General features: G+C 70.7%; 97 protein-coding genes (2 of these 97 only partly in view). 37 read left to right on the forward strand and 60 right to left on the reverse strand.

Annotation, left to right across the window (positions count from 1 at the left end; all coding sequences use genetic code 11):
- The 12 genes from ACIQ7M_RS11310 to ACIQ7M_RS11365 all read right to left on the reverse strand — a co-directional run.
- Positions 1-1224, reverse strand: the 5' portion of a protein-coding gene (locus tag ACIQ7M_RS11310; protein ID WP_403642440.1) for a polysaccharide lyase family 1 protein. It extends 105 nt beyond the left edge of the window; the window shows 1224 of its 1329 coding nt (coding positions 1-1224); its start codon is at positions 1222-1224; its stop codon lies off the left edge, out of view.
- 32 nt (positions 1225-1256) lie between these two features.
- Complete coding sequence (locus ACIQ7M_RS11315) at positions 1257-2051, reverse strand: rhamnogalacturonan acetylesterase (RefSeq protein ID WP_403642443.1); 795 nt, start codon at positions 2049-2051, stop codon at positions 1257-1259.
- A gap of 284 nt (positions 2052-2335) precedes the next feature.
- A complete protein-coding gene (locus tag ACIQ7M_RS11320; RefSeq protein ID WP_403642446.1) occupies positions 2336-3661 on the reverse strand; it encodes an ABC transporter substrate-binding protein in 1326 nt (441 codons plus the stop codon).
- A 323-nt stretch (positions 3662-3984) separates the two neighbouring features.
- Positions 3985-5550 (reverse strand): family 43 glycosylhydrolase, encoded by a 1566-nt coding sequence (locus tag ACIQ7M_RS11325; protein ID WP_403642449.1) that lies wholly within the window; start codon positions 5548-5550, stop codon positions 3985-3987.
- Positions 5550-6392: a PmoA family protein gene (locus ACIQ7M_RS11330; RefSeq protein WP_403642452.1), complete on the reverse strand. Its 843-nt coding sequence runs from the start codon at positions 6390-6392 to the stop codon at positions 5550-5552. Before ACIQ7M_RS11330 ends, ACIQ7M_RS11325 begins: the two co-directional genes overlap by 1 nt.
- Complete coding sequence (locus tag ACIQ7M_RS11335; protein ID WP_403642455.1) at positions 6389-7570, reverse strand: Gfo/Idh/MocA family protein; 1182 nt, start codon at positions 7568-7570, stop codon at positions 6389-6391. The genes ACIQ7M_RS11330 and ACIQ7M_RS11335 overlap by 4 nt, the downstream gene beginning before the upstream one ends.
- On the reverse strand, positions 7567-8472 hold the full coding sequence (locus ACIQ7M_RS11340) for a carbohydrate ABC transporter permease (RefSeq protein ID WP_355772824.1): 906 nt from the start codon (positions 8470-8472) through the stop codon (positions 7567-7569). The genes ACIQ7M_RS11335 and ACIQ7M_RS11340 overlap by 4 nt, the downstream gene beginning before the upstream one ends.
- Positions 8469-9404, reverse strand: coding sequence for a sugar ABC transporter permease (locus tag ACIQ7M_RS11345; protein ID WP_355772821.1), 936 nt, complete (start codon positions 9402-9404; stop codon positions 8469-8471). The genes ACIQ7M_RS11340 and ACIQ7M_RS11345 overlap by 4 nt, the downstream gene beginning before the upstream one ends.
- Before the next feature lie 102 nt (positions 9405-9506).
- On the reverse strand, positions 9507-11237 hold the full coding sequence (gene araD, locus ACIQ7M_RS11350) for an L-arabinonate dehydratase (protein WP_403642460.1): 1731 nt from the start codon (positions 11235-11237) through the stop codon (positions 9507-9509).
- Positions 11225-12133, reverse strand: a complete 909-nt coding sequence (locus tag ACIQ7M_RS11355) for a dihydrodipicolinate synthase family protein (RefSeq protein ID WP_355772815.1) — start codon at positions 12131-12133, stop codon at positions 11225-11227. The genes araD and ACIQ7M_RS11355 overlap by 13 nt, the downstream gene beginning before the upstream one ends.
- Positions 12130-12786, reverse strand: a complete 657-nt coding sequence (locus ACIQ7M_RS11360; protein WP_403642464.1) for a GntR family transcriptional regulator — start codon at positions 12784-12786, stop codon at positions 12130-12132. The genes ACIQ7M_RS11355 and ACIQ7M_RS11360 overlap by 4 nt, the downstream gene beginning before the upstream one ends.
- A gap of 414 nt (positions 12787-13200) precedes the next feature.
- Entirely contained in the window at positions 13201-13788 is a 588-nt protein-coding gene (locus tag ACIQ7M_RS11365) for a TIGR03086 family metal-binding protein (protein WP_386985561.1), read from the reverse strand.
- A 458-nt stretch (positions 13789-14246) separates the two neighbouring features.
- Here ACIQ7M_RS11365 and ACIQ7M_RS11370 point away from each other — a divergent pair, with 458 nt between their 5' ends.
- Complete coding sequence (locus tag ACIQ7M_RS11370; protein ID WP_403642467.1) at positions 14247-15434, forward strand: serine hydrolase domain-containing protein; 1188 nt, start codon at positions 14247-14249, stop codon at positions 15432-15434.
- Positions 15435-15682: 248 nt separating this feature from the next.
- Positions 15683-16357, forward strand: coding sequence for a DUF4097 family beta strand repeat-containing protein (locus ACIQ7M_RS11375; protein ID WP_403642470.1), 675 nt, complete (start codon positions 15683-15685; stop codon positions 16355-16357).
- Between the two features lie 95 nt (positions 16358-16452).
- Here the strand turns inward: ACIQ7M_RS11375 and ACIQ7M_RS11380 are convergent, their stop codons facing one another.
- Together ACIQ7M_RS11380 and ACIQ7M_RS11385 are read right to left on the reverse strand one after the other, a co-directional pair.
- Entirely contained in the window at positions 16453-17631 is a 1179-nt protein-coding gene (locus ACIQ7M_RS11380; protein ID WP_403642473.1) for a hypothetical protein, read from the reverse strand.
- Positions 17628-18569, reverse strand: coding sequence for a 5-dehydro-4-deoxyglucarate dehydratase (locus ACIQ7M_RS11385; RefSeq protein ID WP_403642476.1), 942 nt, complete (start codon positions 18567-18569; stop codon positions 17628-17630). The genes ACIQ7M_RS11380 and ACIQ7M_RS11385 overlap by 4 nt, the downstream gene beginning before the upstream one ends.
- 308 nt (positions 18570-18877) lie before the next feature.
- On the opposite strand from ACIQ7M_RS11385, the gene ACIQ7M_RS11390 reads away from it, so the two are divergent.
- The 7 genes from ACIQ7M_RS11390 (at position 18878) to ACIQ7M_RS11420 (ending at position 26465) form a co-directional block, all read left to right on the forward strand.
- On the forward strand, positions 18878-19687 hold the full coding sequence (locus ACIQ7M_RS11390; protein ID WP_386985570.1) for an NAD-dependent epimerase/dehydratase family protein: 810 nt from the start codon (positions 18878-18880) through the stop codon (positions 19685-19687).
- 364 nt (positions 19688-20051) lie between these two features.
- A complete protein-coding gene (locus tag ACIQ7M_RS11395) occupies positions 20052-20822 on the forward strand; it encodes a DeoR/GlpR family DNA-binding transcription regulator (protein ID WP_403642480.1) in 771 nt (256 codons plus the stop codon).
- A 156-nt stretch (positions 20823-20978) separates the two neighbouring features.
- Complete coding sequence (locus ACIQ7M_RS11400; RefSeq protein WP_403642483.1) at positions 20979-22349, forward strand: ABC transporter substrate-binding protein; 1371 nt, start codon at positions 20979-20981, stop codon at positions 22347-22349.
- On the forward strand, positions 22346-23281 hold the full coding sequence (locus ACIQ7M_RS11405; RefSeq protein WP_403642486.1) for a carbohydrate ABC transporter permease: 936 nt from the start codon (positions 22346-22348) through the stop codon (positions 23279-23281). The genes ACIQ7M_RS11400 and ACIQ7M_RS11405 overlap by 4 nt, the downstream gene beginning before the upstream one ends.
- Entirely contained in the window at positions 23281-24132 is an 852-nt protein-coding gene (locus ACIQ7M_RS11410) for a carbohydrate ABC transporter permease (RefSeq protein ID WP_403642489.1), read from the forward strand. Before ACIQ7M_RS11405 ends, ACIQ7M_RS11410 begins: the two co-directional genes overlap by 1 nt.
- Positions 24129-25118, forward strand: a complete 990-nt coding sequence (locus ACIQ7M_RS11415; protein ID WP_403642492.1) for a zinc-dependent alcohol dehydrogenase family protein — start codon at positions 24129-24131, stop codon at positions 25116-25118. The genes ACIQ7M_RS11410 and ACIQ7M_RS11415 overlap by 4 nt, the downstream gene beginning before the upstream one ends.
- Before the next feature lie 150 nt (positions 25119-25268).
- Complete coding sequence (locus tag ACIQ7M_RS11420) at positions 25269-26465, forward strand: TerD family protein (RefSeq protein ID WP_403643499.1); 1197 nt, start codon at positions 25269-25271, stop codon at positions 26463-26465.
- Positions 26466-26760: 295 nt separating this feature from the next.
- Here the strand turns inward: ACIQ7M_RS11420 and ACIQ7M_RS11425 are convergent, their stop codons facing one another.
- Complete coding sequence (locus ACIQ7M_RS11425; protein ID WP_403642495.1) at positions 26761-27327, reverse strand: TetR/AcrR family transcriptional regulator; 567 nt, start codon at positions 27325-27327, stop codon at positions 26761-26763.
- A gap of 135 nt (positions 27328-27462) precedes the next feature.
- On the opposite strand from ACIQ7M_RS11425, the gene ACIQ7M_RS11430 reads away from it, so the two are divergent.
- Positions 27463-28923 carry an MFS transporter gene (locus ACIQ7M_RS11430; protein ID WP_403642498.1) on the forward strand — a complete coding sequence of 487 codons (1461 nt, stop codon included), beginning with the start codon at positions 27463-27465 and terminating at the stop codon, positions 28921-28923.
- A 127-nt stretch (positions 28924-29050) separates the two neighbouring features.
- Here ACIQ7M_RS11430 and ACIQ7M_RS11435 read toward each other — a convergent pair whose 3' ends face one another.
- The 3 genes from ACIQ7M_RS11435 to ACIQ7M_RS11445 all read right to left on the reverse strand — a co-directional run bounded on the left by ACIQ7M_RS11435 (position 29051) and on the right by ACIQ7M_RS11445 (position 34470).
- Positions 29051-30640 (reverse strand): TROVE domain-containing protein, encoded by a 1590-nt coding sequence (locus ACIQ7M_RS11435; RefSeq protein WP_403642501.1) that lies wholly within the window; start codon positions 30638-30640, stop codon positions 29051-29053.
- A 516-nt stretch (positions 30641-31156) separates the two neighbouring features.
- Complete coding sequence (locus ACIQ7M_RS11440; RefSeq protein WP_355764101.1) at positions 31157-32608, reverse strand: alkaline phosphatase PhoX; 1452 nt, start codon at positions 32606-32608, stop codon at positions 31157-31159.
- 437 nt (positions 32609-33045) lie between these two features.
- On the reverse strand, positions 33046-34470 hold the full coding sequence (locus ACIQ7M_RS11445; RefSeq protein ID WP_355764104.1) for a hypothetical protein: 1425 nt from the start codon (positions 34468-34470) through the stop codon (positions 33046-33048).
- 376 nt (positions 34471-34846) lie between these two features.
- Here ACIQ7M_RS11445 and ACIQ7M_RS11450 point away from each other — a divergent pair, with 376 nt between their 5' ends.
- On the forward strand, positions 34847-36673 hold the full coding sequence (locus tag ACIQ7M_RS11450; protein WP_403642505.1) for an endonuclease/exonuclease/phosphatase family protein: 1827 nt from the start codon (positions 34847-34849) through the stop codon (positions 36671-36673).
- A gap of 216 nt (positions 36674-36889) precedes the next feature.
- On the opposite strand, the gene ACIQ7M_RS11455 is transcribed toward ACIQ7M_RS11450, so the two are convergent.
- Both ACIQ7M_RS11455 and ACIQ7M_RS11460 read right to left on the reverse strand, forming a co-directional pair.
- On the reverse strand, positions 36890-37621 hold the full coding sequence (locus tag ACIQ7M_RS11455) for an SRPBCC domain-containing protein (RefSeq protein WP_389847642.1): 732 nt from the start codon (positions 37619-37621) through the stop codon (positions 36890-36892).
- Between the two features lie 16 nt (positions 37622-37637).
- Positions 37638-38357, reverse strand: coding sequence for an ArsR/SmtB family transcription factor (locus ACIQ7M_RS11460; RefSeq protein ID WP_403642509.1), 720 nt, complete (start codon positions 38355-38357; stop codon positions 37638-37640).
- A gap of 166 nt (positions 38358-38523) precedes the next feature.
- Here ACIQ7M_RS11460 and ACIQ7M_RS11465 point away from each other — a divergent pair, with 166 nt between their 5' ends.
- On the forward strand, positions 38524-39642 hold the full coding sequence (locus tag ACIQ7M_RS11465) for a YihY/virulence factor BrkB family protein (protein WP_403642512.1): 1119 nt from the start codon (positions 38524-38526) through the stop codon (positions 39640-39642).
- A 103-nt stretch (positions 39643-39745) separates the two neighbouring features.
- Here ACIQ7M_RS11465 and ACIQ7M_RS11470 read toward each other — a convergent pair whose 3' ends face one another.
- Both ACIQ7M_RS11470 and ACIQ7M_RS11475 read right to left on the reverse strand, forming a co-directional pair.
- Entirely contained in the window at positions 39746-40492 is a 747-nt protein-coding gene (locus ACIQ7M_RS11470; RefSeq protein ID WP_403642515.1) for a hypothetical protein, read from the reverse strand.
- Positions 40489-40632: a hypothetical protein gene (locus ACIQ7M_RS11475; RefSeq protein WP_386983857.1), complete on the reverse strand. Its 144-nt coding sequence runs from the start codon at positions 40630-40632 to the stop codon at positions 40489-40491. Before ACIQ7M_RS11475 ends, ACIQ7M_RS11470 begins: the two co-directional genes overlap by 4 nt.
- Before the next feature lie 171 nt (positions 40633-40803).
- Between ACIQ7M_RS11475 and dapA the strand changes: the two genes are divergently transcribed.
- Positions 40804-41787 carry a 4-hydroxy-tetrahydrodipicolinate synthase gene (gene dapA, locus ACIQ7M_RS11480; RefSeq protein ID WP_403642519.1) on the forward strand — a complete coding sequence of 328 codons (984 nt, stop codon included), beginning with the start codon at positions 40804-40806 and terminating at the stop codon, positions 41785-41787.
- A 115-nt stretch (positions 41788-41902) separates the two neighbouring features.
- On the opposite strand, the gene ACIQ7M_RS11485 is transcribed toward dapA, so the two are convergent.
- Together ACIQ7M_RS11485 and ACIQ7M_RS11490 are read right to left on the reverse strand one after the other, a co-directional pair.
- A complete protein-coding gene (locus tag ACIQ7M_RS11485) occupies positions 41903-43141 on the reverse strand; it encodes a WD40 repeat domain-containing protein (protein WP_403642522.1) in 1239 nt (412 codons plus the stop codon).
- Positions 43138-43707: a SigE family RNA polymerase sigma factor gene (locus tag ACIQ7M_RS11490; protein WP_403642525.1), complete on the reverse strand. Its 570-nt coding sequence runs from the start codon at positions 43705-43707 to the stop codon at positions 43138-43140. Before ACIQ7M_RS11490 ends, ACIQ7M_RS11485 begins: the two co-directional genes overlap by 4 nt.
- Positions 43708-43844: 137 nt before the next feature.
- Between ACIQ7M_RS11490 and ACIQ7M_RS11495 the strand changes: the two genes are divergently transcribed.
- Positions 43845-44357, forward strand: a complete 513-nt coding sequence (locus tag ACIQ7M_RS11495) for an HAD domain-containing protein (protein WP_403642528.1) — start codon at positions 43845-43847, stop codon at positions 44355-44357.
- Positions 44358-44439: 82 nt separating this feature from the next.
- Here the strand turns inward: ACIQ7M_RS11495 and dapD are convergent, their stop codons facing one another.
- From dapD to ACIQ7M_RS11510, 3 genes are all read right to left on the reverse strand, one after another.
- Positions 44440-45441 carry a 2,3,4,5-tetrahydropyridine-2,6-dicarboxylate N-succinyltransferase gene (dapD, locus tag ACIQ7M_RS11500; RefSeq protein WP_403642531.1) on the reverse strand — a complete coding sequence of 334 codons (1002 nt, stop codon included), beginning with the start codon at positions 45439-45441 and terminating at the stop codon, positions 44440-44442.
- Positions 45442-45514: 73 nt separating this feature from the next.
- The gene (locus ACIQ7M_RS11505; RefSeq protein ID WP_403642534.1) at positions 45515-46084 is read right to left on the reverse strand and encodes a TetR/AcrR family transcriptional regulator; all 570 of its coding nucleotides are present in this window, start codon (positions 46082-46084) and stop codon (positions 45515-45517) included.
- A 34-nt stretch (positions 46085-46118) separates the two neighbouring features.
- Positions 46119-46439 (reverse strand): multidrug efflux SMR transporter, encoded by a 321-nt coding sequence (locus ACIQ7M_RS11510; protein ID WP_355764156.1) that lies wholly within the window; start codon positions 46437-46439, stop codon positions 46119-46121.
- 182 nt (positions 46440-46621) lie between these two features.
- On the opposite strand from ACIQ7M_RS11510, the gene ACIQ7M_RS11515 reads away from it, so the two are divergent.
- Positions 46622-47746 carry a hypothetical protein gene (locus ACIQ7M_RS11515; protein ID WP_403642537.1) on the forward strand — a complete coding sequence of 375 codons (1125 nt, stop codon included), beginning with the start codon at positions 46622-46624 and terminating at the stop codon, positions 47744-47746.
- Here the strand turns inward: ACIQ7M_RS11515 and ACIQ7M_RS11520 are convergent.
- On the reverse strand, positions 47735-48100 hold the full coding sequence (locus ACIQ7M_RS11520) for a VOC family protein (RefSeq protein WP_355764162.1): 366 nt from the start codon (positions 48098-48100) through the stop codon (positions 47735-47737). The genes ACIQ7M_RS11515 and ACIQ7M_RS11520 overlap by 12 nt on opposite strands.
- 367 nt (positions 48101-48467) lie before the next feature.
- Here ACIQ7M_RS11520 and ACIQ7M_RS11525 point away from each other — a divergent pair, with 367 nt between their 5' ends.
- On the forward strand, positions 48468-49424 hold the full coding sequence (locus ACIQ7M_RS11525; RefSeq protein WP_403642541.1) for an AbfB domain-containing protein: 957 nt from the start codon (positions 48468-48470) through the stop codon (positions 49422-49424).
- A gap of 122 nt (positions 49425-49546) precedes the next feature.
- Here the strand turns inward: ACIQ7M_RS11525 and ACIQ7M_RS11530 are convergent, their stop codons facing one another.
- The 8 genes from ACIQ7M_RS11530 to ACIQ7M_RS11565 all read right to left on the reverse strand — a co-directional run bounded on the left by ACIQ7M_RS11530 (position 49547) and on the right by ACIQ7M_RS11565 (position 56206).
- The gene (locus ACIQ7M_RS11530; protein WP_339135400.1) at positions 49547-49867 is read right to left on the reverse strand and encodes a metal-sulfur cluster assembly factor; all 321 of its coding nucleotides are present in this window, start codon (positions 49865-49867) and stop codon (positions 49547-49549) included.
- A 92-nt stretch (positions 49868-49959) separates the two neighbouring features.
- On the reverse strand, positions 49960-50424 hold the full coding sequence (gene sufU / locus ACIQ7M_RS11535) for a Fe-S cluster assembly sulfur transfer protein SufU (protein ID WP_151470345.1): 465 nt from the start codon (positions 50422-50424) through the stop codon (positions 49960-49962).
- Positions 50425-50440: 16 nt separating this feature from the next.
- The gene (locus ACIQ7M_RS11540) at positions 50441-51697 is read right to left on the reverse strand and encodes a cysteine desulfurase (protein WP_355764168.1); all 1257 of its coding nucleotides are present in this window, start codon (positions 51695-51697) and stop codon (positions 50441-50443) included.
- Entirely contained in the window at positions 51694-52467 is a 774-nt protein-coding gene (sufC, locus tag ACIQ7M_RS11545; RefSeq protein ID WP_355764171.1) for a Fe-S cluster assembly ATPase SufC, read from the reverse strand. The genes ACIQ7M_RS11540 and sufC overlap by 4 nt, the downstream gene beginning before the upstream one ends.
- A 7-nt stretch (positions 52468-52474) precedes the next feature.
- The gene (locus ACIQ7M_RS11550; protein WP_261703358.1) at positions 52475-52798 is read right to left on the reverse strand and encodes a bifunctional 3-phenylpropionate/cinnamic acid dioxygenase ferredoxin subunit; all 324 of its coding nucleotides are present in this window, start codon (positions 52796-52798) and stop codon (positions 52475-52477) included.
- The gene (gene sufD / locus ACIQ7M_RS11555) at positions 52798-53979 is read right to left on the reverse strand and encodes a Fe-S cluster assembly protein SufD (RefSeq protein WP_355764174.1); all 1182 of its coding nucleotides are present in this window, start codon (positions 53977-53979) and stop codon (positions 52798-52800) included. The genes ACIQ7M_RS11550 and sufD overlap by 1 nt, the downstream gene beginning before the upstream one ends.
- Positions 53980-54041: 62 nt before the next feature.
- Positions 54042-55466 carry a Fe-S cluster assembly protein SufB gene (gene sufB / locus ACIQ7M_RS11560; protein WP_355764177.1) on the reverse strand — a complete coding sequence of 475 codons (1425 nt, stop codon included), beginning with the start codon at positions 55464-55466 and terminating at the stop codon, positions 54042-54044.
- Entirely contained in the window at positions 55463-56206 is a 744-nt protein-coding gene (locus ACIQ7M_RS11565) for a helix-turn-helix transcriptional regulator (RefSeq protein ID WP_403642548.1), read from the reverse strand. Before ACIQ7M_RS11565 ends, sufB begins: the two co-directional genes overlap by 4 nt.
- A 161-nt stretch (positions 56207-56367) precedes the next feature.
- On the opposite strand from ACIQ7M_RS11565, the gene ACIQ7M_RS11570 reads away from it, so the two are divergent.
- From ACIQ7M_RS11570 to ACIQ7M_RS11585, 4 genes are all read left to right on the forward strand, one after another.
- Entirely contained in the window at positions 56368-57210 is an 843-nt protein-coding gene (locus ACIQ7M_RS11570) for an AAC(3) family N-acetyltransferase (protein ID WP_355764183.1), read from the forward strand.
- 11 nt (positions 57211-57221) lie between these two features.
- Positions 57222-58145 carry an ABC transporter ATP-binding protein gene (locus tag ACIQ7M_RS11575; protein WP_403642552.1) on the forward strand — a complete coding sequence of 308 codons (924 nt, stop codon included), beginning with the start codon at positions 57222-57224 and terminating at the stop codon, positions 58143-58145.
- Positions 58142-58957: an ABC transporter permease gene (locus ACIQ7M_RS11580; RefSeq protein WP_403642555.1), complete on the forward strand. Its 816-nt coding sequence runs from the start codon at positions 58142-58144 to the stop codon at positions 58955-58957. Before ACIQ7M_RS11575 ends, ACIQ7M_RS11580 begins: the two co-directional genes overlap by 4 nt.
- 76 nt (positions 58958-59033) lie before the next feature.
- Positions 59034-60041 carry a heme A synthase gene (locus ACIQ7M_RS11585; RefSeq protein WP_403642558.1) on the forward strand — a complete coding sequence of 336 codons (1008 nt, stop codon included), beginning with the start codon at positions 59034-59036 and terminating at the stop codon, positions 60039-60041.
- Positions 60042-60093: 52 nt separating this feature from the next.
- On the opposite strand, the gene ACIQ7M_RS11590 is transcribed toward ACIQ7M_RS11585, so the two are convergent.
- The 3 genes from ACIQ7M_RS11590 to ACIQ7M_RS11600 all read right to left on the reverse strand — a co-directional run bounded on the left by ACIQ7M_RS11590 (position 60094) and on the right by ACIQ7M_RS11600 (position 62732).
- Positions 60094-61200 (reverse strand): amidohydrolase family protein, encoded by a 1107-nt coding sequence (locus ACIQ7M_RS11590; protein ID WP_355764195.1) that lies wholly within the window; start codon positions 61198-61200, stop codon positions 60094-60096.
- A 127-nt stretch (positions 61201-61327) separates the two neighbouring features.
- Positions 61328-61684 (reverse strand): hypothetical protein, encoded by a 357-nt coding sequence (locus ACIQ7M_RS11595; RefSeq protein ID WP_355764198.1) that lies wholly within the window; start codon positions 61682-61684, stop codon positions 61328-61330.
- 94 nt (positions 61685-61778) lie between these two features.
- On the reverse strand, positions 61779-62732 hold the full coding sequence (locus ACIQ7M_RS11600) for a heme o synthase (protein WP_403643503.1): 954 nt from the start codon (positions 62730-62732) through the stop codon (positions 61779-61781).
- Between the two features lie 353 nt (positions 62733-63085).
- Between ACIQ7M_RS11600 and tkt the strand changes: the two genes are divergently transcribed.
- Genes tkt through pgl form a run of 5 tightly spaced genes read left to right on the forward strand, consistent with a single transcriptional unit; the run spans position 63086 to position 69682 of the window.
- On the forward strand, positions 63086-65173 hold the full coding sequence (tkt, locus tag ACIQ7M_RS11605; protein WP_403642562.1) for a transketolase: 2088 nt from the start codon (positions 63086-63088) through the stop codon (positions 65171-65173).
- Positions 65174-65207: 34 nt separating this feature from the next.
- Positions 65208-66326, forward strand: coding sequence for a transaldolase (tal, locus tag ACIQ7M_RS11610; RefSeq protein WP_403642564.1), 1119 nt, complete (start codon positions 65208-65210; stop codon positions 66324-66326).
- Between the two features lie 4 nt (positions 66327-66330).
- On the forward strand, positions 66331-67854 hold the full coding sequence (gene zwf, locus ACIQ7M_RS11615) for a glucose-6-phosphate dehydrogenase (protein ID WP_403642567.1): 1524 nt from the start codon (positions 66331-66333) through the stop codon (positions 67852-67854).
- Positions 67851-68903, forward strand: a complete 1053-nt coding sequence (opcA, locus tag ACIQ7M_RS11620; RefSeq protein ID WP_355775627.1) for a glucose-6-phosphate dehydrogenase assembly protein OpcA — start codon at positions 67851-67853, stop codon at positions 68901-68903. Before zwf ends, opcA begins: the two co-directional genes overlap by 4 nt.
- Positions 68900-69682 (forward strand): 6-phosphogluconolactonase, encoded by a 783-nt coding sequence (gene pgl / locus ACIQ7M_RS11625; RefSeq protein WP_355775629.1) that lies wholly within the window; start codon positions 68900-68902, stop codon positions 69680-69682. Before opcA ends, pgl begins: the two co-directional genes overlap by 4 nt.
- Before the next feature lie 88 nt (positions 69683-69770).
- Here the strand turns inward: pgl and ACIQ7M_RS11630 are convergent, their stop codons facing one another.
- From ACIQ7M_RS11630 to uvrC, 12 genes are all read right to left on the reverse strand, one after another.
- Complete coding sequence (locus ACIQ7M_RS11630) at positions 69771-70547, reverse strand: hypothetical protein (protein WP_403642572.1); 777 nt, start codon at positions 70545-70547, stop codon at positions 69771-69773.
- A 159-nt stretch (positions 70548-70706) separates the two neighbouring features.
- Positions 70707-72359 (reverse strand): glucose-6-phosphate isomerase, encoded by a 1653-nt coding sequence (pgi, locus tag ACIQ7M_RS11635; RefSeq protein WP_403642575.1) that lies wholly within the window; start codon positions 72357-72359, stop codon positions 70707-70709.
- 611 nt (positions 72360-72970) lie between these two features.
- Positions 72971-73258: an RNA polymerase-binding protein RbpA gene (locus tag ACIQ7M_RS11640; protein ID WP_004002138.1), complete on the reverse strand. Its 288-nt coding sequence runs from the start codon at positions 73256-73258 to the stop codon at positions 72971-72973.
- A 283-nt stretch (positions 73259-73541) separates the two neighbouring features.
- Positions 73542-73778 (reverse strand): preprotein translocase subunit SecG, encoded by a 237-nt coding sequence (gene secG / locus ACIQ7M_RS11645; protein ID WP_355774192.1) that lies wholly within the window; start codon positions 73776-73778, stop codon positions 73542-73544.
- 98 nt (positions 73779-73876) lie between these two features.
- Positions 73877-74653 carry a triose-phosphate isomerase gene (tpiA, locus tag ACIQ7M_RS11650; RefSeq protein WP_355774190.1) on the reverse strand — a complete coding sequence of 259 codons (777 nt, stop codon included), beginning with the start codon at positions 74651-74653 and terminating at the stop codon, positions 73877-73879.
- Positions 74654-74658: 5 nt separating this feature from the next.
- Complete coding sequence (locus ACIQ7M_RS11655) at positions 74659-75870, reverse strand: phosphoglycerate kinase (protein ID WP_355774187.1); 1212 nt, start codon at positions 75868-75870, stop codon at positions 74659-74661.
- 142 nt (positions 75871-76012) lie between these two features.
- Positions 76013-77023, reverse strand: a complete 1011-nt coding sequence (gene gap / locus ACIQ7M_RS11660; RefSeq protein WP_355774184.1) for a type I glyceraldehyde-3-phosphate dehydrogenase — start codon at positions 77021-77023, stop codon at positions 76013-76015.
- Between the two features lie 192 nt (positions 77024-77215).
- The gene (locus ACIQ7M_RS11665) at positions 77216-80173 is read right to left on the reverse strand and encodes a M14 family zinc carboxypeptidase (protein ID WP_403642580.1); all 2958 of its coding nucleotides are present in this window, start codon (positions 80171-80173) and stop codon (positions 77216-77218) included.
- Positions 80174-80401: 228 nt separating this feature from the next.
- Positions 80402-81391, reverse strand: a complete 990-nt coding sequence (whiA, locus tag ACIQ7M_RS11670) for a DNA-binding protein WhiA (RefSeq protein WP_328453718.1) — start codon at positions 81389-81391, stop codon at positions 80402-80404.
- On the reverse strand, positions 81382-82452 hold the full coding sequence (yvcK, locus tag ACIQ7M_RS11675; protein WP_403642585.1) for a uridine diphosphate-N-acetylglucosamine-binding protein YvcK: 1071 nt from the start codon (positions 82450-82452) through the stop codon (positions 81382-81384). The genes whiA and yvcK overlap by 10 nt, the downstream gene beginning before the upstream one ends.
- Positions 82449-83468, reverse strand: a complete 1020-nt coding sequence (gene rapZ / locus ACIQ7M_RS11680) for an RNase adapter RapZ (protein WP_403642588.1) — start codon at positions 83466-83468, stop codon at positions 82449-82451. The genes yvcK and rapZ overlap by 4 nt, the downstream gene beginning before the upstream one ends.
- The gene (gene uvrC, locus ACIQ7M_RS11685; RefSeq protein WP_403642591.1) at positions 83465-85564 is read right to left on the reverse strand and encodes an excinuclease ABC subunit UvrC; all 2100 of its coding nucleotides are present in this window, start codon (positions 85562-85564) and stop codon (positions 83465-83467) included. The genes rapZ and uvrC overlap by 4 nt, the downstream gene beginning before the upstream one ends.
- Before the next feature lie 439 nt (positions 85565-86003).
- On the opposite strand from uvrC, the gene ACIQ7M_RS11690 reads away from it, so the two are divergent.
- On the forward strand, positions 86004-86951 hold the full coding sequence (locus tag ACIQ7M_RS11690) for a hypothetical protein (RefSeq protein WP_355774481.1): 948 nt from the start codon (positions 86004-86006) through the stop codon (positions 86949-86951).
- A 135-nt stretch (positions 86952-87086) separates the two neighbouring features.
- On the opposite strand, the gene ACIQ7M_RS11695 is transcribed toward ACIQ7M_RS11690, so the two are convergent.
- Positions 87087-87512: a Rieske (2Fe-2S) protein gene (locus ACIQ7M_RS11695; protein ID WP_403642596.1), complete on the reverse strand. Its 426-nt coding sequence runs from the start codon at positions 87510-87512 to the stop codon at positions 87087-87089.
- Between the two features lie 343 nt (positions 87513-87855).
- On the opposite strand from ACIQ7M_RS11695, the gene ACIQ7M_RS11700 reads away from it, so the two are divergent.
- Complete coding sequence (locus tag ACIQ7M_RS11700; RefSeq protein ID WP_403642599.1) at positions 87856-88929, forward strand: LacI family DNA-binding transcriptional regulator; 1074 nt, start codon at positions 87856-87858, stop codon at positions 88927-88929.
- On the forward strand, positions 88926-89837 hold the full coding sequence (locus ACIQ7M_RS11705; RefSeq protein ID WP_403642602.1) for a carbohydrate kinase: 912 nt from the start codon (positions 88926-88928) through the stop codon (positions 89835-89837). Before ACIQ7M_RS11700 ends, ACIQ7M_RS11705 begins: the two co-directional genes overlap by 4 nt.
- A 97-nt stretch (positions 89838-89934) precedes the next feature.
- Here the strand turns inward: ACIQ7M_RS11705 and uvrA are convergent, their stop codons facing one another.
- Positions 89935-92982, reverse strand: a complete 3048-nt coding sequence (uvrA, locus tag ACIQ7M_RS11710) for an excinuclease ABC subunit UvrA (protein ID WP_403642605.1) — start codon at positions 92980-92982, stop codon at positions 89935-89937.
- A 223-nt stretch (positions 92983-93205) separates the two neighbouring features.
- Here uvrA and ACIQ7M_RS11715 point away from each other — a divergent pair, with 223 nt between their 5' ends.
- The 3 genes from ACIQ7M_RS11715 to ACIQ7M_RS11725 all read left to right on the forward strand — a co-directional run bounded on the left by ACIQ7M_RS11715 (position 93206) and on the right by ACIQ7M_RS11725 (position 95750).
- A complete protein-coding gene (locus tag ACIQ7M_RS11715) occupies positions 93206-93895 on the forward strand; it encodes a maleylpyruvate isomerase family mycothiol-dependent enzyme (protein WP_403642608.1) in 690 nt (229 codons plus the stop codon).
- A gap of 9 nt (positions 93896-93904) precedes the next feature.
- Positions 93905-94555, forward strand: a complete 651-nt coding sequence (locus ACIQ7M_RS11720) for an MBL fold metallo-hydrolase (RefSeq protein WP_403642611.1) — start codon at positions 93905-93907, stop codon at positions 94553-94555.
- Between the two features lie 238 nt (positions 94556-94793).
- Positions 94794-95750: a 2-hydroxyacid dehydrogenase gene (locus ACIQ7M_RS11725; protein ID WP_403642614.1), complete on the forward strand. Its 957-nt coding sequence runs from the start codon at positions 94794-94796 to the stop codon at positions 95748-95750.
- Positions 95751-96040: 290 nt separating this feature from the next.
- On the opposite strand, the gene ACIQ7M_RS11730 is transcribed toward ACIQ7M_RS11725, so the two are convergent.
- Positions 96041-97825 (reverse strand): cation:proton antiporter, encoded by a 1785-nt coding sequence (locus ACIQ7M_RS11730; protein WP_403642617.1) that lies wholly within the window; start codon positions 97823-97825, stop codon positions 96041-96043.
- Between the two features lie 41 nt (positions 97826-97866).
- The gene (locus tag ACIQ7M_RS11735; protein WP_403642620.1) at positions 97867-98814 is read right to left on the reverse strand and encodes a DUF389 domain-containing protein; all 948 of its coding nucleotides are present in this window, start codon (positions 98812-98814) and stop codon (positions 97867-97869) included.
- A gap of 207 nt (positions 98815-99021) precedes the next feature.
- Between ACIQ7M_RS11735 and ACIQ7M_RS11740 the strand changes: the two genes are divergently transcribed.
- From ACIQ7M_RS11740 to ACIQ7M_RS11755, 4 genes are all read left to right on the forward strand, one after another.
- Positions 99022-100842 carry a glycoside hydrolase family 15 protein gene (locus ACIQ7M_RS11740; protein ID WP_403642622.1) on the forward strand — a complete coding sequence of 607 codons (1821 nt, stop codon included), beginning with the start codon at positions 99022-99024 and terminating at the stop codon, positions 100840-100842.
- 3 nt (positions 100843-100845) lie between these two features.
- A complete protein-coding gene (locus ACIQ7M_RS11745) occupies positions 100846-101790 on the forward strand; it encodes a cyclase family protein (RefSeq protein ID WP_403642625.1) in 945 nt (314 codons plus the stop codon).
- Positions 101791-101799: 9 nt separating this feature from the next.
- Positions 101800-102357 carry a gluconokinase gene (locus ACIQ7M_RS11750; protein WP_403642628.1) on the forward strand — a complete coding sequence of 186 codons (558 nt, stop codon included), beginning with the start codon at positions 101800-101802 and terminating at the stop codon, positions 102355-102357.
- A gap of 154 nt (positions 102358-102511) precedes the next feature.
- The gene (locus ACIQ7M_RS11755; RefSeq protein ID WP_403642632.1) at positions 102512-104092 is read left to right on the forward strand and encodes a GMC oxidoreductase; all 1581 of its coding nucleotides are present in this window, start codon (positions 102512-102514) and stop codon (positions 104090-104092) included.
- 58 nt (positions 104093-104150) lie between these two features.
- Here the strand turns inward: ACIQ7M_RS11755 and ACIQ7M_RS11760 are convergent, their stop codons facing one another.
- The 4 genes from ACIQ7M_RS11760 to ACIQ7M_RS11775 form a co-directional block, all read right to left on the reverse strand.
- On the reverse strand, positions 104151-105194 hold the full coding sequence (locus ACIQ7M_RS11760; protein ID WP_403642635.1) for a cytochrome d ubiquinol oxidase subunit II: 1044 nt from the start codon (positions 105192-105194) through the stop codon (positions 104151-104153).
- On the reverse strand, positions 105191-106693 hold the full coding sequence (locus ACIQ7M_RS11765) for a cytochrome ubiquinol oxidase subunit I (RefSeq protein WP_403642638.1): 1503 nt from the start codon (positions 106691-106693) through the stop codon (positions 105191-105193). Before ACIQ7M_RS11765 ends, ACIQ7M_RS11760 begins: the two co-directional genes overlap by 4 nt.
- Before the next feature lie 78 nt (positions 106694-106771).
- On the reverse strand, positions 106772-108100 hold the full coding sequence (locus ACIQ7M_RS11770) for an NAD(P)/FAD-dependent oxidoreductase (RefSeq protein WP_403642641.1): 1329 nt from the start codon (positions 108098-108100) through the stop codon (positions 106772-106774).
- Positions 108101-108118: 18 nt separating this feature from the next.
- On the reverse strand, positions 108119-108958 hold the full coding sequence (locus ACIQ7M_RS11775) for an SDR family oxidoreductase (RefSeq protein ID WP_403642643.1): 840 nt from the start codon (positions 108956-108958) through the stop codon (positions 108119-108121).
- A 645-nt stretch (positions 108959-109603) separates the two neighbouring features.
- Here ACIQ7M_RS11775 and ACIQ7M_RS11780 point away from each other — a divergent pair.
- Complete coding sequence (locus ACIQ7M_RS11780) at positions 109604-110947, forward strand: chloride channel protein (RefSeq protein ID WP_403642646.1); 1344 nt, start codon at positions 109604-109606, stop codon at positions 110945-110947.
- Positions 110948-111374: 427 nt separating this feature from the next.
- The gene (locus tag ACIQ7M_RS11785) at positions 111375-113771 is read left to right on the forward strand and encodes a SpoIIE family protein phosphatase (protein ID WP_403642649.1); all 2397 of its coding nucleotides are present in this window, start codon (positions 111375-111377) and stop codon (positions 113769-113771) included.
- A gap of 118 nt (positions 113772-113889) precedes the next feature.
- Here the strand turns inward: ACIQ7M_RS11785 and ACIQ7M_RS11790 are convergent, their stop codons facing one another.
- On the reverse strand, positions 113890-113959 hold the 3' end of the coding sequence (locus tag ACIQ7M_RS11790; protein WP_403642652.1) for an AMP-binding protein. 1694 nt of this gene lie beyond the right edge of the window; 70 of the gene's 1764 nt are visible here — the last part of the coding sequence; its start codon lies beyond the right edge, outside the window; the stop codon is at positions 113890-113892.

Below are 113959 nucleotides of genomic sequence, written 5' to 3' on the forward strand. Positions count from 1 at the left end.
GAGCGTCTCCGCCGGGATCTCCGCGTTGTGCACGGCGATCAGGTCGGTGCGTACGCCGTTGACGTAGTTGTCGGCCGCGGTCAGCGGTGCCTCCTTCCACTTCTTGAGGATCAGCCCGGCGCCGACCGAGTCCGGCAGCGTGAACGCGTTGTGCTCGGCGACGAGTTGGGACTCCATGCCGATGCCGTAGCTGTAGCCGTAGGTGGAATCGGCCACGAAGTGGTTGTTGTAGGAGTCCACTTGCCCGAAGCGCACGCGCGGGGCGCGCTCGACGAGGCCGGTGAACAGGTTGTGGTGGAGGGTGACCTTCAGATGGCCCCGGTCCACGGCGGCGGTCGCCGCGCTGTCGCTGTTGCCGATCAGGATGGTCTTGTCGTGGTCGGCGAAGACGTTCCAGGAGGCGGTCACGTAGTCGGCGCCCTTGACGATGTCGAGTTCGCCGTCGTGCTGTTCGTAGATCCGGCCGTAGTAGGTCGGCAGCGAACTGTCCGGGTGGTCGCCGTCGGTGAACGTGTCGTGGTCGAGCCAGACGTGCGTGGCGCCGTAGACGACGGCGCTGTCGTACTCGGAGTTCCAGTTGCCGGTGTCGCCGTCGGTGGGGTCCCACTGCGGGAAGCAGTCGAGGGGGCTCTCGAAGGTGAGGTTGCGGACGATGACGTTGTCGACGTCCTTGATCTGGAGGCTCGCGCCCGTGAAGCCCGCGTCCGCTCCGAGGCCGATGATGGTGGTGTTGGCGGGGACGTACGCCTTGATGGCGGTGTCCTGGTTCGCGGCGGAGGCGGCCCGCAGGTCCTCCTGCTCGCCACTGACCACCTGGTCGTAGCCCCACACCGCCGGGTCGTAGTCGGCGAGGTACCGGTCGAAGTCGTAGCCGGGGGCGGCGAAGGAGTCGCAGCCGGAGGCGTTGGCGTCGATCGTGCCCCTGACCTTGATGATCTTCGGTGCGCTGCCGCCCGCGGCGAGCGCGGCCTTGAACTCCGCCCAGGTCGTGACCGTGCTGACCCGAGCGGGGGCGGCGGCCGAGCCACCGGTGGTGCCGGTCCCGTCGGACGCCCAGCCGTCGCCCGCGGCGAGCGTCTGCCGGCCGAGGTCGCGCGGGCGGGCCTCGGCGGTGGTGCCGGTGACGGCGAGCACCAGAGCGGTGCAGCCGATCAGCGCGGCGGCTCTCCGCACGGTGACCGCGCGCCAGCCTGTGCCATGATCATGCCATTCTTGTGTACGCATGGTGCGACTCCCTTTCCTTCGGGTTCGGCGATTCAGGCGGTGGGCCAGGTGATCCAGGACTCGGGTATCGCGGCGCCGAGACGGCGTACGTCCCGGGGCGTGAGCACGCGGCGGTGCAGCAGCGCGCCCGCGACGAGACGGGCCACGGCGATGGCGCCGGGCGGGTTGAAGTGCGTGTTGTCCTGCTCGGTCGCGGTCCAGTTGAAGTACCGCTTCGTCTCCTCGACGCCGAGCCTCTGCCACAGCGCGATGGACAGGGCCTGGATGTCGAGGAGCGCCACACGCTCGGCCGTGGCGAGCGCGCGCGTCGACGCCGGGTAGTCGCCGTGCGTCGGCACCGCGTCGCCGTCCGCGTCGAACTTCCTGCGCTCCACCGGGGTCGCGAGCACGGGTTGGGCGCCCCGGGACCGCGCCCCGTCGAGGTACTGCCGCAGGCAGTCCTGGAACGTCGTCCACGGCTCGGTGTAGCGCGTCGGGTCGGCGGTCTTCTCGTCGTTGTGCCCGAACTGGACGAGCAGGAGGTCGCCGGGCCGGATGACGTCGAGGATCGCGGCGAGTCGCCCTTCGTCGATGAAGCTCTTCGAACTGCGGCCGTTCACCGCGTGGTTGGCGACCGTGACGTCCTCGCGGAGGAAGAACGGGAGAGCCATGCCCCATCCGGTCTCGGGCGCGGCGTCGGCGTACTTCTGGGCGGCGGTGGAGTCGCCGGCGATGTGGAGGGTGCGCGGCCCGCGGTGCGGGGCGGCGAGCGCCGGGCCCGCCGCGGCGACGGCGAGCGGTAAGGCGGCCACGGCCGCCGAGGTGACCTGTCTGCGCGTGAGGGACACGGGCGTGTGCCTTTCGACAGAGGTTTCCGTGGGGGTTCGATCGGTGTTGGGCTGAAGTCCGGCCGGGGATCCGGCCGAGGTCCGGCCAGGGGTTCGGCGGGTCCGGCTGAAGTCCGGCCGGGGGCGACCGAAGTCCGACCGAGGATTCGGCCGAGGTCCGGCCGGGGGTCCGGCGGGTCCGGCCAGGGGTCCGGCCGGGAATTCGGCGGTACGACCGGGCGACGGGACCCCGGGGTGGCCGTGGCGCGACGGGCGCCACGGCCGGGTCCCGCGGGCGCGTCGGACTAGTGGTGGGCCTTCCAGTCGGCCTGCGCCGTGTTGAGCTGGTCGGCCAGCGTGTCCAGGAAGTCCTTCACGCTCATCTTGCCGAGCAGCACCTTCTGGAAGCCGGGCTCGTTGTCGGCCTTGGAGATGGTGTTCCAGTCGGGCAGGTAGTAAGGAAGCTGCACGATCTTGGTGCCGGCGCCGTTCAGCGCCTCGGCGGCCAGTTTGGTCGGCTCGGCCTGCTGGATCCAGGCGTCCTCGGCGGCGTCGGTGTTCGCCGGCACTTGGCCCGCCGACTCGTTGAACTTGGAGTTCTCCTCCGCCGAGACGGCGAACTCGATGAACTTCCAAGCGGCCGCCTTGTTCTTGCCCGACTTGAACAGGCTCAGCCCGTCGACCGGGTTGGAGATCTGCACCCGTGTGCCGTCGTCCAGGGTGGGATTCGGGATGCCGCGGAACTTGCCGGCGCCCAGCGCCTTCACGTGGTCCTGGTAGGAGCCGAGGTTGTGGCTCAGCATGCCGATGGTGCCGCTGTCCCACTGCGCGACCATCTTGGTGAAGTCGTTGTTGACGTCGGCGGACGGGGTGGCCTTCTTGTAGAGGGCGACGTACTTCTCCAGGGCCGCCACGTTCTTCGGGTCGTTGACGGTGGTCTTGTCGCCGTTCCAGAACGAGGTGATGCCGCTCTGGCCGTACGCCGCGTCCAGCGCCGGGGCGATGGAGCCCTCGCCGCCGCGGATGGTGAAGCCGAACTTGTTCTTGCCCTTGTCCGTGAGCTTCGCGGCGGCGTCGTAGAACGCCGACCAGGAGGTCGGCGCGTCCAGGCCCGCCGACTTGAACAGGTCGGTGCGGTACCAGAGCGTGCCGTTGTTGGCGGAGGTCGGCACCTGGTAGAGCGTGTCGCCGCCGCTCGCGGACCGGCTGACGCCGAGCAGGTTCTGGCTCAGCTTTCCGTTCAGCGCGCTCTTCTCGATCCGGCTGTCCAGGGGCTCCAGGGCTCCCTGGACGGCGACCTCGGCGAGCATGGCGGTGCCCACGCCTCCGACGTCGGGCAGGCCGCCGCCCTGGATGGCGGTGTCGTACTTGGACTGCGCGCTCGCCGCCGGGATGCCGACGTAGTTGACCTTGATGTCCGGGTACTTCTTCTCGAAGTCGGCGATGATCTGCTTCCAGATGTCGGTGCGGACACCGCCGTTGTTGTCCCAGAAGGTGATCTCGCCCTTGCCGGAGCCCTCGGTGCCCTTGTCGCCCGCGCTGCCGCTGCCGTCGTCACCACAGGCGGTGACGGTCAGCGCGAGCACGGATCCGAGGGCGACGGCCACGGCTGCACGCCGGGCACCCGGCACGCGGGTCCTTCTCGGACCGGTCGCCAGTGGGCCGTTCCCGAGTGGGCTGTTCCCTACTGGGCTGTTCCCGAGTGTGCTGTTCCCGAGTGGGCTGATCTTCATCGGTCGGCTCTCTTCTTCCGGATCCAACGGGGTGGTGGGGTCGGTGAGGTGTCCTCGGAGATCGGCACCCGGCTGCTCGCGGAAGGGACGCGCCCTTCCCTCCACATCCGGCAAGCGCTTGCTGCGAAGGTGCGACATTGCGGCTCCCAACAGGCGGACGAACGGCTGACGAACACTGATGAACGCTGACGAACGGTGACGGCGCTGACGAACGGTGACCCTCAGGGGGCCGCGGTGACTCGGTATCGCGTGAAGGTGGCGGCCCCCGCGTGCCCCGCGCCGGACGGCGCGAGCGCGAACAGGCCCAGCAGGGCGCCGGTCCAGCGCCGGCCGGTCGCGGCGAAGACCTGTCCCGAGGGCTGCCGGCCGCCGCCGACGTCGTAGGAGAAGCGGCAGCGGGCTCCCGCGCCGATCTCGATCCACAGCCGGACCCGGCCCTCGGGCGCCGGGCGGGCCGGAGCGGCGTCGCGCTCGCCCTCGCACCGCCCCGAGCGCACGGCGGGTGCCCCGACGGCCGCGGTCTCGGCGAACCGGTGCACGAGCCGCACCGATCCCCCCGGCTCGCGCTGAAGCCCGATCCAGCCGAACGCGTCCCCGAGCACCACGAGCCCGGCCCGCGCCCCGGGCTCCTCGCTGTCGAGGCACAGGTCGACCTGGACCGTGGCCGCAGTGCCGGGCATCCGCTGGGTGAGGACGTGCGGCAGCCGGCGCAGGTCGTGGGCGTCCGCCGTACGGACACAGGTCAGCCGCAGTCCGTCGCCGGAATGCTGGGTGGCCCAGCCGTCCTGGGGGTTGGCGGTCCACTGCCACTGGCGCCCGAAACGGCCGCCGGGGAATTCGTCGTCGGTGGCGGGCGCGGACGGCGGCTGGGCGGGCAGGTCCGGCTTGCGGTGGACGCGCACAGGGGCACCCCCGTCGCCGAGCACCGGCCAGCCGTCCGCGCCCCAGCGCATCGGCTGGAGGTGGACCACCCGCCCGTAGGCCCCGCGCTGCTGGAAGTGCACGAACCAGTCCTCGCCCGCCGCCGTGCGCACCCAGCCGCCCTGGTGCGGGCCGTTGACGCGGGTGTTCCCCTGTTCCAGCACCACCCGCTCCTCGTACGGCCCGAAGAAGCCGCGCGACCGGAAGGCGCCCTGCCAGCCGGTCTCGACTCCCCCGGCGGGCGCGAAGATCCAGAACCAGCCTTCGTGGCGGTAGGCCTTGGGCCCTTCGAGGGTGAACCAGCCGGGGATCAGGTCGGCGTCGACGATCACCTTCCCCTCGTCGAGCAGAGCGGTGCCGTCGGGACACATCCGGTGTCCGGTGAGCCGGTTCTTCACTCCCGAACGGGACTTGGCCCAGGCGTGCACGAGATAGGCCTCGCCGGTCTCCTCGTCCCACAGCGGGCAGGGATCGATGAGTCCCCGGCCCTCCTTCACCAGGCGCGGCCGGGTCCAAGGGCCTCTGATCCGCGGGGCGTTGACCTGGAAAATACCGTGGTCGGGGTCGCCCCAGAAGATCCAGAAGCGGTCGTCGTGATGGCGCAACGCGGGAGCCCACACCCCGCGATCGGGCTTCGGAGTCCTGAACTCGGCAGCCGGCTCCAGGCGTTGGAGAGCGTGCCCGACGAGGGTCCAGTTCACCAGGTCGCGCGAGTGCAGCAGCGGCAGGCCGGGGGCGCGGCCGAAGCTGGAGGCGGTGAGGTAGAAGTCGTCGCCGACGCGGAGCGGATCGGGGTCGGACCAGTCGGCGTCGAGGACGGGGTTGCGGTAGGTGCCGTCACCGAGGTCGGCGGAGGGCAGGGCCATCAGGGGCTCACCGCCTTGCGGACCAGCGCGGCGGCCCCGGTCCGGTCGAGGGCGCCGTCGGCGACGACGGTGACGACCCGGCGTACGAGCGTGTCCCCCGCCTCGACGGTGAGCCGCCGGTCGGAGGCGAGCGAGGAACCGACGCCCGGGTACTCGGCGGCGCGGACGAACCACGGGTCGCGGCGGGTCTCGGCGGTCGCCCCGGCGAGGACGAGCGTCCAGCCGGCTCCCGCGAGGGCGAGCCAGTCCGCGGGGCGCGCGTGCGCCGCTTCCTCGCCCTCGGTGTCGGCGGTGAACACGCGCGGGGCGTCCGGTTCCTTGGGGGCCCGCCAGAAGAAGCCTCCGTAGGCCGCGCCCGGCCGTCCGTTGGTGGCGGGGCTGCCGATGGAGAGGACGCGCCCGGCGATGTTCGTGAGCGAGAAGGTGAAGTCCAGCGCCCAGGCGCTGTCGGTGAGGGCGACGGCCGCGACCGTACGGCGTTCCCGCAGCAGTTCGGTGCCCGCGGCCGTCCAGCGCAGCTCCTCCACGAAGCCGTCCGGGTCGCGCAGTTGGAAGCCCGCGTGCCGTTGGACGCCGTGGTTGTCCAGCTCGGTCGGCCCCTGGTCGCGGACATAGGTGCGTCCGCCCCAGAAGTTGTGCCCCTCGACGTCGGGTACGGCCACACCGACGCCGAGGTGGTGGGTGTGATCGGCCGGACCGGTCTCGGTCACGGCCGTACCGGCCAGGGTGGTGACGGGATGCAGGTACGGGCGCGGCGAGAGCCGGGCCGGCAGCGCGGGCCGGGTGACGTAGCGGGCGACGGGGCGGCCGCCGATCCGCAAGGCCATCGAGTCGTCGTTCATCCGGAGCTCACCTCTTTCGGGCGCGCCCAGGAGGCGCCGAGTTCGGAGTAGAGGGCGAGGGTGTCGGCGGCGGCCGCGACGAGTCCGTCGATGCCGGGCACGACCCGGCGTCGTTCGCCGGGAACCGTCCGCCAGGCGTCCGGGGGCAGTGCGACCGGGTCGGGGGCCCTCCGGACCGCCTCGACGACCTTCATGAAGGCGCCCGTCGACTCGGGCGTGACCAGCAGGTCGGCGCCGCCGGTCAGATGCCCGGCCAGGTTCTCCAGCAGGTCGGTGCGGCCGTACCGGATCTCCTCGGGGCCGTGTCCGGACCGCTGCACGAGCACCCGGTCCTGCTTGTACCAGAAGGTGATCCGGCCGCCCGTGCCGTGCACCAGGACGTACGGTTCGCCGGGGCGTTCGGCGCAGAGTGTGGCGGCGACGGTGATCCGGCCCCCGGTGGTGGTCACCCGTACGCACGAGGTGTCGTCGGACTCGATGTCGTTGGCGCGCAGCAGTTCGGTCCGGACGGCGGTGACGTCCTCGGCGCGGGTCGAGCCGTCCAGCGCGAGGGCCGTGGCGACGGCGTGGGCCAGCGGGTTCGTCAGGACCCCGTCGACGACGTCGGCGCCGTGGAGCCGGCGCCTGCCGGCCCAGGGCGCGCGACGGAAGTAGGCCTCGTCGCGGACCCAGGCGCCGGCCCCGCCGATTCCGGTGATCCGGCCGAGCGCGCCCTCGGTGATCATCTTCCTGATCGCCGGCACCGCGTGCGAGCCGAGCGACTGGAAGCCGATCTGGCAGACGGCTCCGGCCGCCGCGACGCCGTCGGCCATCCGCCGGAACTCGACGTAGGAGGGCGCGGGCGGCTTCTCCAGGAGCAGGTGGACGCCCCGGCGCGCGGCGGTCAGCGCGAGGTCGGTGTGGGTGGGTATGGGGGTGCAGATCACCGCGACGGCGGCGCCGGTGGAGTCGAGGAGCGCCCCGAGGTCGGCGGACTGCTCGACGCGTTGTCCGCCCAGTTCCGCCTCGGTGAGCGGGTTCAGCTCGCAGACCCCGGCGAGGCGCACCAGGCCCTTGTCCTGGAGCCGGCGGATGTTGTCCAGGTGCCAGCGGCCGTGCCCCCGCGCCCCGGCGAGGACGACGGGCAGCGGCGTGCCGGCCAGGTACCGGTCGCGGCCCTGACGGGAGGTGGTGGTCATCCCTTCACCGCCCCGGCGCTGAATCCGGTGATCAGCCATTTCTGGATGAAGGCGAAGACGACGACCACGGGGACGGCGGCGATGATGCCGCCCGCGGCGAGCGCGCCCAGGTCGACGCTGTCGGAACTCATCAGGGTGTTGAGGCCGACCGGGATGGTCTGCTTGCTCTGGTCGCTGAGGAACATCAGGGCGAACAGGAAGTGGTTCCAGGCGTGGACGAAGGCGAAGGAGCCGACGGCGATCAGTCCGGGCCGCAGCAGCGGGAGGACGACGATCCGGAAGGCGTCGAAGCGGTTGCAGCCGTCCACCCAGGCGGCCTCCTCCAGGGTGTAGGGCACGTTCCGGATGAAGCCGCTGATGAGGATCATCGACAGCGGGAGCTGGAAGACGGTCTCGGCGATGACGACGCTGACCAGCGAGTTGATCATCCGGAGCTCGGCGAAGATCTGGAAGAGCGGGACCAGGAGCAGGGCGCCCGGCACGAACTGGGAGCAGAGCAGCGCGAGCATGAAGCCGCGTTTGATCCTGAAGTCGAAGCGGGCGAGCGCGTAGCCGCCGGCCAGCGCGACGAGCGTGGTCATCACCAGGGTGGCGACGGCGATGATCACGCTGTTCTGGAAGTAGGTCCCGAAGCTGCGCTCGGTCCACACCTTGTCGAAGTGGTCCAGCGTCATGGGCCAGGGCACGAGGGAGGTGGATCCGGCGGGGCGCAGCGCGAAGAGCAGGATCCAGTAGAAGGGGACCAGGGTGAAGAGGAGGTAGCCGCCCAGGGGGACGTAGATCTGCCAGCGCGGGGCCTCGTCCCAGGCGCGCCGTCTCCTCGCCGCGGACGGGCGGGGTTCTTCGACGGGCGGGGCGGCGGGTGCGGCCGGGGCGATGGTCCCGGCTTCCTTGGTGATCACTTGTCGCCGCCTCCGAACTTGCTCAGCCGCAGATAGACGATCGAGCAGAACAGCAGAATCACGAACGCGACCGTGGTGAGGGCGGACGCGTAGCCGAAGTTGTGGGCGTCGACGCTGGTGTTGGCGATGTAGAGCGGCAGGGTCGTCGTCTCGCCCGCGGGCCCGCCGCCGGTGAGGGTGTAGAGCAGGTCGACGTTGTTGAACTCCCACACGGCGCGCAGCAGCGTGGAGAGGATGATCGCGTCCTTCAGGTGCGGCAGCGTGATGTGCAGGAACTGGCGGAGGCGGCTCGCCCCGTCGACCTCCGCGGCCTCGTACAGGTCCTTCGAGACGGACTGGAGGTCGGCGAGGATCAGGATCGCGAAGAAGGGGACCCCGCGCCACAGGTCCGCGACCACGGCCGCCGGGAAGACGGTGGAGGTGTCCGAGAGCCAGCTCGTCCCGTACGAGCCGATGCCCGCGTCGGCGAGGTAACGGGTGATGCCCGTCTGGGAGTTGTAGAGCAGCACCCAGATCGCCGAGGTCAGCACGCCGGAGACGGCCCAGGGCGAGAAGACCAGCGCGCGCCCGGCCGCCCGGCCGACGAAGGTCTGGTTGACGATCAGTGCGAGCGCCAGGCCGAACAGGAGCTGGAGGCCGACCTCGACGACGACCCATTGCGCGCTGAACGTCAGCGTGTCCCAGAACTGGGGGTCGTCGGTGAAGGCGTGCGTGAAGTTGTCGAGGCCCGCGAAGCCGTTGCGCCACGGCTTGGTCGGGTTGTAGTTCTGCAGGCTGTAGTAGAAGACGCTGATGACGGGGTAGGCGATGAAGCCCAGCATCAGCAGCGCCGCCGGGGCGATCAGCAGATAGGGCAGCCTGCGCGGGGTCGCGGAGGCACGGCGCCGCCGGGGTGGCGCGGGCGGTTTCGCCACGGCTGCGGCTTGGGCCATGACTGTTCTCCGTTCGCAGTGGGGCAGGTACAGCGAGTGCAGGAAGCGCTTGCTACGTGCTCATGGGTCGGGCGGTGCCTTCCGTGTGCGGTCGTCGGGGCCTCAGCCGGCGTAGGGGTCCGGCACCTTGCCCGGACGGGCCAGGAACGCGAAGTCGCAGCCGGTGTCGGCCTGGGTGATCTGGTCGTTGTAGAGCGCGCCGTAGCCGCGTTCGTAGCGGACGGGCGGCGGAGTCCACGCGGCCCGCCTGCGCTCCAGCTCCGCGTCGTCCACGTGGAGCCGGAGCGAGCGTGCCGCGACGTCGAGGGTGATCGGGTCCCCGCTGCGTACGAGGGCGAGCGGGCCGCCGACGTGGGACTCGGGCGCCACGTGCAGTACGCAGGTGCCGTAACTCGTGCCGCTCATCCGGGCGTCGGAGATCCGCACCATGTCCCGGACACCCTGCTTCAGCAGATGGCCGGGGATGGGCAGCATCCCGTACTCGGGCATGCCCGGGCCGCCCTTGGGGCCGGAGCCCCGCAGCACGAGGACGCTGTCCGCGGTGATGCCGAGCGAGGGGTCGTCGATGGTCCGCTGCATCGTGCGGTAGTCGTCGAAGACGACCGCGGGACCGGTGTGCTTCAGCAGGTGCGGTTCGGCGGCGATGTGCTTGATGACGGCGCCGTCGGGGCAGAGGTTGCCGCGCAGGACGGCCACTCCGCCCTCGGCCGCGACCGGGTCGTCCCGGGTGCGGATGACGTCGTCGTCGTGGACCCGGGCGCCCGCGAGCTGCTCGCGCAGGCTGTCGTGGGACACCGTGGGCCGGTCCAGGTGCAGCAGGTCGGTGATCCGGGAGAGGAACCCGGGCAGGCCGCCGGCGAAGTGGAAGTCCTCCATGAGGTACTTCTGTCCGCCGGGCCTGACGTTCGCGAGCACCGGGACGGTCCGGGCGATCCGGTCGAAGTCGTCCAGGGTGAGGGAGACGCCCGCGCGTCCGGCCATGGCGATCAGGTGGATCACGGCGTTCGTCGAACCGCCGATGCCGAGCACCGTCGTGACCGCGTCCGTGAAGGCCTCCGCGGTGAGGATGTCGGACAACGTCCGCCCCTTGTGGACGAGTTCGACGATCCGCAGGCCCGCCGCGGCCGCCATCCGGTCGTGGCCCGAGTCGACGGCCGGGATGCTCGACGCGCCGGGGACGGTGACGCCGAGCGCCTCCGCGGCGGCCGTCAGCGTGGACGCGGTGCCCATCGTCATGCAGTGCCCCGGCGACCGGGCGAGCCCGCTCTCCAGCTCGGTCATCTCGCAGTCCCCGATGAGGCCCGCGCGCTTGTCGTCCCAGTACTTCCACATGTCGGTGCCGGAGCCGAGGACCTCGTTGCGCCAGTGGCCGGGGAGCATGGGCCCGGCGGGCACGAAGACGGTCGGCAGGTCGACCGAGGCGGCTCCCATGAGCAGCGCGGGCGTGGTCTTGTCGCAGCCGCCCATCAGCACGGCCCCGTCCACCGGATACGACCGCAGCAGCTCCTCGGTCTCCATCGCGAGCAGGTTGCGGTAGAGCATCGGGGTCGGCTTCTGGAACGTCTCGCTCAGCGTGGACACCGGGAATTCGAGCGGGAATCCGCCGGCCTGCCACACTCCCCGCTTGACGGCCTGGGCGCGGTCGCGCAGGTGCACATGGCACGGGTTGATGTCGGACCAGGTGTTGAGGATCGCGACGACCGGCTTGCCCAGGTGCTCCTCGGGGAGGTAGCCGAGCTGCCGGGTCCTGGCCCGGTGGCTGAACGAGCGGAGCCCGTCGGTGCCGTACCACTGGTGGCTTCGGAGGTCCTCGGGCCGTTTCACAGGGACCATCCGGCGGCTATGGCGGCGACCTCGGACCGCTCGTTCGCGGTCAGCGGCCTGCTCGGCGGGCGCACGTCACGGCGGCACAGGCCCAGCGAGGAGAGGGCTTCCTTGACCACGGTGACGTTGTTGGCGGAGGCGTCGGCGGCGCGCAGTTCCTCGAAGCGGCGGATCCGCTCCCAGACCTTCATCGCGGCCGGGTAGTCGCCGGACCGGAGCGCCTCGATCATGTTCAGCGAGACGGCGGGGGCGACGTTCACCAGGCCCGAGGTGAACCCGGTGGCGCCGGCGGAGAAGTACGAGGGGGCGTAGGGCTCGGCGAGTCCGGCGACCCACACGAACCGGTCGAGGCCGGCGTCCCGCGCGAAGGACGCGAAGCGCGCCGCGTCGGGGACGGCGTACTTCACGCCGACGACGTTCGGGCAGGCGTCCGCGAGTTCGGCGAGCCGGGAACCCGCGAGCACCGGATTGCGGATGTACGGCACGACGCCCAGCTCCGGAACGGACTCGGCGATCGCCCGGTGGTAGTCGACCCAGCCGCCCTCCGAGACGTACGGGTGGACGGGCTGATGGACCATCACCATCGGTGCGCCGAGGGAGCGGGCGTGCCGCGCGGAGGCGACGGCGGTGGGCAGGTCGTGTCCGACGCCGACCAGGACGGCCGCGCGGTCGCCGGCCTCCTCGACGGTCAACTCGGTGATGGTCCGGCGCTCTTCGGGGGTGAGGGCGTAGAACTCGCCGGTGTTGCCGTTGGGCGTGAGGGTGCGGACGCCGCCGTCGACGAGCCGGCGCAGCAGGGCCCGGTGGGCGTCCCGGTCGATCGTGCCGTCCTCGGCGAACGGCGTCACCGGGATCGCCACGACCTCGGCGAGTGCCGTCCGCTGGGTCTCGAACGTCGCTGTCATTCCTGTCCGTCCTCTTCCTGGCCCCGCGGGAAGGCCCGTCGCACGAACGAGGCGATGTGCGCGTGCAGTGCCGCGGCCGCGGCGTCGGCGTCACCGTCGAGGGCGAGGCGCAGGATCTCGCGGTGCTCGCTCGCCTCCCGCTCCCAGGAGGGATCGGAGGCCCAGGCGACGGCCGAGACGAGGGCCGCCTGGTCGCGCACCTCGTCGAGCATCCGGCCGAGCAGCGGGTTGCCGCAGGGTGCGTACAGGGCGCGGTGGAACTCCCGGTTGGCCAGGGACCGTTCGGCGGTGTCGGCGGCGGCGTCGGCACGGGTGAGCGCGTCGCGGGCGTCGTCCAGGGACGCCTTCCGGCGCACCACCCGCCGCAGCGCCTCGGGTTCGAGGAGCAGCCGTACGTCGTACACCTCGCGCGCCATGTCCGCGTCCACCATGCGCACCGTGACGCCCTTGTACTGGTTCATCACGACGAGCCCGGTGCCGGCCAGGGTCTTGAGCGCCTCGCGCACCGGGGTCTTCGACACCCCGAACTGCGCGGCGAGGTCGGTCTCGACCAGGGCCTGTCCTGGGGTCAACTGCCCGGTGAGGATGCGGTGTTTGATCCCCTCCAGCACGAACTGCGTGCGGGACGGGATCGGGGTGGGCACAGAGGTCATGCGCGCCTCTCTGGTCTCACGTCTCGGATCACGGGAGCCGGGCACCGTCCGTGGACGCCGGTTCCCGGTCTCATGTATCGCGTCTCATATATGACGTACGAAGTACGACGCGTTGAAGGTAGGAGCGTGACCGTGTTTCGTCAACGCTTCTCACAGAGGAAGTTGCGGAGACGCGCGGGGCACGGGGGCCACGCCGCGCGGGGCACGGGGGTGCCGTGGGGCCCGGACCTCCCGGATCCGTCGGCGTGGCGGCCGGCGCGAACGACCCCTCGGCATGCCCCGGGGCGGGGCGCGGCGCATGTTCGCTCACGCGATGCGGCCCCGGGCACACGGACGGGCCGCCCGCTCGGCGGGCGGCCCGTGACGCGTCGAGGGAGTGCCCGGACGCGTGTGCTCGCGTGAACAGATCTTCCGTTACGGCTTCCAGCCCGGGTCACGGCCGCTGAGGCCGATCACGCGGTCGAGGAGGGGCGCGTCGTCGGGCACCGGGACGACGGGACCGAAGATGCCCCCGACGCGGGTCGGGTCGTCGGCCACGCCCGTGAGGAACTGGTGCGTCACCCGCAGGGCGGTCTCGTCGGGTGCGTAGTCCTGGCCGGTGGCCCGCGCGAGGTCCCAGCCGTGCACGACCAGTTCGTCGGCGGCGACGGCCGCCGCGACCTCGGCCGGGAGCGTCACTCCGCCCGCCCGGGTCGTACCGGTCCAGGCGGCCGGGTCCCGCCAGGCGTCGGCGAGTTCGTCGAGCGCCTTCGGCAGGGCCTCGCGCCAGCCCGGCTCGATGTCGGGCACGGCGGCGGTGGGGCTGGTGTCGGTCGTCGGGCCCAGGTCCTTGCGCCCGGCGTCGCGGAAGGCGACGGCCAGTCCGGCCAGATGCCCGAGCACATTGCGCACCGCGTACTGCGGACAGGGCGTCGCCCCGTCGAGCTGTGCGTCCGTGACACCCTCCGCGAGGCGCGCCACGACAAGGGCCTGCGGCCCGAAGTCGAAAGTCTGGCCGGTCATCCGATTCTCCTCAGTACGCGTCTTCGTCCGCCGGTCCGGTCCGTGGACCCGCGGGACCTTGGGTGGCTCTCCCGTGAGCGAGACCCGTCGGGTCACCTCGCTCGCGAGTCCCGCGGGACAGGCCCTCGGGGTACACCCCTGAGCGACGCCCCTGGGCGTACCCGCGAGCGAAGCCCGTGGGGCGGCTCCCGTGGGCGCAGCCCGCGGGGCGGGCCCGTGGACGCACACCCGCGAGCGAAGCCCGTGCGGGGCGGGCCCGTGGGTGCACTCCCGTGGGGTAGACCCCGTCCGTACCGGAAACTCATCGGTTCCCCGGACCGAAGGCTCCCGCACCGGGGCGGCCGGACGGCCCGACACCCGGCCGCCCGCTCCTCCGTATGCAGCAGCGGCGCAGGCGGGCGGATCGGCCGGGACCGAAGCTGGGCGTGCCCTGGCCCCGCCCGACTCGGGAGACCCCCATGCCACTGCCTCGCCGCCCCCGGCTCCGCACGTCCCTCGGCGCCCTGCTGGCCGCCGCCTGTCTGACCGGCGCCGTGTCCGGACCGGCCGACGCCGGCTCCAGCTCCGGTTCCGGCTCCGGTTCCGCCGACCGCGACCGCGCCCTGCGTCAGCAGCTCGAAGAGCTGGTGCGCAGCCCCGGCGGCCCGCCCGGAGTCATCGCCGTCCTGCGTCGCGGCGGCGAGTCCCGCATCGTGCGCGCCGGGGTCGCCGACCTGGACAGCGGACGTCCGATCGACCCGGACGACCACACGAGGATCGCGAGCACGGCGAAGGCGTTCAGCGGTGCCGTGGCCCTGACCTTGGTGGACCGGCGCGCGCTCTCCCTCGACGACACGATCGGCCGCCGGCTGCCGTCCCTGCCCCGGCAGTGGCGTGCCGTGACGCTGCGCCAGCTCCTGAACCACACCAGCGGGCTGCCCGACTACTCGCAGGACCCCGAGTTCCTCAGGATCCTCACCGCCGATCCGCGCCACCACTTCGACTCGCGCCGACTGCTCGACTTCGTGGCCGACGAACCACTGCTGTTCCGCCCGGGGTCGCGGTACCAGTACTCGAACTCGGACAACATCGCGGTGGCGCTGATGGCCGAGGCGGTCACGGGCCGGCCCTACGAGCAGTTGCTGCGGGAGCTCGTCTACCGGCCGCTCGGCCTGCGCGACACGAGCCTCCCGCAGGGCTACGAGCTGCCCGAGCCGTACATGCGCGGTTACGACGTCACGCCGCCGAATCCCCCGGAGGACGTCAGCGAGGCACTCAGCGCGTCGGGTGTGTGGGCGTCGGGCGGGATCGTCTCGACCCCGGCGGACCTGACCCGCTTCATCCGCGGGTACGCGGGCGGGGCCCTCATCTCCAAGGCCTCCCTGCGCGAGCAGCGCCAATGGATCGACGGGGCCTCCGAGCCGGCGGGTCCCGGCAGGAACAAGGCGGGAGCGGCGATCTTCCGCTACTCCACCCGCTGCGGAGTGGTCCTCGGCCACACCGGCAACTTCCCCGGCTACACCCAGTTGATCGCGGCCACGCCGGACGGCCGCAGGTCCCTGACCTTCACGCTCACCACCCAGGTGAACAAGACGAACAAGCCCGTGCTGCTGGAGCGGCTGCGAACGGTCGAGGAGAACTTCGTCTGCGCGCTGCTGAAGGACTGACGGGCGCCGGCGGGCGCTCGCAGAGTCCGGGCGCCCGCTCCCCGCGGAGCGTTCACCTTCAGACCATTGCAACAGATTCGACAAGGAGCGTTGCGTTAGGACCAGAATCATTGCAATGAAATCTCGGCATTCACCTGCGACAACAACAGAATTGCGCAACAAGCATGTTGCTCGATCCTCGAACGCAACGTAGCGTTTCCAATGTCAGAAACACAGAGAACGCACGCGACGCAGCCATGGAGAGCATCATGCAGAAGTTCGACACCACCGCCCCCGTCTCCGCGATCATCGACATCCCCGCGGGACACATCCGCTTCATCGCCGCCGACCGCGCCGACACCACCGTCGAGGTCCTGCCCTCCGACGCCTCCAAGGGCCGCGACGTGAAGGCGGCGGAGCAGACCGAGGTCTCCTACACCGACGGCGTCCTGCGTGTGCAGGCCCCGGAGGCGAGGAACCGGCTCCTCGGCTCGTCCGGGTCCGTCGAGGTGACCGTGCGGCTTCCGGCCGGCTCCCGCGTCGAGGCGAAGGCGGCCGCCGCCGAGTTCCGCGGCGTGGGACGGCTCGGCGAGGTCACCTTCGAGGGCGGCCACCGCTCGGTGGAGCTCGACGAGGCGGACAGCGTCCGCCTGACCGGCCTCGACGCCGACATCTCCGTCGGCCGCCTGCACGGCCCCGCCGAGATCAGCACCCAGAAGGGCGATCTGACCGTCAGCGAGGCCGCACGCGGAACGCTCACGCTGAGCACGCAGCTGGGGGACATCACCGTCGGCGCCGCCCCCGGGGTCTCCGCCGCCCTGGACGCCGGCACCACCCTCGGCCGGATCAGCAACACCCTCCACAACGCCGGCGCCACCCCCGGCCTGACGATCCACGCGACCACCGCCCGCGGCGACATCACCGCCCGCACGGTGAAGGGCTGAAGGCACGACCCGCTCCGCCCCCTCCGCCCCCGAACGGGGCAGCGGGGGCGGAGCGATGAGGTCGCCCGACAGGACCGCGGAGTCACGGACCCCCTCTAGTCCAGCCCCGCCAACGCCCCCCGCACGGCCTCCAGATCGGCGTCCGAGGCCAACCCCGCGTGATACAGCCGCAGTTCCGTGGCTCCGAGCTCGGCGGCGCGGGCCGCGTCGGCCGCCAGAGCGTCCGGCCGGCCCCCCATCCCGGACACGACGGTGAAGTTGGCGGCCAGTACCCTCCCCCGCGCCCCCGCCCGCACCGCGTCCGCGAACGGCGTCAGCAGGCCCGCGCCCCCGGTGCACGGCACGACCACACCGTCGGCCCGGGACAGGATGTGGCCGGGGTCCACCCCGGCGTTGGCGCCGCAGTGGAAGGAGACGGGGTCGGCGTGCAGCAGCACCTGGAACCCGGCCGGCGCGGCGGAACGGACCGCTGAGACCGTCTCCTCCTGGAGCGAGCGGGCCACCTGGTCGCGCCAGACGCGGGTGGCCGCCGCGGTCCCCGCACCGAGCAGCTTCTCCACTCCGGCCCAGCCGCCGCCGGACGGCTCCCCCCGCCACACCGGCTCCAGCGCCCCGCGCACGAAGGACGCCAACTCCTCGGCTTCCAGGCCCTGCCGGCCGTATCCGTCCGCGCACACGGCGCAGAAGCAGAGCGACATCAGATACTGCCCGGCGTCCCCGAGCGGCACCCCGCCGGTCTTGTCGTGGGCGTGCAGATGGGCGAGCCCGTACCAGCCGAGCGACTCCAGTTCCGTACCCGTGGCACCGGGCCGCACCGCGGCCTCCGCCGCGAGGTCGGCGAGGTAGGCGCGGGTGGCGGACCGGGCGACACAGGGCGCCCAGGGATAGCGGTCCCCGTAGGCGTTGACGACGGAGGTCTCCGGATGTTCCTCCCCCATACGGGAGTTGTGCGCGAGCACGACCCAGGTGTGGACGTCGAGCCCCGCCCCGGCCAGCGCGGCGGCGGCCTCGCCGTACGCGTCACCGGGCGCCCAGTCGCCGGCCGGGTACGGGCGAAGGGCCCGGCCGCGCCACCGCGCCTCGTCCACCGGATACAGCACGGCGGAGTGCGCGGCGGTGACGATCCGGTGCCGCGGATGGCGGGGGGTCAGCGCGCGCGTGGAGTGGTAGGCGGACGCGAGCGTCACCTGGCGGACGCCGAGAGCCGCGGTCCTGGCGGCGGCCTCCGGGTCCCCGTTGACGTCCCAGGGGTAGAGGAACGCGGACGCCCTCACGCGCCCTCCTCGATGAGCGCGTACCCGCGGTCGATGAGCTGCGCGAGCTGCTTGACGTGGTCCTCGGCCGGTTCGTGCAGCGGGGGCCGGACCTCGCCGACGTCCAGTCCGCGCAGCCGGACACCCGCCTTGACGAGGGCGACCGCGTAGCCGCGTCCTCGCGCCCGCAGGTCGACGAAGGGGCGGTAGAAGCCGTCCAGCAGCCGGTTCACCGTGGCGTCGTCCCCGGTGTTCAGGGCGCGGTGGAAGGCCAGCGCGATCTCGGGGGCGAAGCAGAAGACCGCCGAGGAGTAGAGCGTGATCCCCAGTCCCCGGTAGGCGAGCCCGGTCAGTTCGGCCGTCGGCAGACCGTTGAAGTAGAGGAAGTCGCCGGGCGCCTCGCTGCGTACGGCGCTGACGATCCGCTGCATCAGGTCCAGGTCGCCGAGCCCGTCCTTGAAGCCGATGATCCCCTCGGTGCGGGCGAGTTCGACCACGCTCGCGGGGGTGAAGACGGCGTTGTCGCGCTGGTAGACGATGACATCGAGGGAGGTGGCGGCGGCGATCTCCCGGTAGTGCCGGAGCAGCCCCTCCTGCCCGGCCGTCACGAGATACGGCGGCATGGCGAGCAGCCCGTCGGCCCCGGCGGCCTCCGCGAGGCGCGCGTAGCGCACGGCGAGAGCGGTTCCGTATCCGGCGCCCGCGATCACCGGGACGCGTCCCTCGGCCGCCTCCACCGCGGCCCGTACGCAGGTCTCGAACTCCTCGGGCACGAGCGCGTGGAACTCGCCGGTGCCGCAGCACGCGAAGACCGCAGCCGCGCCCGCCTCGACACCGCGCCGGACATGCTCCCGGTAGACGCCGGGGTCGACAGCGCCGTCGTGGCCGTACGCGGTGACGGGAAAGAAGAGCGGCCCGCTGGGGATGCTCAGCCGAGCGGCAAGAGGGGCTGACGTCACGGACTCTCCCTTAAAAGGTGCCCACCGAGTGCATGTTTCTGATCCATGTACATATCTCTGAACTCGCCCACGCTAAGCCGCCGCCTCGCGGCCGGTCAAGCACGCGAACCCGCAACTCGAAGGCGGATTTCGCCCCTTCGCGCGACACTTGACGCGGCACGCCGACGCTCCTTAGCGTGTCCATGAATGTGAATGCCATACACGCATACGACTGACCGCCAGTGTCCCGCCCGCTGCCCCACCGACCGCCCGCGGCACCTTGCCCCGGCCCCGGCCCCGGCACACCCGCCCCCACGGAGGAGACCCCCATGCCCGCTCCCCGCACCGTTCTGCTCACCGGCGCCGCCGGGGGACTCGGCACCCTGATGCGCGGGCTGCTGCCGGAGTACGGCTACGAGCTGCGCCCGCTCGACATGCTCCCGGTCGAGGGTGAACCGGAGGCGATCACCGCGGACCTCGCCGACCGGGCGGCGCTGCGCGAGGCGGTGCGGGGCGTCGACGCGATCGTCCACCTCGCGGGCATCTCCCTGGAGGCCTCCTTCGACAAGATCCTCAAGGCCAACATCGAGGGGACGTACAACCTGTACGAGGCGGCGCGCGAGGAGGGCGTACGCCGTGTCGTCTTCGCCTCCTCCAACCACGCGGTGGGCTTCACCCCGCGCCCGGTGGGCGACGCCCCCCTGATCCCGGTCGACACCCCGCGCCGCCCCGACACCTTCTACGGGCTCTCCAAGTCGTTCGGCGAGGACCTCGCCCAGCTCTACTGGGACAAGCACGGCCTGGAGACCGTCTCGGTGCGCATCGGGTCCTGCTTCGCGGAGCCGACGAGCGTGCGCATGCTCTCGGTGTGGATGAGCCCCGAGGACGGCGCCCGTCTCTTCCACGCCGCCCTGACCGCGCAGGACGTGGGCCACTCGGTCGTCTACGGCTCGTCCGCCAACACCCGTCTGTGGTGGGACCTTTCGTCGGCGCGGGCCCTCGGCTACGAACCGCGCGACGACTCCGAGCCGTACGCGGAGAAGCTCATCGCCGAACAGGGGGAGCTCGACCCCGCCAACCCGGACCACGCCCACCTGGGCGGGCACTTCACGACGCACCCGCCGATCTGGCCGTACTGACCACGGCCGAAAAGGCGGGGACGACGGGCGGACAGCGAATCCGCCCGCGCGGGAACGGGCGGACAGCGGACCGCCCGGCGCAGGGACGGGCGGGCAGCGGAACCGCCCGGCAAGAGGCGGGCGGGCAGCGAACGGGCCCGCCCGCCCCCGCGTTCGGGCACGGCGCCTGCCCGATCCCACCGCTCCCCCGCTTCCACCCCAGGTCCGCCGCGGGCGGCCGCGGCGCCGAACGGGCGCAGCCGGGCAGCATCGGGCCCGCAACAGACCTGGTCAGTGACGGACACCCGCTGTAGAACTTCCCTCATGGGCCCCACCGGGTCCGAACGGGCAGTGCGCGACGGTGCGCGGGGAGCGGGTGACGGCGATGACGGGCAGGACGGCGGAGGAGCGGCAGCGCGAGATCGTCCGGACCGCGCGCCGCACGGGCTCGGTCGAGGTCACCGGACTCGCCGCCGAACTGGGCGTCGCGAAGGAGACCGTACGACGGGATCTGCGCACCCTGGAGGACCACGGGCTGGTGCGCCGCACCCACGGCGGCGCCTACCCCGTGGAGAGCGCCGGCTTCGAGACGACGCTCGCCTTCCGCACCACGAGCCATGTGCCCGAGAAGCGCCGGATCGCCGCCGCCGCGGCCGAGTTGGCCCGGGACGCCGAGACCGTCTTCGTCGACGAGGGGTTCACCCCGCAGCTCATCGCCGAAGCCCTGCCCAGGGACCGGCCGCTGACCGTGGTGACCGCCTCCCTCGCCACCGCCGGGGCGCTCGCCGAGGCCGAGAACACGAGCGTCCTGCTGCTCGGCGGCCGGGTCCGCCCCGGCACGCTCGCGACCGTCGACCACTGGACCACGAAGATGCTCGCCGGCTTCGTCATCGACCTCGCGTTCATCGGCGCCAACGGCATCTCCCGCGAACACGGCCTCACCACCCCCGACCCGGCGGTCAGCGAGGTCAAGGCGCAGGCGATCAGGGCCTCCCGGCGCACGGTCTTCGTCGGTGTGCACACCAAGTTCGGCGCCGTCAGCTTCTGCCGGTTCGCCGGCATCGGCGCCCTGGAGACGATCGTGACGAGCACCCTGCTCCCGGCCTCCGAGGCACACCGCTACTCACTGCTGGGCCCTCAGGTCATCCGCGTCTGAAAGCCCTCCGCCCCCAAGCCCCCAACCACCTGCTCCCCCTGGGCCGCTCCCAAGGCACCTCCACACCTCACCCCACCCCAAATCACCCAGCCTCTCCCTATTCCTCCCCCTTTCCTCCCTCCCCTCCCCTCCCCTCCCCTCCCCCAGGAGTGATCCATGCGAACCCCGAGCCGGCGGAGGCCGCGCGCACTGCTCGCCGCGGCCGCCGCAGGGACGCTGCTCTCCCCGCTCCTCTCCGGCTGCTGGACCGGAGCGGGCGGGTCGGGCTCCGGCGGGAACTCCATCAACGTCCTGATGGTCAACAACCCGCAGATGGTCGAGCTTCAGAAGCTCACCAAGGCCCACTTCACCCGAGAGACCGGCATCAAGGTGAACTTCACCGTCCTGCCGGAGAACGACGTCCGCGACAAGATCAGCCAGGACTTCGCCAACCAGGCGGGCCAGTACGACGTAGCCACCCTCTCCAACTACGAGATACCGATCTACGCCCGCAACGGCTGGCTGCACGAGATGGACTCGTACGTCCGCCAGGACAGCGGATACGACGAGCGGGACATCCTCCAGCCCATGCGGCAGTCGCTGACGGCCGCCGACGGAAAGCTCTACGGGCAGCCGTTCTACGGCGAGTCGTCCTTCCTGATGTACCGCAAGGATGTGTTCGCGGCGAAGGGCCTGAAGATGCCCGCGCACCCCACCTGGCAGCAGGTCGCCGGCCTCGCGGCGAAGGCGGACGGCGCCGAGCCCGGCATGAAGGGCATCTGCCTGCGCGGTCTGCCCGGCTGGGGCGAGGTCATGGCCCCGCTCACCACCGTGGTCAACACCTTCGGCGGCACGTGGTTCGACAAGGACTGGAAGGCGCGCCTGGACTCCCCCGAGTTCGAGAAGGCCACCAGGTTCTACGTGAACCTCGTCCGCGAGCACGGCGAGTCCGGCGCCGCCCAGTCCGGCTTCGCCGAGTGCCTGAACAACATGACCCAGGGCAAGACGGCCATGTGGTACGACGCCACCTCGGCCGCGGGCCTGCTGGAGGCCAAGGACTCCCCGGTCAGGGGCAAGCTCGGCTACGTCCCGGCCCCCGTCGAGAAGACCGAGTCGTCCGGCTGGCTCTACACCTGGGCCTGGGGACTCCAGAAGGCCTCGCGCAACCCGGACAAGGCCTGGAAGTTCATCTCCTGGGCCTCCGGCAAGGGCTACGAGCAACTGGTCGGCGACACCTCCGGCTGGTCGAACGTCCCGGCGGGCAAACGCGCTTCGACGTACACGAACGCCGCCTACGTCAAGGAGGCCGCGGCCTTCCAGGACATGACCCGCCAGGCCATCGAGGGTGCCCGGCCGCGCGACCCCGGCGTCCAGCCGCGTCCCGCGCCCGGCATCCAGTTCGTCGGCATCCCCGAGTTCACCGACCTCGGCACCAAGGTCTCGCAGGAGATCAGCGCGGCCATCGCCGGACGCCAGTCCGTCGACGCGGCCCTGAACACGTCCCAGGAACTCGCCGAGAAGATCTCCAAGGAGTACGAGGGCCGATGACCGCCACGACAACGGCCCGCGTGGCCGCTCCCCCCGTACGCACCCTCGGACGGCCGTCGGCCCGGCTGCGCGCCTGGGCCGCTCGCGGCCCCCTGCTCCCGGCCCTGATCTTCATGATCGCGGTGACCCAACTGCCCTTCGTGGCCACGCTGGTGATCTCGTTCTTCGACTGGAACGCCCTCTACCCGAAGGCCCGCCGCTTCACCGGCTTCGGCAACTACACGGAGGTGCTGACCGACGCGGGCCTGCGGCACTCCGTCTGGACGACGGTCCTGCTGACCGTCACCGTGGTCCTCGTCAGTCTCGTCCTCGGCCTGGTCCTCGCCCTGCTCCTGGACCGGCGGTTCCGGGGCCGCGGCATCGTCCGCACCCTGCTGATCGCACCGTTCCTGGTGGTCCCGGTCGCCGCGGCCCTGCTGTGGAAGCACGTGCTGTTCAACCCCGAGTACGGCCTGCTGAACGGTCTGCTGCACTACGTGGGCGGCCCGGCGCCCGACTGGATCTCGGACACCCCGCTGCTCGCGGTCGAGGCGTCCCTGGTCTGGCAGTGGACGCCGTTCATGATGCTGATCCTGCTCGCCGGCCTGCAGAGCCGCGACCACCAGCAGATCGAGGCGGCGCGCGTGGACGGCGCGAACGACTGGCAGGTGTTCCGCCATCTCACCCTCCCCCACCTGCGCCGCTACCTCGAACTGGGGGCGCTGCTGGGCTCGATCTACATCGTGCAGAACTTCGACGCGGTCTTCACCATCACCTCCGGCGGCCTGGGCACCGCCAACCTGCCCTACACCGTGTACCAGAGCTTCTACCAGGCCCACGAGAACGGCCTCGCCTCCGCCGCGGGCGTTCTGGTGGTCGTCGGCTCCATCGTCATCGCGACCTTCGCCCTGCGCGTGGTGTCGTCCCTGTTCCGCGAGGAGGGGTCCCGCTGATGAGTACCACCACGCCACGCCTCCACCCCCGCCGCGCCGGGGGCGCCGGCCTGGGCCTGGCCGCCTGGGCGCTCGGCATCGTGTTCTTCCTGCCCATCGCGTGGATGGCCCTGACGTCCTTCCACTCCGAACCGGACGCGGCGAAGAACCCGCCGGCCTTCGGCGCGGCCCTGACCCTCGACGGCTACCGGGAGTTCTTCGGCACGGGCGGCGGGGCGAGCCCCTGGCCCGCGCTCGTCAACTCCACCGTCGCGTCGGTGGCCTCGACCCTCCTCGTCCTGCTGCTGGCCTTCCCGGCGGCGTACGCCCTCTCGATCCGCCCGGTGAAGAAGTGGACGGACGTCCTGTTCTTCTTCCTGTCGACGAAGATGCTGCCGGTGGTGGCGGGCCTCCTCCCGATCTATCTCTTCGCCAAGAACACCGGCACGCTCGACAACATCTGGCTGCTGGTCGTCCTCTACACCTCGATGAACCTGCCGATCGCGGTGTGGATGATGCAGTCGTTCCTCGCCGAGGTACCGGTGGCGGTGATCGAGGCGGCCCAGCTCGACGGCGCGAAACTGCCGACGATCCTGGCCCGAGTCGTCGCCCCCATCGCTCTCCCCGGCATCGCGGCGACGGCCCTGATCTGCTTCATCTTCAGCTGGAACGAGCTGCTGTTCGCCCGGGTGCTCACGGGTGTGGTCGCCGGGACCGCCCCCGTCTTCCTGACCGGATTCATCACCAGCCAGGGCCTGTTCCTGGCGAAGGTGTGCGCCGCGTCGCTCGTCGTCTCCCTGCCGGTGCTCGCCGCGGGGTTCGCCGCCCAGGACAAACTGGTCCAGGGCCTTTCGCTGGGAGCCGTGAAATGAAGGCCGCAGTCATCGAGTCCATGGGCCGTGCCGTCGTGGCCGAGGTCCCCGACCCGACGCCGGGCCCCCGCGAGGTCGTGGTCGAGGTCGCCGCCTGCGGCCTGTGCGGCACCGATCTGCACATCCTCCAGGGCGAGTTCGCGCCCGAACTGCCGATCGTGCCGGGCCACGAGTTCGCGGGCACGGTGGTCGGCGTCGGCACCCGGGTGACCGAACTCGCGGTCGGCGACCGGGTGGCCGTCGACCCGTCCCTGTACTGCCACGAGTGCCGCTACTGCCGTACGGGCCACAGCAACCTCTGCGAGCGGTGGGCGGCGATCGGCGTGACCACCGCGGGCGGGGCGGCCCAGTACGCGACCGCGCCCGTCGCCAACTGTGTGAAGCTCCCCGAACACGTCGCCACCCAGGACGCGGCCCTGATCGAACCGCTCTCCTGCGCCGTCCGCGGCTATGACGTCCTGCGGTCCCGGCTCGGCGCCCACATCCTGGTCTACGGCTCCGGGACGATGGGCCTGATGATGCTGGAGCTCGCCAAGCGCACCGGCGCGGCGAGCGTGGACGTCGTCGACGTGAACCCCGAACGGCTGGCCACCGCCCGGCTGCTCGGCGTCTCCGCGGCCGCGGAGAGCGCCGACGAGCTGGACCGCCCCCAGGGCTGGGACGTCGTCGTCGACGCGACCGGAAACGCGGCGGCGATCCAGGACGGCCTGGACCGGGTGGCGAAGGCGGGGACCTTCCTCCAGTTCGGCGTGGCGGACTACGCGACCCGGGTCACCGTCGACCCGTACCGCATCTACAACCAGGAGATCACCATCACCGGTTCGATGGCCGTCCTGCACAGCTTCGAACGCGCGGCGGAACTCTTCGCCGCGGGAGTCCTCGACCCGTCCGTCCTCATCAGCGACCGCCTCCCCCTGACGAGCTACCCCCAGGCACTGGAACAGTTCGCGTCGGGCGTGGGACGCAAGATCGTCGTCGTGCCCTGAGCCGGTGCGACCGGTGCCCGGGCACCCGCGCCCGGATCCGGGAGGCAACCCGTGCCGGGGGGAACATTCCGCCACACGCCGCCACACACCTCACCCCTTGGGTAAGGGAACGGTAAAGCGCCTTTGCTCGTTACCCCAGTCATGACAGCTATGACGCCAGGCTCGAACATCCCTCTCCCCGTCTCCCGCGTGACGGTGGACGTCACCGCCCCGGTGCGGCTCGACGTGTCGAGCCTGCTGCTCACCGCCGACGGCAAGGTGCGCTCCGACGACGACTTCATCTTCTACAACCAGCCCACCGGCCCCGGTGTCACTTACCGGTCCGGCGGCGGCACCGCGCCCGACGCGATCACGATCGACACGGCCGCGGTGCCCCCGGGCATCGAGAAGATCGTCGTCACGGCGAGCCCCGACGCGGCGGGCCAGTCCTTCCAGGGCATCGAACCCACCGCGACGATCCGCAACGCGGACGACAACACGATTCTCGCCGCCTTCACCCCACCCCGGCTGGGCACGGAGACGGCCCTCGTGATCGTCGAGGTCTACCTCCGCAACGGCGCCTGGAAGGCCCGCGCGGTCGGCCAGGGCTACGCGAACGGCCTGGCGGGCATCGCCACCGACTTCGGCGTGAGCGTGGAGGAGCCCACCCCGGCCGCCCAGCCCACCCCCGCTGCCCAGCCTCCGGCCGCGGACCCCCGCCTCTCCGCCCCGCAGTCCCCGGCCGCTCCCCCGGTCCCGCCCATGCCCCCGGCGCCGCCCGCCGCCACCGGCAAGATCAACCTGGACAAGGGCCGGGTCAGCCTCCAGAAGAACCAGACGGTGTCCCTGGTCAAGGGCGGCGCCCCGCTGCTCGCCAAGGTCCAGATGGGCCTCGGCTGGGAACCGGCGTTCCGCGGCAAGGACATCGACCTGGACGCCTCGGTCATCGCGTACGGCCCGCAGCGCAACCACATCGACAGTTGCTACTTCGGCAAGCTCTCCATCGTGAACGGTGCGATCAAGCACTCCGGCGACAACCTCACGGGCGAGGGCGGCGGGGACGACGAGGTGATCACCGTCGACCTCGGCCGTCTCCCCCAGGAGGTCACCGGCCTGGTCTTCACGGTCAACTCCTTCTCCGGCCAGAAGTTCACCGAGGTGGCCAAGGCCTACTGCCGCCTCATCGACGCCTCCAGCGGCGAGGAACTCGTCCGCTTCGACCTCACCAACGCCGAGGCCCAGACGGGCGTGATGATGGCCAAGCTGATCAAGCAGTTCTCCGGTGAGTGGGACATGACCGCGATGGGCAACTTCGTCAAGTCCCGCACGGTCCGAGGCATGGTGAAGCCGGCAGCCGAGTCCCTCTGACCCACGGCCCCCCCATGGCCGGGGGCGAGAATCCGGCCCGGCTCCGGTCACCCCGTTTCCCTCGCCCCCTCCGCCCCTACCCGACCCACCCTGGGGCTCCGCCCCAGACCCCGCTCCTCAAACGCCGGAGGGGCTGGATTCCGCACCCGGGATCCGGCGTGAGGGGCCGTTCCGGTACATCGATGCCCGTCGCCACCGACGCCCACTCCTCACCCAACGGCGACGGGCTGATGCACCGGCACGGCCCCGACCCACCCACCGGACCGACACCGCACCCGGTGACACCCCGGAAGGGCTACGCCCGCAACCCCTCCGTCAGCAACAGCAGATACCGCCGGATGTACGCACCGTCCGAGCTCCCCAGCTCCGACGCGGTAGCCACCCCGTGCACCAGCCGCAACACATCGATCGGCTCCACGTCCATCCGCAGGGTCCCCTCCCGCTGAGCGGCCTCGACGAGCCTCCCCGCCGCCCCCTTCACAGAGGACCCGCACCGGGCCAGCACCTCCGAGCTCCCGTCCGCGACGGCCGACCCGAGCAGCGCCTTCAGCCCACGGACCCGGATCATCCCGAGGCCGAGCTCGTTGAGCCACTCCACGAGGGCCTCCCCCGGCGGCAGCTCGGCGGCGATCTCGTCAGCGCGGACGGCGATCGCCTCGATGGCGTCCACGTAGACGGCCTCCAGCAGCGTCTGCCGGGTGGGAAAGTGCCGGTACAGCGTCCCCGACCCCACCCCGGCCCGCTTGGCGATGTCGTCCAGAGACGCACCCTCCCCGTGTTCGGCGAACGCGACCGCCGCCTCCGCGAGGAGCCGCTCATAGTTCCGCCGCGCATCCGCCCGCATCGGCTTGACCTGGGCCATTCAGCTACTCCTTGCGAACCGGGGACCCTCTCCGTATCTTGGCGAGGGTTAAACGGAGACAGCCCCCGCTTATTTCGCGGGCAGTCCGTGCTGCCCACTCGCACCGTACCGGGGACGCCAGACCAGGAGAACTCCATGTCCACCGGCACCGGCACACCCACTCCCGACACCCCGTCAGCAGCCTTACCCCCGCGGCGACTCCGCCCCACGCAGGCGACCGGCACGACAGCCCTCCTCGTGATCGTGACCGCCTATCTGATGGTCGGGATCGACTCCACCGTCGTCAACGTCGCCCTGCCGGACGTCCAGCGGGACCTCGGCTTCACCCCCACCGGCCTGTCCTGGGTCCTCAACACGTACACCCTCGCCTTCGGCGGTCTGCTCCTCCTCGGCGGCCGGATCGGCGACATCGCGGGCCGCCGCCGCACCCTCACCGCGGGCGCCCTCCTCTTCGCCGCCTCCTCACTGCTCGGCGGCCTCGCCACCGAGAGCTCCTGGCTGCTCGCGGCCCGCGCGCTCCAGGGCGTGGGCGCGGCGCTCATCGCCCCCAGCACCCTCGCCCTCATCACCACCAACTTCCCCGAGGGCCCCCGACGCCACCACGCGCTCGGGATCTACTCCTCCATGGCCGGGATCGGCGCGTCGGTCGGCCTGGTCCTCGGCGGCATGCTCACGTCGTGGGCGTCCTGGCGCTGGTCGCTGCTGATCAACGTGCCGATCGGCATCGCGGTCGCCGCCGCCCTGCCTCGCTTCGTCACCGAGACCCCGCGTCACGCGGGTCGCTTCGACGCGGCGGGGGCACTCACCGGCACCGCCGGCACGGCCTCGCTGGTCTACGCGTTCATCCGGGTCTCCGAGCAGGGCTGGAGCGACACCCAGGCGATGCTGGGGTTCAGCACGGCGGCGGCCCTGCTCGTCGGCTTCCTGCTGGTGGAGGCGCGCGCGGAGCAGCCGGTCATGCCGCTGCGTCTCTTCGCGAGCCGTGACCGGGCGGGCGGCTACGCCGGGGTCCTGCTGCTGCCCGCGGGCATGTTCGGCGCGTTCTACTTCCTCACCCTGGTCGCCCAGCAGGCGCTGGGGTACAGCCCGTTGCGCACGGGCTTCGCCTTCCTGCCGCTGACTCTGGTGATGTTCACGACCGTGCGCCTCGTGCCACGGCTGCTTCAGCGCTTCGGTGCCAAGCCCGTCCTGCTGTCGGGTATCTCGCTGATCGCCGTCGCGGGCGTCTGGCTGTGGCGGCTGGAGCCGGGCGACGGCTATGTCACCGGTCTGCTGGGCCCGTTGCTGGTCATGGGACTGGGTGTGGGTCTGAGCTTCCTGCCGCTGAACGCCACCATTCTCGCGGGCGTCGCACCGCGCGAGGCGGGATCGGCGTCCGGACTGCTCCAGACCCTCCAGTGGCTCGGCGGCACGCTCGGACTCTCCGTCCTGGTCACCGTCTTCGGCACGGCGACCCGGCACGCTCACGGTTCCCCGTCGGAGATCCTCACCGAGGGCTCGGCCCGAGCGTTCGGCGCCGGTTCGCTGATCGCCCTGACCGCGCTGGTGCTGTCGGCGCTGGTGCTCACGAACACAAAACGCGAACGCGGCGCTTAGAAATCCCACCCGGCCGAACAGAGGCGCGACCCGCAACCACGGGCCGCGCCCTGTCCCGAAACCGGACGCCTCGGCACACCTCCGGTCGACCGGAGCCAAAAGCTCCAGCCGCCCGAAGCCGAATCCCTCACCCCGCCTGGGCCCACGGCCAGTCCGCGTCCCGAGCCGACTCCAGAAGCGGCACCATCCGGAAAGCCGCGTCCGAGAGGCCGCCGAACGTATGGCGGTTTCCCTTGCCCGACGGGCCGTGGCCCGCGCTGTAGCCGGCGAGGTTCCACGTGTAGACCGGAACGTGCGCCGGAACCTGCTCGGTCGGGTCGCCGAACTGGCTGTACATGGCCTGCTCGTCGGTGACGATGAGGACCCGGTCGTGCTTCTTGTAGTGCTCCCGGACCGCCTCGGTCGTGTTGGTGCCGCCGAGGTCACCGAACCGTCCGAGGACCTTGAGCACGGACTCGCCCGCGCCGAAGGCCACCCGCTTGCTGGTGGTGCCGAACTCGACGAGATCCGCGTCCGCCGCCCGCAGCGCGAGCGCCGTGCCGAAGATCGCCGCCGCGTCGGCCCGGTTGAGCTCGGAACGCTCCGACAGCCGCGAGTAGAACATCGAGCCCGAACGGTCCACGAGGACCAGGGTCCGGCCGGGCAGAGCGGGCACGTTGGCCAGCGAGTGACCGAGCGCCTGCTCCAGCGGGTACGCCCAGCGCAGCGACGGCGCGTGCTGGTAGGCCGCGAGGTAGCGGAACGGGAACTGCCGCGAGCGCGCGACCTCCTCCGGGTCACTGATCTTCGCGGCGACCCGTGCCGCCACCTCGTCGCCGACGCCGGCCTCGTCGAAGTTGCGCAGGTTGCGGACGAGCGCCATGGCACCCATGGACGGGATGACGGCCTCCCAGGCCGCCGCGTCCATCGGCCCCTGGAGCCAGCCGGCCAGCGCCTCCCAGGTCATCCCCGCGTCCGCGAGGCGCTGCGCCCCCTGCGCACCGGTCACGACCTTGCGCCGCTTGGCCGGCCGCAGCGCCATCAGGTCGCGATGGGCGGCGACCACGGGCAGCGACTTCGGGACGACGGCCGTGTCCGGGTTGTGGCGCCGGTCCAGCGCGTACTGGAACAGGTCGCCCTGCCAGGGCTTGTCCGGGTCCGGTGCCGCGTGCACCAGGTTGAGGATGTCGCCGAAGCGGTAGCCCTTGGACGCGGTGTCGTACTTCAGGAGCGACTTGCCGTTGTAGAGGCGTCGTACGGCGTCGGCGATGCCCCGCTTGACGGGCTTGGGCACGTTCCGGCCGTACCGGGAGGTCCAGTAGGCGAGCAGCTCGCCCGGCTCGTCCGGACGGCGCAGTACGGAGGCGACGACCTGCCGGTTGGCCGGGCCGTCGGTGGCGTCGGCGTCCAGGCGCGCCTTCACGTACTCGGCGGCGCCCACGAGCGAGGCGGTACGGAGGTTTCCCTCACCGCGCAGCCAGCTCAGGAGGCCGGCGGTCCAGGACGGGTCGGCGACGGCGAGCTCACGCACGAGCGCGGCGAACCGGTCGTCGCGGGCGTCGCCGGTCTCGTAGAAGGTCTGCTGCGAGACGAAGTTGGCGATCGCCAGCAGAAAGAGCTCGGAGCGCGCGTCGCGCTCGCGGCCGAGGCCGCCCTGGTGCGTCCGCAGCACTCGGCCGGTGGACGTCACGCGAGAAGTGGGCTGCGCCTTCGCCGCCTTGTTGTTGAAGCGTGCCACGGTGAATTCCCCCGAATTCATGAGCATTTCGGAGGGAGGCACAGCAAATGGAGGGTGTCCGAGATCAGGGATCGGCGTCGGTCGCTTATAAACTGGCGCGTCTTCCGTTCCGCCACACCGACCCGAAGTCGATGACGGGATTCGAACCCGCATGAGGTCGCGACCCCACCAGTTCCCGAAGTATCCGCTGCCTGCGCACCGGGCACCCACCATGAGCTGCGCCTCCCGAGATCAAGTCGGCCGCGGCATGGATTCTTTGAGAGAGAAGTAGCCGTGGCCCGCGCACCGGGAGGTGCATGAAGTTGTGGTGTCCAGAGATCGAAGCCGGCGGAACCGACGTAGGTGCTCTAACCCCTGAGCTACATCGGCGCGTTGTGCCGACGGCGGGACTCGAACCCGCGACCGCCCCATTATCAGTGGAAGTAGGTCCTGCCTTCGCACCTGGACGTGCACCACTGTAGGAGGGCGGTCGCGAACCCGGCGAGTGAATTAATCCGCGGGGAAAGCGGGGGGAGTTCAGCCGCGCTTCTGCCGCTTCCAGGGGCCCGTAATGGCGAGCATGATGCCCGGCTCCTGGATGTTGGCGAAGAGGGTGCGGCCGTCGGGCGAGAACGTGACGCCGGTGAACTCGCTGTAGGCCGGGGCCTCGGGGGTGCCGATGTTGAGCTCGTTGCGGGCGATCGGGTAGGTGCGGCCGCTCTCGGTGGCGCCGAAGAGGTGCTGGACGCCTTCTCCGTCCTCGGCGATGACGAGACCGCCGTACGGGGAGACGGTGATGTTGTCCGGTCCGTCGAAGGCTCCGTCGACGGACGGGTCGGGGTTCACGCCGATGAGGACCTTCAGCGTCAGGGTGCGGCGCTTGGGGTCGTAGAACCAGACGGCTCCGTCGTGGGCCTGGCCGGGGCTCTCGGCGCGGGCGTAGGAGGAGACGATGTAGACACCGCCGTCACCCCACCACATGCCTTCGAGCTTGCGGGCGCGGGTGACCTGGACGTCGGTGAACTGCTTGCGGACGGAGACGGTCTTGGCGTCCCGGTCGGGCACGTCGACCCAGTCCACGCCGTACACCGTGCCGATCCTGGTGGCGCGGGAGAGGTCGTCGACGAAGGTGCCGCCGGAGTCGAAGCACTTGAAGGCCTGGAGCGCTCCGGCGTCGTCCGCGAGGGTGGCGAGCCGTCCGTGTCCGTGCTCGAAGCCCTGCGGAGGGGTCCAGCGGTACAGCAGGCCGTTGGGGCCCGAGGCGTCCTCGGTGAGGTAGAGCCGGCCGCGCTTGGGGTCGACGACGACGGCCTCGTGGGCGTAACGGCCCAGCGCCTTGAGGGGCTTGGGGTTCTTGTTGCGGCGGCGGTCCTGCGGGTCGACCTCGAACACGTAGCCGTGGTCCTTGGTCATGCCGTTCTGGCCGGCCTTGTCCTCGGTCTCCTCGCAGGTGAGCCACGTGCCCCAAGGGGTGTTGCCGCCCGCGCAGTTGGTGGAGGTGCCCGCGACGCCGACCCACTCGGCGACGTGTTCGTGACGTACCTCGACGACGGTGCACCCGCCGGACGCGGCGGGGTCGTAGACGAGTCCCTCGGTGAGCGGCACGGGGTGGGTCCAGCCGGAGCGGGGGCCCTTGAGCTCGTGGTTGTTGACGAGGAGGGTGGCGCCACGCGGGCCCTGGAAGGTGGAGGTGCCGTCGTGGTTCGACGGCGTGAACTCTCCCGAGTCCAGCTTGGTGCGGCCGCTGTAGGTGATGACACGGTAGGAGAAGCCGGCGGGCAGCGAGAGGAGGCCCTTGGGGTCGGTGACGAGCGGGCCGTAGCCGACGCCGCCGTGGCGGGCCTCCGCCGAGCCCTCACCCTCGGTCTCCGTCTCCGTGGCGGCGAGCGCGTTGGGGGCGGTGGCGAGAGCGCCCACGCTGCCGATCAGGACCACGCCTGCACCGGTGATCGCGGACTGCCTGGCGAAGTCCCTGCGAGAGAGCGACATGTGATGTCTCCTGTGACGGTGGACTCGGACTGTCGTGGGGGGGGCGGCTGACGACCTCGGTTCGCGGCCACACCGTCCCGTTCCCTCCTGAACACGAGTTGAACGCGCGCCGACTTCCGTGGGCCCGCTTGCGTGAATCCACCCGACCGGCGCAGCGGAACCATCCACTCCGTGGGCGGGAGCCGCCCGGGGCCCTGACCTCTGATCCCGACCCAAGGCCGAACACCTGCCCCCTGACCCCGGCCCCTGGGCCCTGGGCCGAACACCTGGCACCTGGCATCCGGCCCCAGCCCCGGAGCCCAACGCCGATTGTCTGGCACCTGGCTCCCGGCCCCGGCCTCAAGCTCCCCAGCACCAGACGCCGGTCACCGGACCCCCACCCCACCCGGGCCCCGCGTCACGACGTCCCCAGGTCACCCCGTCAATTCACCGGCGCCTCAAGCCCCCTGCTGCGACCGGGCCTTGAACGCCGCCTTGCGGGCCTCCTTGGCGACCTTCTTGTCGGGGTGCAGCCGGCCCATGGCCTCCAGGACGTCCGGGGCCGCGGGGTGCTCGACCCGCCAGGCCGTGTCGAAGAAACCGCTGTGCTGCTCGGCCAGACCCTCGACCAGGGCCTGCAGTTCGTCGGAGTTCCCCTCGGCGGCGAGCTGTGCCGCCACCGTGTCGATCGTCAGCCAGAAGACCATCGCCTCGGACGGCGGCGGCACGTCGGGCGCACCCCGCTCGGAGAGCCAGACCCGGGCGAGACCGCCCAGCTCGGCGTCGTCGAGCACCTCGCGCAGCGCCGGCTCGGCCTCCGTACCGACGAGCGCGAGCGCCTGCTGGCAGTGCAGGCGGCGCAGCGGTGCGTTCGGGTCCGTGCCGCGCGCCGCGGAGAGCAACTCCTGTGCGGCGGAGAGCGGTTCACGCCGGGCGAGCCACTGCTCGATCTCGGCCTGCGCGGCGGTCGGGGGGAAGCCGGCCGTGCCGTCCAGCAGCGTGTCCGCGCCCTTGTCGGTCAGCTCGCCCACCGCCGGGGCGGAGAAGCCCGCCTCGATGAGCCGGGCGCGCAGCCCGTACAGGCCGAGCGGAGTCAGCCGCACCACCCCGTACCGCGACACGTCCATGTCGTCGACGGAGGCCGGCTCCTCGGCGGTCTCCGCCATCAGGGCCTCGTCGACCGGCTGGAAGACGACGAGTCCGATGGGCTCCAGCAGCCGGAACTGGTCGTCGAGGCGCATCATGGCGTCCGAGACCTGTTCCAGGACGTCGTTGCTGGGCTCCCCCATGTCGTCGGGCAGGATCATCGAGGCGGCGAGCGCGGGAAGCGGCACCGGCACCTCCCCGAGCGCGTCCTCGCCGACGGTCAGCAGGTACAGGTTGCCGAGCACGCCGTCGAGGAACTCGGACTCGGCCTCCGGGTCCCAGTCCAGCGAGGAGAGGTCGATCTCGCCCTGCTCGTCCATCGCGTCGACGAGTTCACCGAGGTCGGGCACGCTCGCGTCGGCCAGGACGACGTCGAGGGCGCCGAGCCAGAAGCCGAGGACGTCCTGCGGGGCGCCGGAGGTGAGCCGGGCGAGCTCCTCGCCCGTGGTGACGGTGCCCTCCTCCTCGTCCACGATCTCGACGAGCCCGGTGTCGACGGCCACCCGCCAGGCCTCACCGGCCAGCGCGGCCGCGTCGTCGCCGGTCAGGCCGAGGACTCCGGCCGCCTCGGGAAGCTGTTCCTCGACGAGTTCGCCCCCGGCGCCGACCCGGGTCGCGGGGCCCGCCCAGCGGGCCAGCCGTGCGGCGCGGGAGAGCAGCGGCGCGGCGAGCGCGTCGCGGGCGAGCTGCGCCTCGGAGTGCAGCCGCACCGGCGGCAGGGAAGAGCTGTCTGACATCGGCTGAGTTCTCCTCCGAACAACCACGACGAGCAGGGACAGGCAGGCAAGCGGTCCGACCGGGTCCACGACGGGCGCCGTGTCCCGCCGGACACCGGCGGGCACGGGAGCCCGGAGGCGGCCCGGGGGATCCGTGCCAACTGCTCAGCCTAGACGGATTTCCACCCATGCCGCCCGGTTCATGTGTCCGACAGGTCTCGTACACCGTCGAAACCTTGACAACTCCCCCCGCTACACACGAGATTGACGCGCGTAGAAGTTCAACGGCCGTACGGTCGAACCCTTCTACGCGCGTCACTGGCCCGCAAGCAGGGCGCGCTCCCCCCACCAGTCCACCCTCGTCCCGGCGCTCACGAACGTCCCCGGAGGGATTCCCTTGCCGAGCAAGAGAACCGCGCGCATCGGCGCGCTGACCGTCGCCGCGGTCTGTTCCACCGTCTCCGCCGTTGTGCTCACCACACCGGCCCAGGCGGACACCGTCCACATCCACGACATCCAGGGCACCACCCGGACCTCCCCCCTCGCGGGTACGAAGGTCACCGACGTGCCCGGCGTCGTCACCGGCGTGCGGACATACGGTTCGTCCAAGGGCTTCTGGTACCAGGACCCCACGCCGGACGCCGACCCCGCCACCAGTGAGGGCGTCTTCGTCTTCACCAGTTCCGCCCCCAAGGTCGCCGTCGGCGACTCGGTCACGGTGACGGGCACGGTCTCGGAGTACGTCCCGGGCGGCGTCTCCACCGGCAACCAGTCGGTCACCGAGGTGACCAAGCCGACGGTCACCGTCGTCTCCGGCGGCAACCCCGTCCCGGCCGCGACGGTCGTCGACGCCCGGTCCGTGCCGGACGACTACGCCCCCGCCGGCGACACCGCCGCGGGTGGTTCGGTCAACGCCATCACCCTGGAGCCGTCGCGGTACGCCCTGGACTACTACGAGTCCCTCGAGGGCATGAACGTCCAGGTCGCGAACACCCGCGTGGTCACCGCCACCGACCCGTACACCGAGCTGTGGGTCACGGTGAAGCCGCACGAGAACGCCACCCGCCGCGGCGGCACGGTGTACGGCTCGTACTCCTCGCAGAACACGGGACGCATACAGATACAGTCCCTCGGCGCGACCGCCGACTTCCCGACCGCGAACGTCGGTGACAAGCTCACCGGCATCACGGCGGGCCCGCTCGACTACAACCAGTTCGGCGGCTACACCCTCGTCGCGAACCAGCTCGGCACCCTCCAGAAGGGCGGCCTGGAGCGCGAGACCACCCGGAAGCAGTCGCGCGGCGAGCTGGCCGTGGCGACGTACAACGTCGAGAACCTGGACCCGGGCGACGCCACGTTCGCCGCGCACGCGTCCGCGATCGTGAACAACCTGAGCTCGCCCGACATCGTGTCCCTGGAGGAGATCCAGGACAACAACGGCGCGACGGACGACGGCACGGTCGCCGCCGACCAGACGGTGAACAAGCTGATCGACGCGATCGTCGCGGCGGGTGGCCCGAAGTACGACTGGCGCTCCATCGACCCGGTCAATGACCAGGACGGCGGCGAGCCCGGCGGCAACATCCGCCAGGTCTTCCTCTTCAACCCCGAGCGGGTCTCGTTCACCGACCGCGCGGGCGGCGACTCGACGACCGCCGTCGGTGTCACGAAGGTGCACGGCAAGGCGCAGCTCACCACGTCGCCCGGCCGCATCGACCCGGCGAACGCCGCCTGGAAGAGCAGCCGCAAGCCGCTCGCGGGCGAGTTCGTCTTCCGCGGTCACACGGTGTTCGTGATCGCCAACCACCTCAACTCCAAGGGCGGCGACCAGGGGCTGACCGCGCAGTACCAGCCCCCGACGCGCAGCTCCGAGGTCCAGCGGCACGCCCAGGCGACCCTGGTCAACGCGTTCGTCGACGAGATCCTGAAGACGCAGAAGAACGCCGACGTCATCGCGCTCGGCGACATCAACGACTTCGAGTTCTCCGAGACCGCCAAGATCCTGGAGGGTCACGGCGAGCTCTGGTCGGCGATCAAGTCGCTGCCGAAGAGCCAGCGTTACACGTACGACTACCAGGGCAACGCCCAGGTACTCGACCAGATCCTGGTCAGCCCCTCGATCCGCAAGGGCTGCGATCTGGACTACGACAGCGTGCACATCAACTCGGAGTTCTCCGACCAGATCAGCGACCACGACCCGCAGGTGCTGCGGTTCCGTCCGTAGTCGCTCCGGCATACGGCCGGTAGCCGTTCCGGCCATCGGTCGGTAGCCGTTCCGGCCTGCGGCCCGCAGCAGCTCCGGCCATCGGTCGTAGCCGCTCCGGTACGCGAGAGCCCGGCCCCGTCGTCCGGGGGGCCGGGCTCTTCGCCTGCTCGGGGAGTCCGCTCCGGCTCGCCGGGCGCGGCGCTCCGGCCGTGCTCGGCTCAGCCCGCGCCCGTCTCAGCCCGCGAAGACCTCGTCGAGCCAGCCCTTCCAGGCGGTCTCGTTCGCCTTGGCGTCGGCGCCGGGCGCGAAGTCGTGGACGCTCATGCCGACCGGCGCGCCCCAGCGGCCCCGCCCGAAGAAGCGGATGAGCGCGCCGTCGGTGCGCAGCCCGATGAAGTACGGGTCGCGGTAGTCGAGCACGGCGTCGAGGTCCTCGCCTCCGGGCCCCTTCGCCCGCACCCGCGCGCCCTCGGCGGTGCCGTCCGGGAGGCCGAGCGCCGTTCCGACGGCCGCGAAGGCGTCGGAGGTCGCGGACACGCCGGGCCCGTCGAAGGTCGCGAAGGCCACCGGGCGGCCCGCGAAGTGGGTCACGTACTCGCGCAGGGTGTGCAGATAGAAGTCGGTGTGCTTGTCGGCTCCGTCGTACTGGTTGTCCCAGTCGTCGGTGAAGATGCCGCTGTGCACGTACCGGACCCAGGAACTCCGGCCGTCGCCGCGGGCCTCGATGGTGTGGTCGATCTGGTTGAGGCTCTGCGTCGGGAACCCGACGTCCTCGGTACGCACGGTCAGCCGGTGCGGCGGGTCCCAGGTGGTGATGGTGCTGCCGAAGGGCCCGGCCCCGCCCTGGCGGGGCTCGAACTCCATGGGCCACAGCCAGCCGCCGCTCCCGCTGGTGATCGCGTCCCACACCTGGGCGGGCGGGACGTCGACCTCGTACTCGCGGGCGACCTCGAATTCCTTGGGCATGATGACTCCTGGATGATCAGTGGGTGGTTTCGGGGCCCGCGGGGGCCTCCACGGCTTCGGGTCCGGCCTCGGCTCCGGCCCCGGCTCCGGTCTGTGGGACGGCTTCGGGTCCGGTCCGCGTCACAGCTTCGGTTTCGGTCTGTGCCACGGCTTCGGGTCTGAGCGTGGGGTGGACGGCGACGACGATCCGGTGCGGACGCCCGGCCTCCGCGTCCCCGTCGTGGTACTTGCGGATGAGCGCGCTCACCCCGGCCGTCAGCTCCTCGATGAACGCGGCCCGGTCGGCCGCCGACGCGAAGGTCACCTCGCCGTCGAGCGCGTACGTCGCCAGCCGTTGCCGGGCCTTCGCGGCCCCGGTGAGGAGGGAACCGACGTCCCGGACGAGCCGGGCACCGAGCGCGAGGAGCCAGCGGGCGGACAACTGGTCCCGGAAACGGTCCGGATCGGGCTGTACGGCGGCCAGCGCCTGCGGAGAGATGACGTACGACGCCGCCGTCGCGCGCATCATCCGCTCGGTGACGTTCCCCTTGCGGCGCTCGCCCGCCAGCTCGACCAGGCCGTGCCGCTCCAGTGTCTTGAGGTGATAGTTCACCTTCTGCCGGGGCAGGCCGACCTTGCCGGCCAGCATGGCGGCCGACGCCGGTCCGGCGGCCAGCTCGGCGAGCAGCCGGGCCCGTATGGGGTCCAGCGACACGGCGGCGGCCTCGGCGTCCTCGATCACGGTCACGTCCAACATGACTCCAGACTCCCACCGAAAACTTTTCTTGTCCAGACGGTTCGAATCGTCGGTGGGTCGCAGGGTCGGCGCTCCGGGGGGCGGGAGTTTCGCCGGGCCGGTGTTCCGGGACGGCCGGAGCCCTCCCGGCGGGCTTCAGGAGCAGGATTCGGGCAACACGGCGGGCATGGACGAGAAGCGACCGGAATCGAAGCAGCGAGCTCTTCCGGACACGGGCGCGGGCGCGGGTGCGGACGTGGGCGCAGAGGCGGGCGCGAAGGGGTCCGCCGGGAAGGACGGTCGCGTCAAGCTGCCCGCGCGGGCGTGGTGGGCCGTGACGTGGCGCACGGTGAAGGAGTTCCGAGACGACGAACTCGCCGACCGCGCGGCGGCGTTGACCTACTACGGCGTGCTGTCGCTGTTCCCCGCGGTGCTCGTGGTGGTCTCGCTGCTGGGTGTCGTGGGCCGGCGCGTCACGGACCGGCTCCTCGACAACGTGGGAGACCTGGCGCCGGGCCCGGCCCGCGACATCCTGCGTGACGCGGTGACCCAACTGGGCCACAGCGGCGGCACGGGCGGGGTGCTGGCGATCGTCGGGCTGCTCGCCGCGCTGTGGTCCGCGTCCGGGTACGTCGGTGCGTTCATCCGTGCGTCCAACGCGGTGTACGACCTGCCGGAGGGCCGTCCGGTCTGGAAGGTCACGCCGCTGAGGCTGGCGCTCACCGTCACGCTGATGCTGCTCCTCACCGGGAGCGCGATCATCGTGGTGTTCACCGGTCCGCTGGCCGAACGCGCCGGAACCGCCCTCGGGTTCGGCGGCGCGGCGATCACCGCGTGGTCGATCGTCAAGTGGCCCGTCCTGCTGGTGCTCGTCGAGCTGATGATCGGGCTGCTGTACTGGGCGGCCCCCAACGTCTCCGGCCGCGGCTTCCGTTGGTTCAGCGCGGGCAGCGTCCTCGCCACCCTGGTCTGGCTGACCGCGTCCGCGGGATTCGCCGTCTACGCCGCCGGCTACGGCTCGTACAACAAGACGTACGGCACGCTCGCGGGCGCCATCGTCTTCCTCGTCTGGCTGTGGCTCACCAACCTGGCCATCCTGCTGGGCCTGGAGTTCGACGCGGAGCTGGCCCGCCAGCGCGCCATCACCGAGGGCCGGCCCCCGACCGAGGAGCCCTACGTCGAACCGCGCGACACCCGCACATGGCCCCCGCGTCTGCGGGCGTTGCGGGCGGCCCGCGAGAAGGTGGAGTCGGGGATCACGCCGACGGGCGCACAGGCCGGCCGGGACACCGCCGAGCGGGCGTGAGGGGAGAGGCGGCGGCGTGCGTACGACGCGGCGGCGGGCCGGCGTCCGGTCCGCCGCCGCGTCGTTCCCCTCCGGCTCCTTCCACTACCCGGGCCGGCCCGCGCTATCCCTGGGTTCCCCTGTCCTGCAACCGGCCCAACTGGCTCTGGAACCAGTCGAGTCGGGCCTGGAGCAGTGCGGCCTCCGCGACCAGCTCGGACACCCCGAGCAAGGCCGCGGCACCCCCGAGCGAGGCCGTGGCACCCCCGGGGCCCGCCGTGGCACCCCCGGGGCCCGCCGTGGCACCCCCGGGGCCTTCGACGCCGGTCGAGGGACCGCCGGTGGCCCGGACCCGCAGACCCTCACCGGCCAGCCGCGCGAAAGAGGCGAGCGAGAGCGACGTACGACCGCGTACGCAGCCGGCGCACGCGGCGCCCAGGGCGCGCCAGCCCGGACGTCCCCAGCCCGCGTCCGCCAGCGCCACGGCCGTGGCGCCGCAGTCGCAGGGGCCCACGGCGGCGGCGCGGACCCGCTGGCGGGCGTAGCGGAAGCCCCGTTCGAAGCGGATGTAGGCGCCGAGGACGGAGACTTCGAGGAGAACTGCGGCCCGGTGTTCGGCGGTGCACAGCATCGCCTCGGCGACGGCGGACTCGTGCACGCAGTGGAAGCCGCAGTCGCAGCGGCGGTGCGGGGCGCGGTGCCGCCGTCCGTAGACACAGCGCGCGTCGTCCAGTACTCCGTACGGCAGCGCGCCGCCCAGCGATACGCCGGTGAACCCGGCCCGGGTGCCGTCCTGGGACAGCACCGGGTGGGCGATCTTGTATCCGGTCGGCGGCTCCGTCGGACGTTCCTCGGGGAGCCGCAGTCTCATCGCCCGGCCGGCACCTCTTCGGGCAGGGCCGCCTCCGACTCCTCGGCCAGGTCGGGGAGTTCGGGGATCCCGGAGATGTCCTCGCGCGTGTGAACCTGTTCCTCCGCCACTCCGGTGGCCAGTGCCTTGCCGAGCCTCATGACGCCTCCCGCTGTGCCGACGACTGCCGTTCAGGCCATGGTGACCCATGACGCCCCGGCCTGGCACCAGTGCCTCGTCGATTCCGGCACCTGAACGCCGTAGCACTCGTTGACGATATCCCTTAGAAGATTTAAGTGGAGCTTCACAATGGAGTGGCCGACACTACGTTCATGACCACTCCGAGGACCGCTCCCGCGACCGCCGTCTCCCCCACCCCGGCCTGTGCGCCCCGTCCGGACGCCCCGCACCCGGCACGGCCCGCTCCCCCCTTCGGCCGCGCCCTCTGCGCGATGGTCACACCGTTCACACGGGCGGGCACGCTGGACACCGACGGCGCGCAGCGGCTCGCCGCCCTCCTGGTGGGCGAGGGCTGCGACGGGTTGGTGCTCTCCGGGACGACGGGTGAGTCGCCGACCACGTCGGACGCCGAGAAGGCCACGCTGGTACGGGCGGTGCGGGAGGCCGTGGGCGACCACGTGTCCATCGTGGCGGGGGTCGGGACGGCCGACACCCGGCACACCGCGGAGCTGGCCGTGGACGCCGAAAAGGCCGGAGCGGACGGGCTGTTGGTGGTCGCGCCGTACTACAGCCGGCCTCCGCAGGACGCGGTCGAGGCGCACTTCCGGGAGATCGCGGACGCCTCGGGGCTGCCGCTCATGCTGTACGACATCCCGGGGCGCACCGGGACGCGGATCGAGCCGGAGACGATGATCCGGCTCGCGGGGCATCCGCGGATCGTGGCGGTGAAGGACTGCGCGTACGACCTGCTCGGCACGCAAAAGGTGCTGGCCCGCACGGAGTTGGCGTACTACGCGGGCTGCGACGAGTACATCCTCGCGCTGTACGCGATCGGTGCGGCCGGGTATGTCAGCACGGTGGCGAACGTCGTGCCGGGCCCGATGCGGGCCGTGCTCGACGCGTTCAACGGCGGCGACACGGCGGGGGCGGCCGGGCTGATGCGGCGGGCCATGCCGCTCATCGAGGCGATGATGGCGGCGGGGCTGCCCGGGACCGTCACCGCGAAGGCGCTGCTGGCCTCGCTCGGGCTCCCGGCGGGCCCTGTCCGGGCACCGCTGCGACCCGCCGACCGGAAGACGGCCGACGGGCTGCGGGCGGTGCTCGCTCAGGTCACGGACGGTTTCGCCGTGGCCTAGGCCGTGTCCGTCCGCGAAGTCTCGCCTGCCCGGCGGCGCCGGGCACGCCCTCCGGGCGGACGACGCGACGTTGCGGACACGGCCCAGCGCCTGTCGTTCGGATCATCCGCGGGCCTCAGCGCTCGGCGAAGAGGGGTTCCCAACGCCCCGCCGAACCGTCGGTGCCCTTGAGGAAGCCGCTGAGCGGCACCTCCTTGTCACTGCCGATGGTGACCAGCACCAGCCGATTGTGGAACTCGTTCTTCTCGCCCTTGGCGATGTCCCAGGCGATCAGGGACTTGTCGTCGGCCCAGGCGAGGAGCTGCTGGCCGTGGACCTCTGTCAGGTGCTTGCCGGTGCGCGGGTCGAGGATCCAGGAGGACGTGTACCACTTCTCGCCCGCGAAGTCCCCGGCCATCTTGGTGCCGTCGGGCGACAGGCCGGCCTTGACGAACCAGGTGCGGTACCGCTCTTCGCGGGGCGCGCTCACCTCCCGGCCGGACGCGTCGTAGAAGCGATCGCCGTGGTTGATCGACTGCAGGCCCGTGACGGTCCTCCCGTCGCGGCAGAACCCGAAGTCCTGGCGGAGGTTGATCTCGTTGCCCTGGTCGTCCCGTTGCACGCCCACATCGGCCCAGGAACCCTTCCCCGACAACACGTCGAAGACATAGAAGCCGGTGCGGGAGGACTTCAGGGACACGGGAATCCTGTCCATGTCGTCCATCTTGACGCGCTGGTCGGGATTCGCGCTGTACGTCGTCGCCACGAGCCTCGTGCCGTCGTGCGAGAACTCCAGCCCGCCCACCGGGTGTTCGACCGGGATCCACCGCTCGACCTTGCCGCTCGCGAGGTCGAGCAGCCCGATCCGGTGTGCGGGAAGATTCCGTTCCAGTACGGCGGCGGTCCGCAGCCCGGGTGCCACGGCGACCCACGACCACCGGGTGTCCTTCTCGTAGTGGCCGGACTTCGGGTCGAGCAGCCAGTAGGTGCGCACAGCGATGCCTCTGTGGACGCCGTCGTGGGCGCTCCGCCAGTCGGTCTTCTGGGTGTAGTACGCGGCCAGCGCCGTTCTCCCGGCCGCGACCAGCGAGTGCACCGGTGACTGCGCCGGGTGCGCCGAGGGCGCCGGGCGCGTGGCGGTCGGCTTGGGGTCCACCCCGCCCGAGGGCCGTACGTCCTGCCCGCCCGAGTCCGGGCCCGGCACCACGATCACGGCGGCGAGCACCGCGGCCGCGGCGACCGCGACGGACGCGATGCGGCGGGTCCGTCGGCGCCGGCGGACGGCGAACACGCGGTCGGCGAATCCCGGCGGTGTGCGCTGGTCGTCCTCGGCCTGCTCCCGGAACGTGTCGCGCAGAAGTTCTTCGACGTTCACCGGTGTACCTCCACGGGCGAGAAGTCACGGGCCGGCGGCTGCGGCTCGTTCCCCGGGCCGAGCGCGGCCAGTTCGGGGGCGAGCGTCCGCAGCCGGGCGAGCGAGCGATGGGTCGTGGAGCGCACGGTTCCGACGGAGCAGCCGAGGAGCCGGGCCACCTCGGCCTCGGGCAGGTCCTCGAAGTAGCGCAGTACGAGCACGGTGCGCTGCCGCGCGGTGAGCCGGGCCAGCGCGCCGCGCATGACGACCCGCAGTTCGGCGGCCGCCGAGGCGTCCGTGACGGGGCCCGCGGGGCCGGACGTCTCGGGCGGTTCGGCGACGCTCAGTTCCCGTCGCGGCCACTTCAGCCGCCAGCGGCTCACCTGCTGCCGGTACAGGATCCGCCGTACGTACGCCTCGGGTTCGTCGATCCGGTTCCAGCGGCCCGCCACCTTGATCAACGCGTTCTGGAGCAGGTCCTCGGCGGCGTGCCGGTCTCCCCCGCTGAGGAGCGCCGCTGTCTTCAGCAGCGCGGACGACCTGTTCGCCACGAAATCCCGGAAGGTCTCATCCGCTGCGGCATCCATCGTCACCTTCTCGTCCCCGGTGGCCCCTGGTGACCCACCCCTGTGCCCCTGGTGACGCGCGCCGCCGCTCACCGCTATGCCTCCGAGCCGAGAAAATCACACCCGCCCTCGCCACCGGCGTCCTCTACGGTGACCCGATGAGCCGACCGCTGCTGTTCCTCGACGTCGACGGCCCGCTGAATCCGTACGCGGCCCAGAAGGAACGCAGGCCCGCGGGGTACACGACGATCCGCGTGGCGCTGCATCCCGGACGGCCGTTGCGGGTCTGGCTCCACCCCGGCCACGGCCGCGCCCTCCTCGCCCTCGGCTACGACCTGTGCTGGGCGACCACGTGGATGGACGCCGCCAACCGCTGGATCGCCCCGGTGATCGGCCTGCCCGAACTTCCCTGGGTCGACTTCACCGGCGCCCTCTTCACCGAGCGCCCCGACGGCGTCCACTGGAAGACGGAACGCATCGTGTCCTACGCCGAGGGCCGCCCGTTCGCCTGGGTGGACGACGAACAGTCCCCGCCCGACGAACACTTCGTGTCCGCCCACCACCCGGCCCCCGCCCTCCTGCGCCACGTGAACCCCCGCATCGGCCTGAGCGAACCCGACTTCGAGGCACTACGGGAATTCACGTCCCGCCTGAAGGACACTGGGCCCTAGACGAAACCGGCCTGCTGCCGACAACTCGGCAACAGGCCAGAAAGTTCACGAATCCGGCGACCGCACGTCCCGCCGCCCTCGATCAGTTGTGGCTGTGCAGGATTTCGTTCAGGCCGCCCCAGACCGCGTTGTTCGGGCGGGCCTCGACCGTGCCGGTGACCGAGTTGCGGCGGAACAGGATGTTCGAAGCGCCGGACAGGTCACGGGCCTTGACGACCTCGCCGTCGGGCATCGTCACGCGCGTGCCGGCGGTGACGTACAGCCCGGCCTCGACGACGCACTCGTCGCCGAGAGCGATGCCGACGCCCGCCTCCGCGCCGACGAGGCAGCGCTCGCCGATGGTGATGCGGACGTTGCCGCCGCCCGAGAGGGTGCCCATCGTGGACGCGCCGCCGCCGATGTCCGAACCGTCGCCGACGACGACACCGGCCGAGATGCGGCCCTCGACCATGGAGGTGCCGAGCGTGCCCGCGTTGAAGTTCACGAAGCCCTCGTGCATGACGGTCGTGCCCTCGGCGAGGTGCGCGCCGAGGCGGACCCGGTCGGCGTCGGCGATGCGGACGCCCTTGGGCGCGACGTAGTCCGTCATGCGCGGGAACTTGTCGATGGAGGTCACCTGGAGGTGCAGGCCGGCGGCGCGCGCGTTCAGCCGGACCTTCTCGACGTCGTCGACGGCGACCGGGCCGAGCGAGGTCCAGGCGACGTTGGCGAGCAGCCCGAACACGCCGTCGAGGTTCTGGCCGTGCGGCTTGACCAGGCGGTGCGAGAGGAGGTGCAGGCGCAGGTACGCGTCGTGCGCGTCGAGCGGCTTGTCGTCCAGCGAGGCGATGACCGTACGGACCGCGACCACCTCGACGCCCCGGCGGGCGTCCGGGCCGATGGCCTGCGCGGCTCCCTCGCCGAGCAGTTCCACGGCCCGCTCGGCGGACAGCCGCTCGGTGCCGGACGGGCCGGCGCCCTCGGCAGTCGCGGCGGACAGTTCGGGGGCGGGGAACCAGGTGTCGAGAACGGTGCCGTCGGCGGCGAGGGTGGCGAGCCCGGCGGCGACGGCGCCGGTGGTACGAGAAGCAGTCGTGTCGGTCATGGGTGCAACCTAACTTGACGGGGGCCGCGCGGGCGAACCGGTGCGCGGGGCGTCTCGCCGAGCGGGCGTCCGGTCACCGCCCCGGGCCGTCCCCGGCCCCCTCGCCGCTCCGCAGGACCCGCGTCAGCACCTCCCGCGCGTACCCCTCGTCGTACGACGTCCCCGTCAGCAGTACCTGGAGGCAGATCCCGTCCAGCAGGGCGACGAGGGCCCGTGCCGTGACGGGGTCCGTGCGGTGGCTCAGGGGTTCGACCAGGCTGTCGATCCACTCGGCGGCCACCGGGCGCAGCGCGGGTCTGCGCAGGGCGGCGAGGTACAGCTCGTACTCCAGCTCGACGCCGGTGCGGTCGCCGGCCAGCCATTCGCCGATCAGTCCGGCGAGTTCGACGGCCAGGTCGGCGCGGGTGTCCTCCAGGGTGCCGCGGGCGGCGAGCACCTTGGCGAAGCCCTCGTTCGCCTGGCGCAGGGCGGCGACCATGAGTTCGTCGAGGGTCTTGAAGTGGTACGTCGTGGAGCCGAGCGGCACATCGGCCTCGGCCGCGACGGAGCGGTGGCTGAGCCCGGCGATGCCCTGGACACCGACGACGCGGATGGCCGCGTCGATGATCCGCTGCCGCCGCTCGGGGTCGTACCGTCGCGCCATCACCGTGCGCCGTCCGCCGCGCCCGCCCCGGTCATCAGTGCGCCCCGCCCAGGTTCAGCAGCACGACCCCACCGATGATCAGCACGATCCCGCCGGCCTTCGCGGCCGTGAGCCCCTCGCCGAGGAACAGCGTGCCGATCACGGCGATGGCGGCGGTGCCGACGCCGGCCCAGATCGCGTACGCGGTGCCGACCGACACGGTCTTCAGGGTCTGCGCCAGCAGCGCGAAGGCGACGACGTATCCGAGGACGGTCACCAGGGACGGCCACGGCCTGCTGAAGCCCTCCGTGTACTTCATCGCGGTCGTCGCCCCGACCTCCGCCGCGATGGCACCGGCGAGCAGCACGTATCCCATGCGTACGACTGTACACATGGAACGCGCCAGGTGTGTACGGGTGTACGCATCCGGCGTCCGCCGTCTTACGTGTATGGATCCCGTATATGCCATGGGCACCGTGCGCCCCAGCGGATATCGTTCGCGATCACCAGGGGGCCGGAGTCGAACAGACTCCCGACGACACATGGAGCGCGAGGGTCATGTCGGACAGTTCTGGGTGGGGGCCGTCGGGGCCTTACTGGGGTCCTCCGGGCGGCTGGGGCTGGATGCCTCCGCCACCGCCGAAGCCGGGTGTGATCCCGCTGGCCCCGCTCGGCGTGGACCACATCCTCGGCGGCGCCTTCGGCACCATGCGCCGTTACGCGAAGCCGCTGTTCGGGATCACCTTCGTGTGCGTCGTGGTCCTGGCGTGCCTGACCCTGGGCCTCGAATACGCCGCCTACCTCTCGACGAGGAGTCGGCTCGACCGCATGCTCGCGGCGCCCCGGTCCATCGGCTGGAGCGATCTGCGCACCGTCCTGATCGCGTTCGGCGCCGTGTGGGTGGTGGGCATGGTGGTCTCGCTGGTGGCGAGTTCCTTCATCCAGGCCTCGTCCGCGGCGACCCTGCACGACGCCGTGCTCGGGCGCCGGGCCCGCGTCGGCGCGGTGTGGAAGCGTGCCTGGTCACGCACCCCGTCCGTACTCGGGGTGACACTGCTGCTGGGCCTGACCGTGGCGATACCGATGATCCTGCTGATCGTGCTGTTCGCGCTGATGGCGGCCGCGAGCAACGATCCGTCCGCGTCGTTCGGCCTCTTCCTTCTGCTCATGCTGGTCGCGGTGCCCCTGATGGTCTGGCTGTTCGTCCGGTTCAGCTTCGCCCCGGCCGCCGCCGTGCTGGAGGGGGCGTCCCCGGTGACGGCGATGCGCCGGTCGGCGCGACTGGTCCGCGGCACGTGGTGGCGTACGTTCGGCATCCTGCTGCTGGGCGGCGTGATCACGCTCATCGTCTCCATCGTGATCAATGTGCCGTTCCAGATCGCGATGCCGGCACCGCAGCCGTACGACCTCTCGTCGGCGCACGAACCCGTGAGCGTGACCGAGATCTACGCGCGGATGCTGCCCGACATGGGGCGCTCCCTGGTGCTCTCGACGATCTCGGGCGTCTTCGTCCAGCTCTTCTCCCTGGTGTTCATGCCGCTGGTGAGCAGCCTGCTGTACATCGACCAGCGCATCCGGAGGGAAGGCCTGGCGGACGTGCTGGCCCGCGCGGCCGCCATCACGGAGGCGCGCGGCGAGCCCGGGACGCCGGGGACACCCGGGACGCCGGGGTCAGTCGAGTAGCGACTTCTTCGGCCGCAGCACGCAGAACTCGTTGCCCTCGGGGTCGGCGAGGACAGTCCAGGTGACGTCCTCGCCCTGCCCCACGTCGACCCGGCGTGCCCCGAGGGCGAGGATGCGCTCGACCTCGGCGGCCCGGTCGTCCGGTGTGAGATCGATGTGCAGCCGGTTCTTGACGGTCTTGCGCTCGCCGACGGGTACGAAGCAGATTCCCGGGAGCGCGTGCGGGTCGGAGCCGATGACGATCTCGTCGTCCTCCTCGAACAGCACGCGCCAGTCGAGGACTTGGCACCAGAAACGGGCGAGCGCCGGCAGGTCGTGGGCGTCGACGACCAGTTGGTACAGGGAGACAGCCATGAACGGCAGTCTCCCCCGGCGACGAGGGCCCGGCCGGCAGGCACACCGGCGCCGGCACCCCGGCCGGCCACCTCCCTCGGGGCCCCTGTCACGCAACCGGCCGCCGGCCCTCGCGCGGACGCGTACCCACCCGCGCCCAACTCCCCAGCCTCTGTGGGCGATTGCCCGAAAAGAGCCGCACGTAAATACCTGCATCGCCGCCGGAATCGACTGCTCGGCAGTCACCGGTTCCACTACTGTTTCACCAGCCGCACACCGGGTCTCCATGGCCGCCCCGCTCCGTGTGCCGCACCCTCCCCGTCCTCGCTCCGCCCACTCACCCTCGCTTCGCCCCTCACGCGCTCGCCCTCCCCCTCTAGGAACGCGCATGCCTGAAGTGACGCCCGGATCCGGTCCCGACGGGTCCGTCCCCTCCAGGGAGATCGTGCCCTGGCGCCCCACCCCGCGCGGCGCGCCCTACCCGGGGTCGGCCGACCTCGTGCCCGTACCCCCGGCACCCTGGGAGGCGGTCCGGGCGGGGGCCGAGGAGAAGCTGCCGGGAGCGCGCCGGCTGTGGCTGGCCGCCGGGCTCGCGCTGGCCGTCACCATCGCCGCCACAGCCATGGTCTCCGTACAGGCGAGGTCCTCCGACGCCTCGTCGAACGGGGCGGAGAACAGGACCGCGTCCGACACGACGAACCCCTTCCTTCCCGGCGCCCCGGCTCCCGCGGGGACGACCACCGCCCCGGCGGGCAAGAACGCGCTGTCGTCGGCGGGGACTTCACGCTCGGCCTCACCGGACTCCGCGTCGCGCGACTCCGTGTCGCCGGGACCTTCGGACCAGGGTTCCGAAGGCTCGCCCGGCACCGGAAAGGCGCCCGGCGCGTCCGGCACCGCTTCCGCACCCCGCCCGGCCTCGGGACTGAAGTCCGTCCAGGCGGTCAACTACCCGGACCGGTACTGGCATCTGAGCGATGGTCAGGTCCGTCTCGACCCGGTGGGTTCGGGCAGCTCGGCCGCGACCCGGCGCGCCGCCAGCTTCAAGGTGGTCGCCGGGCTGGCGAAGTCCTCCTGCTACTCCTTCGCCACCGTCGACGGCTCCTACCTGCGCCACCGCGACTTCGTCCTGCGCGCCGACCGCGACGACGGCTCCGCCCTCTTCCGGGAGGACGCCACGTTCTGCCCCCGGGCCGCCTCCCGCTCGGGCGCCGTCATGCTGGAGGCGGTCAACTACCCGGGCCGTTTCCTGCGCCACCGCAACTTCCAGCTCGTCCTCGGGCGTTACGAGCGCGACAGGCTCTACGGGGAGGACTCGGCGTTCCGCCTGGTACAGGGCTGGGCCTGAGTCCGACGCCGGTGGGGCCGGCCCCGGGCCCAGGACTCCGACCCGGAAAACGCGACGGGGCGGCACCCGAAGGTGCCGCCCCGTACGAGGTGCTCAGGGGACGAGGCCCCGAAACGCGGAGATCAGACGTTGAAGCCGAGCGCGCGAAGCTGCTCGCGGCCGTCGTCCGTGATCTTGTCCGGGCCCCACGGCGGCATCCAGACCCAGTTGATGCGCAGCTCGTTGACGAGGCCGTCCGTGGCGGACTTGGCCTGGTCCTCGATGACGTCGGTGAGCGGGCAGGCCGCGGACGTCAGGGTCATGTCGATCGTCGCGATGTTCGCGTCGTCGATGTGGATGCCATAGATGAGGCCGAGGTTGACCACGTCGATGCCCAGCTCGGGGTCGACGACGTCGTAGAGCGCCTCGCGGACCTCTTCCTCCGAGGCGGGCTTCGTCGTCAGGCCCTCGGCCGGTGCCGCGGCGGCCTCGGCCGGCGCGACCGCGGACTCGTCCGACGTCACGACGGTCTCGTCCGATGTCACTGTGTTCTCGCTCATGCCGTCTTCCTCTCGGCGCTCTCGCCCAGAGCCTGGGCCGTCGCGTCCTTCCACGCCATCCAGCTGAGGAGGGCGCACTTGACCCGGGCCGGGTACTTGGAGACACCGGCGAACGCGACCGCGTCCTCCAGCACCTCCTCCATCGCGTCGTCGGGCTCGATCCGGCCCTTGGACTGCATCAGTTCCAGGAAGGTCTCCTGGATCTTCTGCGCGTCGGACACGTCCTTGCCGACCAGGAGGTCGTTCAGTACGGAGGCCGAGGCCTGGCTGATCGAGCAGCCCTGGCCCTCGTACGAGATGTCCTCGATACGCTCGCCGTCGTACTTCACCCGCAGGGTGATCTCGTCACCGCACGTGGGATTGACGTGGTGCACCTCGGCGTCGCCGTCCCGGAGACCGCGCCCGTGCGGGTGCTTGTAGTGGTCCAGGATGACTTCCTGGTACATCGAATCCAGCTTCACGTTCCCAGCCAGCCCCTCAGCCGAAGAAGTTCCGTACGTGCTCCAGGCCGTCGACCAGAGCGTCGATCTCGGACGGCGTGGAGTACAGATAGAACGACGCCCGCGTGGTCGCAGGAATTCCGTAGCGCAGGCAGACCGGACGGGCGCAGTGATGCCCGACCCGGACCGCGATGCCCTGCTCGTCGAGAACCTGGCCCACGTCGTGCGGGTGGATGTCGCCCAGTGTGAACGAGATCGCCGCGCCGCGGTCCTCGGCCGTGGTGGGGCCGATGATCCTCAGGTCGGGGACCTCCGTGAGCCGCTTCACCGCGTACTCGGTGAGCGCGTGCTCGTGGGCGAGGATCTTGTCCATGCCGATCGAGGACAGGTAGTCGATCGCCGCGCCGAGGCCGACCGCCTGGGCGATCGGCGGGGTGCCCGCCTCGAACTTGTGCGGCGCCGGCGCGTAGGTCGACGAGTGCATCGACACGGTCTCGATCATCTCGCCGCCGCCGAGGAACGGCGGGAGGTCCTCCAGGAGTTCCTGGCGGCCCCACAGGACGCCGATACCCGTCGGACCGCACATCTTGTGACCGGTGAAGGCCACGAAGTCGGCCTGGAGGGCCTGGACGTCGAGCGGCATGTGCGGCGCGGCCTGCGACGCGTCGATCAGGACCAGGGCGCCGACCTCCTGGGCGCGGCGCACTATCGCCTCGACCGGGTTCACGGTGCCCAGGATGTTCGACACCAGCACGAAGGAGACGATCTTCGTCTTCTCCGTGATGATCTCGTCGATGTTCGACAGGTCGAGACGGCCGTCGTCGGTGAGGCCGAACCACTTCAGCTTCGCGCCGGTGCGCTGCGAGAGCAGCTGCCACGGAACGATGTTGGAGTGGTGCTCCATCTCCGTGATGACGATCTCGGTCTCGTGGTCCACCCGGTAGGGCTCGTCGGCCCAGCCCAGCATGTTGGCCACGAGGTTGAGCGACTCGGAGGCGTTCTTGGTGAAGATCACCTCGTCGCGGCTCGGCGCGTTGATGAACGCGGCGACCTTGTCGCGCGCGCCCTCGTACAGCGCCGTGGCCTCCTCGGCGAGCACATGCACACCGCGGTGGACGTTGGCGTTGTAGCGCTCGTAGTACTCGTTCAGGGCGTCCAGGACCTGGCGCGGCTTCTGCGAGGTCGCCGCGTTGTCCAGGTACACCAGCTTCTTACCGTCGTGGATCTGGCGGTCCAGGATGGGGAAGTCCTTGCGGATCGCCTCGGTGTCGAGGAGGCCCGGCAGCTGCGTCACGCGGATACGCCACCCTTCGTGTCGACTGCGTACGACTCGTAGCCCTCGTTCTCCAGCTTGTCCGCGAGCTCGGCGCCGCCGGACTCGACGATGCGGCCGCCGGAGAAGACGTGGACGAAGTCGGGCTTGATGTAGCGCAGGATGCGCGTGTAGTGCGTGATGAGCAGCGTGCCCACCTCGCCGGTCTCGCGGACGCGGTTGACGCCCTCGGAGACGATGCGCAGGGCGTCGACGTCCAGGCCGGAGTCGGTCTCGTCGAGGACCGCGATCTTCGGCTTGAGCAGTTCGAGCTGAAGGATCTCGTGGCGCTTCTTCTCACCGCCGGAGAAGCCCTCGTTGACGTTGCGCTCGGCGAAGGAGGGGTCCATGGAGAGGCGCTCCATGGTCTCCTTGACCTCCTTCACCCACGTGCGCAGCTTGGGGGCCTCGCCGCGGACGGCGGTGGCGGAGGTGCGCAGGAAGTTGGAGACCGAGACGCCGGGGATCTCGACGGGGTACTGCATCGCGAGGAACAGACCCGCGCGGGCACGCTCGTCGACGGACATCTCCAGGACGTCCTCGCCGTCGAGGGTGACGGTGCCGCCGGTGATCGTGTACTTGGGGTGGCCCGCGAGCGAGTAGGCGAGGGTCGACTTGCCGGAGCCGTTGGGGCCCATGATGGCGTGCGTCTCGCCCTGCTTCACGGTCAGGTCGACGCCCTTGAGGATCTCCTTCGTGGCGTTGTCGGCCTCGACGGTGACGTGCAGGTCGTGGATTTCAAGCGTTGCCATGGGTGCCTCAGGACTCCTGGTTGAGGGAGACGAGCACGTCGTCCCCTTCGATCTGAACGGGGTATACGGGGACGGGGCGCGTCGCGGGAAGGCCGGACGGCTTGCCGGTGCGGAGGTCGAACGCGGAGCCGTGCAGCCAGCATTCGATCTGACAGTCCTCCACCTCGCCCTCGGAGAGCGAGACGTTCGCGTGCGAGCAGATGTCGTTGATCGCGAACACCTCCCCCTCGGTCTTCACGACCGAGACCGGCGTGCCGTCGAGTTCCACCCGCTTGGGGGTGTTCTCCTCCAGCTCGCTCAGCCCACAGACGCGCACGAAGGTGCCGGGCATCAGAGCGACGCCTCCAGCTCCTCGTCGATCTTCACGAGAAGGCGCTCTTCGATGTCGTCGACACCGATCTGCTGGACCAGTTCGGCGAAGAAGCCGCGGACCACCAGACGGCGGGCCTCGTCGGCGGGGATGCCGCGGGCCATCAGGTAGAAGAGCTGCTCGTCGTCGAAGCGGCCGGTCGCGGAGGCGTGGCCGGCGCCGACGATCTCACCGGTCTCGATCTCCAGGTTCGGCACGGAGTCGACGCGGGCACCGTCGGTCAGAACCAGGTTGCGGTTCATCTCGTAGGTGTCCGTGCCCTCGGCCTTGGCCTCGATGAGGACGTCGCCGATCCAGACGGCGTGCGCCCCCTCGCCCTGCAGCGCGCCCTTGTACATGACGTTGGACTTGCAGTGCGGGGTGTTGTGGTCGACCAGGAGGCGGTGCTCCTGGTGCTGGCCGGCGTCCGTGAAGTACAGGCCGAACAGCTCGGCCTCGCCGCCGGTGCCCGCGTAGGCGATGCGCGGGTGCAGGCGTACGACGTCGCCGCCGAAGGTGACCACGAACGACTTGAACGTGGCGTCGCGGCCGATCAGCGCGTTGTGCTGGCCGACGTGGACGGCCGTGTCGTCCCAGTCCTGGACGGAGACGACGGTCAGCTTGGCGCCGTCGCCGAGGACGTAGTCGACGTTGGCGGCGAGGACCGCGTCACCGGTGTGGTCGATGACGACGACGGCCTCGGCGAAGGCCCCGAGCTCGATGACCTGGTGGCCGTAGGCGACGCCGCCCTCGCCGTGCACGGCGATCCGGATGGGCTCGGTGAGCACCGTCTCCTTGGGGACGGTGACGACACCGGCCTTCTCGAAGGCCGAGTACGCCTGGGCGGCGACGCGGTCCACGGGGGTGCCGGCCTTTCCGATCCGGGCGTCGTCACGGGCGACCGTCTCGACGGTGACGCCCTCGGGGGCCGTCACGTCGATCCGCACGCCTTCGCCGGTCGCGACGGCGGTGCCGTCGTGCAGCCCGCGCAGGCGCTCCAGCGGCGTGAACCGCCACTCCTCCTCGCGGCCGTGGGGGACCGGGAAGTCCGCCACGTCGAAGGACGGGGGCGCGCTCATGCGCGTGGCGACGGTCGACTCGGCGGCCACCGCGATCTGGCCCGCGGTGGTCGAGCCCACGGGGATGTTCTGAACCTCAGCCATGGCTGTCGGTCTGCTCTCTTCCTACGTCAGAATTCGCTGGCTGCTGGTGCGGAGGGCGGGTGTCAGCCGACCGCGCCTTCCATCTGCAGCTCGATCAGCCGGTTGAGCTCGAGGGCGTACTCCATGGGCAGCTCCTTGGCGATCGGCTCGACGAAGCCGCGCACGATCATGGCCATCGCCTCGAACTCGGTCAGACCACGGCTCATCAGGTAGAAGAGCTGGTCCTCGGAGACCTTGGAGACGGTCGCCTCGTGGCCCATGGACACGTCGTCCTCGCGGACGTCCACGTACGGGTACGTGTCCGAGCGGGAGATGGTGTCGACGAGCAGCGCGTCGCACAGGACGTTCGACTTGGAGCCGTGGGCGCCCTCGCCGATCTCGACGAGACCGCGGTAGGACGTACGGCCGCCACCGCGCGCCACGGACTTCGACACGATGTTCGAGGAGGTGTTCGGCGCCATGTGGACCATCTTGGAGCCGGCGTCCTGGTGCTGGCCCTCGCCCGCGAAGGCGATGGACAGGGTCTCGCCCTTGGCGTGCTCGCCCATCAGGTAGACGGCCGGGTACTTCATGGTGACCTTGGAGCCGATGTTGCCGTCGATCCACTCCATGGTCGCGCCCTCGTACGCCACGGCGCGCTTGGTGACCAGGTTGTAGACGTTGTTCGACCAGTTCTGGATGGTCGTGTAACGGCAGCGGGCGCCCTTCTTCACGATGATCTCGACGACCGCGGAGTGCAGGGAGTCCGACTTGTAGATCGGCGCCGTGCAGCCCTCGACGTAGTGGACGTAGGCGTCCTCGTCGACGATGATCAGCGTCCGCTCGAACTGGCCCATGTTCTCCGTGTTGATACGGAAGTAGGCCTGGAGCGGGATCTCGACGTGCACGCCCTTCGGCACGTAGATGAAGGAGCCGCCGGACCACACCGCGGTGTTCAGCGACGCGAACTTGTTGTCGCCGACCGGGATGACCGTGCCGAAGTACTCCTTGAAGAGCTCCGGGTGCTGCTTGAGAGCGGTGTCGGTGTCCAGGAAGATGACGCCCTGCTCCTCCAGGTCCTCACGGATCTGGTGGTAGACGACCTCGGACTCGTACTGGGCCGCGACACCGGCGACGAGGCGCTGCTTCTCCGCCTCGGGGATGCCGAGCTTGTCGTACGTGTTCTTGATGTCCTCGGGCAGGTCCTCCCAGGACTCCGCCTGCTTCTCCGTGGAACGGACGAAGTACTTGATGTTGTCGAAGTCGATGCCCGACAGGTCGGAACCCCAGTTGGGCATGGGCTTCTTCTCGAAGAGGCGCAGGCCCTTGAGACGGAGCTTGGTCATCCACTCCGGCTCGCTCTTCTTCGCGGAGATGTCGCGGACGACGCCCTCGTTGATGCCGCGCTTGGCGGAGGCACCGGCCACGTCGGAGTCGGCCCAGCCGTATTCGTACGTGCCCAGACCCTCGAGCTCAGGGTGGGCGGTCTCCTCGATGGGGAGCGTCATGCGGGGTTCCTCCCGGCGGTACTTGCGGATGCGTTATGAGTGTCGTGCGAAATCTTGGGGATGAACGTCGTGCACACCCCGTCGCCGTGGGCGATGGTGGCCAGTCGCTGGACATGCGTGCCGAGAAGCTGGGAGAAGAACTCCGTCTCCGCCTCGCAGAGCTGCGGGAACCGCTCGGCGACATGCGCGACCGGGCAGTGGTGCTGGCAGAGCTGCTCGCCGACCGGCGCGCTGCGCGCCGTGGCAGCGTACCCGTCCCTGCTGAGGGCCTTCGCCAGGGCTTCCGTGCGCTCCTCGGGGGTCACGGCCTCGATGGCCTCGCGGTACGCCCCGGCCTGCTCGGCGATCCGGGCGCGGGCGAAGGAGAGGATCGCCTCGTCCCCGCCCTCGCGCTCGGCGATCCAGCGCAGGGCGTCCTCGGCGAGCTTGTCGTAGGACTGGTCGAAGGCGTCCCGGCCGCAGTCGGTCAGGGCGAACACCTTGGCGGGGCGACCGCGCGTACGCGCTCCGTAGACCCGCTGCTCACGTGCTTCCACGACGTCGTCGGCGACCAGCGCGTCCAGATGGCGGCGCACGGCGGCATGGGTCAGGCCCAGTCGGCCCGCCAGGTCGGCGACGGTCGACGGGCCGTGGTCCAGGATGGAGCGCACGACCCGGTTGCGCGTCGAGCGCTCACCGGTCGCGAGTTCCTCCTGCGGGGCCCCCGTGGGGGTCTCCCGAGCCTCGCCAACGTTTTTCACAACACCATTGTTGCGTAATTCCTCAGGGCCTGACAAGCCGCGCCCTCCGGAGCGGGCGGTGCGCTGCATCACTTAGGTATACCTAAGATGACCTGGGAAAACGATCTTTGATCGATCAATTCGGTGGCGTGCGGACCGTCCCTCGGGGAGACTCCGGGACCATGTCGACACCCCCTCCGACCGGCCCTCTCGTCACGCGGGACACCCTTGCCGCGGACCTGCGCGCGCTCGGCGTACGACCAGGGGAAACGCTCCTCGCGCACTCCTCGCTCAGTGCCCTCGGCTGGGTCAACGGCGGCCCCGTCGCCGTCGTGCAGGGACTGCTCGACGCGCTCGGCCCGGACGGCACCCTGGTGGTCCCGACGCAGTCCGGTGACCTCTCCGACCCGGCGCTGTGGAGCCGCCCCCCGGTTCCGGAGGAATGGTGGCCCGCCATCCGGGCGACCATGCCCGCCTACGACCCCCGTGTGACCCCCTCCCGCGGGGTCGGCGTGATACCCGAGACCGTCCGCAACTGGCCCGGCGCCCTGCGCAGCGCGCACCCGGAGACCTCGTTCGCGGCGGTGGGACCGGGCGCGGCGGCTGTCGTCGGCGGACACGCGGCCGACTGCCGGCTCGGCGAGAACAGCCCGCTGGCCCGGTTGGAGGCCGGCGGTGCCCGCGTCCTGCTGCTCGGCGCGGGCTACGACACGTGCACCAGCTTCCACCTGGCGGAATACCGCATCCCCTCGCCCGTCGTGGAGGTCGGCAGGCCCTCCCCCACGGGCTGGGAGACGGTGCGGGAGGTGTCGATCACCTCCGAGATGTTCGAGGAACTGGGCGCCGACTTCGAGCGGGACCGTCCCGTCGTACGGGGGACCGTGGGCGCGGCCGGGGCGCGGCTCTTCCCGGTGGCCGACGCGGTGGCGTACGCGGAGCGGTGGCTGCCCTTGCACCGGCCGCGGGACCTGGCCGTGGAGACCGCCGCCGCCCCCGGCGGTTCCGGACCGCTGCGACGTCCCTAGACTTGCTCCTCATGCGAAGCGAGCCCGTGGTCCAGGTCCAGGCCCTGGTGAAGCGGTACGGAACGAAGACCGCGGTGGACGGCCTCGACCTGGTGGCCGCGGCGGGCATCACCGCCGTACTCGGACCCAACGGCGCGGGCAAGACGACCACGGTCGAGACCTGCGAGGGATACCGGAAGCCGGACTCCGGCACGGTGCGCGTCCTGGGCCTCGACCCGGCGAGACAGTCCGGCGAGCTGCACACCCGCATCGGCGTGATGCTCCAGTCCGGCGGCGTCTACTCGGGCGCCCGCGCGGACGAGATGCTCCGCCATGTCGCGAAACTGCACGCCCAGCCCCTGGACGTGGACGCGCTCATCGAGCGGCTCGGCCTGGAGGGCTGCGGCCGCACGACGTACCGGCGGCTGTCGGGCGGCCAGCAGCAGCGCCTCGCGCTCGCCATGGCGGTCGTCGGCCGCCCCGAGCTGGTCTTCCTGGACGAGCCGACCGCGGGCCTCGACCCGCAGGCCCGCCACGCGACCTGGGACCTGGTGCGCGACCTGCGCTCCGACGGTGTCTCGGTGATCCTCACCACGCACCACATGGACGAGGCCGAGCAGCTCGCCGACGACGTGGCGATCATCGACGCGGGCCGGGTCGTCGCCCAGGGCTCCCCCGAGGAGCTGTGCCGCGGGGGCGCCGAGAACACCCTGCGCTTCACCGGCCGCCCGGGCCTCGACGTGGCCTCCCTGCTGAAGGCCCTGCCCGCGGACTGCACCGCGGCCGAGCTGACGCCCGGGGCCTACCGGATCGGCGGCAAGGTCGATCCGCAACTGCTGGCGACCGTGACGTCCTGGTGCGCCCAGCACGGCGTGATGCCGGAGAAGATCTCCGTCGAACGCCACACCCTGGAAGACGTCTTCTTGGAAATGACCGGCAAGGAGCTGCGTTCATGAGCCAGGCACAGCTGGGAGCCGACCCGCGGGGGGCCGCTTCCGTGGCCGCCGCCGGCACGTACAGCCCGAAGCCGGGTGCCGCCCCGCTGCGGCGCATGATCGGCGCGCAGGCCGCGCTGGAGACGAGGATGCTGCTCCGCAACGGCGAGCAGCTCCTCCTCACGGTCGTGATCCCGACGCTGCTGCTGGTCCTGTTCAGCTCGGCCGACATCATCGACACGGGCCCGGGCAAGGCGGTCGACTTCCTGGCGCCGGGCATCCTGGCCCTGGCCGTGATGTCGACGGCGTTCACCGGCCAGGCCATCGCCACGGGCTTCGAGCGCCGCTACGGCGTCCTGAAGCGGCTGGCGGCCTCCCCGCTCCCCCGCTGGGGGCTGATGACCGCGAAGACGGTGTCGGTCCTGGTCACCGAGATCCTTCAGGTGGTCCTGCTCACCGCCATCGCGTTCGCGCTGGGCTGGTCGCCGCACGGCAACCCGTTCGCCGTGCTGCTCCTGCTGGTCCTCGGCACGGCCGCCTTCTCCGGGCTCGGGCTGCTCATGGCGGGCACGCTCAAGGCCGAGGCGACGCTGGCCGCCGCCAACCTCGTCTTCCTGCTGCTCCTGGTCGGCGGCGGGGTGATCGTGCCGCTGGACAAGTTCCCCGCGGGCGTCCAGGACGTGCTCGGTCTGCTGCCCATCTCGGCGCTCTCGGACGGGCTGCGCGCGGTTCTCCAGCACGGCGCCCAGATGCCCTGGGGCGACCTGGGGATCCTGGCGGTCTGGGCGGTCGTGGGGCTCGGCGCGGCCGGCCGGTTCTTCCGCTGGGAGTGACGGTCCGCCGGGAGTGACGGAATCGTCCCCTCCAGGAACCGACCCTCGTGAAAGCGTGCACAAGCGGGCCCCTACGATGGTGCGCGTGCAGAACCTGACCCGAGCCGACGCCCTCAGCGCGGTGCGCAACCCGCTCGCCTTCATCGCCGAACGCTGGACCCCGGCCTCCCGGACGGTGCAGCGCGCGGCCCTGGCCGCTCTCGTCATGGCGGTCGTGATCGTGGTGACCGGCGGTGCCGTGCGGCTCACCGGCTCCGGCCTCGGCTGCCCGACCTGGCCCAAGTGCACCGACGACTCGCTCACGGCGACGAGCGCGATGGGCTTCCACGGCGCCATCGAGTTCGGCAACCGGATGCTGACGTACGTGCTGTGCGCCGCTGTCGGCTGGGCCATCATCGCGGCCCGCTCGCAGAAGCCCTGGCGGCGCGGGCTGACCCGGCTCGGCTGGGCGCAGTTCTGGATCGTCATGAGCAACGCGATCCTCGGCGGGATCGTCGTCCTGGTCGGCCTCAACCCGTACACGGTCGCCGCCCACTTCCTGCTGTCCACCGCGCTGATCACCGTCGCCGCGCTCATGTGGCAGCGCACCCGCGAGGGCGACGCGGCGCCGCGTCCGCTCGTCGGCAAGTCGGTGGAGCAGCTCGTGTGGTTCCTGGTCGTCGCCGCGTTCCTGCTGATCGCGGTCGGCACGGTCGTCACCGGTGCGGGACCGCACGCGGGCGACTCCAGCGAGGTCGAGCGCATCCCCGTGAGCTGGGAGAACGTCGCCAAGCTGCACGCCGTGCTGGCCTGGATCGTCGTGACGCTGACCTTCGCCCTCTGGTTCGTCCTGAAGGCGGTGGACGCTCCCCAGGGTCCTCTGCGGCGCACCCGCGACCTGTTCCTGATCCTGCTGTCCCAGGGCGTCCTCGGCTACGTCCAGTACTTCACCGACCTGCCCGAGGCCCTGGTCGCCCTGCACATGCTCGGCTCCTGCCTGGTGTGGATCGGGGTGCTCCGGGTGCTGCTGTCCCTGCGCGAGCGCCCGGAGGCCGTGACGGATCTGCCGGGTCCCGCGACCACGTCGGCCCTCACCCGCGCGTAGCCGCTCCGGGGACGTCTCCGGGCGTCCCCGGGCCACTCCCGCCCCAGGGCGCTCACTCCAGCCCGTACACCCGCCGTGCGTTGCCCGCCGCGATCAGGGCCGCGACGCGCTGGGCGTCGGCCAGTGACCAGGCCCCTTCGGCGACCCAGGTGCCGAGCACCCGTGCCAGCGCCTCGCGGAAGAGATGTGCTCCGATCACATGGAGTTCGGGAAGGCCCTGCGCCCCGCTGGAGAAGAGGAGCTTCCCGAAGGGGGCCAGCTCCAGGATCTCGGCGAGGACGGCGGCCGACCGGGCGCCGGTGCGCACCAGGGCGGCGCCCAGGTCGGCGTAGACGTGCGGGAAGACCCCCGCCAGGTGGGCCGCGTGCCGCTGGTACGGATAGCCGTGCAGCAGGATCAGATCGGTGCCGAGGCCGGCCGTGGCGCGGGCGAAGTCGGTGAGCAGCACGGGGTCGGTGCGGTCGATGCGCTGTCCCGGGTCTCCGAGCCCGGCGTGCAGTTGCAGCGGCAGGCCCGAGGCGACCGCGATCCACAGCAGATGGCGGAGCAGGACGGGGTCGGTGAGCATGCCGCCCACCCGCCGGCCGGCGAGCCAGCGGCCCGCGGCGCCGCGTACCTCACCGGGTCCGGGCGGTTCGGGCGCGAGGGCCAGACCGTGCCGCACGCCCGCCACGGAGGTGAAGGCCACGGCGGTCGCGGCGGCCCCGTGGATGGATTCGGCGAGATTGGCGAGAAAGGCCTCGACGGTTCCCGAGGTGTCGGCGACCTGTTCGGCGAGGAGCTCCAGACGGACGATCTCGTGCGCCCTGGCGGCTCCCGTGGAGGCCATCTCGCCCGGCCCGGTCAGATCGCCGGGCAGCCCGGTGTCGACGAGATACGTGGTGATGCCGCTGCCGCGCAGCAGTCTCCGGCCCGTCTCCAGGACACCGAGCTCGCGGCGCCGGGCCAGATACTGGGCGGGCGTGCAGTGCGGTTCGAGTCCGAGCAGGGGCGGGCACCAGCGTCGTACGGCGAAGCCGGTCTGGGTGTCGAAGAAGGTGGTGCCGGCGGCCGGCGGCCCCTCGGTCCTGGCGAGGTGGGCCTCGAACGTGCCGAGGCCCAGCTCCGTCCGCAGTACGCCGTGGCAGTACTGGTCCACCAGGGACGGCGTTTCGATCATCCGGACTCCCCGCGAATGGACCGTGGCTTCTCAGGTCCTAACGGCTGAGCCGGGTGTCAGGTGATGGCCGCGCACACCCCGTGCGAACAGCCGACGATTGTCGGCCGTCCGTGCGACGGGTGACGTGTCAGTCGTTGGCCCGACCGCCGAGCTGGATGCCGGCCATGCGCTTCCACTCGTACGGACCCGTCTTGACCTTGGCCGCGAACTCGCCGTCGAACGCCTCGTGGACGGTGACGCCGGCCTTCTCCACGGCCTTCTCGGCGATCTCGTAGCTCGTCGCCACGAGGTCGCCCCAGCCGCCGTCCTCGCCGACGAGGACGATACGGGCGCCGCGCTCCCCGATGTACGCGACCTGGGCCTCGACCCCGCCGTGCGCCTTGGAGAAGGCGGTGATGCGCTGCGCGAGCTTCGCGGCGGCGCGTTCGGCCTTGGGGTCCTGGACGGTGCCGGGGGTCTCGTCGATCTGCTGGGTGTCTGCCATGGCCAGGATGCTACCGACGGGTAGATCGAACGGCGACGGGAGGGGTGCGTGGCCTTGACCACGCACCCCTCCTGTCCACGTTTCCGGACACGGCCTAGCGGAGGAAGGGGTCCACCGCGACGGCCACGAAGAGGATCGACACGTAGGTGATCGACCAGTGGAACAGCCGCATCTCCTTCAGCTTGCCGCCCGTCACCTCGGCCTTGGCGCGGTTCTGCAGGCCGTGCGCCTCCCACAGCCAGAACCCGCCCGCGCCGAGCGCGACCACGGTGTAGAACCAGCCCGTGTACCCGAGCGGGGTGAGCAGCAGCGAGACCGCGACCATCACCCAGCTGTAGATGACGATCTGGCGGGCGACCACCTTGTTGCTCGCGACGACCGGCAGCATCGGCACGCCCACGCGCGCGTAGTCCTCGCGCACCTTCATGGACAGCGGCCAGTAGTGCGGCGGCGTCCAGAAGAACATGACGAGGAAGAGGATGACCGGCGCCCACGACATGGAGTTCGTGACGGACGACCAGCCGATGAGCACGGGCAGACAGCCCGCGATGCCGCCCCAGACGATGTTCTGCGAGGTACGCCGTTTGAGGATCATCGTGTAGACGACGACGTAGAAGAGGAGCGCCCCGAGTGACAGCCAGGCGGACAGCCAGTTGACGGCGAGTCCGAACAGCAGGGTCGACACGACCGCCAGCGTGATGCCGAAGGCGAGGCACTCACGGGGGCTGACCATGCCGGTGACGAGCGGGCGCTGCGACGTGCGCTCCATGAGGGCGTCGATGTCGCGGTCGATGTACATGTTGAGCGCGTTGGCGCCGCCCGCGGACAGGTAGCCGCCGAGGCAGGTGAGGAGCACCAGCTTCAGATCGGGCACACCCTGCTGGGCCAGGAACATCACCGGAACGGTGGTGATGAGCAGCAATTCGATGATCCGCGGCTTGGTCAGCGCCACGAACGCCTTGAGACGGGCCCCGAACGGCCGCTGGCCTCGGCTGCTGCTCGTCCCGAGAACACCCGCAGGACGGGATTCGACGGCCGTCACGCACACCCCTGACAGAGACATCCCAGCGAGCCCCCGGATGAAATCCCCGTAAAGGCCCGCGCGTACCACGCCACTGTAGACGTTGCCCAGACCCCGGCATTCGCGGGGGTGGGCCCGTGTTGAGGAGCGCCGCTGGAAGAGCCGGCCGAGACTCGATTGAGCACTCGGACGAGCGGCTCCGTATTCATGTGCCGAACACGGAACGACCCAGTCGGGAGGCGGATCCCGACGAGTCCCGGCAGTCTGGAATGACTCGAAAAAACGCACGTACTCACGGGGGTAGGCTCGACAACGGCCGGGGCGCCCAGTGCACCGGCATTTCGACATGTGTGACATGTGGAGAGGAGCCCTGACCCAGGGTGAGCACCAAGCCGACCACCACAGACCTCGAGTGGACCGAGCTGGACCAGCGGGCCGTGGACACCGCCCGCGTCCTGGCCGCCGATGCCGTACAGAAGGTCGGCAACGGCCATCCCGGTACGGCCATGAGCCTGGCGCCCGCCGCCTACACCCTCTTCCAGAAGGTGATGCGGCACGACCCGGCGGACACCGACTGGGTTGGACGGGACCGCTTCGTGCTGTCCGCCGGCCATTCGTCCCTGACCCTCTACACCCAGCTCTACCTGGCCGGCTTCGGCCTGGAGCTGGACGACCTGGAGTCCTTCAGGACCTGGGGCAGCAGGACCCCCGGACACCCCGAGTACGGTCACACGCCGGGCGTGGAGACCACGACCGGTCCGCTCGGCCAGGGTGTCGCCAACGCGGTGGGCATGGCGATGGCCGCCCGCTACGAGCGTGGTCTGTTCGACCCGGAGGCGCCGCAGGGCGAGTCCCCGTTCGACCACTTCATCTACGCGATCGCCGGTGACGGCTGTCTCCAGGAGGGCATCTCCGCGGAGGCCTCCTCCATGGCCGGGCACCAGAAGCTCGGCAACCTGGTCCTGCTGTGGGACGACAACCACATCTCGATCGAGGGCGACACCGAGACCGCGGTCTCCGAGGACACGGTCAAGCGCTACGAGGCGTACGGCTGGCACGTGCAGCGGATCGCCCCGAAGCCGGACGGCGACCTCGACCCGCACGCCATCTACAACGCCATCGAGGCCGCGAAGAAGGTGACGGACAAGCCGTCGTTCATCGCGATGCGCTCGATCATCGCCTGGCCCGCCCCCAACGCGCAGAACACCGAGGCCGCGCACGGCTCGGCGCTCGGCGACGACGAGGTCGCGGCCACCAAGCGCGTCCTCGGCTTCGACCCGGAGAAGTCCTTCGACGTCGCCGCCGAGGTGCTGGCCCACACCCGTCAGGCCCTGGACCGGGGTGCCCAGGCCAAGGCCGAGTGGGAGAAGGGCTACGCCGCCTGGCGTACCGCCGACCCGAAGCGCGCGGCGGAGTACGACCGCATCGCGGCGACCGAGCTGCCGAGCGGCTGGGAGGAGAAGCTCCCCGTCTTCGAGGCGGGCACGGGTGTCGCCACCCGCGCCGCGTCCGGCAAGGTGCTCCAGGCCCTCGGCGCGGTCATCCCCGAGCTGTGGGGCGGCTCCGCCGACCTCGCCGGCTCGAACAACACCACGATCGACAAGACGTCCTCCTTCCTTCCGGCGGACAACCCGCTGCCGGAGGCGAACCCGTACGGCCGCACGATCCACTTCGGCATCCGCGAGCACTCCATGGCCGCGGAGATGAACGGCATCGCGCTGCACGGCAACACGCGCATCTACGGCGGCACCTTCCTGGTGTTCTCCGACTACATGCGCAACTCGGTCCGCCTGTCGGCGCTGATGCACCTGCCGGTGACGTACGTGTGGACGCACGACTCGATCGGACTCGGCGAGGACGGCCCCACCCACCAGCCGGTCGAACACCTCGCCTCGCTGCGCGCCATCCCCGGCCTCAACGTCGTCCGTCCCGCGGACGCCAACGAGACGGCCATCGCCTGGCGCGAGATCCTCAAGCGCTACACGAAGGTGTTCGGCAAGGGCGCTCCGCACGGTCTCGCGCTCACCCGTCAGGGTGTGCCGACGTACGAGGCGAACGAGGACGCCGCCAAGGGCGGATACGTGCTGTTCGAGGCCGAGGGCGGCGCGCCCGAGGTCATCCTCATCGGCACCGGCTCCGAGGTGCACGTGGCCGTCGAGGCGCGTGAGCGGCTCCAGGCCGCGGGCATCCCCACGCGGGTCGTGTCCATGCCGTGTGTGGAGTGGTTCGACGAGCAGGACCAGGGGTACCGGGACAGCGTCCTGCCGCCGTCGGTGAAGGCCCGTGTCTCGGTCGAGGCGGGAATCGGTCTCACCTGGCACCGCTTCGTCGGGGACGCCGGACGCATTGTTTCGCTGGAGCACTTCGGTGCTTCGGCCGACGGCAAGGTGCTCTTCCGCGAATTCGGTTTCACTGCCGAGAACGTCGCGGAAGCCGCCCGGGAATCGATCGCCGCAGCCCAGCGCTGACGCCGACAAACGACACGTAGGAGATGCAATTTCCATGACAGACGCACTCAAGCGCCTCTCCGAGGAAGGCGTCGCGATCTGGCTGGACGACCTGTCGCGCAAGCGGATCACGTCCGGCAATCTTGCCGAGCTGATCGACCAGCAGCACGTCGTGGGCGTCACCACCAACCCGTCGATCTTCCAGAAGGCGATCAGCAGCGGAGACGGCTACGAGCAGCAGGTTTCCGAGCTCGCTGCCCGCAAGGTCACCGTCGACGAGGCCCTGCGCATGATCACCACGGCGGACGTGCGCGACGCCGCCGACATCCTGCGGCCCGTCTTCGACGCCACCGAGGGCCAGGACGGCCGTGTGTCGATCGAGGTCGACCCGCGTCTGGCGCACAACACCAAGGCGACGATCGCCGAGGCCAAGCAGCTCGCCTGGCTGGTGGACCGCCCCAACACCCTCATCAAGATCCCGGCCACCAAGGCGGGTCTGCCGGCGATCACCGAGGTCATCGGCCTCGGCATCAGCGTCAACGTCACGCTGATCTTCTCGCTGGAGCGCTACCGCGAGGTCATGGACGCCTACCTCGCCGGCCTGGAGAAGGCCAAGGAGCGCGGCCTGGACCTCTCGAAGATCCACTCCGTGGCGTCCTTCTTCGTGTCCCGCGTGGACACCGAGATCGACAAGCGGCTCGACGCGCTCGGCACCCCCGAGGCCAAGGCCGCCCGCGGCAAGGCGGGCGTCGCCAACGCCCGGCTCGCCTACGAGGCGTACGAGGAGGTCTTCTCCACCGACCGCTGGTCCGTCCTCGACCGGGCGCAGGCCAACAAGCAGCGCCCGCTGTGGGCCTCGACCGGCGTCAAGGACCCGGCGTACAAGGACACCCTGTACGTCGACGAGCTGGTCGCGCCCAACACGGTGAACACCATGCCGGAGGCCACTCTGGAGGCCACCGAGGGCCACGGCCAGATCACCGGCAACACGATCGCCGGTACGTACGAGCAGTCCCGTGCCGAGCTCGACGCCGTCGAGAAGCTCGGGATCGCCTACGACGACGTGGTCCAGCTCCTCGAGGACGAGGGCGTCGAGAAGTTCGAGTCCTCCTGGAACGACCTGCTCAAGTCGACCGAGGCGGAGCTCCAGCGCCTCGCCCCTTCGGAGGGCTGAAACCTTGTCGAGCAGCAACCCGCTGCGTGACCCCGCAGACCGACGGCTCCCGCGTATCGCGGGGCCGTCGGGCCTGGTCATCTTCGGCGTCACGGGCGATTTGTCACGTAAAAAGCTGATGCCCGCGGTGTATGACCTCGCGAACCGGGGTCTCCTCCCGCCGGGCTTCTCGCTCGTCGGGTTCGCCCGCCGCGAGTGGGCCCACGAGGACTTCGCCCAGGAGGTCCACGACGCGGTCAAGGAGCACGCCCGCACGCCCTTCCGCGAGGAGGTCTGGCAGCAGCTCGTCCAGGGCATGCGCTTCGTCCAGGGCACCTTCGACGACGACGACGCCTTCGACCGGCTGCGTTCCACCATCGAGGAGCTGGACAAGGCCCAGGGCACGGGCGGCAACTTCGCCTTCTACCTGTCCGTGCCGCCGTCCGCGTTCCCGGTGGTGATCCAGCAGCTCAAGAAGCACAAGCTGGCGGATCAGTCGGACGGCTCCTGGCGCCGCGCGGTCATCGAGAAGCCCTTCGGCCACGACCTCAAGTCGGCCGAGGAGCTCAACGCGATCGTGCACGAGGTCTTCGCCCCGGACCAGGTCTTCCGCATCGACCACTACCTGGGCAAGGAGACCGTCCAGAACATCCTGGCACTGCGCTTCGCCAACACGATGTTCGAGCCGATCTGGAACCGGTCGTTCGTCGACCACGTGCAGATCACGATGGCCGAGGACATCGGCATCGGCGGCCGGGCCGGCTACTACGACGGCATCGGCGCCGCCCGTGACGTCATCCAGAACCACCTGCTCCAGCTCATGGCGCTGACCGCCATGGAGGAGCCCTCCTCCTTCGACGCGGACGCGCTCGCCGCGGAGAAGACGAAGGTGCTCGGCGCGACCAGGCTGCCGAAGGACCTCGCCGCCAGCACGGTCCGCGGCCAGTACGCGGCGGGGTGGCAGGGCGGCGAGAAGGTCGTCGGCTACCTCCAGGAGGACGGTATCGACCCCAATTCGAAGACCGACACCTTCGCCGCGATCAAGGTGGAGGTGGACAACCGCCGCTGGGCGGGCGTCCCGTTCTACCTGCGCACCGGCAAGCGGCTCGGCCGCCGCGTCACCGAGATCGCGGTCGTCTTCCAGCGCGCCCCGCACTCCCCCTTCGACCACACGGCGACGGAGGAGCTGGGCCAGAACGCGATCGTCTTCCGCGTCCAGCCCGACGAGGGCGTCACGGTCCGCTTCGGTTCCAAGGTGCCCGGCACCTCCATGGAGATCCGGGACGTCTCGATGGACTTCGCCTACGGCGAGTCCTTCACCGAGTCGAGCCCGGAGGCGTACGAGCGTCTGATCCTCGACGTGCTGCTCGGCGACTCGAACCTCTTCCCGCGCACCGAGGAGGTCGAGCTGTCCTGGAAGATCCTCGACCCGATCGAGCAGCACTGGGACCAGCACGGCAAGCCCGCGCAGTACCCCTCGGGCACCTGGGGACCCGTCGAGGCCGACGAGATGCTCGAACGAGACGGACGGAGCTGGCGTCGCCCATGAAGACCGATCTCACGGACACCACGGCCAGCAAGGTCAACAAGGCCCTCGTCCAGGGCCGCCGCGCCATCGGCACGCCCGCCGTCGGCATGGTGCTCACCCTCGTCATCGTCACCGACGAGGAGAACGCGTACGACGCCCTGAAGGCCGCCAACGAGGCCTCGCGCGAGCACCCCTCACGCACCCTCGTGGTCATCAAGCGCGTCTCCCGCTCGCCCCGCGACCGCACGACGTCGCGCCTCGACGCCGAGGTGCGGCTCGGGGCGGAGGCGGGCACCGGCGAGACGGTGGTGCTGCGCCTGTACGGCGAGGTCATCAACCACGCCCAGTCGGTCGTCCTGCCGCTGCTGCTGCCGGACGCGCCCGTCGTCGTATGGTGGCCGGTGAACGCGCCGCTCGACCCGGCGAAGGACCCGCTCGGCGCCCTCGCACAGCGCCGGGTGACCGACACCTACGCCGCCGAGGCCCCGGTACGGGAGCTCAACGCCCGCGCCGAGGCCTACACCCCGGGCGACACGGACCTGTCGTGGACCCGCATCACGCCCTGGCGTTCGATGCTGGCCGCGGCCCTGGACCAGGTCGCCTGCGACGTGGACGCGGTCGAGGTGGAGGGCGAGGAGTTCAACCCGAGCTGCGAGCTGCTCGCGATGTGGCTCGCGGACCGGCTGGAGGTCCCCGTCAAGCGGTCGCTGTCCTCGGGCCCCGGTCTGACCGCGGTCCGGCTGGACACGAGCTGCGGCCCGATCGTCCTGGACCGCGCCGACGGCACCCTCGCCACGCTGTCCATCCAGGGGCAGCCCGACCGCGCGGTGGCGCTCAAGCGCCGGGACACGGCCGAGCTGATGGCGGAGGAGCTGCGCCGCCTCGACCCGGACGACACCTACGCCTCGGCGCTGCGCTTCGGCGTGGACCGGCTGAACGCGGCGGCGGGCGCCGGGTCCTCGGGCGGGACCGCGACAGCCACGAAGGCGGCCCCGGTCGCCAAGGACTCCCCCGCGGGGGTGGCCGAGACGCTCGCCAAGAAGGCGGCGGACAAGGCGGCCGCCGAGTGAACACCCCGCAGCTCGTCGTCCACCGCGACAAGGAACTGATGGCCCAGGCCGCGGCGGCCCGGCTGATCACGAAGATCGTGGACGCGCAGGCCTCGCGCGGCTCCGCCTCGATCGTGCTCACCGGCGGGCGCAACGGAAACGGGCTCCTCGCGGCGCTCGCGTCCGCGCCCGCCCGGGACGCGGTCGACTGGGCGCGTCTGGACCTGTGGTGGGGCGACGAGCGGTACCTCCCCGAGGGCGACCCCGACCGCAACGACACGCAGGCCCGCGCGGCCCTGCTCGACGCGGTGCCGCTGGACCCGGAGCGGGTGCACACCATGCCCGCGTCCGACGGTCCCTACGGCGCCGACGTCGAGGCGGCGGCGGAGTCGTACGCGGCGGAGCTCGCGAAGGCCGCCGGGCCGGAGAACCACGGCCCGGTCCCGGCCTTCGACGTCCTCATGCTGGGCGTCGGTCCCGACACCCACGTGGCCTCGCTCTTCCCGGAGCTGCCCGCGGTGCGGGAGACGGAGCGGACGGTGGTCGGCGTGCACGGCGCGCCCAAGCCGCCGCCGACCCGGATCTCGCTGACCCTGCCCGCGATCCGCTCCGCCCGCGAGGTGTGGCTGCTCGCGGCCGGCGAGGACAAGGCCCAGGCGGCCGCGATCGCCCTGTCCGGCGCGGGCGAGATCCAGGCCCCCGCCGCCGGCGCGTACGGCCGCTCCCGCACCCTGTGGCTCCTGGACGCCCCGGCGGCGTCCCAACTGCCACGCTCGCTGTATCCACCGGCGTCCGCCTGAACGACGGTCTGCCGAAGCACTGAACGGCCGAACGACCGGAAGGGGGCGGCAGGGTCCACGGACCCTGCCGCCCCCGCGTTCGTTCCCGTCAACCGCCGTACGGTCCGGGGCCGTACGGGTTCCCGTGCGGGAACGGGGTTCCCTGGGACGGGAGATGGAGGCCGGGCGACGGGGAGACCGTCGGGCGCGGGACCGGGAGGGTCGCCGGGTGTGCGCGGAGCCTGATTCCGTGGTGGCGGCGGAGCCGGTTCATCTCCAGGGCCGCGATGGCGGTGACCGTCACCGGAGCGCCCAGGATGAAGACGGCACCCATCGTGAGGCTGAGCCCGTGCAGGTCACCGGTGACCAGGTCGGGGACGGCCATGAGCCAGGTCGTCACAGCGGCCAGCAGCGGCGGCAGACAGCGGTGCACGGCCGCGGAGCCGAAGTAGTTCCCGGACAGTTGCACCGCCCCGTAGGCGACCACCCCGATCAGCCAGAGCGCCGCGAAACCCAGCGGAACAAGCGCGACGCCTCCGACGGCGGTCGCGAGCTGCATGAGGAGCACGGCGGCCACGGCCATGCCGATGAACAGCACCAGCAGTTTGAGCGAGCCGAGGAGCGGGCGCCTCAGCTGCCGGACGGTGCCGGCGCGCCGCCATACGAAGAGCATCACGCCCACGGTCAGCGGCGTGATGAACAGCAGGACGACGGCCGCCGTCAGGATGTTGCCCAGGATCTCGGTGGTGTCGAACTTGTGCTGCACGAAGGTGTACACACCGAACGCCGCGACCGCTCCGGCGACGACACGCACACGTTTGAGCCGCTCCACCGACGGATCGACGGGCTCGGGAATCCACGCCGGGTGGAACAGTGCCTTCGCCATCCGTTTCGGCTTCAGGAAAGTCCGGACCGTCAGCCTGTCCCTCGTCCATCTCTCACGTGACCCGGTCACTTCCGCTCCCCCGAACGATCGCCGTCGTGATCACCAGGGATGCTACGGGAAGCGGGCGGACTCCCACCGCCCGCTTCCCCCCAGTCAGGCTCAACGGCCCCGCAGTGTGCGGTACTTGGCGACCAGGGCCTTGGTCGACTCGTCCAGTCCGGGGACGTCGGCGCCCTCGGTCAGGGCGGGTTCGACGCGCTTGGCGAGCACCTTGCCGAGCTCGACGCCCCACTGGTCGAAGGAGTCGATGTTCCAGACCGCGCCCTGGACGAACACCTTGTGCTCGTAGAGGGCGATCAACTGGCCCAGGACGGACGGGGTCAGCTCCTTCGCCAGGATCGTGGTGGTGGGGTGGTTGCCCTGGAACGTCTTGTGCGGCACCAGTTCCTCGGGCACCCCCTCGGCACGGACCTCGTCCGGGGTCTTGCCGAACGCCAGCGCCTGCGTCTGCGCGAAGAAGTTCGCCATCAGCAGGTCGTGCTGGGCGACCAGGCCCGGCAGCAGGTCGGCCACGGGCTCGGCGAAGCCGATGAAGTCGGCGGGGATCAGCTTCGTGCCCTGATGGATCAACTGGTAGTAGGCGTGCTGGCCGTTGGTGCCGGGCGTGCCCCAGACCACCGGTCCCGTCTGCCACTCCACCGGGTTGCCGTCACGGTCCACGGACTTGCCGTTGGACTCCATGTCGAGCTGCTGGAGGTAGGCCGTGAACTTCGACAGGTAGTGCGAGTACGGCAGCACGGCGTGCGACTGCGCGTCGTGGAAGTTGCCGTACCAGATACCCAACAGACCGAGCAGCAGAGGAGCGTTGGCCTCGGCGGGAGCCGTGCGGAAGTGCTCGTCGACGAGGTGGAAACCGTCGAGCATCTCGCGGAAGCGCTCCGGGCCGATCGCGATCATCAGCGACAGCCCGATCGCCGAGTCGAACGAGTAACGCCCGCCGACCCAGTCCCAGAACTCGAACATGTTCGCCGTGTCGATGCCGAAGTCCGACACCTTCTCCGCGTTCGTCGACAGCGCCACGAAGTGCTTCGCGACCGCTTCCTGCCCCGCCTTCAGACCGGTCAGGAGCCAGTCACGCGCGGAGGTGGCGTTGGTGATCGTCTCGATCGTGGTGAACGTCTTGGAGGCGATGACGAACAGCGTCTCCGCCGGGTCCAGGTCCCGTACGGCCTCATGCAGGTCGGCGCCGTCCACGTTCGACACGAACCGCACGGTCAGCGAACGGTCGGTGAAGGAGCGCAGCACCTCATAGGCCATGGCGGGGCCGAGGTCGGAGCCGCCGATGCCGACGGTCACGACGTTCTTGATGCGCTTGCCGGTGTGACCGGTCCACTCGCCCGAGCGGACCCGCCCGGCGAAGTCCGCCATCTTGTCCAGGACCGCGTGCACGGCCGGCACGACGTTCTCCCCGTCGACCTCGACCACCGCGTCCCGCGGCGCCCGCAGCGCGGTGTGCAGCACCGCCCGGTCCTCGGTCGTATTGATCTTCTCGCCCCGGAACATCGCGTCCCGCAGCCCGAACACGTCCGTGGCGACGGCCAGCTCGCGCAGCAGCCGGAGCGTCTCGTCGGTGACGAGGTGCTTGGAGTAGTCGACGTGCAGATCGCCGACCTGGAGCGAGTAGCCGGACCCGCGTCCCGCGTCGGCCGCGAACAGGTCGCGCAGATGGGTGCCCGCGAGCTCCTCGCGGTGCTTGGCCAGAGCGGTCCACTCGGGTGTCTGGTTGAGCCTGGTACGGCTTTCTGCGTTCATCTCGGACTTCCGCCTTCTTTCCTGCCTGTGCTGCTGCGTACCTTGCCCCGCTGCCGGTCCCAACCTAATTGATCAGGGCTGGACACGAGCTGTCGTAGTGCGTCCACCGGCTCAACAACAGATACGTCCGACTGGCCCGCAGGTGTCAGCGGGATGACGGGGGGAGGAGAGAGGGAGCGAGCGCCCGCCTCGCGGAGCAGGGGGCAAGGCCAGGGGGGCAGGGAGCAAAAGGCAGGGGGCGGCGACAGGTGACGGTGGCGGGCGGCACGCGGCAGGGGCGGTACGCCGGACGTGGCTCCGCGTCCGGACCGTACGGCATGACGGTCCGACGCGCCCGGCACGAATTCCGGCCGGCACTGCTGCATCGGCGTGACCCGCGCACCGCCCGCACGGCACCCCACGGCACCGCGAGCCACCGCACAGCACCACAGGCCACCGCACAGCACCGCACCGGCATGCCGCCGGAAGATGAGAAGCCCCGCCGGGCAGGTCGGCCCGCAGTGCGGGCATCAGGACACGGCGGACCCGGCGACGGGGCGGATCCGGCATCGACGTCGCCGTGAAACCGTTCCGGCCAGACACCCATGGGATGCCCGGCCGGTTCTCAACTCCTAGATCTCGCCCCGCAGTTTGGCGAGCGCCTCGGCGAGGATCGCCTCGCCGTCCGCGTCGCTGCGCCGCTCCCGCACGTACGCGAGGTGCGTCTTGTAGGGCTCGGTGCGCGGCGGGTCCGGCGGGTTGTCCCGGTCCTGTCCGGCGGGGAAGCCGCAGCGCGGGCAGTCCCAGGTGTCGGGAACCTGCGCGTCGCTGGCGAAGCTGGGCTGCGTCTCGTGCCCGTTGGAGCACCAGAAGGAGATGCGCAGCCGCGGCGCGGACTCGCCGCGCTCGGCCTCGCCCATCGGCCCCGCCCCGACCCGGCTTCCTCGGATCGCGTTGCCACTTGCCACGGTGTAACTCCCTGCGTGATGGTGCCGCGAAGCGAGTCGGCGTGTCGCTTCGTTGCGAGCGCCTCAGTCTACGTAAGGCCCAACGCGCGTCCAGTGATTGGAGTTACATCCCCACCCCTAGACGCAAGCCCCATGATAGGCGGCGCCTGGAGGCGCGTACCGGACATGGGGCCTTACGTGCGGAATGTGCTTGCGTGCTGTGCAGTTGTGCTGCCGTACCGATGTCGGTCGGCGATCAGTTGTTGATCTTCATCAGGACGCCGAGCACGACGATGCACGTGAACCAGAGCAGGCCGAGCACCACGGTGATGCGGTCGAGGTTGCGCTCGGCCACCGAGGAGCCACCGACGGACGACTGCATGCCGCCACCGAACATGTCGGAAAGGCCGCCGCCCTTCCCCTTGTGCATCAGCACGAGCAGCATCAGCAGCAGGCTGAAGACGATCAGGGCGATCGAGAACCCCAAAACCACGGCTGGACCAACTTCCTCGGAACTGGATGGACGACGGGGGTCCGGTACGAGAGCACCAGACCCCCGCAAGGGTACGACGAATCGCCGCTACCGCATACTTACTGGTCGCGGAACCGGACGATCTTGACGAACTCGTCGGCGTCGAGCGACGCGCCGCCGACCAGAGCGCCGTCGATGTCGGCCTTCGCCATGATCTCGGCGACGTTGCCGGACTTCACCGAGCCGCCGTACTGGATGCGGACCTGGTCGGCCAGCTCCTGGGAGTACAGCTCGGCGAGCTTGGCGCGGATCGCGGCGCAGACCTCCTGCGCGTCGTCGGCGCCGCAGACCTTGCCGGTGCCGATGGCCCACACGGGCTCGTAGGCGATCACGACGGACTCGGCCTGCTCGGCCGGGAGGTCCTTCAGACCGCCCTCGACCTGGGCGAGGGTATGGGAGACGTGGTTGCCCGCCTCGCGGACGTCCAGCTCCTCGCCCACGCACAGGATCGGGGTCAGGCCGTGCTTGTAGGCGGCCTTGACCTTGGCGTTCACGATCTCGTCGGTCTCGTTGTGGTACTGGCGGCGCTCGGAGTGGCCGACGGCCACGTACGTGCACTTCAGCTTGGCCAGCATCGAGCCGGAGATCTCGCCGGTGTAGGCGCCGGAGTCCTGCGCGGACAGGTCCTGGGCCCCGTACTTGATCTTGAGCTTGTCGCCGTCGACCAGGGTCTGCACGGAGCGCAGGTCGGTGAAGGGCGGCAGGACGGCGACCTCGCAGGCCTCGTAGTCCTTGTCGGCCAGGGCGAAGGCGAGTTTCTGGACGTGCGCGATGGCCTCGAGGTGGTTGAGGTTCATCTTCCAGTTGCCCGCCATCAGCGGCGTGCGCGTGCTCATCTAGGTCAGTCCTCCAGTGCGGCGAGGCCGGGGAGCGTCTTGCCCTCGAGGTATTCGAGGGAGGCGCCGCCACCGGTCGAGATGTGGCCGAATGCGTTCTCGTCGAAACCGAGGGTGCGCACCGCGGCGGCGGAGTCTCCGCCGCCGACGACGGTGAAGCCCTTGGAGTCGACGAGGGCCTGGGCGACCGCCTTGGTGCCCTCGGCGTAGTCGGGGTGCTCGAAGACGCCCATGGGACCGTTCCAGAACACGGTCTCGGCGTCGGCGAGCTTGGCTGCGTAGAGGGCACCGGTCTTCGGGCCGATGTCCAGGCCGAGCTGTCCCGCGGGCATCTTGTCCGCGTCGACGGCGGTGTGCTCGGTGGGCGCCTTGGTCTTGAGGTCCGGGAATCCGGGGGCGACGACGACGTCGACCGGGAGCACCAGCTCGACGCCCAGCTTCTCGGCGCGCTCCATGTACTCGGTGACGGCCGGGATCTGGTCCTCCTGCAGCAGGGAGGTGCCGACCTCGTAGCCCTTCGCCTTGAGGAAGGTGAAGGCCATGCCGCCGCCGATCAGGATGCGGTCGGCCTTGCCGAGGAGCTGGTCGATGACGGCGAGCTTGTCGGAGACCTTGGAGCCGCCGAGCGCGACGACGTACGGCCGCGCGACGTCCTCGGTGAGCTTCTTCAGGACGCCGACCTCGGTGGCGATGAGGTAGCCGGCGTAGTGCGGCAGCCGGGCCGGAAGGTCGTACACGGAGGCGTGCTTGCGGTGCACCGCGCCGAAGCCGTCGCCCACGTAGACGTCGGCCAGGGCGGCGAGCCGGTCGGCGAACTCGCCGCGCTCGGTGTCGTCCTTGGACGTCTCGCCCGCGTTGAAGCGGAGGTTCTCGATGACCGCCACCTGGCCGGGCTCCAGGCCGTCCACCGCCTCGTGCGCGGCGGGGCCGACGGTGTCCTGCGCGAACGCGACGGGCGCGCCGAGCAGTTCACCGAGTCGCTCGGCGGGCTGGAGGAGGGAGAACGCCGGGTCCGGGGCGCCCTTGGGGCGGCCCAGGTGCGAGGCGACGATGACCTTGGCGCCCGCGTCGGCCAGCGCCTTGACGGTGGGCAGGACGGCGCGGATACGGCCGTCGTCGGTGATGAGGCCGTTCGCCAGCGGCACGTTGAGGTCGGCGCGGACGAATACCCGCTTGCCGGCCACTCCTTCGGCGAGAAGCTCGTCGATCGTCTTCATGAAAGGGACTCCTGGGGAAGGCGCTTCAGATCCGCGAGAGGTGACCGATCCGGGCGATCGGTCACTACGTGGCGCAGGGCCCGGACAGCGCGGCGTCGCGCTGCCCGAGCCCTGGCTCACATCGAGGTGCCTGCTCTGGAAACTAGAGCTGGCCGCCGACGAAGACCGTGAGGTCGACGAGGCGGTTGGAGTAGCCCCACTCGTTGTCGTACCAGCCGAGGATCTTCACCGTGTTGCCCTCCTGGACCATGGTCAGGGAGGAGTCGAAGGTACAGGAGGCCGGGTCGCTGACGATGTCCGAGGAGACGATCGGGTCCTCGGTGTACGCCAGGAAGCCCTTGAGGGCGCCGTCCTCGGAGGCTTTCTTGAACGCGGCGTTGACCTCGTCCTTGGTGACCTCGCGCTGGAGGGTGACGACCAGGTCGGTGGCCGAGCCGGTCGGGACCGGGACGCGCATGGCGATGCCGTCCAGCTTGCCCTTGAGCTGCGGGAGGACCAGGGCGGTGGCCTTCGCGGCACCCGTCGTGGTCGGGATGATGTTCTCGGCGGCGGCGCGGGCGCGGCGCAGGTCCGAGTGCGGGAAGTCCAGGATGCGCTGGTCGTTCGTGTACGCGTGAACCGTCGTCATCAGGCCCTTGACGATGCCGAAGTTCTCGTCGAGAACCTTGGCCATCGGCGCCACACAGTTGGTGGTGCAGGAGGCGTTGGAGATGATGTTGTGGTTCGCCGGGTCGTACTGGTCCTGGTTGACACCCATCACGATGGTGATGTCCTCGTCCTTGGCCGGAGCCGAGATGAGGACCTTCTTGGCGCCGCCGGCGATGTGCTTCTCGGCGTCGGCCTTCTTCGTGAAGATGCCGGTCGACTCGATGACGATGTCGACGCCCAGCTCGCCCCACGGGATGTCGGCGGGGTTGCGCTCGGACAGGACCTTGATGGTGTGGCCGTCGACGGTGATCGTGTCGGCGGTGTGCGACACCTCGGCCTTGAGGCGGCCCAGAATGGTGTCGTACTTCAGAAGGTGGGCGGTGGTCGCGGTGTCACCCAGGTCGTTGACAGCCACGATCTCGATGTCAGCACCCTGCTCCAGCAGCGCGCGGAAGTAGTTACGACCGATGCGGCCAAAGCCGTTGATGCCTACGCGGATCGTCACGAACCGATCTCCTCGTTAGGTACGCCGACTCAAGTGTCGGCGAGTTTGTATGGGATGTCCCCGACCGCCTCCGACCCTACCTCCCCCAAGGCCCCTGAGTGACATCGACCACGGCCATACACGGCAGGGTGATCCGTACCCGCCAGTAGGGGTACGGATCACCCTTGTCGATCATGCGATTGTCACGGACCGTCAGTCGTCAAGTGCCGAGAGTGCCTTTCCGATGAGGGCCGCGCGGTCGGCCGCCGTGCCGACGTGTTCCAGGCCGAAGCCCAGCAGGACGGTGTCGTCCGTGGTGACCGCTCCATATGTCCTGAAGAGTTCGCCGGTGCGTGCCCAGTCCCGCAGAACCGCCGGGCTGCCCGCGGGCGGACCGGCGACGGTCCAGGGGCCGAGGGAGGTCTCGAAGCCCTCGGCCCCGGCGACGGTGCCGCCGACCACGAGGGCGGTGTTGTCGACGAGGACGCCGTGGCCGCCCGTGCTCGGGTCGGTGATGTAGCCGATCGACACCTCGACCGACCGGCCGGCGTACGCGCTCAGGTCGAAGGCGACCGGCTGCCAGCCGCTGGACGCGCCGGTGAGACTGTTCCACTGCCCGCTGGACCCCGTGGCGGTGCAACCCGCCGCGCTCACGGTCAGATAGTGCTTGATCCACGGGTGTTCACGGGCGAGGAAGCCGGCCTCGCACTCGGTCGGGACGGCGGCCGAACTGGCGCCGCCCGCCTCGGGGAGGGTGGTCCAGTCGTCGGCCCCGGTCGTGTGGACCTCGACGACCGCGTGGTCGTAGCCGGGCTCGGTGTCCCACAGCATCTGGGAGCGCAGCGTCGGCTTGTCGGCGGCGGTGACGCCGGTGAGGTCGATGGTGCGGGTCAGCCGCTTGTAGGCGTCGTCGGTGTGCACCGCGGCGGCCATGTACGAACCCTCGTACGGCCCGTACGGGTTCACGGTCCCGCTGAACTGTCCCGCTCCCGCGCCGGAGGCGAACTGCGGGTACTGCGCCGGGGAGAGCGAGTCCGAGGTGACGCCGTAGGTGCCCGCCGCGTTCAGCGGGTTGCCGGGCGCGTCCCCGAGGGTTCCGGTGGCGCCGTCGAGTCCGCCGGAGCCGGTGAAGCCCTTGGCGCCGGGTGTGGACGTACGGGAGTAGGCGCCCAGGTAGTACTGGCTGAAGTCGTTCGAGAGGGTGCCGCCGCCGAGGTCGACGCTGCCGCCGGCCAGTTCGCCCGCCTCGACCAGCTTGCCGCCCTCGTTGAGGTAGGCGCGGAGCTGGAGCTGGGTGGCGTTGCCGGGCCGCGGGGCGCCGGTGTAGTGGACGACCGTGCCGAAGTGGCCGAGCACGCCGAGCGCGTCCGGCGCGCCCTGGGTGGCGACGTCCCAGACGAGGGCCTTCTTCCCGTCGGCCTTCAGCGCGTCGACGTAGGTCTGCGCCTGTGTGGCGGCCGCGCCCTCCTCGGCGACCACGAGCACGTCGGCGCGCGGCCGCTGGGCCACGGTGTACGTGAAGCGGGTGCTGGAGGTGGGCTTCCCGCTCCTGGTCTCGCCGGTGAACCAGACCTCGACCGTGTCGCCGGGGCCGGCGTCCTCGACCTTGGCGCGGTACTCGTCGAAGTAGAGGTTGTCCGTGCCGCCGTAGGTCTCGCCGCCCCGCCAGGCCCTGAGCGCCGTGTCGTGCGTACGGCCGCCGTTGACGCGGTACTTGAGCTTCTTGTCGCGTACGGACTTGCGGACGACGACGGAGATCTTCTGGTCCGCGCCGCGGGCGTACGACGTCGTGAAGGCGGACGGGGTGAAGTCGGGTGCGTCGAGACCGACCGAGGAGGAGGGCCGGTCGGGGTGGGCCGCGGTCTCGGCGACGGAGAGCGCGAACGGGACGTTCTTCTCGAATTCCTGCTCGATCAGCTTCTCGTCGTCCGGGAAGGTGAAGACCGAGGCGCAGTCCGCGGCGTTCCAGGCGTCGTTCGGGTCGAGGTCCGAGGCGGTCTCACAGGTCGACATCTCGGGGGTGAACATCGCCGTGCCGTTGACATTGCCGGCGTGGCCGTCCGCCTCGCCGTTGGTGGTGTAGAGCTCCGAGGAGACCTGCGGGTGATAGCCCGGGATCGCGGACTTCTCGGGCGTTCCTGCGAGCGACTTGTAGAGCACGTCGTCCGGCGTCGGCGTCGCCACCTGCCAGCCCACCCCGTAGAGCAGCAGTTCGGCGGCGGAGTGGTAGTTGATCCCGTACGTGAAGCCGACGCGCTTCTCGAAGGCGTCGAGCGCCTTGGTCTCGGGCTCGGACCCGGGGCTCGCGCCGCGGTAGGTCTCGCTGGTGGGGTTGGGGGACGAACCCTCGTCGTCGTAGCCCCACTTGTAGGCGAAGTTGCGGTTGAGGTCGACGCCGTCGCCGGTGGAGATGACGCCGTCGCCGTTCACGTCGCGCAGGTTCTTGCGCCACTGGCGGGTGTCGGCGTCCTTGAAGGTGTAGTCGTAGCCGTCGGGGTTGGCCGACAGGACGAACCACAGTTCGGTGGAGTCGACGATCTTCTTGACGCGCTTGTCCGTGGAGTAGTTGTCCAGGTAGTAGTGCATCAGCCGCCGCGTCATCTCGGGCGTGATCCACTCGCGGGCGTGCTGGTTGGACATGTACAGCACCGACGGCTTGGAGCCGTCCTTGGTCTTCCTGGCGCCCTTGGTCAGCTTCAGCGCGAGGATGTCCTGGCCGTTCAGGGTCTTGCCGATGGAGACGACCTTGGTCAGGCCGGGGTTCGCCCGGCCCGTCTCGACGATCTCCTGCTGGAGGTTGCCCTTGCCGCTGTAGGGGCGGAACACCCCCTGGGCGGCGTCGGCGACCCGGTCCTCGGCCTTGGCGGACAGGGTGTGCTCGGTGAGGTCGACGCCCTGCTTCTCCAGCTTCTTCGCCTGCTGGTCGGTGACGTAGACCTCGACCGTGCTCCTGCCGTTCTTCCAGGTCGTGTCGCCGAGCTCGTGACTGTCCTGGCCGGCCGCGAGCAGCAGGGGTACCTGCGCTTTCGTGACCTCCGCGCGGAACACCTTCACGGCGTTCGCGTCGGGCTGGGGTGAACCGCCCTCCTGCGCCCGGGCGACCGGCGCCACGGCCGCACCGCCCAGCAGGAGCGCGCCGGTAGCGAGGATCGCGCTCGCTCTTCGTCTCATGAGTCCCCCTTGCACGGGTCCGCCACAGCAGCGAACGGATGCCAGGCTCATGACACTTCAAGGTCAAGTCAAGGGCGCCTCACGGGCCGACGGAAACCGGCGCCGATCTCCCAAGGGGGCATCGGCGCCGGCATATTGAGCTTCTGTCAGATTTTCCGGCAGGTATTTCACACCACCCGCGCGGGTCCGGAACTCGCGCACGTCTCTCACGCCGCCCCGTGATCCGGGTCAGCCCGCGAGGTTGTCCGCCATCTCCTCGGACAGACTCGACTCCGTCCCGGGGATCCCGAGGTCCTGCGCCCGCTTGTCGGCCATCGCCAGCAGCCGGCGGATACGGCCCGCGACGGCGTCCTTCGTCAGCGGCGGGTCGGCGAGCGCGCCCAGCTCCTCCAGGGAGGCCTGCTTGTGCTCCATGCGCAGCCGTCCGGCGGCGGCCAGGTGCTCCGGCACCTCGTCCGCGAGGATCTCCAGGGCGCGCTGGACACGGGCACCGGCGGCGACCGCGGCGCGCGCCGAACGGCGCAGGTTCGCGTCGTCGAAGTTGGCGAGCCGGTTCGCCGTGGCGCGGACCTCGCGGCGCATCCGCCGCTCCTCCCAGGCCAGCACCGACTCGTGCGCGCCGAGGCGGGTCAGCAGCGCGCCGATCGCGTCGCCGTCGCGGACGACGACCCGGTCGACACCGCGCACCTCGCGGGCCTTCGCCGCGATAGAGAGCCGGCGGGCGGCACCGACGAGCGCGAGCGCGGCCTCCGGTCCCGGGCACGTCACCTCGAGGGACGAGGAGCGGCCGGGTTCGGTGAGCGAACCGTGGGCCAGGAAGGCCCCGCGCCAGGCGGCCTCGGCGTCGCAGGTGGCCCCCGAGACCACCTGCGGCGGCAGTCCGCGGATCGGGCGTCCCCGCCCGTCCACGAGCCCTGTCTGCCGGGCGAGCTGGTCACCGCCCGCGACGACGCGCACCACGTACCGCGAACCGCGGCGCAGTCCGCCGGGCGCCATCACGATCAGTTCGGAACTGTGGCCGAAGATCTCCAGAATGTCCCGCTTCAGGCGGCGCGCCGCCATAGCGGTGTCCAGCTCCGCCTCGATCACGATCCGGCCGCTCACCAGGTGGAGGCCGCCGGCGAACCGCAGGACGGCGGAGACCTCCGCCTTCCTGCAGCAGGTCCGGGTGACGGGGAGCCGGGAGATCTCGTCCTTCACCGCTGCCGTCATCGCCATGGGCCGATCCTTCCATGCATCCGAAAAATACGGTCGTACGCGGCGGCCAACAGCTCCGGATCGTGCCGCGGAGATCCATCGGGCCTGGCCACCGGCGCCAGCTCGACCGCGGCGCCGAACCGCTGGGCGGCGTCGGCGAGTGACTCGCGGTCGGGCACGGCAGCCTCGTCGGCCAGCACCACGTCCAGGGCGAGTTTAGGGGCGTGTCGTCCCAAAACCTCCAAATGACGCTGCGGGGAGAAGCCTTCGGTTTCTCCGGGCTGCGGTGCGAGGTTCAGGGAGAGTACCCGGCGCGCTCTGGTCTGGCTCAGTGCGTCCAGGAGTTCGGGCACCAGAAGATGCGGAATGACCGACGAGAACCAGGAGCCGGGACCGAGGACCACCCAGTCCGCGTCGAGGACCGCGGCCACGGCCTCGGGCACGGCCGGCGGATCGTGCGGTACGACGAGCACGGACTGGACCTCGCCGGGGGTGAGCGCCACGTTCGCCTGACCGCGGACGGTGCCGATCTCGTCCGGCCGGTCGGGGTCGTGCCCCTTGACCAGGGCCTGGAGCTCCAGGGGCACGGCGGACATGGGCAGCACCCGGCCGTGCGCGCCGAGCAGCCTGCCGACCAGGTCCAGCGCCTGGACATGGTCGCCGAGCTGCTCCCACAGGGCGACGATCAGCAGATTGCCGACCGCGTGCTCGTGCAGGTCGCCCTTGGACTGGAAGCGGTGCTGGATGACACGGGCCCAGGTCTGGCCCCAGTCGTCGTCGCCGCACAGCGCCGCCAGCGCCTTGCGCAGATCACCGGGCGGCAGGACGCCCAGCTCGTCACGCAGGCGTCCGCTGGAGCCGCCGTCGTCGGCCACGGTGACGACGGCGGTGAGGTCGCCGGTGATCCGGCGCAGCGCGGCGAGCGAGGCGGACAGCCCCATGCCGCCGCCGAGGGCGACGACCTTGGGCTGTGCGCCGCGGCGGCGCGGCTTGGCGCCGCGCGCCGCGGCCGGCCGGCCGGCCCGGTCGCCGGGGGTCTCCCGGCGCAGCCGGCTCAGCCGCAGGGCAGTACGTCCGGTCACTCGCGCCCCATGTCCCGGTGGACGAGCACGGTCTCCACGCCCTGGGAGGCGAGGCGGGCGGCGAGCTTCTCGGCGGTCGCCACCGAGCGGTGCTTGCCGCCGGTGCAGCCGACGGCGATGGTCACGTAGCGCTTGCCCTCGCGCCGGTATCCGGCGGCGATGAGCTGGAGCAGCTCGGCGTAGCGGTCGAGGAACTCCTTGGCGCCGGGCTGGTTGAAGACGTAGGCCGAGACCTCTTCGTTCAGGCCGGTGAAGGGGCGCAGCTCGGGGACCCAGTGCGGGTTCGGCAGGAAGCGCATGTCCACGACCAGGTCGGCGTCGACCGGGAGGCCGTACTTGAAGCCGAAGGACATGACGGTGGCCCGCAACTCGGGCTCCTCCTCGCCCGCGAACTGGGCGTCCATCTTGGCGCGCAGCTCGTGCACGTTCAGGCTGGAGGTGTCGATGACCAGGTCGGCGTCACCGCGCAGCTCGCGCAGCAGCTCGCGCTCGGCGGCGATCCCGTCCACGATGCGGCCGTCGCCCTGAAGGGGGTGCGGCCTGCGCACCGACTCGAAGCGGCGTACCAGGGCCTCGTCGGAGGACTCCAGGAAGACGATCCGCCGGGTGACGTTCCTCGACTCCAGGTCGGCCAGGGACTCGCGGAGGTTGTCGAAGAACCGCCGGCCGCGTACGTCGACGACGACGGCGATCCGTGCCACGTTGCCCTGGGAGCGGGCGCCGAGTTCCACCATGGTGGGGATCAGGGCGGGCGGCAGGTTGTCGACGACGAACCAGCCGAGGTCCTCCAGACACTTGGCGGCCGTGGACCGGCCGGCTCCGGACATGCCGGAGATGATCACCAACTCGGGGATGACGGCGTCCGCGGCTCCCGCCGCGGCCGTCTCGATGCCCGTACCCACCTGTGCTCCGTCTTCCTTCGGTGATTCACGCTCCGCGTGAATCACGTCTGCCTCGCTGTGTGCTTCCCGGCCCTGCGCCGGACGTTCCTCTTCGCGCGCGTCGTTCTCGGTCATGTCTCCTGCCCCCGTCGCTCGTCCGAGGCGCCCGCGGTCACGGGCTCCTCCGCGGGGCCCGCCGTCGTCTCGGGCGCCGCGTGTTCGTCGTCCTCCATGATCTCTCCGGTGGCCGTGTTCACGGCGGGTGCCGCGGGAGCCGCCTGGGCGAGGGCCACGGCGATGGTCTCCGCCGTCTTGCGCCCCACGCCGGGAACCTCGCAGATCTGGTCGATCGTCGCGGACCGGAGCTTCTTCACGGAGCCGAAATGTTTGAGCAGGGCCTGCTTGCGGGACTCGCCCAGGCCCGGCACGTCGTCCAGCGGGCCCGACCTGAAGCGTTTGGCCCGCTTGGCGCGCTGGTAGGTGATCGCGAAGCGGTGGGCCTCGTCCCGTACCCGCTGGAGCAGATACAGGCCCTCGCTGCTGCGCGGCAGAACCACGGGGTCGTCCTCGCCGGGCAGCCACACCTCCTCCAGGCGCTTGGCGAGCCCGCAGACGGCGATGTCGTCGATGCCGAGCTCGTCGAGGGCCCGCTGGGCGGCGGCGACCTGCGGCCGGCCGCCGTCGACGACGACGAGCTGCGGCGGGTAGGCGAAGCGCTTGGGCCGGCCGTCGTCCTCCGCGAGGGTGCTCCCGGAGAGCGGGGTCCCGTCGGCCAGGATCTCCGCGGTTTCCGGCACGGTGTCCTCGCCGTCCGTCCACTCCCCCGTCTTCTCCTTCTCGACGAGGTAGCGCCTGAAGCGGCGGGTGATCACCTCGTGCATGGAGCGGACGTCGTCCTGGCCGGCGAAGCCCTTGATCTGGAAGCGCCGGTACTCGCCCTTGCGCTGGAGCCCGTCCTCGAAGACGACCATCGAGGCCACCACGTCGTCGCCCTGGAGGTGCGAGATGTCGTAGCACTCGATCCGCAGCGGCGCGCTGTCCAGGTCGAGCGCCTCGGCGATCTCCTCCAGGGCGCGCGAGCGCGTGGTCAGGTCGGAGGCTCGCCGTGTCTTGTGCAGGGCGAGCGCCTGGAGGGCGTTGCGCTGCACGGTCTCCATGAGCGCCTTCTTGTCGCCGCGCTGCGGTATGCGGAGCGACACGTTCGATCCGCGGCGGGCCGTGAGCCATTCCTGGACCGGTTCCACGGGTTCGGGCAGCGCCGGGACGAGCACCTCCTTGGGGACGGAGTCGCCCGTCTCCTCGCCGTAGAGCTGCTGGAGCGCGTGTTCGACGAGGTCACCCGTGGTGACCGCCTCCACCTTGTCCGTGACCCAGCCGCGCTGGCCGCGCACCCGTCCGCCGCGCACGTGGAAGATCTGTACCGCGGCTTCCAGCTCGTCCTCGGCGAGGGCCATGAGGTCGGCGTCGGTCGCGTCCGCGAGGACGACCGCGTTCTTCTCCATGGCCTTCCGCAGCGCCTCGATGTCGTCGCGCAGGCGGGCCGCGCGCTCGTACTCCATCTCCTCCGCGGCTTCCGTCATCTGCTGTTCCAGCCGGCGGATGTACGTCCCCGTACGGCCCGCCATGAAGTCGCAGAACTCCTCGGCCAGGTCGCGGTGCTCCTCGGGCGAGACCCGGCCGACACAGGGGGCGGAGCACTTGCCGATGTAGCCGAGGAGGCAGGGCCGGCCGGTGCGGGAGGCGTTCTTGAAGACTCCGGCCGAGCAGGTGCGGACCGGGAAGACGCGCAGCAGCAGGTCGACGGTGTCGCGGATGGCCCACGCGTGCCCGTACGGGCCGAAGTAGCGGACGCCCTTCTTCTTGGCCCCGCGCATCACCTGCACGCGCGGGAACTCCTCGTTCATCGTCACCGCGAGGTGGGGGTAGCTCTTGTCGTCGCGGTACTTCACGTTGAACCGGGGGTCGTACTCCTTGATCCAGGAGTACTCGAGCTGAAGGGCCTCGACCTCCGTGGACACGACCGTCCACTCCACCGACGCGGCCGTGGTGACCATCGTGCGGGTGCGCGGGTGGAGATTCGCCAGGTCCTGGAAGTAGCTCGCCAGGCGCTGCCGCAGGCTCTTCGCCTTTCCGACGTAGATCACCCGGCGGTGCTCGTCGCGGAATTTGTACACCCCTGGGGAGTCCGGGATCTGTCCCGGCTTGGGGCGGTAGCTGGAGGGGTCGGCCATGTCACACACCCTACTGGCGCGGGCCGACAGCGCGGCCGGCTCCCGGCACGCCTGTGGAAAACCTCGCGGGGCAGGCCACCGCGTCGGAGCGGGGCCCGCGGGACGCGCCCGGTCCCTCCGCGCCCGGCCCGTCCGCGATCGGCCCCGCACCGCGCGTGCCGCTCCCGGGATGCGCCGTTTCCGGCCACCCGCGTGACGTGGTGCCGGACCCCCGGGTGGGGGCCCAGGAGGGACGGAGCGCGTCCGAGGGGCTGCGGTGAGCCATGTTGAGCATCAGGTGTTGTCGGGGCTTGGTCAACACGCTTCAATGCGGGGGAACTCGGGGCGTGAACGGCGAAACCCGCGCGTGTACAGCCCCCGCGCGCCCACCGGGCGGCGCCGATGAACCGCTCTCACGGCCTGACCAGCCGTAGTGAACATCCACAGAAAGGCCCCCTGCATGCGGACCGGCACACAGCACGCGGACGTCGCCACGGCGGAACTGGAAACGGCCCTGCGGGGCGGCCCCTTCCATGTCGCACTGCGCGCAGCGATCACCGCCCGCGGGCTGCCGCTGCAGCGCGTACAGCACCATCTGTCGCGATACGGCGTCAGAGTCGGTGTGACGAGCCTGAGTTACTGGCAGCAGGGCGCCCGCCGCCCCCAGCGCCCCGAGTCGCTCAGAGCCGTCCGCGCCCTGGAGGAGATACTCCAACTGCCCGACGAGTCCCTGATCAGACTTCTGGCCGAGGCCGAGGAGCGCTCCGATCCGGAACGGCCCACAGGGCGTTCCTACCGTTCACTGGTCGAGGCCTCCGGTGTCCTGGAACGGTTGCTCGCCGAACTGGAGTCCCCCCTCGACGGCGGTCTGCACACCCTCGGCCATCACGAACGCGTGCGCATAGGCCCGCGTCGCGAACTGCTGGGCCGCGAGTCGCACCACATCGTGCGCGCGCACAAGGACGGCGTGGACCGCTATGTCGCCATCCACCACGGCGACCCCGGATGCGCACCGGAGCGGACGACGGTCCGGGCGCTGGAGAACTGCCGTACGGGACGGGTGCGCTGGCACCGCGAGACCGGCGTGCTCGTCGCGGAACTGCTCTTCGACACCCGGCTGCGCGCGGGCGAGACGTTCCTGTTCCGCTACGCCGTCGAGGACGGCACGGCCGGGGCGTCCAGCGAGTACGTCCGCGGGTTCGGCTTCGCCGGCGGACAGTACGCGCTCCAGGTGCACTTCGCCGAGGACGCGCTGCCCGTGCGCTGTCACCGCTTCACCCAGCACTCGGCCGCCGCGCCCCGCAGCGGCCGGCAGGAACTGCCGCTGAGCGGCCGGCACCGCTCGGTGCACCTGGTCGAACCACGCGTGCGGTCGGGGATCGTCGGGATCGGCTGGGACTGGGAGTAACCGGCCGGGCGGTGCGGACCCCGGCCCGGACGCGCGCCGGGTGCGGCCTCTCGCTGAGTGCGGTCGACGGCCGAGCGCGGTCCCCGGACGCGCGTCGGATGCGATCTCCGGCCGGGCCGGGTCCGCACCCCGGTCTCAGGCGCCCGGCCCCGCGACGATGTTCCCGTTCCGCTCCTCGACGGACAACGGGTGGAGCGGCACGGTGGCCGGCGCCCGCAGCACCTTGCCGTTCTCGGCGTCGAACTCGCTGCCGTGACACGGACACACGAGGGTCGTGCCCTGAAGCTTGTTGATGGCGCACCCGGCGTGCGTGCAGATCGAGCTGAACGCCTTGAGCGAACCGTCCTCTCCACGGCTGACCACGACGTTGTGATCCTCGTACAGCTCGGCACCGCCCTTGGAGACGTCGCTCGCCGCGCCGAGGACGACGGGGGCGGTCGGCGTGGCGGGGGTCCCGCCGCCGCTGCCGCCGGAGCACGCGGCGAGGCCGAGCCCGGCGACCGGGGTGAGCGCCGCTCCCCGCAGGACGGTACGACGGCTCGCGGACGGACGGCCGGACATGGAATCTCCACTGGTCGAGGGTGCCGGCGGACACTCCGCCGACGACGCCGGGGCTGAGCACGGCGAAGGCGCCGCACACCGACCATACCGGTACAGATCATTCCGCTCGCCGCGGGGGGCCGGTCCCTGCGGTTCGGGACGTAAACGCTTGCGCAAACGTATGCGTAAGCGTTTACGCGGACCGTCGCATGGGATACGTTCACCGCGAGCGGCGGATTCCGTTCGTCTCGCGGTCCGGCGTCCAGGCTCCGTGCACCGGGCGGCACCGGATCGGCCGGCACCGGCGCAGTCCGCACCGGGTCCGCGCCACGGGCGGGCGACCGGGATCCAGGAAGGAAGCGCCATGGCGACGATGGCCGATGTGGCCCGGCGGGCGGGCGTGTCCATCGCCACCGTCTCGCACGTCCTCAACGACACCCGTCCGGTGCTGCCCGGGACGCGCCAGGCCGTTCTCGACGCGATCGACGAGCTGGGCTACACGCACAACACCCTCGCCCGTTCGCTCGTCACCTCCCGTACGCGGTCCATCGGACTCGCGGTGTCGGCGATCAGCAACCCCTTCTTCACGGAGATCCTCCAGGGCGTCGAGGCCGGAGCCCTCGAACACGGCTACGGCCTGCTGATCGCCGATCCGCACGACGACCCCGGGCACGAGCGCAAGGTCGTCCAACTGCTGCACGAACGGCGCGTGGACGGAATGATCATCGCGCCGTCGGCGGCTCCCGACGCGCTCCTGCGCTATCTGGAGCAGCACGACGTACCCACCGTCTTCCTGGACCGGCTCGTGGACGCTCCCGCCGGAAGCGGCTTCCGCCGCGACCAGGTCTGCGCCGAGAACACCGCCCCCATGGCGAGCCTGGTGACCCACCTCGCCGAGCGGGGCCACCGGCGTATCGGACTGGTCGCGGGCCTGTCCGGACTCAGCACCACGGCGGAGCGGATCACCGGCTACCGGCACGGCCTCGCGCGGGCCGGACTCCCCTACGACGAACGGCTCGTGGCGCACGGCGACTCCCGCGCGGAAGCCGCTGAGGAGGCCACCCACCGGCTGTTGTCGCTCGGCGCCGCGCCGAGCGCGCTCGTCACTGCGAACAACGCCATGACCGTCGGCGCGCTCCGGGCCCTGCGCGACCGGGGTCTGTCCGTGCCAGACGACCTGGCGCTGTGCTGTTTCGACGACTTCTCCTGGGCGGATCTGTTCACGCCGAGGCTCACGGTAATCGCCCAGCCGAGCAAGGAGATCGGGGCCACGGCCGTCCGGCTGCTCCTGGAACGGCTGGCGTCCCCGCAGCTGGAGAGCCGCACCGTCCGGCTTCCCTGCGCCTTCGTCCACCGCACCTCGTGCGGCTGCCCCGCGAGCACCGAACGCTCCGAACGCTCCGAGAACGAGATACCGAGGAAAGGATCCGCGTCGTGATCGTCGTCGCCGGTGAGGCCCTGATCGATCTGGTGCCACAGGGCTCCGGCGCCCTGGCGGGACTGCTGCCCCGGCTGGGCGGCGGCCCCTACAACACGGCGGTGGCGCTCGGCCGCCTCGACTCCCCCACGACCTTCTGCTCCCGCGTCTCGCACGACGCGTTCGGCCAGGCGCTCTTGGACGGACTCGTGGACGCGGGCGTCGACGTGTCGTCCGTGCAACGCGGTGGTGAGCCGACGACGCTGGCCGTCGCCACGATCGGGACGGACGGCTCGGCCGCGTACTCCTTCTACGTCGAGGGCACGGCGGACCGTCTCTTCGCCGCCCCGGACCAACTCCCCGACGGAGCACGGGCGGTGTCCTTCGGGACCTGTTCACTCGTCCTGGAGCCGGGCGCGAGCGCGTACGAGGAGCTGATGCGGACCGCCGCGGCGCGGGACGTCTTCACCGCGCTCGACCCGAACATCCGCGCCGGGCTGATCCCCGACCCGGTCGCCTACCGTGCCCGGTTCGAGAGCTGGTTGCCGTCGGTGTCCCTGCTCAAGCTGTCCGAGGAGGACGCCCGCTGGCTCGGCGGCACCCCGCGCGCGTGGCTGGCCGCCGGTCCCTCGGCGGTGGTGATCACCCGGGGCGGCGACGGCCTCACCGCGTTCACCCGGGACGGCGCGGTGCACTCCGTGCCCGGCGAACCGGTGGACGTGGTGGACACCATCGGTGCCGGCGACACCGTGAACGCGGCGCTGCTGCACGGCCTGGCGACCCGGGACGCCCTGTCCCCGACCGCACTGACGGAACTGGGCCCCCAGGGCTGGACCGAGCTTCTGCGCTTCGCGGCCCGCGCGGCGGCGGTCACCTGCTCCCGTGCCGGAGCGGAACCTCCGTACGCCCGCGAACTCGGCGATCTGTAGGCCGGATTCACGGCAGACGGCGCCCCGCGGGGAGTTCCCGCGGGGCGCCGTCTGTCGGGACAGGGCCGGACCGGTCCGGTGTGCCGGACCGGCCGGGTCAGGCCTTTCGGGCCCGCGTGGTCTTCTTCGCGGGAGCCGCCTTCTTGGCCGCCGTCGTGGCGGTCTTCTTCGCCGCGGCCGTCTTCTTGGTGGCCGTGTTGTTGACGGTCCTGGTGGCCGTCTTCCTCGCCGTCGTCCCGGCGGCGACCGTCTTCTTGGCGGCCGTCTTGCGCGGGGCCTTCACGGGAGCGGCGTCGCTGATCCGGTCCGCGCCGAGGATCTCGCGCAGGAACTTGCCGGTGTGGCTGGCCGGAACGCCGGCGACCTCCTCGGGCGTGCCCTCGGCGATCACCAGACCACCGCCGTTGCCGCCCTCGGGTCCCATGTCGATGACCCAGTCCGCGGTCTTGATGACATCGAGGTTGTGCTCGATGACGATGACCGTGTTGCCCTTGTCGACCAGACCGGACAACACCGTGATGAGCTTGCTGATGTCCTCGAAGTGCAGGCCGGTGGTCGGCTCGTCGAGGACGTACACGGTGCGGCCAGTGGAGCGCTTCTGGAGCTCGCTCGCGAGCTTGACGCGCTGCGCCTCACCGCCGGACAGCGTCGGCGCGGACTGGCCGAGCCTGACGTAGCCGAGGCCGACGTCGTTGAGCGTCCTGAGGTGACGGGCGATCGCGGGCACCGCCTCGAAGAAGCCGAGCGCCTCCTCGATGGGCATGTCCAGGACCTCGGAGATGGACTTGCCCTTGTAGTGGACCTCCAGGGTCTCCCGGTTGTAGCGCGCCCCGTGGCAGACCTCGCAGGGGACGTACACGTCCGGCAGGAAGTTCATCTCGATCTTGATGGTGCCGTCGCCGGAGCAGTTCTCGCAGCGGCCGCCCTTGACATTGAAGGAGAAGCGGCCGGGCAGATAGCCCCGCACCTTCGCCTCGGTGGTCTCGGCGAACAGCCTGCGGACGTGGTCGAAGACTCCGGTGTACGTCGCCGGGTTGGAACGGGGCGTGCGGCCGATCGGCGACTGGTCGACGTGCACGACCTTGTCGACGAGGTCGTCGCCGTCCACGCGCGTGTGGCGCCCCGGCACGTTCCTCGCGCCGTTCAGCTCGCGGGCCAGGTGCGTGTACAGGATGTCGTTGACCAGGGTCGACTTGCCGGAACCCGAGACGCCGGTGACGGCCGTGAGGACGCCCAGCGGGAAGGGCACGTCGATGTCCTGGAGGTTGTTCTCCCGGGCGCCGTGCACCGTGAGCCTGCGGCTCGGGTCGGTGGGGCGGCGGACGTCCGGGGTCGGGATCTCCTTCTTCCGCGACAGGTACTGGCCGGTCACCGACTCGGGGTTGGCGAGCAGCTCCTTCAAGGGGCCGCTGTGCACGACCTTGCCGCCGTGCTCGCCCGCGCCGGGACCGATGTCGACGACCCAGTCGGCGACCTTGATGGTGTCCTCGTCGTGCTCGACGACGATGAGCGTGTTGCCCATGTCGCGCAGGCGGACGAGGGTCTCGATCAGCCGGTGGTTGTCGCGCTGGTGCAGACCGATGGAGGGCTCGTCGAGGACGTACAGGACGCCGACGAGTCCGGAGCCGATCTGGGTGGCCAGGCGGATGCGCTGGGCCTCGCCGCCGGAGAGGGTGCCGGCCGCGCGGTTCAGTGACAGATAGTCGAGGCCCACGTCGACCAGGAAGCGCAGCCGTTCGTTGACCTCCTTCAGGACGCGCTCGGCGATCTTCTTGTCGCGGGCGTTGAGCTTCAGCTCCCCGAGGAAGTCCGCGCAGTCGCTGATGGACATGGCGGCGACCTCGGCGATGGACTTCTCCATGACCGTGACCGCGAGGACCAGCGGCTTCAGGCGCGTGCCCTGACAGGTGGGGCAGGGCACCTCGCGCATGTAGCCCTCGAAGCGCTCGCGGCTGGCGTCGCTCTCGGACTCGCTGTGGCGCCGCTTGACGAAGGGGACGGCCCCTTCGAAGGGCGTGGTGTACACCCGCTCGCGGCCGTACCGGTTGCGGTAGCGGACCTCGATCTGCGTCTTGTGACCGTAGAGCAGGGCCTTCTTGGCGCGCTGCGGCAGCCCGGCGAACGGAATGTCGGTCCGGAAGCCCAGCGCGTCCGCGAGGGCGCCGATCAGCCGGCCGAAGTAGTCCTTGGTGTGTCCGTGCGACCAGGCGTGGATGGCGCCCTCGTCCAGGGACTTGTCCTCGTCCGGGACGATCAGCTCGGGGTCGACCTCCATCCGCGTGCCGATGCCCGTGCACTCGGGGCAGGCGCCGAACGGCGAGTTGAAGGAGAAGGAGCGGGGCTCCAGTTCCTCGAAGGACAGGTCGTCGTACGGGCAGTACAGGTGCTCCGAGTACATGCGCTCGCGGTCGGGGTCGTCCTCGGGGAGGTCGACGAAGTCGAGCACGACCATGCCGCCGGCCAGTCCGAGGGCGGTCTCCACGGAGTCGGTGAGACGGCGCTTGGCGGAGTCCTTCACCGTGAGACGGTCGATGACCACCTCGATGGTGTGCTTCTCCTGCTTCTTCAGGGTCGGCGGCTCGCTGAGCTGGATCGTCTCGCCGTCGACCCGGGCACGGCTGTACCCCTTGGTCTGGAGGTCGGCGAAGAGGTCGACGAACTCTCCCTTGCGCTCGCGCACCAGCGGCGACAAGACCTGGAAGCGGCTCCCCTCCGGGAGCTCCAGCACCTTGTCGACGATGGCCTGCGGCGACTGGCGGGAGATGGGACGGCGGCACTCGGGGCAGTGCGGCTTGCCGATGCGCGCGAAGAGCAGCCGGAGGTAGTCGTAGACCTCGGTGATGGTGCCGACCGTCGAGCGCGGGTTGCGCGAGGTCGACTTCTGGTCGATGGAGACGGCCGGGGAGAGACCCTCGATGAAGTCCACGTCCGGCTTGTCCATCTGGCCGAGGAACTGCCGGGCGTACGAGGACAGTGACTCCACGTAGCGCCGCTGGCCCTCGGCGAAGATCGTGTCGAAGGCGAGGGAGGACTTGCCCGACCCCGACAGGCCCGTGAAGACGATGAGCGAGTCGCGCGGGAGGTCGAGCGAGACATTCTTCAGGTTGTGCTCGCGCGCTCCACGGACGATGAGACGGTCGGCCACGCCGGTCCGTACCTTTCTTGAGAGAAGTGACAGGGGCCGTGGGCCCCCGTCTTCTCAGACTAGGGCGAGCCACTGACAGCGCCGGTTGCTTTCGCTGGTTCACAACAATCCCGGACCCTCCAGCATGCCCGACGCCACCGTCGAGCTTATAGCACGCGCATTCGATTTACGGGGCCGGCCGACCAGCTTCACCCGAACGTGTGGCGGGGCTAGGGTCGACCTCATGATGGATCATGTGCGCGACCTGGCGTCTGTACGTGACGCGACGGAACGACTGCTCACCGCGGTCACGAAACTGGACAACGCCGCCGTGGCCGAGCCGTCACGGCTTCCCGGCTGGAGCCGTGGGCACGTGCTCGCCCACCTGTCCCGCAACGCGGACGCCTTGGTGAACGTCCTGGAGGGGCGGCCCATGTACGCCTCCGCGAGCACCCGGGACGCCGACATCGAACGGGACGCCCCGCGTCCGCCGGCGGCACAGCTCGCCGACCTGCGGGAGAGCGCGGCCCGCTTCGAGAGGACGGGAGCCGCTCCCGCGGACTGGTCCCGCACGGTGACCCTGCGCAACGGCGTCACCGACTCCGCGGCCCGGGTGCCGTTCCGCCGCTGGGTCGAGGTCGACCTGCACCACGTGGATCTGGGCATCGGCTACGAGCTGGAGGACCTGCCGGAGGAGTTCGTGACCCGGGAGATCGACTTCCTCGCGGAGCGGTTCGCCGGCCACAAGGACGTGCCCTCCACCGCGCTCGTCACCGGCGACGGCCGGTCGTGGACCACGGGCGGCGGCGCCGAGGGCGGACCGGTCGAGGTCCAGGGCCCTGCGGCCGACCTGCTCGGCTGGCTCTGCGGCCGCCGAGACGGCTCCGCTCTGACGGTTCGCGGCGACCGGCTCCCGGCGCTGCCTCCGCTATAGGCTGCCGTCATGACGTACAGCGGAGCGGTGACGGTCGGCGGCCCGGCCGACGTGCACGAGCTGCCAGACCTGATGATCTCCAAGGTCGCGGTCGGCCCCATGGACAACAACGCGTATCTGCTGCGCTGCCGGGCCACCGACGAGCAGCTCCTGATCGACGCGGCGAACGAGGCCTCGACCCTGCTCACCCTGATCGGCGACGACGGCATCACGTCCGTCGTGACCACCCATCAGCACGGCGACCACTGGCAGGCGCTCGCCGAGGTCGTGGCCGCCACCGGCGCCCGTACCTACGCGGGCCGGGACGACGCCGACGGCATCCCTGTGCCGACCGACGTCCTTCTCCAGGACGGCGACACGGTCAGGGTGGGCAACGTGGAACTCACCGCGCGCCACCTGGTCGGCCACACACCGGGCTCGATCGCCCTCGTCTACGACGACCCGCACGGTCACCCGCACGTGTTCACGGGCGACTGTCTCTTCCCCGGCGGTCCTGGCCGGACAACACGGCCCGAGGACTTCCAGAGCCTGATGAGCGGGCTTGAGGAGAAGGTCTTCAGCCTGCCGGATGAGACCTGGATCTACCCCGGACACGGCAACGACAGCACCCTCGGGGCGGAGCGCCCGCACATTCAGGAATGGCGGGCTCGGGGCTGGTAGTCGGAGGAGGATGTGACGTCGGCGGCAGACAGGGCCGTACTAGAGACGCCTGATATCGAGAACCAGCTCACGCGGTTCGACGCGGAGATCCTTGTGCGAGGGACTTCTCGGACCAAGCCGAGTGGCCTCCCGGACCCGTACGAGGGAACATTGGCGTGTATCGGCTGTCGCCCACGAGACCCCGACCGCCGCCGGCCCCCGAGGTGGTTCGGCCGGTCGGTCAGGCACGGAGGTGCGCATGACGGTCGCAGCCGAGGATTCCATCAGAGCCCGTGCGATGCTGCCGTACGCCCCGCCGGAGCTCGGCGGGCTCCCCGAGGGCTGGCGGGCTGTCGTCTGGGACGGTCATGGCCCCGTGCCGGCCGACGTCGCTCTGGAAGCCGTCGAATTCTTCGTCGTCCCCTACACCCGTGTCGACGCAGCCGTGCCCGTGCTGGGCCGGCTGCCGATGCTGCGGGTGGTGCAATCGTTGAGCGCGGGAGTGGAGGACCTGCTGCCGCACGTGACGCCGGGCGTCACGCTCTGCAATGCCCGCGGCGTGCACGACACGAGTACGGCCGAGCACGCGGTGACGCTGCTGCTGACCGCGCTGCGCAAGATCCCCGACCTCGTCAGGGCGCAGGAGGCGCAGTACTGGTCGGCGGGCTTCCGCCCGGCGCTGGCCGATCGGACGGTCCTGGTGCTGGGCTACGGGGCGATCGGTGCCGCCGTGGAGGCCCGGCTCGCCCCCTTCGAGTGCGAGGTGCTGCGGGTGGCCCGCACGGCCCGGGTCGCGCCGCGCGGACCGGTGCACGACCTGGGGGATCTGCCGTCACTGCTGCCGCGGGCCGATGCGGTGGTGCTGACCGTGCCCCTCACCGAAAAGACCCGGGGCCTGGTCGACGCCGGGTTCCTCTCCCGGCTGAGGGACGGCGCCGTCGTGGTGAACGTCGGTCGCGGGGCGGTGGTGGACACCGCGGCACTGCTCGCGGAGCTGCACGCCGGACGCCTGACGGCGGCGCTGGACGTCACGGACCCGGAACCACTGCCACCGGGGCACGACCTGTGGACGGCGCCGAACACGCTGATCAGCCCGCACATTGCCGCCACCACGTCGGCCTTCCGGCCGCGCGCACTGGCGCTCGTCCGGTCCCAGCTGGCGCGGTACGCGGCGGGCGAGCGGCTGGAGAACGTGGTGTCCGCCGGCCGGGGCTGACCCGGCCCGGCCGGCCGGCGGCACCCGAGCGGGGCATGCTCTCTCACTCGGCTTACAGGGAGAGGGGACTGAGCAGCCGTCAGAGGACGGCGATCGGATCCACCGGGGAACCGGTGGCGTACGGCGGGCGCATCTGTGCGACCGCGGGCCCGAGCACCTTTTCCGGCGACTCGGAGACTTCCGAAGGATGAGGCGGACGCGCACGGGGGAATGCCGTGGCCCGCGTCGGTCCGCTCAGGTGGGGGGGTGATCGCACGGCAGGTGCCGAGTGCCCGCCACGCGGGTGGAGTTCACGGAGCTCGCTTTCCTGTCGGCCGGTCGCCGGTGGCCGGGGCCAATAGGACCAGGGTGTCTCCCCGGTCGAGCCGCGGTGTGCCGTCCCCCGTGACGGGCTCCAGCCGGTGACCTGGGCGCACCACGAACAGCAGATCGCTGTCGGCGGGAACGCCGTCGGCGGCGGGTGCCGCCACGATGGCACTGCCCGCCTGGTGCCTGCGGGCGAGGGCGGGACCCGTCAGGTGCGGCCCAAAGAGAACCTCGCGGCCGCGGTAGGGAACCACCACGCTGTGGCTGCCCCTCGTCGCGCCCACGCGGAGGACCGGTCCCTCGACGCCACCGCGCAGGACCGCGGACGCCAGGGCGTTGAAGTCGTCCTCGTCGGTGAGGAGGAACACGCCGGTGACGCCTTCCAGTTCGGCGCCGGAGCCGGTGGCGTTGCCCAGCATGGCGCCCGGGGCGATCTCGAGTCCGGCCCGCTGGATGCGGTCGCGTTGTTCGTCCGGTCCGGCCCACATCAGCACGTCCATCCCGGTGGATCTCAGGGTCGCACCGAGGTCGATGACCCATGGAGCTCCGCCGACCAGGAGGGGGCGCGAGCGGGACGGGCGCTTCACCCGCAGGAGCCGGGCCACGGGGGCGGCCGTGAGCCCGTAAAGAGTGACGGTGACGACGATGACGACGAAGGTGGCCGGAAGGATCTTGGCGGCTCCGTCGACGTGATCGGCGACCAGCGCCGATGTGAAGGTGGAGGCGGTGGCGGCGGCGACGATCCCGCGTGGCGCCATCCACCCGACGAAACACCGTTCGCCCCGGGACAGGTCGGTGCCGAAGGTGCACATCGCGACGACCAGGGGCCTGACGACGACGATCAAGAAGGCCGCCAACCCGAGTGCGGGCAGCCCCACGTGGTTCAGCGACGCGGGGGTGACCGTGGCTGAGATCCCGGTGAAGAGCAGCCCGATGATGAGACTGACCAGTGTCTCGAAGAACCGGCGGCGCACGGGGATGTCGATGCGGGAGATGTTGGCCACCGACAGGCCCATCAGCACGGCGGCGATGAGTCCCGAGTCGTCGCGCAGGATGTCGCAGCCGGCCGCCACTCCCATCACGACGGCCAGTTGGGCCGTGGTGCCGAGCACCTCGCCCGGCCGCACCACGTGGAACAGTGCCCACAGCGCGGCCGCCCCGATCACGCCTCCTGCCACTCCCGTGCCCACGCTGGCCGCGAAGTGCGCGATCCCGCGGGATGCCGAGGACTCGGTGCTGGCGGCGACGGCGTGGAAGACGACGGCGCCGAGGATGCCGCCGACGGGATCGATGAGGGAGCCTTCCCACACGAGGATGTGCCGGAGGCGGTCCTTGGGTCGGACGATGCCGAGCAGAGGCCCCACGACGGTAGGCCCCGAAACCACCAGGACTGCGCCCAGAACAATGGCCGCCTCGTGGGACATACTCAGCAGCGGGATGGCGAGCGCGGCGCCGAGCAGGCAAGTGGCGGGAACGCCGAGCCAGATCAGGCGGGTGACGACCGTGCGGTTGTGGCCCCTGAATCTGCCCAGGTCCAGGCCGAGTCCGGCGTCGTAGAGAATCACGGCGACACCCAGGGACACCAGCGGGGAGAAGGCGGCGCCGAGCAGTTGCTGGGGGTTGATGTCGTCGATCAGCGCTCCGGCCGCGAACCCGACCGGGAGCATGACGATCAGTGAGGGGATGCGCAGGACGGAGGCCAGCAACTGTGACCCGACGGCGAAGACCATGATCAGGGCCACGCCGGTGAGCACGTCATCCGTCGTCACGAACAGTCCTTCTCTCGGGAAGCCGCTTGAGCGGTGACGTGTCAGGTGGTCGAGGCCCGGCTGCGCCGGCCGATCCGCCGCCAGGCGGCTCGCTGGACCTTGAGCGTCACGACGCCCACGACGATCAGCAGCACGATGTTGAGCAGCAGTTGGAAGAACGAGCCGCGCGCCTCGCTCCAACTGGAATGGGCGAGGGCGACTCCCATGTCGGCGGCGGCCGGGATGGTGGTGACCGAGATGAAGACGCCGAGCAGGGCGCTCGTCCTGGCCTGCGTCAGTGAGACGATCCCGACGATTCCGGCCAGTACCGCGACGACCGCGGAGAAGAAGCCCGGGGTGTCGATCAGCGTGGTGACCGGCCGGACGCCCAGCTCGAAGAGTTTCGGCGTGAGGCCCATGCCTCTGACCGCCCAGGAGAACAGGAACGTCACCAGGACCGCCAGCGTGAAACCGGCGGTGAGGGCGAACAGTCCCTGGCGGACTCTGGCTCCGTTGCGTCGGTCGATGCCGAGCGCGACGCTGGTGATGGCGCCGTACTCGGGCCCCACGACCATGGCCGCGACGATCAGGATCTGCGAGTTGGACAGGATGCCGACCGCCCCGATCACCCCGGCGATCACGAGGTAGAGATAGAAGCTGGGGACGTAGGTGCCCTCGGCGCGGATGCGCGCTTCGACCTCTTCCCACACCGGTGTGTGGGCCAGTGGCCCCAGTCGGCGCTGCTCGGCCTCGGCGGCCTTGTCGGAGAACGCCGTGTCCACGGGTTCGATGACGATGGATCCGCGGGAGTCGATCTCCAGGGAGCGCAGGCCGCGCAGCACGGTGCTCGCCTCCCCGGCCAGGACGTCGCACTGGATGGCGTCGCCCGCCGGGTTGCGGGCCTCGCCGGAGAGCACGAGGTTGAACACGCAGCGGTCGTCGGACAGCAGCTCGACGGTCCGGGGCGTGAGGTCGGGCGGGCTCACCAGTCGAACGTGGATCAGGTCCAAGGCCAGTCTCCCAGCTCGGCCGGCGGCGGGGCCGGGTGCTGTGGACCATGGCCGGCATGCACTTCAAGTGACGGATCGAGCACAAAACGTAGCAGTGGTGTACGGCGATCCATCGCCTTGGCGGCGTGTGGCGCCACCGCGAGTGCGGACGGATAGTGGAAGCGGAAGTACCGCTGGGGGTGCTCGGGGAGACAGTGGAGTGACCGGATGGACCGCTACCCGCCCATCGCCGACCACGGCCTCGTCGGAGATCTGCAGACCGCAGCGCTCGTCTCCTCTCAGGGTGTGGTCGACTGGTTCGCGGCACCGCGATTCGATTCGCCCAGCATCTTCGCCGCTCTGCTCGATCACGACGGCGGCGGGTATTTCCGCATCGCTCCCGAGCATCCCGATCTCTCGTGCAAGCAGCTCTACTATCCGGACACGGCGGTCCTGGTGACCCGGTTCATGTCTCCGGACGGAGTGGGTGAGGTCGTCGACTTCATGCCGCCCGACCGGACCCGTACACCGACCGACCGGCACCAGCTCATCCGTCTCGTACGGGCGGTTCGGGGAACCGTCGAGTTCTCCCTGGAGTGCCGGCCGCGCTTCGACTACGGCCGCGCCGAGCACCGCCTCGACATCGACAAGAGCGGTGCCCGGTTCCACGCGCCGGGCACGGAGGCGTTCCTGCAGGCGACGTTCCCGCTGGAGGCGGACGGCCACGACGTGCGTGGCACCGTCCGTCTCGACGCGGGGCAGAGCGCCGGGGCGGTGTTCACGGTCTGCGCCCCGGGCGGCAGTCCGCCCGACCACCTCACCATCGGCGCCGTCCATGCGCGGCTCACCGAGGTCACCCGTTTCTGGCAAGCGTGGCTGCGCCAGTCCCGCTACCGGGGCCGCTGGCCGGAGCTGGTGCACCGTTCGGTGATCACCCTGAAGCTGCTGACGTACGCGCCGACCGGCGCGCTGGTGGCGGCCGCCACCATGGGCCTGCCCGAGCAGGTGGGCGGGGAGCGCAACTGGGACTATCGCTTCACCTGGATCCGCGACGGCTCGCTGTCCGTGCGGGCCATGCTCGACCTCGGCTTCGTCGAGGAGGCCACGGCCTTCGTGCACTGGCTGGTCGAGCGGTTGCGCGAACGTGAGGGCAAGGAGGACGAACCGCTGCAGACGATGTACCGCATCGACGGCAGGCCCGACCTCCCCGAGGAGAGCCTCGAACACTTCGAGGGCTACCGCGGATCCGCGCCGGTGCGCATCGGCAACGGCGCCGCCGACCAGCTCCAGCTCGACATCTACGGCGAGGCCGTCTACGCCCTGTCCCAGGGGCGCGAGATCGAGGCGCAGTCGTCGTACGAGGGATGGCAGACCCTCGCCACGACGCTGGACTGGCTGGCGGATCACTGGGACCGGCCGGACGAGGGGATCTGGGAGACCCGCGGCGGCCGCCAGGACTTCACCTACAGCCGGGTGATGTGCTGGGCGGCGCTCGACCACGGGCTGGCCCTGGCCGAGCACTGGCGCAGGCCGGCCGACATCGACAAGTGGCGCGCCGCCCGCGACGCCGTCTTCAAGCAGGTCGTGGACCGCGGCTGGAGCGAGAAGGAACGCGCCTTCGTGCAGCACTACGACGGTGACGTGCTGGACGCCTCGCTGCTGCTGATGCCGCGGGTGGGGTTCCTGGGCTCCAGGGATCCGCGATGGCTGTCCACGTTGGACGCCATGGACCGTAAGCTCGTCTCCGACAGCCTCGTCTACCGCTACGACCCCGCCGCCTCCCCGGACGGCCTGCGCGGCTCGGAAGGCACCTTCAGTCTGTGCACCTTCCTGTACGTCGACGCCCTGGCGCGGGCGGGACGGCTGGAGCAAGCCCGGTACACCTTCGAGAAGATGCAGACGTACGCCAACCATGTGGGCTTGTTCTCCGAGGAGATCGGTCCGAGCGGAGAGCAACTGGGCAACTTCCCCCAGGCGTTCACCCACCTCGCCCTCATCATGGCGGCGAGCACGCTCGACGACGCCCTCGACGCAGAGCACGGGCGCTGAGGCGTGGCCGCCCCTGACCTCCGGGGAGAGGCCCCGCGGCTGACCGCGGCCGCATTCGACGCCCTGTACCAGCACTTGGCGTCCGGCGCCTCGTGGGCGGCCGGTGCGCGGGGCGCTCTGGCCGCGCTGACACCGGACCGCGTGACGGCGGCGGCACAGGAGGTACGGACCGGCAGGACGGTCACCTTGGCCGCGCCGGTGGAGACATCGACGGGGCCCGACAGCCCGGAGCCCGCCCTGCACACCATGCGCGCCTGGTCCGAGCAGTCCGACGACCAGGGGCTGCACTTCGCGAGGGACAGCTTCGCGATGAACGTGCACGGGGACACCGACAGCCACCTCGACGCCCTGTGCCACGTCATCTACCGCGGCACCCTGCACGGCGGTGTGGACGCGAGCAGTGTCACGGGGGACGGCGCGACGGCGCTGACGGTCGGGGCGCTCGCGGACGGGATCGCCGGCCGTGGGGTGCTGCTGGACATCCCCCGGCTGCGCGGCGTGCCCTGGCTCGAGCCGGGGGACCACGTGAGCGCCGACGACCTCGATGCCGCCGAGAAGTCCCAGGACACCCGGGTCGGGGAAGGCGACCTGCTGTTCGTACGGGTGGGCCACCGAAAACGCCGGACCGAGGCGGGTCCGTGGAACACCGCGGAGGCCCGGGCCGGCCTGCACCCGAACGCTCTGGAGTTCCTGGCCGAGCGCAAGGTCGCGGTCCTGGGCGGCGACGGGAACAACGACACCGCCCCGAGCCCGGTGGACGGTGTGGACTTCCCCGTGCATGTGCTGGCGATGCACGCGATGGGCGTTCACCTACTCGACTATCTGCAGTTCGAGGATCTGGTGCCGGTCTGCGCGGCCGAGGGGCGCTGGTCGTTCTTCTGCGTCGTGGCCCCGCTACGGCTGCCGGCAGCCACCGGCTCCCCCGTCAATCCGATCGCCATTGTGTGAGGGAGCCGTATGGGCAACTCCTCTCAGGAACCCGCGATCATCGTGGTCATGGGGGTGTCGGGGTGCGGGAAATCCACGACGGGAATCCTGCTGGCCGAGCGGCTCGGGGTGCCTTTCCTGGAGGCGGACGACCTTCACCCGGCGGCGAACCGCGCCAAGATGGCCGCCGGCAGGCCGCTCACCGAGGAGGACCGCCGACCCTGGCTGGCAACCGTGAGCGAGTGGATCGCGCAGGCGACGGCGTCCCGGACCGGCGGTGTCGTGGCCTGCTCGGCGCTCAGATACCGGTACCGCCAGATGTTCCGCGGAGCGGGGGCCCACGTGTGGCTGCTGCACCTCGCACTCGACGAGGCGGCAGCCCTGCGGAGGGTCGCGCGGCGCACGGGACACTTCATGCCCGCCGCCCTGGTGGACTCCCAGTACGCCGAGTTGGAGCCGCTGCGCCCGGACGAGCCGGGCCTGACCGTCGACGCCGAGAACTCGCCTCAGACGATCGTCCACCGGGCGGTAGCCGCCCTGCACGACCTCGAAGGAAGGGGCGGCGGAACGCGCTCCGAGGGAACCTGAGCGAGCCCGCTGCCGGCACCTCGTCACCGGAATGCCGGGGGTGGAAGTGCCCGATAAGATCGGATCCGTAACCGATAGGGGCATTTAAACGGTTTCATCCGGGGGGTCAGGATCCGGACAGAGAAGGCCAACGACTCCACGGACGGGGCGTTTCATGACCGGCGACCAGCACTACGACGTCATTGTCATCGGCACCGGAGCGGGCGGCGGCACCCTCGCGCACCGGCTGGCACCCAGCGGCAAACGCGTACTGATTCTCGAACGCGGCGGCTACCTGCCCAGCGAGCGTGACAACTGGGACTCCACCGCCGTCTTCGTCCAGGGCCGCTACCGCGCACCGGAGTTCTGGTACGACAAGCACGGCAACGAGTTCCCGCCGGAGGTGAACTACTACGTCGGCGGCAACACCAAGTTCTACGGTGCCGCGCTGTTCCGGCTACGCCCCCAGGACTTCGGCGAGATACGCCATCACGGCGGGCTGTCCCCGGCCTGGCCGATCGGCTACGAGGACCTGGAGCCGTACTACACGCAGGCCGAACACCTCTACCTCGTGCACGGCCGGCACGGCGAGGACTTCACCGAGGGCCCGGCCAGCGGCGAGTACGCCTACCCACCGGTCGAGCACGAGCCGCGCATCCAGCAGCTCAGCGACGATCTGGAGAAGCAGGGGCTGCACCCCTTCCACCTGCCCATCGGCGTGAACCTCACGCAGGACGAGAACGGACGAGCCACGCACGCCAGTGCCTGCATCCGCTGCGACCGGGTCGACGGGTTCCCGTGTCTGCTGGGCGCGAAGTCCGACGCCCAGGTGCTGTGCGTCGACCCGGCGCTCGAACACCCGGGCGTCACCATGGTGACCCACGCGGACGTCCGCCGGCTGGAGACCGACGAGTCCGGCCGGACGGTCACCGGTGTGGTCGCGGATCTCGGGGACGGGACCACCGAGACGTTCAGCGCCGACATCGTGGTCGTCGCGTGCGGCGCGGTGAACTCCGCTGTCCTGCTGCTGCGTTCGGCCAACGAACGGCACCCGGCGGGCCTGGGCAACAGCTCCGACGTCGTGGGCCGCCACTACATGCGCCACAACAACCTGGCGCTGATGGCCGTGTCGAAGGAACCGAATCCCACCAAGTTCCAGAAGACCATGGCCCTCAACGACTGGTACCTCGGCGCGGACGACTGGGAGTACCCGCTCGGCGGCATCCAGATGCTCGGCAAGTCGGACGCCGACCAGATCCACGGAGAGGCCCCGCGCTGGGCCGGCAAGGTCTCGCCCGACATGCCGTTCGAGGTCCTCGCCCACCACGCCGTCGACTTCTGGCTGTGCGGGGAGGACCTGCCCCTGGCCGAAAGCCGGGTCACCCTCGACAAGGACGACGGCATCCACCTCTCCCTGGACGAGAAGAACAACATCGAGGGCCTGAAGCGGCTTCAGCACAAGTTGCGGGGAATGCTGGGGCAGCTGGGGATGCATCCGCACCGCCTGCTGAACCACAGCATCTATCTGCACAAGGGGATGCCGATCGGGGCGACGGCCCATCAGGCCGGCACCGTGCGCTTCGGCACCGACCCCGCGAGCTCGGCCCTCGACGTCAACTGCAAGGCCCACGACCTGGACAACCTCTACGTCGTGGACACGTCGTTCTTCCCCAGCATCGGCGCGGTCAACCCCTCACTGACCGCCATCGCCAACGCCCTGCGGGTCGGCGATCACCTGATCGAGCGTCTCGGCTGAGCCCGCCGGGCCGGCTGGGGCCGCTGAGCGTCGATGCTCAGGGCCCCAGCCGGACTCCTCACACGTTGTCGCCGGGAAGCGCCGCGGTCCCCGTGTCGGAGTCCGTCAACGGCTCCAACTCCCCTTGCGTGTCCAGCCGGTAGACCAGCACCAGCCCCGGACCCACCAGAACGACCGCGATGATCGTGACGATGCCCAGCCAGCGCAGCGTGTGCGCTGCGCCGGCCCCGTCGGCCACCGTCAGCGTGGTCGGCAGCAGATAGGGACGCTGGGCGAAGCCCCAGGCGATCACCGCCAGGGCGACCGTGGCCACCGAGGTGTGCCGCGACCAGCGGTGTGCGCGCATCAGCAGAAGCAGCACCGTCAGCACACCGGAGCAGGCCGCGAGGATCACCATCAGCAGGCCCAGGCCCCGGGTCATCCCGTGCCAGACGTAGGAGGCGTCGTCGTGGGTGACGGGCAGGGCGATCGCGGCCAGGACCACTACCGCGCCGAAGGCCAGCAAGGCCCTCAGCCGGAAGTAGTCGACGAGGTCGTCCGCGCCGAACCGGCGGGCGTCCGCCACCAGGAACACTGCGCCGAGGAACGCGGTGGCCGCGATGGCCAGCAGACCCGCGAGGATCGAGGTCGGGTTGGCCCAGACATGCGCGGTGGGAGGTGTGCCCACCTCGACCCGGCCCGAGGCGATACCGCCGAGGACGGAGCCGAGGAAGAACGGGGTGACGAGTGAAGCGACGGCGAACAAGGCCCCGTAGACGCGCCGTCGGGCCAGGCGCCTGCTCGGCTTGCGCAGGGCGAACCCGGCACCACGCAGCACCGTCCCGAGGGCCGCGAGGACCAAGGGCAGCCACAAAGCCGTGAAGACGGCCTGGAACATCGTCGGGAAGCCGGTCCACATGAGGACCAGCACGAAGATCAGCCAGACGTTGTTGACCTCCCACACCGGTGCCATGGCGTGGTCGATCAGCCAGCGTGGCCGCTTGCCCCGGTCGGCGCCGCCCGCCAGCAGGTCCCAGAAACCCGCTCCGTAGTCGGTGCCGCCACCGCACGCGTACGCGGCGATCACCACGACCAGCACCCAGGCGATGACGTCCGCCATCATCGGTCACCTCCCGAGGACCCCTTGGACGATCCGGCGCCAGGCCCGCCGGCCGACGAGGCTCCGACGGTCGCGGCGTCGGCCGCGTGTCTGGGCCCGTACGGGGTGTCGGCTTCGGGCTCGAGGGCCGTGGCCGACGAGGCCGCGGCTTCGTCGGCCACGCGCCAACGGGTGCGCATCTTGAGCAGAATCGCCAGGAAGGACCCGAAGACCGCGACATACACGACGATGACGACTCCGAGCAGGGCCCAGATCCCGCCGGCACCGGTCTCCGTGACGGCCTCGGACACCCGCATGTGGTTGTAGACGATCCAGGGCTGGCGGCCGACTTCCGTGGCGATCCAGCCGCACTCGACGGTCACCAGGCAGGCCACGCCCGCCAGCGAGGCACAGCGGAGGAACCAGCGGTTGTCGGGCATGTCCCGGTGGCGCCACCAGAGCCACGCGTACCACAGGGCCAGCAGGATCAGCACACTGCCGATGGTCGCCATGAGGTCGAAGCAGAAGTGCACGAGCGTCGCCTGGGCCGGGGTCGGCCGGTTCTCCGCCGGTACCGAGGTCAGTCCGGTCACCTTGGTGTCGGGTCGGAACCCGGCCAGGATCGAGTCCAGTTGCGGGATCTTGATGCCGCCGGAGATGGATCCGTCGGAGTGCAGCCGCCCGAAGAGGTACTCGGGCACGTGCGTGTCGGTCTTCCAGACGATCTCCAAGGCCGCGAACTTCACAGGCTGCTTGTGGAACACCGATCGGGCGGCGGAGTCCCCGAGGAAGAACTGGATCGGCGTCAGGATCGCGGCGACGGTGAACGGCACCATGAAGCCCAGCTTGTGGTAGCGGTCGCGGCGGCCCCGCAGCCAACCGACCGCGTACACACCCGCGACCACGTAAGCGGCCGTCAGGAACATCGCCACCACGAAGTGCCAGTACTCGGTGCCGAAGATCGGGGTGAAGACGGCCTTCCGCACATCGACGTTCGTCGGGTTGCCCTGGGAGTCGAGGCTGAACCCCTGCGGGGTGTTCATCCACGAGTTGGCGGCGATGATGCCGAACGCCCCCATCAGGGCGGCCAGTGGCAGCGGTACGGCCAGCCAGAAGTGGGTCCATGGCTTGAGGCGGCGCCAGCCGTAGAGATAGATGGCGATCATGATGGCTTCGAGGAAGAAGGCCCATGCCTCCACGCCGAAGCCCAGGCCGAACACGTCACCCCAGCGCCCCATCATGCCCGGCCACAACACGCCGAACTCGAAGGAGAGCACGGTGCCCGTGACGACACCGATGGCGAACTGCACCGCCATCACCGCCGACCAGCGCCGGGCGAGCTTCATCGCCACCGGATCGTCGCGGCGCAGGCCCCGGTAGTGCATGACCAGCGTGATGAAGGGCAGGGCGACCCCGAAGGGGACGAGCAGGATGTGCGAGGCCAGGGTGAAGGCCATCAACTCACGGGAGGGCAGAAGCTGGGCCGGTGTACCGGCGGCCAGGTGCACTGCTGTGCTGAGCATGGGTGCCTCGGTGATCTTCACCCGCCTTCGGCGGGGAACGCAGGGACAAGACGATGACGGCAAGGAGCCCCGGCCGGGTCAGGGCTCGCGGAGCGCCGCGGTGCCTCCGTGTTGCTCGGCGGGCCCGGGGTCGGTGTCGGGCAGGGTGAAGGCCCGCTCGCGTCGCGCGCCGGAGGCGAAGACGACGGACCAGCTCAGGACCGCGCCCAGCCTGCTGCGGAACCCCGTCAGGAAGGCGATGTGGATGAACAGCCACGCCAGCCAGCCGCCGACGCCCGACAGGTGCACAGGCCCGGCCTTGACGACGGCCCGTCCGCGCGAGATATAGGCCGCACTGCCCAGATCCACGTACTTGAAGGGCTTCGGCTTCTTCGTCCGGCCCTCCACCGCATGACGCACCGATCGCCCCGCGTACGCACCCGACTGCATGGCCACCTCGGCCAGGCCGGGCAGGTGGTCGAGGGCCATCACGTCGCCGACCACGCGGATCTCCGGGTGACCGGGAAGGGTCAGATCGGGTTCGACGGCGATACGGCCGGCTCGGTCCCGCTCCGCACCGGTGGCCCGCGCCAGGGCACCGGCGATGGGCGGGGCCTCGACCCCGGCCGTCCACAGCACGGTGCGCGCGGGGTGATGGGTGGTCGTGCCGTCCCGCTCCTGCACCGTCAGGCCCTGCCCGTCGAGCTCGGTGACCCGCGTGCCCAGGTGGAGTTCCACACCGAGATCGTTCAGGGAGCGGGCCGCACGCCCGGCCAGACGGTCCCCGAAAGGCGCCAGCACCTGGTCGGACCCCTCGAAGAGCAGCACCCGGGCCTGGAGCGGATCGATGGTCCGGAACTCCCGGTCGAGGGTGTGGCCGGCGATCTCTCGGATCTGCCCGGCCAGTTCCACCCCGGTCGGCCCGCCGCCGACCAGCGCGAAGGTGAGCCAGTGCCGCCGGTCCCGAGCGTCCGTGGCCGACTCGGCCATCTCGAAGGCGCGGTAGATCCTGCGGCGGATCTCCAGCGCGTCGTCCAGCGTCTTCATGCCCGGCGCGTGCGCCGCGAACTCGTCGTGCCCGAAGTACGACTGGCGCATGCCGGCCGCGACGATCAGGTCGTCGTAGGGAACGACGACGGTGCCGCCCTCCGGCCGTCGCGCGTGGACGGCGCGCTCCTTCACGTCCACGTCGGTGGCGTCGGCGAGCAGGCAGCGCACGTTGGTGTGACGGCGCAGGACCGCGCGCAAGGGTTGGGCGATCTGTCCCTCCGACAGGATCCCGGCCGCGCACTGGTACAGCAGTGGCTGGAAGAGGTGATGCGCCCGGCGGTCGATCAGCGTCACCGCGACCGGCGACCGGCGCAAGGCCCGAACGGCGAACAGCCCGGCGAGCCCTCCCCCGATGATCACCACCCGCCGGGGTGTCACATGGTCTTCCACAGCGCCTCAGCCGCCGGTGGCGAAGCCGGGGAAGAGGGTCATCCCGCCGTCGACGTACAAGGTCGTGCCGACCACATAATCGAGCAGATCGGACGTGATCGCGACGACGGCGTCGGCGATGTCCTCGGGGTCGCCCACCCGGCGGTACGGGATGAGCTTGAGGAGCTCGGCCTCCGCCTCGGGGGTGTCCCAGGCGGACGTGTTGATCGGGGTGCGGATGGCGCCCGGCGCGACCGCGTTCACACGGATGTGGTGCGGGGCGAGCTCCTGGGCAAGCGTCTGCATCATCATGCCGACGCCGCCCTTGGAGGACGCGTAGTTCACATGGCCCGACCACGGGACGATCTGGTGGACCGAGCTCATGCAGACGATCTTGCCCGCCGAGCGGGACACCTCCGGGACGACACCGCGCCGCATGAACTCCTTCACAGCCTCCCGCGCACACAGGAACTGACCCGTCAGGTTGACGTCGATGACCTTCTGCCACTGGGCCAGCGTCATGTCCACGAGCGAGGAGTCGCGCTGGAGGCCGGCGTTGGCCACCATGATGTCGATGGTCCCGAACTCCCGCACGATCCGCGCGACCATCTCGACGACCTGGTCCTCGTCGGACACGTCGGCCTCGTGGGCGTAGGCGTTCACCCCGAAGCCCTTGATCTGCTCCACGACCTCCTCGGCCTCGTCGGCTCCGACGACGTAGTTGACCACGACGTCCGCCCCGGCCCGGCCCAGTGCGATGGCGGTCGCCTTGCCGATACCCGAGTTCGCGCCGGTCACCAGGGCCTTCTGCCCTCGCAAAAGCCGTGCGACCAGCGACGTACCGCTTTCCTCGACACTGCCTGCCACCACGATCTCCTCGCTCGATTCCCTGCAGCCGCCTCCGGTCGGCGAAAAGACCTCGCGGAAGACACCAGAATGCGGTGGCAAGCCAAATCCATTAGCACCGTCAGCGGCAGCCCGACACGCTGCCGGGCCCGCTTCAACCGCCGAGGTCACTCCTGTGGCTCATGCGGATCGAAACGGCGTGCGCGAATCCCGGCGCTCGGCCGCTTCCGCACCAGGCCGGGGGCAGACGGTCGTCCTCCGGGCTACGTGCCTGAACGTCAGAGCTGTCCGAAGCCGGGCGTCGGTAATGCGCAGGGGCGTCGCGAGCCTCTTGATCTTGTGAGTGTCGCCGGTCAGGCGATGGGCCCGCGCCGTGGGCGTCGTAGTCGTAGGGCTCGGCCTGATCGCGAACTTACTGGCGCGCCACCCCGTCTGCGACCAGCGGAGCCGACAGTCGCGCTGTGAGCGCATGACCTCTGGCCAACACCAGCACAGCCGCCGACGAGACCATCGCGACGGGCAGTTGGCTCACCCGAACTGCTCAAACGGGTGAACGCTGCGGTCTCGCGAGCACCGGAGCCGGGGTGATTCCCTGCCCCGTGGTAGCACCTGATGCGGGTTGCCTGAATCTGCGGCCCCAGTCCCGTCCGCGAGGAATGGATGCGTATGCCGGCCGGACCCGCCACCGCCCCACAGAACCCGCTCGAAATCGTCCGCAGCCGCAGCTACATCTCCCTGCTGGTGATCTCGGCCGTGCTGGGCGTCCCCATCTCCTGCGCGGCCTACGGATTCCTCGCCCTCGTCTCCAAACTCCAGTCCTTGCTCTACAAGGACCTGCCCAAGGGCCTCGGCTTCAGCGGAACACCGGACTGGTGGGCCGTGCCCCTGCTCGCCGTGGCCGGCGCGATCGTCGCCCTCACCATCCGTCATCTGCCCGGAAAGGGCGGGCACGAGCCGGCCGAAGGACTCAAGACCGGCGGTACCCCGTCGGTGACGGCAGTGCCCGGCGTGGCCCTCGCAGCGATCGCCACGCTCAGCTTCGGTGCCGTCCTCGGCCCGGAGGCCCCGCTCATCGCCCTCGGCGGCGGACTGGCGGCCGGCGCGATCCGGATGCTGAAACGCGACACCCCTCCCACCGGCATCGCCCTCGTCGCGACAGCGGGCAGCTTCGCGGCGATCAGTGAACTCCTCGGTTCCCCCCTTCTCGGAGCGTTCCTGCTCATGGAAGCCTCCGGCCTGGCCGGCCCGATGCTCGGCGTCGTGCTGGTGCCCGGACTGCTCGCCGCAGGCGTCGGTTCCCTGATCTTCACCGGCCTGGACGACTGGACCGGACTGGGCACCTACTCCCTGTCCCTGACCCAGGTGCCGCCCGCCGACCGGCCGACACTCGCCGCGTTCGGCTGGGCAGTCCTCGCCGGCCTCGCCGCCGCGATCCTCGGCGAGGCCATCCGCCGCTCGGGCCAGTACCTGCAGCGACATGTCGAGCGGCGCAGGCTGCCCCTCACCGTGGCGATGGGCGTATGCGTCGGACTGTTCGCCCTGCTCTACGCCACCATCACCGATAAACCGATCTCCGGAGTGCTGTTTTCCGGCCAGAGCACCGTCGGCCCCCTCCTGGCCGACAATGCCACCTACTCCCTCGGCACCCTGCTGCTCCTCATCGTGTTCAAGACCCTCGCCTACAGCGCCTCCCTCAGCGCCTTCCGGGGAGGTCCCGTCTTCCCGTCCCTGTTCGTCGGCGGTGCGGGCGGGCTGGCCATGTCCCACCTTCCCGGCCTCGACGCCACCACCGGCTTCGCGCTCGGCATGGGTGCCCTGAGCGTCGCCATGCTCAAACTGCCGATGACCTCAGTCCTGTTGGCCACCCTGCTCCTGGGTACCGTGGGACTGACCGTGATGCCCTTGGTGATCGTGGCCGTGGTCGTCGCATACGTACTGACTCTCCGGCTCGCCAAGCCCGAGACTCCTCAACCCGGCGAGCGGAAACCAGACAGGCCGGCCGTCCCGTGACCTTGCAGGACGGGTCGACGCCGGGCGCGGCTCCAGCGTCGGCTTGTGGACCGGCGTGGTGCAGGGCGCGTCGAAACGCTCGGACTTCGCGAACTCCGGACAGCGCAGCACCTCCGCGTCGAACTCGCCCGGCGTCGCCCCGTGCCATTGCGGGCGCAGGACGGTCGTTCCAGCTCGGAAGCGTCTCGTCCGTGCCGCACCTCGACAACTAAACGACGATATCGTTCATATATGACAGATATCCGGCTTGGTTACCTTCGCGCTCCTTTGGCTGATGCTTGGATGGTCGCGCAGCAGGCCCGTCGACCACGGCCACCCACTGCTCACCGATTCCGAGCCACCGCTCCTGCGCCGATGGTGTGCGAGGCAGTGGGCTCGTCCATCTCGGTGGCGGGACATGGTCGCCTCTTCCGGTGAGGAAGGCCCCATGGGTGCACTGCCGCGCGACGCTCGGCTCGTCCTCGACGAGCGCGGCGCTGTCGCGCAATGGAGCCCGGAGGCCGAGCAACTCCTCGGCTATTCCACGGAGGAGGCACTGGGCCGTCACGTCACCCTGCTCCTGGACCAGCAGTCGGTCGGCAGGGAGGCTGTCGAGCAGGTCGCCGCACGGCACCGGGACGGTCACCAGGTGGCGGTCAGCGCGGCGGTCAGTTCTCTCGTCCGACCTGGCGGGGCCCTCCACTGGTCGGTGCGGCTGACCCCGGCCCCGGCCACCGCTCAGGACGAGATCGACGCCGCACTGCTCCGCGCGCTGCTGACCGAGTCCCCCCTCGGAGTCCAGGTCGTCGACGGCGACCTGCGGATCGTCCGCCTGAACCTCTCCGCGCCAGGAGTCCACGGCGTCGTGGGCAGGGAGGCTGTCGGGAGTCACATCCGCGATGTCGCGCCAGGTATCGTCGACGAGTCTGTCGAACAAAAGATCCACCAGGTGGTCCAGACCGGTCGACCACTGAGTTTCCTTCACCGCGGCCGCCCTCCGACCGATCCCACCCACGATCACGTCTACTCGGCGACCCTGCTGCCCCTCAGGGACTCGGCCGGGCGCAGTATCGGGGCCCTCGTGGCTTCCCAGGACGTGACTGAGAGGGAACGGGCCCGGGCACGCCTGGACCTCCTGGTGGAGGCGGGTACCCGGATCGGCACCACGCTCGACGTCCTCACCACGGCGGAGGAATTGGCCGCCGCCGCGGTTCCGGCCATCGCGGACATCGCCACAATCGACGTGCTGGACGGCGTGCTCCATGGCGAGGCGTTCGCGGCGGGCCCCGTCAGCGAGCGGACCCGGCTACGACGCGCGGCCTTCATGAGCGCCCTGGAGCCGGGCACGCAGCCTGCCTATGACGCCGGACAACTGGTCGAATACCTGCTCCCCGCTCACATCGCCGGCCTGACCGAACTGCGCCCCACCGTGATACCACGCCTTGATTGCGACGACCTGCCCGCCGACGACCGTCGCACCGCGCACATCCGCGCCACCGCGGCCCACTCCTTGATGGTCGTACCCCTCGCCGCCCGTGGGGTGGTGCTCGGCCTGGCCAGCTTCTACCGGGCCCGCGAGCCTGATCCATACGGGGACGACGACCTTTTCCTCACCGCCGAACTCTGCGGCCGGGCAGCCGTGTGCATCGACAACGCGCGCCGGTACACCCGCGAACGCGACGCCGCCCAGGCCCTGCAGCGCACCCTGTTGCCTCAGTCCGCACCGCCGCAGAACGCCGTGGAGGTCGCCTGGCGCCACGAATCGGCACGCAGCCCGGGGGACTGGTTCGACGTCATCCCCCTTTCCGGCGCACGGGTCGCGCTGGTCGTGGGCCGCATGGCAGGCCAGGGCATCGACGCCGCCGCCGCGATGGGACAGCTGCGCATGGCCATCAACACGCTCGCCGCCCAGGACCTCGCCCCCGACGAACTGCTCGGCCGGCTGCACGACCTGGTGACCGGACACAGCGACGAGCCCGCCGACGATCTCGCCGCAGCATCAGCCAGGACCCACATGCAGGGCGCCACCTGCATCTACGCGGTGTACGACCCCATCTCGCGCCGCTGCACGCTGGCCCGAGCCGGCCATCCGGCGCCGGTGGTCGTCAGCCCGCAGGGCAAGATCGAGATCCCCGACATCCCGGAGGGACCCCCGCTCGGCACCGGCCACCCGCCCTACCGGACCGCTGACATGGAACTGCCGGAGGAGAGCACGATCGCGCTGTTCACCACCAGCCCGGCACAGGCCGGCGACGCCGAACGGTCACCTGCGGCCCACACTCTGCGTCAGGTCCTCAGCAGCAATCCGCACCGCACCTTGGAGGACGCCTGCGATGCGTTCATCCGCGCCCGTGGGACCGCCGACAGCGAGGGTTTCCTCCTGCTGCTGGCCCACACCCGGGCGCTGGCCGCGGACCGGGTGGCAACCTGGACCCTCCCCCCTGACCCGGCGGTGGTCACCACCGCCCGTGCCTTGAGTCTGCGGCAGCTGGCCAACTGGGGCCTGGAGGACCTGGACTTCACCACCGAGCTGATCGTCAGCGAGCTCGTCACCAACGCCATCCGCTACGGAACCGGACCCATCGGCCTGCGTCTGATCCGCGATCGCGCGCTCATCTGCGAGGTCAGCGACGGGAGCAGCACGGCGCCGCATCTGCGCTACGCCTACGAGACCGACGAAGGTGGCCGCGGCCTCTTTCTGATCGCCCAGCTCGCACACCGCTGGGGTACCCGATATCACGCCCGGGGAAAGACCATCTGGGCCGAGCAGGCACTCCCCCCACCGAGCGCCGGCCGCCCGGCGGAGAGTCCGGCACCGGCCCCAGGCGGCGAGGAAGCCGTGTGAGGATGCGAAGCCGCTGCCCGAGAAGCCACCGCGCCGCCCTGGAGCATCCTCCGCATCCGGTGTGCCTCCTCGGCGGCACACCCGCCGAGCAGGCACACCGGCGGGACCACTGAGGCGGTCAGCCCTGATGCTGCTTCCAGTAGCGCGTGTGCGGCAGGTCGTCGTCGAGCCAGTAGGCGTCGTCCTCG

The sequence above is a fragment of the Streptomyces sp. NPDC096324 genome, from assembly GCF_044763015.1.
Lineage (GTDB): Bacteria > Actinomycetota > Actinomycetes > Streptomycetales > Streptomycetaceae > Streptomyces.

What these genes read in the sequence shown, in the direction of transcription:
- ACIQ7M_RS11325 (WP_403642449.1), bottom strand. Translation starts at nt 5,550, where the DNA reads ATGGCCCTGCCCTCCGCCGACCTCGGTGACGGCACCTACCGCAACCCC.
- ACIQ7M_RS11330 (WP_403642452.1), bottom strand. Translation starts at nt 6,392, where the DNA reads ATGAACGACGACTCGATGGCCTTGCGGATCGGCGGCCGCCCCGTCGCC.
- ACIQ7M_RS11335 (WP_403642455.1), bottom strand. Translation starts at nt 7,570, where the DNA reads ATGACCACCACCTCCCGTCAGGGCCGCGACCGGTACCTGGCCGGCACG.
- ACIQ7M_RS11345 (WP_355772821.1), bottom strand. Translation starts at nt 9,404, where the DNA reads ATGGCCCAAGCCGCAGCCGTGGCGAAACCGCCCGCGCCACCCCGGCGG.
- araD (WP_403642460.1), bottom strand. Translation starts at nt 11,237, where the DNA reads ATGGTCCCTGTGAAACGGCCCGAGGACCTCCGAAGCCACCAGTGGTAC.
- ACIQ7M_RS11355 (WP_355772815.1), bottom strand. Translation starts at nt 12,133, where the DNA reads ATGACAGCGACGTTCGAGACCCAGCGGACGGCACTCGCCGAGGTCGTG.
- ACIQ7M_RS11360 (WP_403642464.1), bottom strand. Translation starts at nt 12,786, where the DNA reads ATGACCTCTGTGCCCACCCCGATCCCGTCCCGCACGCAGTTCGTGCTG.
- ACIQ7M_RS11365 (WP_386985561.1), bottom strand. Translation starts at nt 13,788, where the DNA reads ATGACCGGCCAGACTTTCGACTTCGGGCCGCAGGCCCTTGTCGTGGCG.
- ACIQ7M_RS11370 (WP_403642467.1), top strand. Translation starts at nt 14,247, where the DNA reads ATGCCACTGCCTCGCCGCCCCCGGCTCCGCACGTCCCTCGGCGCCCTG.
- ACIQ7M_RS11375 (WP_403642470.1), top strand. Translation starts at nt 15,683, where the DNA reads ATGCAGAAGTTCGACACCACCGCCCCCGTCTCCGCGATCATCGACATC.
- ACIQ7M_RS11390 (WP_386985570.1), top strand. Translation starts at nt 18,878, where the DNA reads ATGCCCGCTCCCCGCACCGTTCTGCTCACCGGCGCCGCCGGGGGACTC.
- ACIQ7M_RS11395 (WP_403642480.1), top strand. Translation starts at nt 20,052, where the DNA reads ATGACGGGCAGGACGGCGGAGGAGCGGCAGCGCGAGATCGTCCGGACC.
- ACIQ7M_RS11400 (WP_403642483.1), top strand. Translation starts at nt 20,979, where the DNA reads ATGCGAACCCCGAGCCGGCGGAGGCCGCGCGCACTGCTCGCCGCGGCC.
- ACIQ7M_RS11405 (WP_403642486.1), top strand. Translation starts at nt 22,346, where the DNA reads ATGACCGCCACGACAACGGCCCGCGTGGCCGCTCCCCCCGTACGCACC.
- ACIQ7M_RS11410 (WP_403642489.1), top strand. Translation starts at nt 23,281, where the DNA reads ATGAGTACCACCACGCCACGCCTCCACCCCCGCCGCGCCGGGGGCGCC.
- ACIQ7M_RS11415 (WP_403642492.1), top strand. Translation starts at nt 24,129, where the DNA reads ATGAAGGCCGCAGTCATCGAGTCCATGGGCCGTGCCGTCGTGGCCGAG.
- ACIQ7M_RS11420 (WP_403643499.1), top strand. Translation starts at nt 25,269, where the DNA reads ATGACGCCAGGCTCGAACATCCCTCTCCCCGTCTCCCGCGTGACGGTG.
- ACIQ7M_RS11425 (WP_403642495.1), bottom strand. Translation starts at nt 27,327, where the DNA reads ATGGCCCAGGTCAAGCCGATGCGGGCGGATGCGCGGCGGAACTATGAG.
- ACIQ7M_RS11430 (WP_403642498.1), top strand. Translation starts at nt 27,463, where the DNA reads ATGTCCACCGGCACCGGCACACCCACTCCCGACACCCCGTCAGCAGCC.
- ACIQ7M_RS11440 (WP_355764101.1), bottom strand. Translation starts at nt 32,608, where the DNA reads ATGTCGCTCTCTCGCAGGGACTTCGCCAGGCAGTCCGCGATCACCGGT.
- ACIQ7M_RS11445 (WP_355764104.1), bottom strand. Translation starts at nt 34,470, where the DNA reads ATGTCAGACAGCTCTTCCCTGCCGCCGGTGCGGCTGCACTCCGAGGCG.
- ACIQ7M_RS11455 (WP_389847642.1), bottom strand. Translation starts at nt 37,621, where the DNA reads ATGCCCAAGGAATTCGAGGTCGCCCGCGAGTACGAGGTCGACGTCCCG.
- ACIQ7M_RS11460 (WP_403642509.1), bottom strand. Translation starts at nt 38,357, where the DNA reads ATGTTGGACGTGACCGTGATCGAGGACGCCGAGGCCGCCGCCGTGTCG.
- ACIQ7M_RS11465 (WP_403642512.1), top strand. Translation starts at nt 38,524, where the DNA reads ATGGACGAGAAGCGACCGGAATCGAAGCAGCGAGCTCTTCCGGACACG.
- ACIQ7M_RS11470 (WP_403642515.1), bottom strand. Translation starts at nt 40,492, where the DNA reads ATGAGACTGCGGCTCCCCGAGGAACGTCCGACGGAGCCGCCGACCGGA.
- ACIQ7M_RS11475 (WP_386983857.1), bottom strand. Translation starts at nt 40,632, where the DNA reads ATGAGGCTCGGCAAGGCACTGGCCACCGGAGTGGCGGAGGAACAGGTT.
- dapA (WP_403642519.1), top strand. Translation starts at nt 40,804, where the DNA reads ATGACCACTCCGAGGACCGCTCCCGCGACCGCCGTCTCCCCCACCCCG.
- ACIQ7M_RS11490 (WP_403642525.1), bottom strand. Translation starts at nt 43,707, where the DNA reads ATGGATGCCGCAGCGGATGAGACCTTCCGGGATTTCGTGGCGAACAGG.
- ACIQ7M_RS11495 (WP_403642528.1), top strand. Translation starts at nt 43,845, where the DNA reads ATGAGCCGACCGCTGCTGTTCCTCGACGTCGACGGCCCGCTGAATCCG.
- dapD (WP_403642531.1), bottom strand. Translation starts at nt 45,441, where the DNA reads ATGACCGACACGACTGCTTCTCGTACCACCGGCGCCGTCGCCGCCGGG.
- ACIQ7M_RS11505 (WP_403642534.1), bottom strand. Translation starts at nt 46,084, where the DNA reads ATGGCGCGACGGTACGACCCCGAGCGGCGGCAGCGGATCATCGACGCG.
- ACIQ7M_RS11510 (WP_355764156.1), bottom strand. Translation starts at nt 46,439, where the DNA reads ATGGGATACGTGCTGCTCGCCGGTGCCATCGCGGCGGAGGTCGGGGCG.
- ACIQ7M_RS11515 (WP_403642537.1), top strand. Translation starts at nt 46,622, where the DNA reads ATGTCGGACAGTTCTGGGTGGGGGCCGTCGGGGCCTTACTGGGGTCCT.
- ACIQ7M_RS11520 (WP_355764162.1), bottom strand. Translation starts at nt 48,100, where the DNA reads ATGGCTGTCTCCCTGTACCAACTGGTCGTCGACGCCCACGACCTGCCG.
- ACIQ7M_RS11525 (WP_403642541.1), top strand. Translation starts at nt 48,468, where the DNA reads ATGCCTGAAGTGACGCCCGGATCCGGTCCCGACGGGTCCGTCCCCTCC.
- sufC (WP_355764171.1), bottom strand. Translation starts at nt 52,467, where the DNA reads ATGGCAACGCTTGAAATCCACGACCTGCACGTCACCGTCGAGGCCGAC.
- ACIQ7M_RS11550 (WP_261703358.1), bottom strand. Translation starts at nt 52,798, where the DNA reads ATGCCCGGCACCTTCGTGCGCGTCTGTGGGCTGAGCGAGCTGGAGGAG.
- sufD (WP_355764174.1), bottom strand. Translation starts at nt 53,979, where the DNA reads ATGGCTGAGGTTCAGAACATCCCCGTGGGCTCGACCACCGCGGGCCAG.
- sufB (WP_355764177.1), bottom strand. Translation starts at nt 55,466, where the DNA reads ATGACGCTCCCCATCGAGGAGACCGCCCACCCTGAGCTCGAGGGTCTG.
- ACIQ7M_RS11570 (WP_355764183.1), top strand. Translation starts at nt 56,368, where the DNA reads ATGTCGACACCCCCTCCGACCGGCCCTCTCGTCACGCGGGACACCCTT.
- ACIQ7M_RS11575 (WP_403642552.1), top strand. Translation starts at nt 57,222, where the DNA reads ATGCGAAGCGAGCCCGTGGTCCAGGTCCAGGCCCTGGTGAAGCGGTAC.
- ACIQ7M_RS11580 (WP_403642555.1), top strand. Translation starts at nt 58,142, where the DNA reads ATGAGCCAGGCACAGCTGGGAGCCGACCCGCGGGGGGCCGCTTCCGTG.
- ACIQ7M_RS11585 (WP_403642558.1), top strand. Translation starts at nt 59,034, where the DNA reads ATGGTGCGCGTGCAGAACCTGACCCGAGCCGACGCCCTCAGCGCGGTG.
- ACIQ7M_RS11590 (WP_355764195.1), bottom strand. Translation starts at nt 61,200, where the DNA reads ATGATCGAAACGCCGTCCCTGGTGGACCAGTACTGCCACGGCGTACTG.
- ACIQ7M_RS11595 (WP_355764198.1), bottom strand. Translation starts at nt 61,684, where the DNA reads ATGGCAGACACCCAGCAGATCGACGAGACCCCCGGCACCGTCCAGGAC.
- tal (WP_403642564.1), top strand. Translation starts at nt 65,208, where the DNA reads ATGACAGACGCACTCAAGCGCCTCTCCGAGGAAGGCGTCGCGATCTGG.
- opcA (WP_355775627.1), top strand. Translation starts at nt 67,851, where the DNA reads ATGAAGACCGATCTCACGGACACCACGGCCAGCAAGGTCAACAAGGCC.
- ACIQ7M_RS11630 (WP_403642572.1), bottom strand. Translation starts at nt 70,547, where the DNA reads ATGGCGAAGGCACTGTTCCACCCGGCGTGGATTCCCGAGCCCGTCGAT.
- pgi (WP_403642575.1), bottom strand. Translation starts at nt 72,359, where the DNA reads ATGAACGCAGAAAGCCGTACCAGGCTCAACCAGACACCCGAGTGGACC.
- ACIQ7M_RS11640 (WP_004002138.1), bottom strand. Translation starts at nt 73,258, where the DNA reads ATGGGCGAGGCCGAGCGCGGCGAGTCCGCGCCGCGGCTGCGCATCTCC.
- tpiA (WP_355774190.1), bottom strand. Translation starts at nt 74,653, where the DNA reads ATGAGCACGCGCACGCCGCTGATGGCGGGCAACTGGAAGATGAACCTC.
- ACIQ7M_RS11655 (WP_355774187.1), bottom strand. Translation starts at nt 75,870, where the DNA reads ATGAAGACGATCGACGAGCTTCTCGCCGAAGGAGTGGCCGGCAAGCGG.
- ACIQ7M_RS11665 (WP_403642580.1), bottom strand. Translation starts at nt 80,173, where the DNA reads ATGAGACGAAGAGCGAGCGCGATCCTCGCTACCGGCGCGCTCCTGCTG.
- whiA (WP_328453718.1), bottom strand. Translation starts at nt 81,391, where the DNA reads ATGGCGATGACGGCAGCGGTGAAGGACGAGATCTCCCGGCTCCCCGTC.
- rapZ (WP_403642588.1), bottom strand. Translation starts at nt 83,468, where the DNA reads ATGACCGAGAACGACGCGCGCGAAGAGGAACGTCCGGCGCAGGGCCGG.
- uvrC (WP_403642591.1), bottom strand. Translation starts at nt 85,564, where the DNA reads ATGGCCGACCCCTCCAGCTACCGCCCCAAGCCGGGACAGATCCCGGAC.
- ACIQ7M_RS11690 (WP_355774481.1), top strand. Translation starts at nt 86,004, where the DNA reads ATGCGGACCGGCACACAGCACGCGGACGTCGCCACGGCGGAACTGGAA.
- ACIQ7M_RS11695 (WP_403642596.1), bottom strand. Translation starts at nt 87,512, where the DNA reads ATGTCCGGCCGTCCGTCCGCGAGCCGTCGTACCGTCCTGCGGGGAGCG.
- ACIQ7M_RS11700 (WP_403642599.1), top strand. Translation starts at nt 87,856, where the DNA reads ATGGCGACGATGGCCGATGTGGCCCGGCGGGCGGGCGTGTCCATCGCC.
- ACIQ7M_RS11715 (WP_403642608.1), top strand. Translation starts at nt 93,206, where the DNA reads ATGATGGATCATGTGCGCGACCTGGCGTCTGTACGTGACGCGACGGAA.
- ACIQ7M_RS11720 (WP_403642611.1), top strand. Translation starts at nt 93,905, where the DNA reads ATGACGTACAGCGGAGCGGTGACGGTCGGCGGCCCGGCCGACGTGCAC.
- ACIQ7M_RS11725 (WP_403642614.1), top strand. Translation starts at nt 94,794, where the DNA reads ATGACGGTCGCAGCCGAGGATTCCATCAGAGCCCGTGCGATGCTGCCG.
- ACIQ7M_RS11740 (WP_403642622.1), top strand. Translation starts at nt 99,022, where the DNA reads ATGGACCGCTACCCGCCCATCGCCGACCACGGCCTCGTCGGAGATCTG.
- ACIQ7M_RS11750 (WP_403642628.1), top strand. Translation starts at nt 101,800, where the DNA reads ATGGGCAACTCCTCTCAGGAACCCGCGATCATCGTGGTCATGGGGGTG.
- ACIQ7M_RS11755 (WP_403642632.1), top strand. Translation starts at nt 102,512, where the DNA reads ATGACCGGCGACCAGCACTACGACGTCATTGTCATCGGCACCGGAGCG.
- ACIQ7M_RS11760 (WP_403642635.1), bottom strand. Translation starts at nt 105,194, where the DNA reads ATGATGGCGGACGTCATCGCCTGGGTGCTGGTCGTGGTGATCGCCGCG.
- ACIQ7M_RS11765 (WP_403642638.1), bottom strand. Translation starts at nt 106,693, where the DNA reads ATGCTCAGCACAGCAGTGCACCTGGCCGCCGGTACACCGGCCCAGCTT.
- ACIQ7M_RS11780 (WP_403642646.1), top strand. Translation starts at nt 109,604, where the DNA reads ATGCCGGCCGGACCCGCCACCGCCCCACAGAACCCGCTCGAAATCGTC.
- ACIQ7M_RS11785 (WP_403642649.1), top strand. Translation starts at nt 111,375, where the DNA reads ATGGGTGCACTGCCGCGCGACGCTCGGCTCGTCCTCGACGAGCGCGGC.